A 103,188-nucleotide genomic window follows, 5' to 3' on the forward strand; every position below is an offset into this window, starting at 1 on the left:
ACCTGCTGGCCCGCAACCTGGACCTGCCGATCAACGACGTCGAGCAATGCCTGCGGATCGCCGTGGGGGGCCGGCAGCGACGCATCGACACCGTGGACGTCCGCTGCACGCACGAGGACGGGCGCGTCACCCGGCAGACCTTCACCGTGATCGGTGGCGCCGGCTACGACGCGGACATCATGGGCGACACCAAGGATGAGCTGAAGGATCTGGCCGGCTGGCTGGCCTACAGCGAGGCCGGCATACGGCACCTGCGCGGCAAGCGGCACGAGGTGACCGTGGCCCTCGACGGCGGTCAGCCCCGCCGGTTCAAGGTGCGCACCGTGATGGTGGCCAACTGCGGGATGCTCACGGGCGGCGTCGAGCTGCTGCCCCAGGCCAAGCTCGACGACGGCCTCCTCGACGTCATGGTCCTCTCGCCCCGGCACGCGCTCGACTGGGCGCGGATCGCCGTGAAGACCGTGACCCGGTCCCGCAGCTCCATCCCCGTGATGCACACGGAGCAGGCCCAGCGCGTGAAGGTCGAGTTCGCCGAGCCGATGCCCTCCCAGCTCGACGGCGACGCCACCGGGGTCATCACCGCCCTCGACGCCCGCGTGCAGCCGGACTCGCTCGTCGTGATGCTCGTGGCCGAGGACGACGCCTCCGTCCGCGACGACGGCGTCTCCGCCGCCGCCCCCGTCCCGGAACCGGCCCCGCACATCTGACCCCCCGCCCCCGCTTTCGTTCGGGAAACGGCGGCTTCCCCACCGTTTTCGTTCGGGAAACGGCGGCTTCCCCAGCACTTTCGTTCGGGAAACGGCGGCTTCCCCAGCACTTTCGTTCGGGAAACGGCGGCTTCCCCAGCGCTTTCGTTCGGGAAACGGGCGCCGGGGCGACGCGCGGACGGGAAGCACGACGACGGCCCGTCGTCGTGGTGATCGTCCCGTTTCGGCCACGAAAGGGGCCTAGGAACCTCCCGTTTCGTCAACGAAAGTCCCTCGGGGGCCGCCGTTTCCCGAACGAAAGTGGCCCGGGGGCCGCCGTTTCCCGAACGAAAGTGCGGCACCGCCTCAGCGGGAGCGGAGGGACTCCACCCAGGCGCGGCCGGAGCGATACGCGGCGTCGGTGAACTCGGCCGGCACCCTCGTGGGCACGGGCTCGGCCTGCGCGTACGAGCCCAGGAACCGCAGGTCGGGGTACTCCCGGTACAGGGCCGCGAGCGCATCACCCACGCGGGCCTCCGCCAGGTGCCCCTCGAGGTCGAGGGAGAAGAAGTACCGCCCGATGCCCTCGCCGGTCGGCCGGGACTCGATGCGGGAGAGGTTCACCCCGCGCGTGGTGAACTCGGCCAGGATCTGCCCGAGGGCGCCGGGCCGGTCCTCCGGCAGCGGCACCACCAGCGTGGTCTTGTCCGCTCCCGTGGGCGCGGGCAGGGCCGTCGGCCGGGAGAGCAGCACGAAGCGCGTCACGGCGCCCGGCACGTCCTCGATCCGCTCGGCGAGCACCGGCAACCCGGTCTGCTCGGCCACGAGCGGGGCGCACACGGCGGCGTCGAAGTCGCCCTGGGCCACGAGGCCGGCCCCGGCCGCCGTCGACGGGGCGGGCGTGAAATCCACACCCGGCAGCGCCGTCTCGGCCCAGCCGCGCACCTGCGCCCAGGCGTGGGGGTGCGTGGTCACGCGCCGCACGTCCTCCATCGCGACGCCGGGCCGGCCCACGAGCACGAAGCTGATGGGCACGTGCACCTCCGCGAGGATCTGCAGCGTCTCCCCGAGGGCGATCTCGTCCACGGTGGCGGAGACGCCGCCCTCCACCGAGTTCTCGATGGGGACGACGGCGCGGTCCACCTCCCCCCTGCGCAGCGCCGCCACGGCGCTCAGCACGGAGCCCGCAGACACGAACTCGGCCTCGGCCGGGTCCGCCACCTTGCGCAGGGCGGCCTCGGTGAAGGTGCCGGCCGGGCCGAGGAAGGCGTAGCGCAGGCGCGACGGCGTCGCGTCAGCGGAGCCCGTCCCCGTCACTTGACGGTGGGCTCGGCGTCGCCGTCGGCCTCCATCGGCTTGCCGGCCTCGAGCCACGCGCCGGAGCCGCCGGCCACGTTGATGGCCGAGTAGCCGCGGCCGGTCATGAACTCGGCGGCGCGGGCGGAGCGGCCGCCGGTGCGGCAGATCAGGTAGTAGTCCGTGTCCGGGTCCAGCTCCTCGAGCCGGTCCGGCAGCTGGCCCAGCGGGATGTGCTGGGCGCCGGCGGCGCGGCCCAGGGCCCACTCGTCGTCCTCGCGGACGTCCAGGATGGTTGCATCGGCGGGGATCTCGTTCACATCGACGGTCTCGAAGGCGCTCATGGCTTCAGCGTAGCCACCCGCCCGGACGTCCCAGGAAGGCCCCGCCGTCCATGACCCGGGCCACGCCCGTTAGGCTCGGCCGCATGCAGACCTCCGACGCCGCACCCGCCGCCGACGACGACGACCGCACCCCCTCTGCCCCCGGCCCAGCCCGGCTCCTGGACCGCTCGGCCGTGCGCCTGCGGGAGGACCTCGCCGCCGGGGAGCTGAGCGCCCGGGAGGTCACGGAGGCCGCCCTCGCCGCGGCCCAGGCCCACGCGGACCTCGGCGCGTTCGCCCTCCTCGACGCCGAGGGGGCCCGGACCCGTGCGGCCGAGCTGGACGCGGCCCACCCGCGCGTCGCGCCCCGGGCCGTGCCCGGTCCGCACACCTCCCCCGCCCCGGACGACGACGGCGCCCCCGCCTCCCTGCACGGCCTTCCGCTGGCGTACAAGGACCTGATCGACGTGCGCGGGATGCCCACGCGGTTCGGCTCCGCCCTGCTGGCCGACGCGCCGCCGGCCGCGCAGGACGACCCGCTCGCGCTCCGCCTGCGCGGGGCCGGCACCGTCACCCTCGGCAAGACGACCGTGCCCGAGTTCGGCCTGGACTCCTACTCGGAGAACCTCGTCACGGCGCCGGCCCGCAACCCCCTGGACCCCACCCGCACCGCGGGTGGCTCCTCGGGTGGGGCCGCGGCCGCCGTCGCCGCGGGGATCCTGCCGTTCGCCCCGGGCTCGGACGGGGGCGGGTCCATCCGCATCCCCGCCGCGGCGTGCGGGCTCGTGGGCCTCAAGCCCGGTCGCGGGGAGCTGCCGATGGACGAGCACGCGGACACGGTCCGCAACCTCACGGTGTCGGGCCCGCTGGCCCACACGGTCGAGGACGCCGCCCTGCTCTACGACGTGATGCTCACCCCCGAGGGCCTGCCCGGCCGGGTGCTGTCGGACCTGCGCCGCACCGTGGAGACCGCCCGGGCCGGGGACGCCGTCGACGTCCGCCGGATCGGCGTCACCACGGCCTCGCCGTTCGCCCCCGACCTGGAGATCTCCCTGGCCCGGCCCGCCGTCACCGCCCTGACGAAGGCCGCCGCCGCCCTGGACGCGGGCGGTCACGCGGTCGAGGACCTCTCCCCCTACTACGGCGAGGACTACCACCGGGACTTCCGCACGGTGTGGACCGCAGGACTGCTCCGGGCGCCGCTGCCGGAGGACGCCGAGGCCCACGTGGGCGCGGTGGCCGCGCACTTCCTGCGCACGGCCCGGGCCGCAGGGCGCGCCGAGCTCGACGACGCCGCCCACCGGCTCGAGGAGTGGGCGCGCGGGGTGCGGGCGCAGTTCGCCGCCGTCGACGTGGTGATGACCCCGGTGCTGGCCACCGCGCCCCCGCCGGTCGGCCACTTCCTGGCGATGGAGCCCGAGGCCAACTACGAGGCGCAGTGCGCGTTCACGCCCTACACCTCGATGGTCAACGTGCTCGGCCTGCCCGCGGTCGCGGTGCCCGTGCTCCGGGACGAGCGGGGCCTGAACTGGTCCGTCCAGCTCATCGGTCGGCCCGGCACGTCCGCGCCCCTGCTCGCCCTGGCCGCACATCTCGAGCTGCTGCTGGCCGGCTGAGCCGGCCGGTCAGGTCGAGGTGTAGTCGCCCAGGGAGATCCCGGCGATCACCAGGATCACGAGGAACACGACGGCGAGCAGCAGCAGGGCGAGGGACACGTAGTTCATCACGAGGCCGGCGATCGCCATGCCGCGGCCGTGGGGCTCGCGCTTGAGGCCGATGTGGCCGAGGACCACGCCCACGATCGGCGGGAGGAGGAACGTGAACCCGCCCACCACGGAGATGATGCCGAGGATCATGGACGCCACCGAGCGGCCGACGCCGTCGGTCTGGCCGGGCTGCAGCGGGGCTCCGAAGCCGTGGCCGGGCGTGCCCTGCCCGTAGCCGTAGGCGGGGACGGTGTTCGCGTCCTGGCCGTAGCCGTACGGCTGCCCGTAGGCGGGGCGGGTCTGCCCCTCCTGCTCGGCGTACGAGGGGGCCCGGTCCCAGGCGGCGCGGTCGGCGTCGCCGGCCGGGGCGTCGGGCCAGCCGGCGGCGGAGGAGCCGGTGCCGGAGGAGCCCGCACCGGCCTCGGACCCGTACCAGCTCGGCCGGGCGGCCTCACGGCGCGGGTCGTGGGAGGCGTGGGGGTCGGTCATGACGGTCCTTCCGGTTCGGGGCGTCGCGGTCCGGTGCCGAGTCTAGGCGGTGCCCCCGGACCCGGCCCGGCCCCGCACCCCTGCTCCACGGCCGGCCTCACCCGGGCCGGCCCACCGCCTTGAGGTACCCGGAGAACCCGCCGGGGGTCCGCCCCTCCAGGCGGGACGAGGTGAGCACGCGGGTGGTGTCGGTGGCGATCACGCGCACCCGGCGGCCCTCACCACCGTCGCGCTCCCCCGCCAGGGCCCGCACGGCCTCGGCCAGGCCGACGTCCTCGTGCTCGGCCACCGGCGGGAATCCGCCCACGGCCTCGTAGAGCGACCACGGCAGCCCCAAGTTCGCCCCGTGCACGTGCGCGTGCCCCTCCTCGTGCCGGTAGCCGCGGAGCCAGGCCTGCCGCAGCGGCCCCTGGCGCACGTCCACCGTGCCCAGCACGAGCGCCTCGTCGCGGCCGGCGGCCACGGTCTGCGCCAGCAGCCAGTCGGCGGGGACGCGGCTGTCCGCGTCGGTGGAGGCGAGCCAGAGGCGCTCGGCGGGCACGTCGGGGAACAGCGCGCGGGCCCGGCGGGCGCCCTCGAGGCGGGCCCGCCCGACGCCGGCCTGCCCGGCGGTCGGCTCCCCCAGTTCGAGGACGTGGATGCGCGGGTCGGCGGCGCGGGCCTCGAGGGCGGCGGCCACCGTGGCGTCGTCGCAGCGGTCCGCGGCGACCACGACCGCGGCCGTGCCCTGCGCGTGGTGCTCCTCCCAGCGGTCCAGGGCGGCGGCGAGGGCCGCGAGCGCGGCCGGCAGCCGCTCCTGCTCGTCCTTGGCGGGCACCACGACGACGGCGTGGGTCGCGGCGGCGGCCCGCACGTGGAGGCTGAGCCGGAAGTCGTCCTCCACGAGCTCGGTGCGCAGCCGCCAGCGCGGGTCGGCGGCGACGCGCGCGTGCACGGCGTCCCCGTCCAGCGGCCAGCCCTCGATGGGGTGGCGCCAGTGGCACAGCAGCAGCTCGCCGCCGGGGGCGAGCGCGGCGTCGGCATCGTCGATCAGCGCGTCGAGCTCCTCGGGCTGCAGGAAGTAGCCGATCTCAGAGGCGATCACGAGGTCCGCGCCGGCGACGTCGGCCGGCCAGTCCGCGGGCAGCACGGCGCGGCGCACCTCGGCGTGCGGCGCGCCGGACAGCCGGGCGGCGGCGCGCTCGACGGCGGTGGGGGACGCCTCGAGGCCGACCACGCGGTCCGCGCGCGCGGCCACGTCCGCGGTGAGCACGCCGATGGACGCGCCCGCCTCCACCACGGTCCCGTAGCGGGGCCGGGGCAGGGCGGCGAGGGTGAGCGCCCGCTTGCGGGCCTCGTACGACGAGCTGAGGTAGCGCCACGGGTCCTCCTGGGCCCGGTAGAGCCGGTCGAAGACGGCGGCGGCCCGGTGGGCGTCGGCGTCGTCGGGGCCGGAGACGCGGTGGGCCTCGAACGGGCGCTCGTGGTGGGCGAGCACGGCGGGGCCGAGGATCGCCTCGTCACCGGGCGCGTCGGAGAGGGGCCGGACCTGGGAGGCGTGCGCGTCGAGGGCGGCACGGCGGGCGGCCCGGTCGTCGTCGGTGAGCGGCAGCCGTCGGTAGCGGCGGGCGGGCAGGTCGGCCGGGTCGGCCCAGTGCCAGAACCAGATGGGGAAGGCGTAGAGCGGCAGGTCGCACTCGCCCGCGACCGCGCCGACGGCGCGGCCCACGGCCTCGTGGTCCGCGTGGCCGTCGCCGGGGTCGTGGGAGGCGAGCACGGCGGGGCCGGGGTGGGCGTCGAGGGCCGCGGCGACGGCGTCGCGCACGGCGTCCTCGTGCTCGGCCACGCCGGAGTCGGGCAGGGCCAGGGACGCCCACGTCAGCCGGTCCCGCGCCGGAGAGCCGGGGCCTGCGGAGGCGGGCAGGCCGGCGGCGAGGGCGTCGAGGGCGTGCTCCATCTCGTCCCGGCGCAGCCGGACCAGGTCCTCGGGCGTGTGCGTGGGCGAGTGCGGGTGGGAGGCCTCGCCGGCGGTGGCGACCAGCACGTGCACGCGTGCCCCGCCGCGCAGGGCGGAGCGGATCAGGCCGGTGGCGGCGAGGGTCTCGTCGTCCGGGTGCGCCACGGCCACGAGCAGCAGCGTCTGCGCGTCCCAGACGGGCAGGCGCAGCTCCGGCAGCTCGCCGACGCCGCCCTCGGCCCAGGCCGCCTCGGACGTGCCGTCGTCGGTGTGGGAGAAGCTCACCACGTCCAGCCGCCGTCGGTCTCGCCGGTCAGGAGCGCGGCGCCCAGCCGGGCGTCGTCGCGGTGTCCGTGGTGCTGGCGCAGGTAGACCTGCAGGTCGGCGACGGCGCGGGCGTGCGCGGCGCTGCCGGTGAGCGGGCCGGGGCCGGTGGCCTGCCCGACGACGTCCATCACCTCGGTGCACAGCTGCGCCACGGTGCCGCGGATCCGGTCGGCCTCGACCATGCCGCGGCCGTGGTCCAAGCGGCCGGCGTCCACGTCGTCGGCGGCACGGGCGAGCAGGGCGGCCATCGCATGGAGCAGCCGGTCGACGCGGCCGAGCGCCGCCTGGCCGATCTGGTCCGGGCCCGGTCCGCGGCCCTCGGCCTCGGCGGCCGCGCGGGCGGCGGTGGCGTTCCGCAGGGTGCGGGCGATGCCGACGGCGCCGCCGAACCACACCGCCGCCACGCCGATGCCGCCCCATGCGAAGCCGGGCCGGCGCAGGTACCACTCGGCGCCGCCGACGGCGCTGCCGGGGACGGCGTCGAAGGCCAGGCCCACCGTGCGGATCGGGGCGAGGCCGAGCGCGGGCCAGGCCGAGTCGGTCTCGGCGACGCCGGGGTGGGACAGGTCCACGAGCAGGGCGCGGCGGGTGCCGTCCGCCTCCCGGCCGGTCACGACGGCGGCCGCGCACCGGTCCGCGAGCGAACACCACGGCTTCTCGCCGTCGAGCAGCCAGGCGGTGTCGGGGCCGTCCGGGACGGGGCGCAGGGCGGGGGTGCGGCCGCCGGACTCGGAGGCGTAGACGCCGAGCAGCCCGGCCGGGGCGGGGACGCCGGCCTGGGACAGGATCGAGAGCGCGTCCAGATGGGGCTCGAGCACGCGGGCGGCCGAGAGGTCCTGCGCGGCGACGGAGGCGAGCAGCTCCCACTGCTCCCGGGTGCGCCCCGCGCCGGTCAGCGGCAGGTCGAGCGGGGCGGCGTCCTGGCCGGACCCGGCGCCGGACGCCGCGCGGAGCAGCTCGACCATCGCGTCGACGTCGCCGTCGCAGGCCGCGGCGGCCGCGAGGAGGGCCTGCTCGGCCGGGCGGTCCACGGCTCCGCCCGGGACGAAGCGGACGGGCTCGGGTTGGGCCATGGGTGGGGACCTCCTCGTCAGTGGCGCCCGGGCCGGTGCGCCCCGGGGTCGAGGATTCACCGTAGTCAGCACGGGCACGGCGGGGAATGGCCGGTGCGCCGGGGGCGAAGCGGCCCGCTCTTTCTTGACATGTTCCAGAGAACCGGATGGGATCGACTGGCATGGAGACCACGACGCGGGACGAGGACGAGCGCACGCTGCTGCGCGGCGTCGGCCTGCGCGTGACCCGGCCCCGCCTGGCGGTGCTGACCGCCCTCGCCGACCACCCCCACGCGGACGCGTCCACCGTGCTGGCCGCCGTGCGTCGGGCCCTGCCCGGCACCTCGCACCAGGCCGTCTACGACTGCCTCCACGCGCTCACCGAGGCCGGGCTCGTGCGCTCCCTGCAGCCCGCCGGCTCCCCGGCCCGCTACGAGATCTGCACGGGCGACAACCACCACCACCTCGTGTGCCGCGGCTGCGGCACGGTCGTGGACGTGCCGTGCCGCACCGGCTCCGCCCCGTGCCTCGACGCCCCCGAGGACCACGGCTTCGCGGTCGACGAGGCCGAGGTCTACTACTGGGGGCTGTGCTCCGGCTGCCGGGAGTGACCGCCGGCGTCGTCCCGCTGGGCCGCGCGTCTTCCCCCGTCCGCCCGCCCGTGCCAAGGTGAGGCACATGACCGAGAACACCGCCGCCCTGCCCGCCGCCGAGCGTCCCGGCACCCCCGCCCTGCCGCAGGACCTCATCGACGTCGACGCCCTCCTGGAGGCGTACCGCACCGGTCACCCGGACGTGACGGACCCGACGCAGAAGGTCGTGTTCGGCACTTCCGGCCACCGCGGCTCCGCGTTCACGACCTCGTTCAACGACGACCACATCGCCGCCATCACGCAGGCCGTGGTCGAGTACCGCACACACCACGGGATCACGGGGCCGGTCCTCGTCGGCAAGGACACCCACGCCCTGTCCGGGCCCGCGCAGGACACCGCCGTCGAGGTGCTGCTCGGCAACGACGTCGAGGTGCTCGTCGACTCCCGCGGCGGCTACACGCCCACCCCCGCCGTGTCCCACGCGATCCTGCACCTGAACGCCGGGCGCGAGCTGGCGCCGTCGGGCTTCGCGGTGGACGGGGACAACGCCGGCCTCGTGGACGGCCTCGTGATCACCCCCTCGCACAACCCGCCCGCGGACGGCGGCTTCAAGTACAACCCGCCCCACGGCGGCCCCGCGGACACCGAGGCGACCACGTGGATCGCCGACCGCGCCAACGAGCTGCTCGCCGGCGGGCTGGCGGGCGTGCGCCGGGTGGCGAGCGCCGACGTCGACGGCCACGCGAAGCTGGGCGGCTTCGACTTCCTGGACCGGTACGTGTCCGATCTGCCGCAGGTGATCGACGTGGAGGCGATCCGCGAGGCGGGCGTGCGCATCGGCGCCGACCCCATGGGCGGGGCCTCCGTGGCCTACTGGGGCGAGATCGCCGACCGCCACGGGCTGGACCTGACCGTGGTGAACCCGGAGGTGGACCCGCGGTTCGGGTTCATGACCCTGGACTGGGACGGCAAGATCCGCATGGACTGCTCGTCGCCGAACGCGATGGCCTCGCTGATCGAGCGGATGACCCCGGACGCGGACGGGCAGGCGCCCTTCGACGTCGCCACCGGCAACGACGCCGACGCGGACCGGCACGGGATCGTCACCCCGGACGGCGGGCTGATGAACCCGAACCACTACCTCGCCGTGGCCATCGACTATCTGTACCGCCACCGCCAGCAGTGGCCCCAGAGCGCGGGCGTGGGCAAGACCCTGGTGAGCTCCTCGATGATCGACCGCGTGGCCGGGGACCTGGGCCGCGAGCTCGTGGAGGTGCCGGTGGGCTTCAAGTGGTTCGTGCCGGGACTGCTGACGGGCACCGGCGTGTTCGGCGGCGAGGAGTCCGCGGGCGCGTCCTTCGTGCAGTTCGACGGCAGCCCGTGGTCCACGGACAAGGACGGGCTGCTGCTGTGCCTGCTGGCCGCGGAGATCATCGCCGTGACGGGCCAGTCCCCGTCCGAGCGGTACCGCGACCTCGTGGCCCTGCACGGCGACCCGGCGTACGCGCGCATCGACGCCCCCGCGACCGCCGAGCAGAAGGCGAAGCTGAAGACCCTCTCCCCCGACGACGTCCCCGTGACCGAGCTGGCCGGCGAGACCATCCTCGCGACGCTGACCAACGCCCCGGGCAACGGCGCCCCGATCGGCGGGCTCAAGGTGGTCACGCAGCACGCGTGGTTCGCGGCGCGGCCCTCCGGCACCGAGGACGTCTACAAGATCTACGCGGAGTCCTTCCGCGGCCCCGAGCACCTGACGCAGGTGCAGGCGGAGGCGCAGCGGCTGGTGGACGCGGTCATCGGCTGACGCCCCCGCCCCCCGCCCCGTCCGCTTTCGTTCGGGAAACGGCGGCGTGTCGCACCGCTTTCGTTCGGGAAACGGCGGGGCGCGTGCGCCGTTTCCCGAACGAAAAGGCCCTAGGGGCGCCGTCTTCCGAACGAAAGTGCGCGGGTCGCGCGGGGGACGACGACGGCGCCACGCCCTGCCGTCGCACAGGGCCGCTCGGTAGCGTGGCCGGCATGAGCACGCAGCCCCCCGGTCCGACCACGGACTCTCCCGACTCTCCCGACTCCCCCGCCGACGATCCCGTCCGCGAACCGTTGCCCACCGAGGCCCTGCCGATCGCCCCCACCGGGCCCCGACCCGAGGAGCCGCGGGCCGCCGTCGAGCGTCTGCGCGCCGCCGCCCGCTCCCGCGCCGCCCACCCGCGCGCGGTGCGGGTGCGCCAGCTCAAGGGCCTGAAGCGGATGCTGACCGAGCACGAGGACCGGTTCGTCGCGGCGCTCGGCACGGATCTGGGCAAGCCGGCCACCGAGGCGCTGATCACGGAGATCGTCTCGGTGCGCTCCGAGGTGGACCACGCGCTGCTGCACCTGACCGACTGGATGGAGCCGCGGCCCGTGAAGCTGCCGCTGGCCCTGCGGCCCGCGAGCGCGGAGGTCCGGCCGCGGCCCAAGGGTCTCGTGCTGGTCATCGGCGCGTGGAACTACCCGGTGCAGCTCGCGCTCGCCCCGGTCGTGGGCGCGCTGGCGGCCGGCAACACGGTGGTGCTCAGCCCGTCGGAGAAGGCCCCGGCCACGGCGGCAGCGCTGCGGGAGCTGGTGCCGCAGTACCTGGACTCCGCGCTGGTCTCCGTGGTGGCGGGCGGCAAGGAGTGCAACACCGAGCTGCTGGCGGAGCCGTGGGACCACATCCTCTACACCGGCGGGGAGCGCGTGGGCCGGATCGTCTACGAGGCGGCGGCGAAGACCCTCTCCCCCGTGACGCTCGAGCTGGGCGGCAAGTCGCCGGCGGTGGTGACGCCGTCGCGGAACACGGGCGCGATGGCCCGCCGCATCGCGTGGGCGAAGTTCACCAACGCGGGCCAGACGTGCGTGGCCCCGGACTACGTGCTGGCCGTCGGCGAGGCCGCGCTGCGCCAGGTGACCGCCGAGCTCCCCGCAGCCCTGCGCGAGTTCTACGGCGACGACCCCCGCGCGTCGAGGGATTACGGCCGGCTCATCTCCGCCGAGCACGCGGAGCGGCTGCAGGAGATGCTCCAGGCGGACCTCGACGCCGGCGCCGAGCTGCTCGTCGGCGGCGACGTGGACGTGGCGGGGCGGTACATGGCGCCCACCGTGGTGACGGGCGTCACGCCGGACGGCGCGCTCATGCAGGAGGAGCTGTTCGGCCCGATCCTGCCCGTGCTGACCGTGGACACCTTCCAGGACGCCCTGGACTTCATCGCGGAGCGCCCGCACCCGCTGGCCGCCTACCTGTTCACGGACCGGCCGAGCTATCACCGGGCGTTCGACGACCAGGTGCAGGCCGGTGGCCTCGGCTACGACGTCGGCCTGCTGCACGCCGGCATCGCGACGCTGCCGTTCGGCGGGATCGGCGCGTCCGGGATGGGCGCGTACCACGGCATCCACGGGTTCGAGACGTTCTCCCACCTGCGCCCGTCCATCACGAAGTCGGACCAGGTGGACACGCTCAAGACCGCGTACCCGCCGTACGGGCGGATGAAGCGGGCGCTGCTGCCGAAGATGCTCTGAGGGGGCGGGGATCAGCGCTGCGGCCAGAAGCCGCGTCGGGCGTAGACCTCAGCGAGGACGTCGACGCGGTCGGTCATGACGCCGTCGACGCCGAGGTCGAGCAGGCGCTCGATCTCCGCGGGCTCGTCCACGACCCACACGTGCACCGGCAGGCCCGCCGCGTGGCACCGCCGCACGAAGTCGGCGGTGGCCACGGGCACGCGGCCGTGCCGGACGGGCACCTGCACGCAGTCGACGTCGAGGGCGTACCGGCGCAGCCAGCGGGTCAGTCCCAGCGGGCCCAGCGTCACGAGCGCCGCGATGGCGGCCGCCCCGCCCGACGTCGCCACCCGCTCCGGCCCGTACGCCCGCTCGGGGTGGCCGAGGCGGGCGAGGGCGCGCCGGAAGAGGCGGCGCCGCGAGTCGTGGAACGAGGCGACGAGCACGCGGTCCCACGCGCCGTGCTCGGCGAGGATGCGGGCCAGGGCCGGGGCCGACGCGCGGTCCTTGAGGTCCACGTTGAGGCGCGCCTCGGGGAGCGCCGTGAGCAGTTCGGTGAAGCGCAGCAGCGGCTCCCCGCCGACCGTGACGTCCGCCAGCCGCTCCCACGTGTGGTCGTGCAGCCGGCCGCGGCCGGTGCTGACGCGGTCCAGGGTGTCGTCGTGGAAGACGACGAGCTCGCCGTCCGCCGTGGTGCGCACGTCCAGCTCGAGGTAGGTGAACCCGGCGGCGTGGGCGTCCACGAACGCGGCCAGGGAGTTCTCCCGGTCGACGGCGGCGCCCCGGTGCGCGAACCCCAGCGGGTGGCCGCGACGGGCGGGGACGGAGTCGGTGAGGTAGGCGGGGGCGGGACGGGGCGAGGTCGGACGCACGGGATCACCGTAGCGGGGACGGACGGCCGAGTGCCCGCTGCCGCAGCCGGGAACGCGAGAGGTCGGAATGAGCGTCAGACCCGCCCTCATTCCGACCACTCACGTGACAGGTGGGGCCGACGCGCCCGCCCTCAGTCCTCCGCCGGCAACTCCAGCATGGGGCGGTGCTCGTAGAAGGTCTGCAGCACCACGGTGGTCCGGGTGGACACCGACGCCGTCTGGCGGATCTCCGTCACGAGGGCCTCGAGCTCGCGTGGCGAGCCCACGCGCACGAAGAGCATGTACGCGGCGTCGCCGGCCACGGAGTGGCACGCCTCGATCGCCGCGATGGACTCGAGGAGCTCGGGGGCGTCGTCGGGCTGGCGCGGGTCCAGCGGGCTGATCTCGATGAACGCGGAGAGCGGCCTGCCCACGGCCTCGGGGTCGAGCAGCGCACGGTAGCCCGTGATGACGCCCGTGCTCTCGAGCCGGCGCAGGCGCGCCTGCACGGCGGAGGTCGAGAGGCCGACCCGCTCGGAGAGCTGGGCGAGCGTGGCGCGCGGGTCATGGGAGACGGCGGCCGCAAGCCGCGCGTCGACAGGGTCGTCCATGCGCCGCACGCTATCAGCCGGCCCCGGCCGCCGGGTTGACAGCCCCATGCCCTCATGGAAACCTTCCGGCAAGTGATCCGCATCACCGGATATTTTCCGGCGATTCGACCTCAGGAGGGTTCCATGTCCACCACTCTGCAGCCCGCCCGGACCGACGTCGTCGTTCCGGAGACCCCGGCCGACGCGCGCACCGTCGAGACCCACCCGGCCTGGCTCCGCCTCAAGGCCGCCGCCACCGCCCTGCAGCCCCTGCAGGTCAAGGACGGCTCCATCCCGGACCCCGCGGACCACGCCGCCGCGCGCGAGCACGTGGAGACCATCGTCGCCGCCGTCGAGGAGCTCGCCCCGCTCTTCCCACACGACGCCGCCTACCTCGCCGCCCTGCCCCGCGACTTCGCCCGCTGGGCCGACGGCGGCTTCGGCGTCCCGGACTTCCTGGACTCCCTCGTCGCCTTCCAGCCGCAGGAGCACCGCGTCGACGGCGTCCGGCACCTCGTGGTCTTCCCGATGTACACGCAGAACGGCTCCCCCGACCGGCACGTGGAGGCCCTCGTCGTCGAGACCATCTGGCCCGAGTTCATCGCCGAGCTCGAGGCCGGCGACTACGGCAACCGCCTCTTCGTCTCCCTGCGCCTGATCGACTTCACCCCCGGCTACGACACGAACTCGGCCGTCCTCTTCCCCGAGACCGTGGCCATGCGCGAGATCCCCACCTTCACGTGGGGCGCCATCTTCCAGGACCGCGAGGCCGCCCGCTTCCGCCGGGTCGTCACCGCCGCCGCCGAGATCACCCAGCTCGAGCTCCCGGCCGAGCTCGCCGAACTGCTCTCCTGCCAGGAGCTCGCCGAGGGCACCTTCGTGATGTGGGACCTCATCCACGACCGCACGCACATGCGCGGCGATCTGCCCTTCGACCCGTTCATGATCAAGCAGCGCATGCCCTTCTTCCTCTACACGCTCGAGGAGATGCGCTGCGACATGACCGCCTTCCGCGAGTGCGTGGCGATCGAGCGCCGCCTCACGGCGCGCGCCGCCGCCGGTGAGCAGCTCACCGCGCTCGAGGAGCAGACCCGCCGCCACGCCGGGCTCGTGCAGCACGCCGTCCTCTTCGACCGCGTCTTCCGCTTCGCCCTCACCGGCTCCCGCGTCCGCAACTACGACGGCCTCGGCGGCCAGCTGCTCTTCGCCTGGCTGCACCGCAAGGACGTGATCCAGTGGCGCGACGTCGAGCTCAGCGTGGACTGGGACCGGCTCGCCAACGCCGTCGTCGAGCTGGGCGACGCCATCGACACGCTCTACTGGGAGTCCATCGACCGCCCCAAGACCGTGCACTGGCTCCAGGCCTACGAGCTCGTCGCCTCCGTGGTCACCCCGCACCCGGCCTCCGTGTGGGCGCAGGGCCTGCCGCGCGAGGTGCTCGCCGGCCCGCCCAAGGGCTACACCGACCTCGTGCTCGACGACGAGTTCCCGCTGTCCATGTTCTTCGAGGCCCTCGAGAAGAAGATGTGCGGCGTCATCGAGTCCACCGCCGGGATCCGCGGCACGGACGCCTGACCCGTGGCCGCCCTGACCGACCGCGCCGTCCTGATCGCGGGCGCCACGAGCGCCTCGGGCCGGGCCGCCGCCCGCACCCTCCTCGACGCCGGCGCGCACGTCGTCGCGACCGGGCGCGACGCCGCGAAGCTCGCCCCCCTCGCCGAACTCGGCGCCGAGACCGCGGCCCTGGACCTCACGGACGAGACCGCCGTCCGCGGCCTCGTCGAGGACCTGCACGCCCGCGGCACCCGGATCGACGGCCTGCTCCACCTGGTGGGCGGCTGGCGCGGCGGCGGGGGCCTCGCCGGCCAGACCGAGGAGGACTACCGCGCCCTCGAGGCCTCGTTCACGGCGCTGCGGCACGTGAGCCGGGCCCTCGACGACGACCTGCGGGCCTCGTCCGCCGGTCGCCTCGCGATCGTCTCGTCCACGGCGGTGACCCGGCCGCTCGCCGGCGGCGCGAACTACGCCGCGGTGAAGGCGGCGAGCGAGGCATGGACCCGCGCGGTCGCGCAGGGCTGGGCCAAGGCCGCCCGGGACGCGGAGGCGCCGCTGCGCTCGGCGGCCGTCGTGTTCCGCGTGAAGTCCCTCGCCGGGCTCGAGGAACGGCTGGCCGAGGAGTACGCGCGACTGTGGAAGGCTGAGGCGGGCGCGCTGAACGACGCCGTCCTCACGCTCCAGGAGAAGGGAACGGACTGACATGCAGAGGATCCACGATCCGCAGGAGCGGGGCTTCGCCTCGGACAACTACTCCGGCGTCCACCCGGAGGTGCTCGCGGCGATCGCCGAGGCCAACGGGGGCCACCAGGTCGCCTACGGCGAGGACGTGTACACGGCCCGCCTCCAGGAGGTCGTGGCCCAGCACTTCGGCAAGGACGCCACCGCGTGGCCGATGTTCAACGGGACCGGGGCGAACGTCGTCGGGCTCCAGGCCATGCTGCCCCGCTGGGGCGCGGTGATCTGCGCGGACACCGCGCACATCCACGTGGACGAGGGCGGCGCGCCCGAGAAGTCCGCCGGCATCAAGCTGCTGCCCGTGGCCACCGACGACGGCAAGCTCACCCCCGAGCTGATCGCCGCCGAGGCCTGGGGCTGGGGTGACGAGCACCGCGCCCAGCCCCTGGTCGTCTACCTCACCCAGTCCACCGAGCTCGGCACGGTCTACACCCCGGACGAGGTCAAGGCCATCACGGACTACGCCCACGAGCACGGGATGCGCGTCTACATGGACGGCGCCCGCATCGCCAATGCCGCGGCCTCCCTGGGCCTGCCGCTGCGCGCCTTCACCACCGACGTCGGCGTGGACGTGCTCTCCCTCGGCGGCACCAAGAACGGGGCGCTGCTGGCCGAGGCCGTCGTCGTGCTCGACCCGGACGCCGCGGACGGCCTCGTGTACCTGCGCAAGAACCAGATGCAGCTGGCCTCGAAGATGCGCTTCGTCTCGGCGCAGCTGCTCGCCCTGTTCGACGGCGACCTGTACCTGCGCTCCGCCCGCCACGCCAACGCCATGGCCGCCCGGCTGCGCGCCGTCATCGAGGCGGGGGTCGCCGACGGCTCGCTGGCCGGCGTCGAGTTCACGCAGGCCACGGACGCCAACGCCGTGTTCGCCGTCCTGCCCGAGGGCGTGGCCGACCGGCTGCGCGCCCGCTTCCGGTTCTACGACTGGGACGCGGCGCGCCGCGAGGTGCGCTGGGTGTGCGGCTTCGACACGACCGAGGAGGACGTGGACGCGTTCACGGCGGCGCTGCGCGCCGAACTCGTCCCCGCCGTCTGACGGACGCGCCCGGCCGGGATACCCTTCTACCACCGTGCAGCAGGGTGGGACGCCGCGGCCTTCGACGCGCGTCCGACCGCTCCTCCACCGAAAGGCCACCGTGGACACCAGCGCACCCCGGACGTCCCCGTCGACGCCGGCCGCCTCCGCCGCCCACGCCACCCATGAGGGCGGCTCCCTGCAACGCACCCTCAAGTCCCGGCACCTGACGATGATCGCGATGGGCGGCGCCATCGGCACGGGCCTGTTCGTGGCCTCGGGCAACACCATCGCGACCGCCGGCCCCGGTGGCGCCCTCGTGGCCTATGTGGCCATCGGCTTCATGGTGTTCCTGCTGATGCAGTCGCTCGGCGAGATGTCCACGTACCTGCCGGTCTCCGGCGCGTTCGAGGAGTACTCGACCCGCTTCGTGAGCCCCTCGTTCGGCTTCGCCATCGGCTGGAACTACTGGTACAACTGGGCGATCACGGTGGCCGCCGAGCTCGTCGCGGCGGCCCTGATCATGCGGTACTGGCTCCCGGACGTGCCCTCGTGGATCTGGTCCGCGATCTTCCTCGCGCTGCTCTTCGGCCTCAACGCCCTCTCCACGCGCGCCTACGGCGAGAGCGAGTTCTGGTTCTCGCTCATCAAGGTCGCCACGGTGGTGATCTTCCTGGTGCTCGGCGTCCTGATGATCGTCGGCATCCTCGGCGGCTCCTCCCCCGGCTTCCACAACTGGACGGACGGCGAGGCCCCCTTCGTGGGCGGCGGCGCCGGCATCCTGGCGATCTTCATGGTGGCCGGCTTCTCCTTCCAGGGCACCGAGCTGGTCGGCGTGGCCGCGGGCGAGGCCGAGGACCCGGAGAAGAACGTGCCCAAGGCGATCCGCACCGTGTTCGTGCGCATCCTGCTCTTCTACGTCGGCGCAATCACCGTCGTCGGCTTCCTCATCCCCTACACCAGCCCCCACCTGCTGGGCAGCGACGTCGAGGACATCTCGATCTCCCCGTTCACGCTCGTCTTCGAGAACGCGGGCGTGCTCGCCGCCGCCTCCGTGATGAACGCCGTGATCCTCACGGCCATCCTCTCCGCGGGCAACTCGGGCCTGTACGCCTCCACCCGCATGCTCTGGGCCCTGGCCGACTCCGGCAAGGCCCCGCGCTTCCTGGCGAAGGTGAACCGGCGCGGCGTGCCCATGAACGCCCTCTACGCCACCACCGCGGTGGGCGCGGCGTGCTTCCTGACCACGTTCATCGGGGACGGCGCCGCCTACGTGTGGCTCGTCTCCGCCTCGGGCCTGGCCGGGTTCATCGTGTGGATGGGCATCGCCTGGAGCCACTACCGGTTCCGGCGGGCCTACGTCGCGCAGGGCCACGACCCGAAGGACCTGCCCTACCGCGCCTTCCTGTTCCCCCTGGGCCCGATCGTCGCGCTGGTCATGTGCGCCGTCGTGATCCTCGGCCAGAACTACCAGGCGTTCATGGGCGACGTGGACCTCGTGGCCGTGGCCAGCGCGTACATCGGCCTGCCCCTGTTCCTCGCGCTGTGGCTCGGCCACAAGCTCGTCACCGGCTCGAAGCCGGTCCGCTACGAGGACGCCGACCTCACCCGCGTCCTGGACTGAGTCCCCCACCTCGGAGGTCGCCGTGCCCGCCCCCTCCTCCCACGCTCCCGCCGCCACCCACACCGCCCGGGGCCGCCTGGTCTGGGTGGACGTCGCGCGCGGCCTGGCCCTGGTCGCGATGATGGTCGCCCACACGGCGCCCGCCGGCGGCCCGGGTGGGGTGCTCCACCTCTCCGAGCACCTCACCGCGCCCCTGTTCGCGGCGCTCGTGGGCGTGGGCGCGCGCCTCGAGGTGGAGTGGCTGGGCCGTGGCCGGGCCGTGCCCCGCGCGCTTGTGCGGGCGGCCGCCCTGTTCGGGGCGGCGTGGCTGACCGGGCTCTTCGGGGCGGCCGTCGTGAACGTGCTGGCGCACCTGGCTGTGCTCACGGTGCTCATGGCACTGCTGGCCGCCCTCCCCCTCGCCGCGCACCTCGTGCTCGCCGTCCTGGCCGGCGGAGGCGGCCTCCTGCTCGCCGCCACACCGACGGCCGACGTCGTCGACCGGCTCCTCCCCGCCGCGCAGGCGCTCGGGCTGAGCCGCGCGACGCTGACCCCGTGGGTCTCCGCGTTCCTCACGGACGGCCCGTACCGTCTCCCCCTGTTCCTCGCGTGGGCGCTGCTGGGGGCGGTGCTGGTCGCCACCGTCCACGGCACGACGACGGCGGCCCCGGCCCGGCGCGCACGGCTCACGGGGCTCGCCTGGGCGGCCGGGGGGATCGCGCTGGCCGGCGTCGTGCTCGCCCTGTCCCGGACGCAGACCGGCGCCGCCCCCGTGCCCTACACGGCGACCCCCGCGGAGGCCCTGCTGGACACGGGCCTCGTGCTGACCGTGCTCGGCGGGTGCGCGGCCCTGGCGCCGCGGTGGGCCGGGCTGCTGGCCGTGCCCGGCGCGATGACGCTGTCCGTGTACGTGGCGCACCTGTGGTACCTCGGCTGGGTGCGGGGGCTCGGACCCGGGCCGTGGCGCAGCGCCACGGGCACGGACGACACGTGGTTCAACCTGGCCGTGCTGGTGGCCGGCGCGCTGCTGCTGCCGCTGCTGTGGCGGGCCGTCGTGCGTATCGGCCCGTTCCGCGCGGGGCCGCTGGAGGGCGTCGTCCGCCTGCTGACGGCCCCGTTCGACCGCGCGCGCTGACCGACGTCCACCCCAGCGGGTAGCCTCGAGAGCGTGAGCGAGCGAACCACCTACCTGCTGATCGACGGCGAGAACATCGACGCCACCCTCGGCACGTCCATCCTGCAGCGGCGCCCCCAGCCCGACGAGCGGCCACGCTGGAAGCGCCTGCTCGGCTACCTCGAGGACCGCTGGGACCAGCCGGTCAAGGGCCTGTTCTTCCTCGCCATCGACGGTGAGATCCCCATCCCGTTCGTCCAGGCGCTCACCGCCCTCGGCTTCCAGCCGATCATGCTGCGGGGCGAGGGCAAGGTCGTGGACATCGGCATCCAGCGCACCGCGGAGGCGCTGCTGGGCCGGGAGGACGACGTCGTCCTCGTCAGCCACGACGCCGACTTCGCCCCCCAGCTCACCGACCTCGCGGCCACGCCGGGCCGACGCACCGGGATCATGGGCTTCGAGGAGTTCCTCTCCCACGAGCTGCGCCGCATCCCCGGGGTCGAGTTCTTCGACCTGGAGCACGCGGTGGGCGCGTTCGACTCGTCCCTGCCGCGCCTGCGCGTGATCGACGTCGAGGCGTTCGACCCGAACGAGTTCCTCTGACCCGCCGGGGGCGGCCCGCGGCTCAGTCCGTGGGCAGCTCCAGCAGGCGTTCGACGGTGGCGGCCACCCCGTCGTCGTCGCACGCCCCGACCACGCCGTCCGCCGCGGCCAGCAGCGACGGGTGGCCCGAGGCCACGGCCAGGCCGAGACCGGCCCACTGGAGCATCTCCAGGTCGTTGGGCATGTCCCCGAACGCGACGACGTCGGCCGGCGCGACCCCCCGGCTCGCGGCGAACTCGGCGAGGGTCGCCGCCTTGTGCACGCCGGGCGCGGACATCTCCACGAGCGCGATGCCGGGCGCGGAGTGCGTGGCGCTCACGAGCTCGTCCAGCTCGGCGCGGGCCGCGGCGAGGAAGGCGTCCGGGGACAGGGTGTCCGAGCGGGCCAGCAGCTTCACGACGCCCAGCCGACCCGGCAGCGCGGCCTCGAGCGTGGCCGCCGCGTGGACCTCGGCCCGGAACTCCGCGCGCTCGGAGAACGCGTGCTCCCAGAAGAAGCCCTCGAGGGTCTCGGCACCGAAGGACACGGTGCGGTCCAGCGCGCGCAGCCGGTCCGTGGCGGTCCACACGGCCTCGACGGGCATGGGGTGGGCGATCAGGACGTCGTCCGTGGCGGTGTCCACGACGACGGCGCCGTTGGAGCAGATCACCGGGCCGACGGGACCCAGCTGCGCGCTCAGCGGGCCGAGCCAGCGGAGGGGACGGCCGGTCACGAACACCACCTCGACGCCGGCGTCGTGGGCCTCGCGCAGCGCCGCGATGGTGCGCGGGCTCAGGCGCCCCGACCGCGTGTGCCGGTACCCGATGATGGTGCCGTCCAGGTCCGTCGCGATCATCCGCGGACGGCGCGAGGGCAGGGGCAGGGCGGGCATGCGCCCAGTCTAGGCCGGGGCCGTGCGGCGGGCCGGGGTGTCCTCCGCGGGCGAGCGGGGGCACGATGGGGGCGTGGACACCGCACAGCAGACCACCGCACAGGACACCGCCCCGGACCCCGCGTCGACGACGCCCCGCACGGTCACCGTCACCGGCGCCGCCGGCAACATCGGCTACGCGCTGCTCTTCCGCATCGCCGCCGGCGGGATGCTCGGCCCGGACACCCCGGTCCGGCTGCGCCTGCTCGAGATCCCGGCCGCCCTGGGCGCCGCGGAGGGCACCGCCATGGAGCTCGCCGACGCGGCCTTCCCGCTGCTGGCCGACGTGGAGGTCACGGAGGACCCGGCCCGCGCCTTCGACGGGGTGCAGCACGCGCTGCTCGTCGGCGCACGGCCGCGCACGAAGGGCATGGAGCGCGGCGACCTGCTCGAGGCGAACGGCGGGATCTTCGGGCCGCAGGGCCGGGCGATCAACGACCACGCGGCGCAGGACGTGCGGGTCGTCGTCGTCGGGAACCCGGCCAACACCAACGCGCTGATCGCCGCCGCGCACGCCCCGGACGTGCCGGCCGAGCGCTTCACGGCGCTGACCCGGCTGGACCACAACCGGGCCGTGGCGCAGCTGGCGGCGCGGGCCGGCGTCGCGGTGACGGACGTGTCCGGCGTGACGATCTGGGGCAACCACTCCGCCACCCAGTTCCCGGACCTCACCCACGCCCGCGTGCGGGTGGACGGGACGTGGCGGCCGGCGCTCGAGGTGGTGGACCCGGTGTGGGCGAGCGAGGAGTTCGTGCCGCGCGTGGCGAGGCGGGGCGCGGAGATCATCGAGGTGCGCGGGGCGAGCTCGGCGGCGTCGGCGGCGTCCGCGGCGATCGATCACATGCGCGACTGGACCCTCGGCACCGGTGTGGACGCGGACGGTGCGCCGCGCCGGACGTCGGCCGCGGTGGTCTCGGACGGCTCCTACGGGGTGCCGGAGGGGCTGATCAGCTCGTTCCCCGTGACCTCCGACGGCGGCACCGCGTGGCGGATCGTGCCGGGGCTGGAGCCGGACGAGTCCGTGCTGCCGGGTGAGGGCGGGCGGCTGGCCGCGACCGTCGCCGAGCTGGAGGCCGAGCGCGACGCCGTGCGAGGGCTGGGCCTGCTCTGAGGCGGCCGGGATCGTCTGCGTCTCTGACCCTTCTGGGGGCGTCCCCGCCCGCCGGAAGGGTCGGATGCGCAACAGATTCGTGCGGGGACGGGAGGGCGTGGGGTCAGTCCGCCAGCTCGGCCCGCGTGGGCGGGTCCGCCCCCGGGCGGGAGGCCGTGATCGCCGACGCGCGGGAGGCGTAGATCAGCACCGACTCGACGTCGGCCGGGTCCATCGCGTGCAGGCGGCCGCGGTTCGCGGCGCCGAGCAGGGAGCGGTCGTCGAGGGCGGCGAGCAGGGCGGCGGTGAACGAGTCGCCGGCGCCCACGGTGTCCGCGACGTCCACGGGCACGATCGGGCGCTCCACCACGCCGTGCGCGGTGACGGCCACGATGTCCTCGGCGCCGCGGGTCATCACCACGAACGCCGGGCCCATCTGCTGCCACGCCTGCAGCGACTCGCGCAGCGGGCGGTCCGGGTACAGCCACGCGATGTCCTCGTCCGAGGCGTGCACCACGTCCGCCAGCCGCACGGACTCCTCCGCGCGGGCGCGGGCGAACGCCCGGTCCGGCACGATCGTGGGCCGCACGTTGGGGTCGTAGCTGATGGTCGTGACCGCGGAGATCCGCTCGAGCAGGGCCATCACCTCGGCGTCGCCGGGGGCGAGCATGGTGGCGATGGAGCCGGCATGCATGTGGTGCAGCGGGCCGCCGGCGGCGTCGTCGAAGTCCCGGGCGAGCGCGGCGGCGGGCGGCAGCGTCCAGTCCAGCTCGAACTCATAGCTGGCGGCGCCCGTGGGGTCCAGGCGGGCGGTGGCCACGGAGGTGGCGGCGGCATCCGGCTCGAGCAGGCAGCGCACGCCGTTCTCCCGCAGATGCGAGGCGATCATGTCCCCGTGCGCATCGCGGCCGAGGCGGCCGGCGAACAGGACGGGCCGCTCCAGCCGACTCAGGCCCACGGCCACGTTCAGGGGGCTGCCCCCGACGTGCACGCGGGGGGTCGCGGTGTCCGAGACCACGACGTCGACGAGCGCCTCTCCGATCACACCACAGTACTGAGCCACGCGCCCCACGGTACCCTAATCACCGGCGCGGAACCGGGGCTGTGCTCAGGCTTCCAGGCCCCCGAGAAACGCCCGACACCCCCATCCCCGACCCCTCGGCAGGCGGCCATGTCCCCCACCCCCACCCGGCCCTCGCGCGGCCCCGGCTGGCGCCTCCACGGCGACGGCCGCACCATCACCCCGGGCACCGTCGTCGCCCCGGACGAGCGGCTGAGCTGGCCCCGGACCGTGGGCATCGGCGTGCAGCACGTGATGGCCATGTTCGGCGCCACCGTGCTCGTGCCCGCCCTGACCGGCATGCCCGCGACGACGGCGCTGCTCTTCTCCGGCCTGGGCACCCTGCTCTTCCTGGTCATCACGGGCAACCGCCTGCCCTCGTACCTGGGCAGCTCGTTCGCGTTCATCGCACCCCTGACGGCCGCCGCCGCGATCGGCGGCACGGGGGCCGCGCTCGGCGGCATCCTGGTGACGGGCCTGCTGCTCACGGTGATCGGCGCGATCGTGCACCGCGCCGGCACCGGGTGGATCCACGCGCTCATGCCGCCGGCGGTGATGGGCACGATCGTGGCCCTGATCGGCCTCAACCTCGCCGGCGCCACGACGACGGCCATGCAGGAGGTGCCGGTCACCACGTTCGGCACGGCCCTGGCGGTGGTGCTCACGGCCGTGACGTTCCGGGGGCTCCTGGGCCGCCTGTCCATCCTCGTGGGCATCGTGGTGGGCTACGTGCTGGCCCTCGCGCAGGGCCAGGTGGACTTCGCCGCCGTCGGGGAGGCCGCCTGGATCGGGCTGCCGCCCTTCCACGGCCCGGAGCTGCGCTGGGACCTGCTGCCCCTGTTCCTGCCCGTCGTGCTCGTGCTGGTCGCGGAGAACATCGGCCATGTCAGGACCGTCGGGCTGATGACCAAGCGCGACCTGGACCCGCTCACCGGCCGTGCCCTGATCGCGGACGGCCTGTCCACCATGCTCTCCGGCGCGGGCGGCGGCGTCGGCACCACCACGTATGCGGAGAACATCGGCGTGATGGCCAGCTCGCGCGTCTACTCGACGGCGGCGTACTGGGTGGCCGGCCTGACCGCGATCGCCCTCGCGTTCCTGCCGAAGTTCGGGGCCGCCGTCGCCACCATCCCGGCCGGGGTGGCCGGCGGCGCGGGCATCATCCTCTACGGGATGATCGGCATGATGGGCGTGCGCATCTGGGTGCAGAACCGCGTGGACTTCTCCAACACCGTGAACCTCATGACGGCGGGTGCGGGCCTGATCATCGCGATCGCCGACCCCCAGCTCGTGGTCGGCGGGCTCGTGTTCGGCGGCATCACGCTCGGCACGGTCGCCGCCCTGGTGGTGTACCACCTCATGACGGCGATCGCCCGCGCCCGCGGCACCGAGCCGGTGCCCGAGGACGAGGAGGAGTTCGAGGCCTCGGAGGCCGGCCGGCTCGGCTGACCCCGGCCCCGGGCGCCCCGCCTCGCGCATCCCCGCGCCACGCGCACTTTCGGTCGTGAGATAGGGCCAATCTCACGACCGAAAGCGCTGAGAACCCCCCTTTCACGTTCGAAAACGCGGGGTGGGCGGACTGGGGCGGGGCCGGCGGGGCTGGGGGGCGGGTCCCGTCAGCCGGCCGCGACCTCCTCGTCGGCGAGGGCGAGGACCTGGTCGAGCACGTCGAGGCCGAAGCGCAGGTCCTCGTCCGAGATGTTCAGCGGCGGGCACAGGTGGAACCGGTTCTCGGCCATGAACAGCAGCAGCCCGCGGTCCTTGGCCTCGGCCATCATCCGCCCCATCACGGGCGCGACCTGACCGAGCGGGGCCAGCCGCTCCCGGGTCTGCCGGTCCTTCACCAGCTCGACGGCCCAGAACGCGCCGGCGCCGCGCACGTCGCCCACGCTCGGGTGGGCCGCGGCGATCTCGGCCAGGCGCGGCCCGATGACCTCCTCGCCGATGCGCTTCGCGTGGGCGACCATGCCCTCCTCCTCCATCGCGGTGATCGCGGCGACGGCGGCCGCGCACGCGAGGGGGTGGCCCGAGTAGGTCAGGCCGCCGGGGTAGGGCGTGGTCGCGAAGCTCTCGTAGACGTCGTCGCTCATGGCGACGCCGCCCAACGGCACATACCCGGAGTTGACCCCCTTGGCGAACGTGACGATGTCCGGGGTGACGCCCGTCAGCTGGTGGCCGAACCACTCGCCCACGCGGCCGAAGCCGACCATGACCTCGTCGATGATCAGCAGGATCCCGTGCTCACGGCACAGCTCCTTGACGCCGGCCATGTAGCCGGGCGGCGGCAGGAAGATGCCCGCGGTGCCGGGGACGGCCTCGAGGATCACGGCGGCCACGGTGGAGGGGCCCTCGAGCTCGATCACGTCGCGCAGGTGGGCCAGCGCGCGCTCGGCCTCCTGCTCGTCGCTCTCCGAGCCGAACGCGGAGCGGTACGTGTACGCGGGCTGGAAGTGCACGACGCCGTCGGACGCCGAGTCCGAGCCCACGCGCCGCAGGGAGCCGGTCAGGTTCGCCGTCAGGCGCGTGGCGCCGTGGTACGAGAGGTACGCGGAGAGCACCTTGTGCCGGCCCGTGTGCAGGCGTGCCATCCGCACCGCGTGCTCGTTGGCCTCCGCGCCCGCGTTCGTGAAGAACACGTGGTTGATGGACTCCGGCAGCCGCTCCGTGATCAGCCGGGCCGCCTCGGACCGGGCGTCGTTGACGTGCTGCGGGGCCACGGTGGCGAGCGTCTCGGCCTGCTCCCGGATCGCGGCCACGATCTTCGGGTGGCGGTGGCCGACGTTCGTGAAGACGAGCTGCCCGCTGAAGTCGACCATGGGCCGACCCTCGCCGTCCCACACCCACGACCCCTCGGCGTCGAGGATGGTCATGGGTGTGAGGTCGCGCTGCGCGCTCCACGAGTGGAACACGTGCGCGCGGTCGAGCTCGTGGGCGCGGCGGCCGCGCTCGATGGCCTCGTCGCTGATCCGGGGGTCCCGGCGGCCGACGTGCTGCTGATGCTCGGACATGCGCCCTCCTTGAGTGTGATGCGGCTCATTCCGAGCATAGGCGCGCCCGCCCTCAGCGCGAGCTGGCGCCCCGCCGCCCGCGCGCCACCCCCACGAACGCCTGCACGAGCTCCGAGTCGGCCGCCTTGAGCCAGGCCAGGGCGACGTCCCAGCCGGGGTGGCGGGCGTCGTCGCCGCCGTGGCCCGCGGGATCCGCCCCGTCGACGACGGCGGCGCCCGCCTCCGCCTCGGACCGCGCCTGCTCGTCCGCGAGCGCGGACCGCGTGGCGGCGGCCTCGCGGTCGGCGCGGGACAGGCCCACCGTGTCGTCGAGGGTGGAGGCCAGCGGCAGCACGATCACGTCCTTGCGGCCGAACATGCGGACCACGGACATCGGCAGCACGACGTGGCCGGCGCCGGACGCGGCGATCTCCAGGGCCATCCGCTCGCCCGCGCCGGGCAGCTCGGCGGCGTCCATCGGCTCCGCGCTGGGGACCGGGGCGAAGCGGGCGGGATCCAGCTCCTCGTCCGGGTCGAGCTCGGCGGGCGGCACCGGGCCGTCCGCGTCCACGTCCCACGCGGCGAGCAGGTGGTCCCTGCCCACGCACACCACCGGCAGCTCGGAGTACACGCCCACGAGGTGCACGTGCCGCGGGTCGACGCCGCCGGCGCGCAGGAACTCCTCGGCGGACACGTCGCGTCGGCGCCGCACGTAGCCCAGCTGCGGCAGGAAGTGGCGGGGCTGACCGGCGTCGTCGTGGGCGAGGTGGGCCAGCTGGGCCGCGTCGTCGTGGTTGACGAGCTGCACCGTGCGCTGGCGCGTGGTGAACCGCTCCACCCACGTGGACGGCGTGGCCCCGGGGATGGTGGCCAGGAAGAGGGTCTCGGGCGGGACGGGCAGGTCGGCCGGCGGCGCGGGCGCGGGACGACGCCGGCCCTCACCCCCGGCACGGCCCGCGGGCTTCACGCCCTTGGCCACGCCACGCCCGCCGGAGCGGGTGGATCGGGCGGGGCCGCCCCTGCTCGCGCGGGACTTCCCGCCCCGGCCGCCACGGGAGCCGCTCAGCGGACCTTCTCCTTCAGGAAGGAGACCGCGCGATCCCAGGCGAGGGCCGCGGCCTCGGGCCGGTGGTTGCCCTGGGGGTTCTCGTCGTTGTGGAAGGCGTGCGGGGCGTCGTAGTAGAAGTACTCGACGTCGGCCCCGGACTCCTCACGGATCTGCTGCTCCTGCCGCCGCGCGTCCTCGACGGGGAAGGAGTCGTCCTGTTCGGCGTAGTGGCCCTGGACGGCGGCGGTGACGCCGGAGAAGTCGCCGGGCACGCCCTGGCCCACGCCGTAGAAGGGCACGGCGGCGGAGACCTTGTCGCCCTGCTGTGCCGCGAGGGCGAGTACGAAGCCGCCGCCCATGCAGAAGCCGATCGCCCCCACGGTCTGCGAGGTCACCTCGTCCCGGGCGAGGAGCCAGTCGACGGCGCCGGCCAGCTGGCGGGCGCCCTCCTCGGCGGGCAGGTTCTGCATCATCTCGCCGGCCTCGTCACCGTCGTGGGCGATCCAGCCGCCGTAGAGGTCCGGGGCGAGCGCGACGAAGCCGAGGTCGGCGAGGCGGTCGCACACGTCCTTGATGTGGTCCACCAGGCCCCACCACTCCTGGATCACGATCACGCCGGGGCCCTTCCCGGAGGCGGGCAGCGCGAGGTAGCCGTGGCCCGTCCGGTCGCCGTCCTGGCCGGCGTCCTTCGTGGGCAGGTCGAACGTGACGTTCTGGTGCGGGGTCTTCGAAGCCATCATGGGCCCCACCCTATGAGGAGACCGGGCCCCTCATCGAGGGACCCGGTCTCGACGCGCGAGGTCGACTCAGGCTCAGGCCTGGGCGTCGGCCTCGGACAGCACGAAGGCGGCGCCGATCTCGAGCTTCACCTTGTCCGAGACCAGGACGCCGCCGGCCTCGGTGGCGGCGTTCCAGGTCAGACCGAAGTCCTTGCGGGAGATCTCGCCGGTGGCCTCGAAGCCCACGCGGGTCGCGCCGAAGGGATCCTTGTCCTGGCCGCCGAACTCGGCCTCGAGCTCCACGGTCCGGGTGACGCCGTGCAGCGTCAGCTCGCCGACCAGGGTGAACTCCTCGGGCTCGCCGCGGACCTCGGTGGAGCGGAAGGTCATGGTGGGGAACTGCTCCACGTCGAAGAAGTCGGCGGAGCGCAGGTGGGCGTCGCGACCCTCGTTCTTGGTGCTGATGGAGGCGACGTCGACGGTCACCTCGACGGAGGACTGGGTGAACTCCTCGGCGATGACGAGCTGGCCCTCCACGGCGTGGAAGGTGCCGCGGACCTTGGAGATGCCGGCGTGGCGGACGACGAAGTCGACGTCCGAGTGCGCGGCGTCCAGGTTCCAGGTGCCGGGGGTGATGGCGCGCATGGGGTGCTCCTTTTCAGCGGGTCTGTCTGGTGTGTCCGGGGTGGGCCGCCACGGCGGGCGGCGCCTCGGCCTCCGAACTTGTTTCAAATTCAAACATCATCCGGGCGGGTTGTCCACGCCTGATCGTCAAAATTCGAAATAGAGACGGACGTCACGGGCCGTGGGGGCACATCAGGCCGAGCCCACCCACGCCGACGGCCCGGAACCTCCGGGGGTTCCGGGCCGTCGGCGCGGGGTCAGGCGGCGGGGCCGCGCTCGGGCGGCCGGACGGGGTCAGGCGGCGGGGCCGCCCCCCGTCACGGGTAGAGGCCGCGGGTGCGGTGGGCCTCGGCCACGCGCTGCACGGCGGTCAGGGTGGCGGCCTCGCGCAGGCTCACGCGGCGGCTCTCGGAGGTGGCCAGCACGGCCTGCCACGCGGCGACCATGCGCTGCTTCAGGCGCTCGTCCACCTCCTCGCGGCTCCACCAGTAGGCCTGGTTCGCCTGGACCCACTCGAAGTAGGAGACGATCACGCCGCCGGCGTTGGCCAGGATGTCCGGGACGACCAGGACGCCCTTCTCGGAGAGGATGCGGTCGGCCTCGCCCGTGGTGGGGCCGTTGGCGCCCTCCACGACCAGCCGGGCGCGCACGCGCGGGGCGTTCTCCTCGGTCAGCACGGACTGCACGGCGGCCGGGACCACGAGGTCCACGTCCATCTCGAGCAGTTCGTCCGCGTCCATGGGCTCGGTGCCGGGGGTGTCCTTCACGGAGCCGGTGTCCCAGAGCTGCTTCTGCAGGGCGTCGTAGTGCAGGCCCTCGTCGTCGCGCACGGCGCCGTACTGGTCGGACACGGCCACGACCTTCACGCCGGCCGCCTCGAGCAGCTCGACCGTGCCGGCGCCGACCTTGCCGAAGCCCTGGACCGCCGCCGTCGCCTGCGACGGCTCGATGCCGAGGTGCTCGAGCGCGGCGAGCGCCACGTGGACCACGCCCGCCGAGGTGGCGGAGGCGCGGCCCAGCGAGCCGCCGAGCGCGACGGGCTTGCCGGTGACCACGCCGAGCGTGGTGTGGCCGACGTTCACCGAGTAGGTGTCCATCATCCAGGCCATGGTCTGCTCGTCCGTGCCCACGTCCGGGGCGGGGATGTCCACCTCGGGGCCGATGATCGGCTGGATCTCGGAGGTGTAGCGGCGGGTGACGCGCTCGAGCTCGGCCTTCGAGTACTGGCGCGGGTCGATGGTCACCCCGCCCTTGGCGCCGCCGTAGGGCACGTCCAGCAGGGCGCACTTCCAGGTCATCCACATGGCCAGTGCGCGGACCTCGTCCAGGTCCACGTCCAGGCTGAAGCGCACGCCGCCCTTGGCCGGGCCGCGGGAGAAGTTGTGCTGCACGCGGTAGCCGCGGAGCACCTCGGTGGAGCCGTCGTCGCGGCGCAGGGGGATGGAGACGGCCATCTCGCGGCGGGGGGCGGCGAGCATCTGGTGCAGGCCCTCGTCGTAGCCGAGCGTCTTCACGGCGGCGGAGAGCTGGGCCAGGGCGTTGTCGAGCGGGGAGGACGGGGCCGTCACGGCCTCGTCCTCGGCGGGGATCCTCGTCATTGAGCGTCCTCGTGGTCCGGTGGGAAGGGATGTGTCGCGGCCCGACCGACGCGCGGAGTGCCGCGCCCCATTGCGCGGCCGACGTCGTCCGGACCCCGATGAACGCTACGCGCTCCCCGGTCACCCGTCACCCCCGCTGAGCCGAGATCCGCGACCGCCCGGGTGACGCCGGACACAGCGGCGTGTACTGTGCTGTGGACGCGCCGCACACCCGCGGCGCCCTTCGGCGTCGAACCGACGCCGCTCGCTCAGGGCCCACCTGGTCCGGCCCCCGGCCGTCCGCCGCGCGAGGCACCCCGCCCGCGACGTCGGCCCGACGCCCCAGCCCCGTGAAGGAGCCCCTCATGACCGTGACCCTGCCCGCCGCGATCACCCCCTCCCCCGCGTTCCAGCCCGTGCCCGGCCAGCGCATCGACCCGGAGCTCGCCCGCTCCTGGCTGCTGGTCAACGCCGCCCAGCCCGAACGGTTCCAGCCCGCCGAGGACTCGGCCGCGGACATCGTCATCCTCGACATCGAGGACGCCGTGGCCCCCAAGGACAAGGACCAGGCCCGCGGGGACGCCGTCGCCTGGCTGACCTCCGGGCACACCGGCTGGGTGCGGCTCAACGGCTACGGCTCGCGGTGGTGGGAGCAGGACGTCGAGGCGCTCGCCGCGGCCCTGCCCGCGCACCTGGGCGGGCCGGTCGCCGAGGGCGGCCTGGCCGGCGTCGTGCTGGCGATGGTGGAGTCCACGGACCACGTGAACGAGACCGCCCGGCGGCTGCCCGGGGTGCCCGTCGTGGCGCTCGTGGAGACGGCGCGCGGGCTGCAGCGGATCGACTCGATCGCCGCCGCGAAGGGCACGTTCCGGCTGGCCTTCGGGATCGGCGACTTCCGCCGTGACACCGGCCTGGGCGAGTCGCCGATGGCGCTGGCGTACACGCGGTCCCAGTTCACGATCGCGGCGAAGGCCACGGGGCTGCCGGGCGCGATCGACGGGCCCACCGTGGGCTCCACCGGCGTGAAGCTCGCCGAGGCGACGGCGGTGACCGCGGAGTTCGGCATGACCGGCAAGCTGTGCCTCGCGCCGGAGCAGTGCGCGGCCGTGAACGAGGGGCTCAGCCCGTCCCAGGAGGAGCTGGCGTGGGCCCACGAGTTCCTCGCGGACTTCGAGGCCGACGGCGGCGAGATCCGCAACGGCTCCGACCTGCCCCGCAAGGCGCGCGCGGAGAAGATCCTCGGGCTGGCCACCGCGTTCGGGGTGCGCTCCACGCGGTACCCGGACCAGGACAACGCGATCACGGCGCCGTCGGACACGTACCACTACTGAGCGGGGCCGCCGCCCACCAGAAACGCGGGTTGAGTTGTCACGGGTGCGGAGGCCGCACACCGGTGACAACTCAACCCGCGTTGCCTCGGGGGGTGCGGATCCCGCCTCCGCTCACACGTCCTGGCGCGTCCGGCGCACGACGGCGGCCCGCACGGAGAACGCCAGCACGATCGCCAGGATCCCGTAGATCACCCACGTGATGGGGGTGGAGACGAGCACGGCCGGGTCGCCCACCGAGCTGAGCAGGGCGTCGCGCAGGCTGGTCTCCGCGAGCGGGCCGAGCACCATGCCGATCATCAGCGGCGCCAGCGGGTAGCCGTACCGCCGCATCAGGAAGCCCAGCACGCCGATCCCCAGGAGCATCAGCAGGTCGAACACCGCGCCCGTGGTGGCGTAGATGCCCAGCCCGCAGAACAGCGTGATCCCCGCGTAGAGGTAGTGCTTCGGGATCAGCAGGAGCTTGGCCCACAGCTGCGCGAACGGCAGGTTGATCGCCAGCAGCACGATCATCGCGATGAAGAAGCTCGCCAGCAGCGCCCACACGAGGTCCGGGCTGCGGTCGAACAGCAGGGGGCCGGGCTGCAGCCCGTACTGGCGGAACGCCGCCAGCATGATGGCCGCCGTCGCGGAGACGGGCAGGCCGAGCGTAAGCAGGGCGCCCATCGCCATGCCGGTGGTCGAGTTGCCCGCCGCCTCGGGGGCCGCCAGCCCGCGGATCGCGCCGCGGCCGAACTGCGGATGCGCTCGGCGTCGGTCCAGGCGCCGCTCGACCGAGTACGCCAGGAACGTCGGCACCTCGGAGCCACCCACCGGCACGATGCCGAACGGCAGGCCGATCGCCGTGCCGCGCAGCCACGCAGGGGCGGCCTCGCGGAACTCGGCGCCCGAGAGCCACGGCCGGCCGGTGCGGCGGATGCGCAGGTCCTCGTGCTCGCGGCGCACCCGGGAGGCCACGTGGAACACCTCGCCGAGCGCGAGGATCGCCACCGTGACGGTCACCAGCGGGATGCCGTCGAACAGCTGCGGCGAGCCCATCGTGAAGCGCTCGGTGCCGGTCACCGCATCGATCCCGACGACGGCGATGCCCAGTCCCAGCACCAGGGAGGCCAGGCCGCGCAGCACCGAGTCGGCGACCACCGAGGAGGTGGCCACGAACGCGAAGAGCGCGAGCGCGAAGTACTCCGCGGGCCCGAAGCTCGTGGAGAACTCCGCCAGGACGGGGGCGAGGAACACGACGCACACCGAGGCCACCATGCCGCCGATGAAGGCGCCGAGCGCCGCCGTCGCCAGGGCCTGGGCCGCCCGGCCGTCCTGGGCCATGCGGTGGCCCTCGAACGTGGAGGCGATGGCCGAGGCCTGGCCGGGGGTGTTCATGAGGATGGCCATGGTGGAGTCGCCGAAGAGGCCGCCGAAGTACACGCCGGAGAACATGATGAACGCGGCGGTGGGCTCGAGGGCGAAGGTCATGGGCAGCAGCAGGGCCACGGCCATCGAGGAGCCCAGTCCAGGCATCACGCCGACCGCGGTGCCGAGCAGACAGCCCAGCACCACCCAGAGCAGGTTCATGGGGGTGAGGGCTCCGGCGAAGCCCTCCATGAGGAGTCCGAGGGTCTCCATGTCAGAAGCCACCTCCCAGGATGCCCGAGGGCAGGGTCAGGCCCAGGGCCACCGCGAAGCCGAGGTAGGCCAGCGAGGAGACGAACAGGGCGACGAGGATGTCGAACACGGGGTGCGGGGCGCCGAACGCCCGCGTGATGCACCAGAACAGCAGCGCCCCGGCGAGGATCCACCCGAGCCAGGGCAGCAGGACGGCGAACGCGAGGAAGCCGAGGAAGCACCAGGCCAGCGCGCCGAAGTCCGAGTGGAACAGGGTCAGCGGGCCGGCCACCTGGCCGACCTCGCCGTCCGCGTCGGCCTGCCCCTCGGGGGCCTGGCGCACGCGCACGACCTCCACCGCGAGCGCGGCGGCGATCACGAGACCTGTGACCGCGAGGATCAGCGGGAAGAAGTCCGGGCCGGGGAAGTCGGCGCCGTCGGTGTCCATGGTCAGGGACCCCAGCAGCAGGTAGAGGCTGAACGCGGCCAGCACGGCCGGCATGACGAGTCCGGAGAGCCCGGCGGCGCGTCCCCAGCGGGAGGGGGCGTCGGCGGCGGGGGAGACGGTGGATGCCTGGCTCACTTGACCTCCTCCGTCAGCGTGCCGATGCGCTCCTTCTCGGCGGCGATGAACTCCTCGAGTTCGGTGCCGGAGAGGGGCACGGGGTTCCAGTAGTTGCGCTGCACCGCCTCCTTCCACTCGGGGGTGTCGACCGCCTCGGCGATGAGGGCCTCGAGCTCGGTGCGCTCCTCCGCGGAGATGCCCGGCGGCGCGAACAGGGCGCGCCAGTTGGTGAGCGTGACGTCGTAGCCCTGGGAGCGCAGGGTCGGGATCTCCTCGACGCCGGCCAGCGGCTCGGCCGCCACCACGCCGAGGGCGCGCAGTCGGCCGGCCTGGACCTGCGGGTAGATGTCCGCGAAGCCGCCGGCGGAGGCCTGGGCGGTGCCGTTGAGCAGGGCCTGGATGGCCTCGCCGCCGCCGTCGGACGGGATGTAGGTGGTGTCCGCGACCGGCACGTCGGCCGTTCGGGCGATGTCCGCCATGACGAGCTGGTCGAAGGAGCCGCCGCCGGTCCACGCCACGTGGGCGGGATCGGCGCGCCAGGCGGTCACCAGGTCGTCCATGCTCTGGTACGGCGAGTCCGCCGGGACCACCACGAGGCTGTACTCCTCGACGACGCGGCTGACCGCGGTGACCTGGGAGAGCTCGGGGCCGGTGCCACGGGCCGCGTGGGCGGCGATCTGGCCGGTGCCGCCCACCATGAGGTTGTTCGCGTCCTCGAGCGTGGTCAGCTGACCGAGGGCGATGTTGCCGCCGGCGCCGGGGATGTTGACCACCTGGACGTTGTTCACGAGCCCGTTGACGCGCATGGTCTGCTGCAGCTCGCGCTGGAACGAGTCCCAGCCGCCGCCGGCGGCCGCGGGGGCGATGAGGGTCAGGTTGGTGCGGATGTCGTTGCCTCCCGAAGCCGAGCGGATGGAGAAGGCGGAGGCCGCGAGCACGGTGAGCACCGCGATCACGCTGAAGACGATCCGGCCGACCCCCGTGCGTCGGCGCGGGGGGCCGTCGGGGGAGGTGGAGGGCATGGCGGTTCCTAACAGAGACACCCCGCCGCCAGGGAGTGGCGCCGGGGACAGGTGCGAGTGGTGGAGGTCACGGTAACAGCGCGGCGGGGCGGCGTGCACTCTGCGTCCGCAGAGTGACCGACGACAACCGGTCCGGGTGGTGACGGGGGCCGCGTCCATGACGCACAGTGGTCCCCATGACGATCATCAGCACCGGAACCAGCACCCCCGAGAGCGCCGCGGCCTGGCGGGCCGCCCTGGCCGAGGCGGCCCTGCGCGGGGAGGACGTGGTCTGGTTCTCCCTCGACGGGACCGAGCCGGACGAGGCGGAGGCACGCGAAGCCGGCGTCGACGTGTCCGTGGCACACGCCCAGGAGCGCGGCCGGGACGCCGTCGGCGACCTGCTCGAGCACGCCGAGCGTGTGGGCGCGAGCCGGATCGTGGTGGGCGTGAAGCACCGCTCCCCCGTGGGCAAGCTGCTGCTGGGATCGGCCGCGCAGCAGATCATCCTCGAGGCGCGCGTCCCGGTGGTGTGCGTCAAGCCGTGAGGGCCGGCGTCGGGCGGGCGGCCCCGCGCCCGGACCACCCTGCGGCGTTTGGGGGCGGTTTCGGGCGGTATTCGGCGTGGATACCGCCTGAAACCGCCCCCAACCGGTGAGTGGGGACCAGCCCGGGAACGCCGAAGGCCCCGGAACCACACGGTTCCGGGGCCTTCGTCCTCGGTGCGCGAGGGGGGACTTGAACCCCCACGTCCTTGCGAACACTGGCACCTGAAGCCAGCGCGTCTACCAATTCCGCCACTCGCGCGAGCGGCTTCCTGCTCTCGGCTCCGGGCATCCGGCGACCGTCACAGGCAGCGAGGAATACTCTAACCCCCGCCCGCCCGGGCGTGCAAATCGGCCCCGACGCCCACCCCCGCGTCCCCGCCACGCCGGCAGCTCGCCCCTCCGGCACCTCTCCCACCCGCGCTCCACCCCGCAGAATCCCGCTGTTCTCGGCGGTCTCCCAGCCCGGCCCGTAGTATCGGGACGGACAACTGTGGAAAGGGGCCCCGTCGTGGGACTTCTGGACAACCTCGAACGCGGCCTGGAGCGGGCCGTGCGCTCGGCCTTCTCGGCCGGCGGTCCGCGGGCGGTCAAGCCGGTGGAGATCGCCTCGGCCCTGCGACAGGCGATGGACGACGAGTCGTTCGCGCTGTCCGAGGGCCACACGGTCGCGCCCAACAGCTACGTGGTCCACTTCTCCCCCGCCGACTTCGAGCGCGCCCGCTCGTGGGGGTCCACCCTCGCCAGCGAGCTGTGCGACGAGGTCATCCGCCACGCCGACTCCCAGGGCTATGCGCTGCCCGGCACGGTCCGGGTCGCCTTCCACCCGGACGCGGACGTGCGCGCCGGGGACCTGCGCGTCGTCACCCGCCTGGACGACGGCTCGCTCACCGCCCCGGCCCCCCACGACGACGGCGCCTCGCCCGCCACCGCCCACGGCCCGGGAGCCTCGGCCGCGGCGCCGGACCGACTGGTCGAGGACCTGCCGGCGGCCGCGCCCCGCAAGCCCTCCCCCGCCCCGCGCGTCGGGCCCCGTCCGGCGCCCCGCCGGGCCGCCGCCTCGACCGCGCCCGCCGCCCCCGCCCACGCCGACCAGCCGACCGTCGTGATGGGCCGCCCCGTGACCGGGCCCGCCGGCCCGGCCCTCGAGCTGGACGGCCGCATGCTCCCCCTGGACGGGGACGACCTCATCCTCGGCCGCTCGGCCGAGCGTGCCGACCTCGTGATCCCGGACTCCTCGGTGTCCCGCGAACACCTGCGCCTGCTCACCGTCGGCTCCACGGTCACGCTCCTGGACCTGGGCAGTCGCAACGGCGTGCTCGTCAACGGCCGCCGCGTGGACGGCTCCGTCACCCTGCGCGACGGGGACGTGGTGACCGTCGGCCAGACCGAGCTGCTGTTCTTCGGCGGGACGGGGGGCCGCGCATGAGCGAGCTCGCCGTCGCCGTGCTCCGCATGGGCCTGCTGCTGGCCCTGTGGGTGCTGATCATCTCCATCGTCATGGCGCAGGGCCGCGACCTCGTGGTCGGCCGACGCAACAAGACACGCCTCCAGCAGGCCCAGCGCGACGCCGGCCTGGTCACCGCGGTGCCCGCGGCCGGGGCCGCCGGGGCGGGCTCGTCCGCGGTCGACCGCCCCGCGCCCGCGTCGACGCCGTCCCCCGCCGCGTCCGCGCCGACGACGCCGGCCCCGCGGCTGTCCCGGACTCTGCGGGTGGTCGAGGGCCCGAAGGCCGGGCAGACCATCGCCCTGGAGGGCCGTCCCCTGCTGATGGGCCGCGCCCAGGACGCCGACCTGGTGCTCGTGGACGACTACGCCTCCGGCCGCCACGCCCGGCTGTTCCCCCAGGGCACCCGCTGGTTCCTCGAGGACCTCGGCTCCACGAACGGCACCTACGTCAACGGCGCCCCCGTCACCCGCGCGGTGCCCGTGGGCCCCGGCACGGCCATCCGCATCGGCAAGACCGTCATGGAGCTCGAGGCCTGACCCATGACCCTCGTCCTCCGCTACGCCGCCCGCTCCGACGTCGGCCGCGTCCGTGCCAAGAACGACGACTCCGCCTACGTGGGCCGTCATCTGGTCGTGCTCGCGGACGGCATGGGCGGGCACGTGGGCGGCGACGTGGCAAGCGCGTCCACGGTGCTGGACCTGGCCCCGCTGGATGCGGTGGGCTACGAGGACCCGGCCACGGTGCTGCCGGACGAGATCCAGAACGCCAACCTGATCCTCAACGAGCTGGTGCACGCCAACCCCAAGCTCGCCGGCATGGGCACCACGTGCACCGCCGCCCTGCTCGCGGGGACCACGCTGCACATCGCGCACATCGGCGACTCCCGTGCCTACCGGCTCGCGAACGGCGAGTTCTCCCAGGTCACCACGGACCACACGTTCGTGCAGAAGCTCGTGGACGAGGGGCGTCTCGAGGCCGGGGAGGCCCCGTTCCATCCGAACAAGAACGTGCTCATGCGCGTGCTCGGCGACGTGGACGCCTCCCCCGAGCTGGACGTGTTCGAGGTGCCCGTCGCCCCCGGAGAGCGCTGGCTGTTCTGCTCGGACGGCCTCACGGACGTGGTCTCCCCCGAGAAGATCCACGAGGTGCTGCGGGACTCGGAGGCTCTCAACCAGGCCGTCGACACCCTCGTGGACCTGACCCTCAAGGGCGGCGCCCCGGACAACGTCACCGTGGTGGCGTTCGAGATCGCGGAGGGCACGGCGGAGGAGCTGGCCCCCGTCCCGGACGTCCACCTGTCCGAGCAGGCCCTCGCCGCGGCCCACCCGCCCGAGGTCGGCCCGGTCTCCGGCCTGCTGCTGCGCGAGGACCTGGACGCACGACCCCACCTGCTCGTCGGCGCGGCCTCCAACGCTGTGAGGACCGATCGCATCCCCGTGGTCACCCGCAGCTCCACGCGCCGCCGCGCCGCTGCCCTGCTCGGCGAGACGCCCGTGCCGGAGAACCGTCCCCGGCGCACCGCGGCCGTCCTCACGGACGGGCCGGATCCCGACGTCGCCGCGCGCCCGGACCCGTCCGCCCCGCCCGCCGCGCCGCGCGGCACCGCGGCCGCCGTCGGCTCCTCCTCCGCCGCCACACCGGCCGCCACCGCTGCCGACCAGCCGTCCGACGAGGCCGCCGAGGCGTCGGCCACGGCCCCCACCCCGGCCCCGGCGACCTCCGGGCCCGCCGGCGGCTCCGAGGCCAGGGCCGCGCGTCGGCGGCGTGGGAAGGACGACCGCCCGGTGCAGTACCGTCGCGGCTGGTTCATCCCCGTATTCACCACGCTGCTCGCCCTCACCCTCGCGGCCGTGGCCGTGTGGGGCTACCTGTGGACCCAGACGCAGTACTACGTGGGGGCCAACGACGGCCGGATCGCCGTGTTCAAGGGCGTCTCCCAGCGGCTGGGCCCGCTCGAGCTGTCCCACGTGGACCGCCAGACCGACCTCCCGGTGGACGCGCTGCCCGCGTACGCACGCGACCGCGTGAACGCCGGCATGGCCGCCCGGGACGTGGACCACGCGGAGCAGATCGTCGCCGAGCTGCGCGACTCGCTGCACCCGAACGCCCCCGCCCCCGCCGGTGAGCCCTCCGAGCGGGCCCGGCCGAGCGCGACGCCGTCGTCGTCCTCCGCCCGCCCCTCGGACGCGTCCGGCTCCGCCGCGCCGACGAGCCCGGCATCGTCCCCGAGCGCGACGGGAGGTGAGGCCCCGTGACCGAGGTGATCTCCCCCGCACGCCCGCGCCGGAACATCGAACTGGTCCTACTGCTGGCCGCCCTGGCCATCGCCCTGGGGGCGGACCTGCTGGGCATGATCGGCACGGACGCCCCGCTGGACTCCACCGCCTGGGTGCCGCTGGGCATCTTCGGCGCGGCCACCCTCGTGCTGCACGTGGTCCTGCGGCTGCGGGCCCCCTACGCGGACCCGTTCATGCTGCCGATCACCGCCCTGCTCAACGGGCTGGGCCTGGCCATGATCCACCGGCTGAGCCAGGACGCCGCGATGGCCAACCCCACCTCGCAGCTCGTGTGGTCCGTCCTGGCCGTCCTGGTGGCCTCCGCCCTGGTGTTCCTGGTGCGCGACCACCGGGTGCTGCGGCGCTGGCCGTACCTGTTCCTCGCCGCGTCCGGCGTGCTGCTGCTCCTGCCGCTCGTGCCCGGGCTGGGCCTGAGCATGTACGGGGCGCGGATCTGGATCGACGTCGGCTTCGGCACCTTCCAGCCCGGCGAGATCGCCAAGATCACGCTGGCCATCTTCTTCGCCGGCTACCTCTCCGCGAACCGCGACCTGATCCTGCTGGCCGGCCGCCGCGTGGGCCCGGTGACCTTCCCCCGAGCCCGGGACCTCGGCCCGTTGCTGGCCGGCTGGCTCCTGGCGCTCGGCGTGCTCGTGTTCCAGCGCGACCTGGGCTCGGCCCTGCTGTTCTTCGGCATGTTCATGGCGATGCTCTACATCGCCACGTCCCGCGCCTCCTGGATCCTCCTCGGCCTGGGCCTGATCGCCTTCGGCGCGGCGCTGGCGTTCCTGTTCATGCCGCACGTGACCGCCCGGTTCGAGATCTGGCTGAGGGCCTTCGACCCCGAGATCTACCATCGCGACTTCGGCGGCTCCTACCAGGTCGTCCAGGGCCTGTTCGCGATGGCCTCGGGCGGGCTGATGGGCACCGGCCTGGGCGCGGGCAACCCCACCCAGGTGCCGCTGTCCTTCTCGGACATGATCCTCACGGCCATCGGCGAGGAGCTCGGCTTCGTGGGCCTGGCCGCCGTGCTCGTCCTGTACTTCCTGCTCGTCACCCGCATGATGCGCGCCGCCCTCGGCGTGCGCGACGCGTTCGGCAAGGTGCTCGCCTCCGGCCTGGCCTTCACCATGGCGTGGCAGGTGTTCGTGGTGATGGGCGGTGTGACCCTCGTGCTGCCGCTCACCGGCCTCACGACGCCGTTCCTCGCCGCCGGCGGCTCGTCGCTGCTGGCCAACTGGATCATCGTGGGGCTCGTGCTGCGCATCTCGAACGCCGCCCGCCGTCCCGCGGTCGTGGACGGGATGGTCAACGCGTCCGGGCCCGGCGCCGGCCACCTCGACCCCGGCACGGCGCTCCCGGCGGCCGCTGTGCCCCCGGGAGGAGGTGAGGAGCGGTGAACGAGGCGATCCGACGCACGTGGACCGTCATGGCGGCCATGATCCTGGTGCTCGCGCTGGCTGCGTCCGTCATCCAGGTGCTGGCCGCGGACCAGCTCAAGACGCACGCCCTGAACTCGCGGCAGATGTTCCTGGAGTTCGGCGCCCCGCGCGGGCCGATCCTCGTGGACGGCGAGCCGATCGCCGAGTCCGTCCCCTCCGACGACGCGTACCACTACCAGCGCGTCTACCACGAGCCCGAGCTGTACGCCCCGCTCACGGGCTTCTATTCGCTCACCTACGGCACCGCCGGGCTGGAGGCGGCCATGAACGAGCAGCTCTCCGGCACCCCCACGTCCCAGTTCGTGGACCGCGCCATGGAGATCATCACGGGTGCCACGCCCGAGGGCGACCAGGTGGAGCTGACGATCGACCCCGAGCTGCAGCGTCTGGCGTACGACGCGCTCCCGGACGGCGTGCGCGCCTCCGCCGTGGTCACGGACCCGACGACGGGCGAGATCCTGGCCATGGTGTCGAAGCCGAGCTTCGACCCCAACGCGCTCTCCTCGCACAACCCGGCCGAGGCGCAGGCGGCGATGGCCGCGATCGATCAGATCCCCGGTGCCAGCGCGTACCGCAACCGCGCCTCGGAGCAGCTCGTGTCCCCCGGCTCCACGTTCAAGCTCATCGACGCGGTGGCCATGCTCGAGTCCGGTGACTACACCCCGGACGGGACGGTGGACATCCCCGCCGCGTGGACGCTGCCCGGCACGACCACGGAGCTGCCCAACTACGACAGCTCACCGTGCAACACCGTGGGGCGTCAGACCCTCACATGGGCGCTGGCACAGTCCTGCAACACCCCGTTCGCCATGGCCGCCGTCGAGCTGGGCCAGGACCGGATCCGGGAGGCCGCCGAGCGGTTCGGCTTCAACGACTCCTTCGAATACCCGCTGCCCGTGACCGCCTCCGTGTTCCCCTCCGACCTGGACGACGCCGCGCTGGCGCAGTCCTCGATCGGCCAGCGGGACGTGCAGGCCACCGCGCTGCAGATGGCCATGGTGGCCGCCGGCATCGCGAACGACGGCGTGGTCATGGAGCCGCAGCTGATCAAGGCGGTCCGCCGTTCGGACCTCACCACGGTGCAGGAGTTCAGCCCCCGTGAGCGCGGCCGGGCCACGACCCCCGAGGTGGCCGGGCAGGTCTCGGACATGATGGTCTCGGCGGTGGAGGACGGCATCCTGGGATCCGTGCAGTCGGACACGGTGCGGATCGCGGCGAAGTCGGGCACGGCCGAGGTCGGGGACACGGGCAACGTGCACTCCTGGATCACCGGCTTCGACGCGAGCGAGAACCCCCGGGCGGCCGTGACGATCGTGGTGGAGGACGAGCCGCCGGGGGTTGGACATCAGACAGTCGTCAGTGGCATGAAGGCAATCATGGAAGCGGTGGTCACGGAATGAGGCCGACATCGGGCATCACCCTCGGCGGCAGGTACCAGTTGACCGATCGCATCGCGATCGGCGGCATGGGCGAGGTGTGGAAGGCGCGGGACAAGGTCCTGGGCCGGATCACCGCCGTGAAGATCCTCAAGGAGGAGTACACGGGTGACCCCAACTTCCTGCGCCGCTTCCGGGCGGAGGCCCAGCACACCGCGCTGCTGAACCACCCCGGCGTCGCCAACGTCTACGACTACGGCGAGGAGAAGGGCTCCGCCTACCTCGTCATGGAGCTCGTGCCCGGCCAGCCGCTGTCCTCCATCCTCGAGAAGGAGAAGGTGCTCTCCCCCGAGCGGACCCTGGGGATCATCGCGCAGACGGCGGCCGCGCTCTCGGCGGCCCACGCCCAGGGGCTCGTGCATCGCGACGTCAAGCCCGGCAACCTCATGATCACGCCCACCGGCCGGGTGAAGGTGACGGACTTCGGCATCGCGCGCCTGGCGGACCAGGTCCCGCTCACGGCCACCGGCCAGGTGATGGGCACCGCCCAGTACCTCGCGCCCGAGCAGGCCACGGGGCAGCAGGCCACCGGCTCCTCCGACCTCTACTCGCTGGGCATCATCGGCTACGAGGCCCTCGCCGGGCATCGCCCGTTCACGGGCGAGTCCCAGATCGCGATCGCCCTCGCCCAGGTCAACGACACCCCGCCGCCCCTGCCGGACACCGTCCCGGCCCCGGTGCGCGCCCTGATCATGTGCATGCTCTCGAAGGACCCCAAGGAGCGGCCCTCGGACGCGACCGCGCTCTCGGAGGCCGCCGACGCGCTGCGTCGCAAGGACACCCGCGGCGCTGTGGAGGCCGTGCCCGGCCTGGCCGCCTTCCTCGAGGAGCAGGGCGTGGCCGACCCCTCGGGCGCCGAGACCGCCCCCCTGGACTACGACGGCATGCGCACCACCCATCCCCGCGCCGAGGGCACCCGGACGGACGGCTTCCCCGCCACCGCGGCGCTGCCGGTGACCGCGGCCCAGCCCCGCACCGACGACGACGCCCGCGGCCCCGGCGCCGCCGGTGCGGCGGCCGGTGCGGCCGGCGCCGCCGCGAGCACAAGCACGCGCGACCACGAGATCGCCGCCGTGCGCGACCAGCAGACCCGCCCGGGCGACGTCGTGGACCCGGGCCCGCCCGCCGGGGGCGGCTCCGCACCCGCCCGCCGGCGACGCGCCAACCGCTGGCCGCTGTGGGCGCTGCTCGGGCTCGTGGTGTTCGCCCTGCTGGGGGCCCTGCTGTGGCCGCTGCTCACGGGTGGCCGCGGCGTCGGCGGCTCGGCGCCGGCGACCTCGCAGGAGGAGTCGTCCGTGCACGTGGACCCGGAGGCGTACAAGGGTCGCCCCGTGAGCGAGGTGCGCACCGAGCTCGAGGGCCTCGGCCTGGCGGTGCGCGAGGAGGACCGCGACGCGCAGAGCCCGCAGGGCACCGTCGAGGAGATCAACCCCGTGGGGGCGCTGCGGCGCGGTGAGACCGTCACGCTGGCCGTCTCCACCGGGGAGGGCGTCATCCCGGAGGGCCTCGTGGGCCAGCCCGTGGAGAGCGCGATCCAGACGCTGCGCGACCGCGGCTTCACCGTGGACCGGGTGGACGACCCGTCCGCCGACGGCGCCGACGGCGAGGTGGTGCGCGTGGTGCCCGGCGAGGGCGAGCGACACCGCTACGACACGCACGTGCAGCTGATCGTGGCCACCGGCGGGTCCGACGCCGCGCCGACCCGCGAGGCGTCCCAGCCCGCCTCGGAGCCGGAGCCCAGCGCGTCGGAGGAGCCGAGCACCGGGCCGAGCCCGTCGGCCTCGGACGAGCCCAGCCCGTCCCCCACCGCCGAATCCCCGACAGCCACCGCCGACCCGGAGCCCACGCCGGAGCCGTCCGAGGAGCCGACGACGCCCACGGCGGATCCGACGACGGAGTCCTCCGGCGAGTCCACGGCGCCGACGGGCGAGCCCACCACCGACCCGTCCGCCGACGCGCGTGGCGCGGGGGCCTCCTCCGCCGACGCCACGCCCTCCGCCTGAGCGGCGGGCGGGACGACCACGCGGACGTGTCTGTGGACGAGCAGAGGACCCTGAACGAGCGGTACCGGATCGGTGAGCTGATCGGGCGCGGCGGCATGGCGGACGTCTTCCGCGGGGAGGACCTGCGGCTGCACCGCCCGGTGGCGGTCAAGCTGATGCGCCGGGACCTGGCGCGCGATCCGCACTTCCAGGCGCGCTTCCGCAAGGAGGCGCGCTCGGCGGCCTCCCTGAACCACCCCTCGATCGTCTCCGTGTACGACACGGGCGAGGTCTCCCTCGAGGACGGCCTCCATCCGGTGGACTGCCCGTTCCTGGTGATGGAGCTCGTCTCCGGCCGGACGCTGCGGGAGATCCTGCACGCAGAGGGCGCCGTGGGCACGGACCGTGCCGTGGCCTGGACCCGGGGCGTGGTGGAAGCGCTCGAGCACGCGCACGAGGAGGGCATCGTCCACCGCGACGTGAAGCCCGCGAACGTCATGGTCACGGACACGGGCACCGTGAAGGTGATGGACTTCGGGATCGCCCACGCGCTGGCCGACACCTCCGCCACCACGTCGCAGACCCAGGCCGTGGTGGGCACCGCCCTGTACCTGGCCCCAGAGCAGGCGACGGGCCGCACCGTGGACGGCCGCGCCGACCTCTACGCGGCCGGCTGCCTGCTGTTCGAGCTGCTCACGGGCCGACCCCCCTTCACGGGTGACACGCCGCTGGCCGTGGCCTACCAGCACGTGCGCGAGGAGCCGCCGGCGCCCTCCGACGTCGACCCCGACCTGCCGCCCGCGTTCGACCCCGTGGTGCTGCGCGCCCTGCGCAAGAATCCACAGGACCGGTTCCCCACCGGCGCCGCGTTCCTCGCGGCCCTCGAGGAGGCCGCCGCGGATCCGCACGCCGGCCCCGGCCGTCACCCCCCGCCGCTCGATGCCGTCCATCCCGCCCTCGTCGGCGCGGTGCTGGGCGCCACGCCCGCGGGGCACGGGGCCGATGTGCCGACGGCCGCGGTCCCGCTGACCCGGCCGACGCCCTCCGTCCCGGCCGAGCCGGACACCACACAGCCCCAGGCGGCGAACCACGCCGTCGCGGGTGCGGGACTGCCCGGCGCCGCCTCGGCCGCGCAGCTGGCCGCCGCCGCCGCCATGGACGGCCCCCGCCCGGTGACGGCCGGCCAGCCGGTGACGGCCGGCCAGCCGGTGACGCCCCGGCCCGAGCCGCCGCCCGGGGACACGCCGGCGCCGGCGACGGCCACACCCCGTCGCGTCCGACGCCGCGTCCGCCGGCGCACGCTCCTGGCGGCCGGCATGGTCCTGGTCGCGCTGGCCCTGGTCCTGGCGCCGTGGCTCGCGGCGGCCCTGCGCAACACCGTGGAGGTGCCCGCGGTGGTGGGGCTGCAGCAGGACGAGGCGGTCGCGGCGCTCGAGGACGCGGGCCTGGTGGCCGTCGTCTCGTCGGCGTACATGGCCGACGCCCCGGACGGGGCCGTCACCCAGAGCGACCCGCAGACGGGCACGGAGGTGCCCCGCGGGGCCGAGGTGCGGATCCGGGTGTCCCGCGGCGAGGAGGGCATCGCGCTGTCCGACTCCCTGCACGGGCTGTCCGAGGACGCGGCCCGCCGCGAGCTGGAACGGCTGGGCCTGCGCGTCTCCTCCGTGCAGTACCAGGACGACGGCCGACTCGAGCGCGGGCTGCTCGCCCGCACCGACCCCGCGATGGGCACCCACGTGCCGCCCGGCTCCTCCGTGGTGCTGCACCTGTCCAGCGGCATGGTCGCCGTGCCGGACGTGGTGGGGATGAGCGCTCCGGACGCGCGGCGTCAGCTGGCGCTGAGCGCCCCCGAGCTGCGCGTGCGGATCCAGGACGAGGACGGCGCGACCACCGACACCGGCACGGTCGTGGCCCAGGATCCGCCCGCCGGCGTCCGCGTGGACAACCGTTCCTCCCTGACCCTGACGGCGTCCTCGTGGATCGCGCCCACGGCCGAGCCCTCCGAGCCGGCGCCGCCGTCCAGTGAGGCGCCCGAGCCCACGCCGTCGGCGTCCGCGCCACCGAGCCCCCCGCCGTCGGAGAGCCCCGAGCCCTCCGAGAGCGCGGAGCCGTCACCCTCGCCGTCCGCCTCCGCCACGCCCAGCCCCGATCCGACGAGCGCGACGCCGTCGCCGACGCAGAGCCCGTCGCCGCCGTCGGCGGCCCCGTCGACCTCGCCGGAGCCGACCGCGCAGTCGCCGAGCACCTCGCCCACCGGGACGCCGGTGGACCCGCTGCCGACGCTGACGCCGGACCCCGAGCCCTCGATCGACCCGCCGCCGTCCACCTGAGCGGCCGGGGCGCCGTCGGACCCGCGAACCGGGCCCCGGGACCGGTCAGTCCTGGCGGACGAGGGGCGAGAGCCGGCCGCCGCGCTCGGCGGCCCCGGAGAGCCCCACGGACCCGAGCCAGTTGCCGAGCATCCGGTAGCCGCCCTCGGTGAGCACGGACTCGGGGTGGAACTGCACGCCCCACAGGGGCGCGGTGCGGTGGGCCAGTCCCATCACGACGCCGTCCTCGGTCTCGGCGGTGATCTCCAGGACCGCCTCGTCCACGGTGGGCCGCACGGCGGCCAGCGAGTGGTAGCGGGTGGCGGTGAACGGCGAGGGGACGCCCTCGAACATGGGGTGCTCGCCGTGGCGGACCAGGGACGTCTTGCCGTGCATGAGGGACTCCGCGTGCGTCACGGTGGCGCCGAACGCCTCCGCGATGGCCTGGTGCCCCAGGCACACCCCGAAGAGCGGACGGCCGCCGTCGGCGGCGGAGCGGATGAGGTCGAGGGAGACACCGGCGTCGGCGGGCGCGCCCGGCCCGGGCGAGATGAGCACCGCCGTGTGCTCGGCCGCGAGCTCGAGGGCGCGGGCGGGGGTGACCTCGTCGTTGCGGATCACGGTGGTGCGGGCCCCGAGCTGCTCGAGGTAGCCCACCAGGGTGTAGACGAAGCTGTCGTAGTTGTCGACGACGAGGACGGAGACCTCGGGGCTCTGCACGGGGGCGCTCTTTCCTCCCCGCCGCGTGGGAGCGGGGTGCATAGACTGGCCGGGCACGTCGCTGACCCCGGTCCTGGGCAGGTCAGCAGGATACCGTCCCCGCCCCGGTCCCCGCCGGTGGGGGCGCCCACCACCCCCCCACCCGAGGAGAAGACCCGTGGCAGCACCCGCCGGCAAGCGCAAGGACTCGGCCCGTCGGAAGCGCGAGGAGCTCGAGGCCGCGCGCCGCAGCCGCTCCGCCGTGCGGACGGACCTCGGGGACGTGGACCCGGGTCCGAAGCCCCTCTCCCCCGTGTACAAGGCCGTGATGTTCGGCCTGCTGATCCTCGGCCTGCTCTGGATCATCGTCTACTACCTGACCCAGGGCCTCTTCCCGATCGTGCAGATCGGCGGCTGGAACATCCTCGTGGGCTTCGGCATCGCGCTCGTCGGGTTCCTCATGATGTCCCGCTGGAGCGAATGACACGCGTGTAGTTCTCCACAGCGGTGGACAACCCTGTGGATGAGGGATCCGCACGATCCCGCCCGGAGACGAGTTGTCCCCGGAGTTGTCCACAGGTGTGGACACCCCTGTGGGAAGAAGTGCACACCCGGCTGTGGAGAACTCCGGGGACGGTCGGGGACGACGGCCTAGCCCAGCAGGCCGGCCACCGTGACCCGTGCGGCGCCGAGCACCGTGAGCGCCGCCAGCGCCGCCGCCACGACCACGAGGCCGGCCGCCTGGGCGCCCACGGACGGCACGCGCGCGCGGCCGGGGCGCAGCCCGCCGGCCAGGGAGAACACGACGGCGACGACGGCGCCCGTCAGCAGCCCGCCCACGTGCACCTGCCAGGCCACCCCGGGCAACAGGAACGAGAACACGAGGTTCAGGCCGATCAGCACGGCGATCGAGCGCACCTGCCCGCCCCGCACCCGGGTGAGCAGGAACAGGGCAGCGAACATGCCGTACACGGCGCCGGACGCCCCGACGACGGGCTGCAGCGGGTCCGAGACCCACAGTGCGAACACCGCACCGCCCACGGCGGAGAGCACGTAGAGGGCGACGAACCGCCACCAGCCCAGCGCGGGCTCGAGCACGCGCCCGATCACCCACAGCGCGAGCATGTTCAGCAGCAGGTGCGTGGGGCCGGAGACGTCGTGCACGAGCGCGTAGGAGGCCATCCGCCACGGCTCCATGCCGTACGGGGACGTGTAGAGCCCGGCCTCCAGAGCGCCTCGGTCACGCCGGACGCCTGATCCCGGGTCATCCACTGCGCCGCGTAGACCACCGTCGTGACCGCCAGCAGGATCCAGGTGACGGGCGAGGCGGCGAAGCCCGTCCGCCGTCGGGCCGGGACCGTCGCGGCGGCGCCGGCGGCGGGAGCCGCCGTCGGACCGGGACCGGCCACGACGCCGGACGCACAGTCCACGCAGACCGGCCCGGCCGCGGAGCCGGGACGCTGGCAGTCGAGGCACGCGGGGCGCCGGCAGACGGCGCAGCGCACATACGCCGCACGGCCCGGATGCCGCGGGCACACCGGGGGTGTGCCGTCCGCGGAGTCCGGGCCGTGCGGGTCAGAGGGGGTGGTGCTCACCGAGGGGCTGCTCAGGCCTCGTCGATGTCGATGGACTCGATGACGACGTCCTCGAGCGGGCGGTCACGGGGATCGGTGGCGACGGCGTTGAGCTCGTCCACGACCTTCTGGGAGGCCTCGTCCTTCACCTCGCCGAAGATGGTGTGCTTGCCGTTGAGCCAGCCGGTGGGCACGGAGGTGATGAAGAACTGCGAGCCGTTGGTGCCGGGGCCGGCGTTGGCCATGGCCAGCAGGTAGGGGCGGTCGAACTGCAGCTCGGGGTGGATCTCGTCGCCGAACTGGTAGCCGGGGCCGCCGATGCCCATGCCGAGCGGGTCGCCGCCCTGGATCATGAAGTCCTTGATGATGCGGTGGAACACGGTGCCGGAGTACAGCGGGGCGCCGTTGTTCTTCTCACCGGTCTGCGGGTGGGTCCACTCCTGCTCGCCGGTGGCGAGGCCCACGAAGTTCTTCACGGTCTTCGGGGCGTGGTTGCCGAACAGCTCGACGACGATGTCGCCGTGGTTCGTGTGGATGGTCGCGGTGTGCGTCTTGTTCGCCATGCGCCCCATTGTTCCATCCGCGGCGGCGGGCCGTCCGGATCCCGCCGTCCGGGGTCGGGATCTTCCGCGATCGGCGTACGCACTCCCGGCGTGCCGGGACCCGTGCCACGGCGGGGGTCGGCCACTAGGCTGGGCCTCGAGGACCACCGCGTTCAACGACCATCCAGAACCCACGGGAGGCATCACATGGCCCGCAAGACCCTGCACGACGAGATCCAGCACGACGGCGGCGCGAACGCGTTCGTCGCACGCCAGGCGGAGAATCTGCGCCACTGGGCCGCCCCGAGGGTGGAGTCCACCCGCGCCTGGAGCGAGGTGGCGGCGGCCTACGGGCTGATCGGCGGCTCCGCCGCGGCCGAGGAGGGCCGCCGCAAGGCCCAGGACGCCAAGAAGGAGTACGGCCCCGTGGTCGAGCGCGGGGCGCGGAAGGCCGGCGAGGCCGTCGCGCACCAGTACGGGCTGCTGGCCCCCGCCGTCGCCAAGGGCGTGGACACCGTCCAGGACTTCCTCGAGCACCTGCAGGCCCAGGCGCAGGACGCCGGCCACGAGGTGCAGCAGCAGTTCGCCGCGGCGCGCAAGGACGCTGAGAAGGCCGCGAAGAAGGGCCGCCGTCGTGGGGGCCGCAAGGCCAAGCAGCTGCGCCGGGACGGCCGCCAGGCCGCCAAGGGCCTGCGCAAGGACGCGAAGAAGGCCGCCAAGGGCGCCCGCAAGGACGCGCAGCGGTCCGCCGCCCTGTTCAGCGACCGCGCCGGCCAGGCCAAGGACGCCGCCGCCGCGGGCGGCCTGACCCTCGCCGGCCTCCTCGCCACGGGTCTGTCCGCGCTGCAGGAGCAGGGCGGGAAGGTGGCCCCGCAGGTGCAGGCCCGCCTGGCCGACGCCGGCGACTACGCCCAGCGCCGCAAGGAGGAGGTCCTCCCCGTGGCCGCCGCCCGCCTGGCCGACGGCGCCGCGCACGCCCGCAAGACCGCCCACGACGTCGAGGTCCCGGACGCCCTGGAGCAGGCCCTGATCAAGCTCACCGGGGACAAGGCGATCGTGAAGCGCCTGCGCCAGGGCGCCGAGCAGTACGCCGGCGCCGCCGAGAAGGACCTGAACCGTGCCGCCGGTCGCCGGGCCTCCCGCTCGGGCGGCCGCGCCTGGATCGTCGCGGGCATGGCGGCCGCCGCCGCCGGCGCCGGCTTCGCCCTGTGGCGCCTGACCAAGCCGGTGCAGGATCCGTGGACCGCCCCGGTGCCGGGCCCGATCACCGCGAACATCCCGGTGGTGGAGGCCAACAACCCCTACGCCCAGCAGCAGAAGGTCGTGGCCGAGGCCGGCTCGGCCGCGGCGGGTCAGGGCGTGCGGGTGGACACCGCCACGCCGGACCCGGTGGCCGCCGCCAACGCGAAGGTGCTGGGCGTCCAGCCCGGGCAGCAGCGCTGACCCGCTCCCCCGCGCTCTGAGCGCGCAGCGGACGGCGACCGGCCCGCGCATCCTCGGCAGGACCGAGGGGGCGCGGGCCGGCGCGCGTCCGGGCGCAGGTCGGGGCGGGAGCCGGTGGGCCGCCGTCGAACGGGGCGCGGGCCTTGTCCACCGCCGGGAGCGCGCGGGAGGCTGGGAGCGCCCGGGATCCCGACGCCGGGCGGAGGAGTGATCTGCATGAGCACGACCCTGACCCTCTTCGGCCACTCGGCCGTCCGCCTCGAGAAGGCCGGCCGGCGCCTCGCGTTCGACCCCGGCGCGTTCAGCGACGCGGCGGTCCTGGACGGCGCGGACGCCGTCCTCGTGACGCACGGCCACCCGGACCACGTGGTCCCCGAGCAGCTGGCCCGGGCGCTGGCCGGCACGGAGGCGCACGTCTGGGCGCCACGGGACCTCACGGGGCCGCTGGCGGAGGCGGGGCTCGCCGCCGGGCGCGTGCACACGGCCGTCCCCGGAGAGACGTTCGAGGCCGCCGGCTTCCGGGTGGAGGTGCTCGGCGGGGAGCACGCGGTGATCCACGCCGAGGTGCCGCGCCCGGTCAACGTGTCCTACCTCGTGGACGGGGCCGTGCTGCACCCCGGCGACTCGTTCACGGTGCCGGACGCCGACGTCGAGGTGCTCCTGCTGCCCGCCGCGGCGCCGTGGCTGCGCATCGCGGACGTGGTGGACCAGATGCGGGCCATCGCGGCGACGCACACCCGCCCCATCCACGACGGCATCCTCAGCGAGGACGGCAAGGGCGTGGTGGATCGGGTGCTCTCGGGTCTCGCCGAGGGCGTGACCGACTACCGGCGCCTGGCCCCCGGGGAGCTCTGGACGTTCTGAGGCACGGGGAGGCAGCGGCCGCCCCGGGGCCGGTCACCAGCTGAGGGTGATCTCCAGCTCGGCGTCGCCGCCGTCCTCGACCTCGAGCTCCACCTCGAGGCCCACGCGGTCCGGGACGGTGACGACGACGTCGCGGCCGCCGTGCTCGACCCGCACCTCGTTCTGCCGGGAGAGCTGGTCGGCGAGGTCGCGTAGGCGTGCGGCGGCCTGCTCACGGCTGAGGGTCTGCTGCTGCTCGTGCTCGAAGAGGTCCTTGCCCATGGCACCGACGGTAGTCGCTGGGCGGGGTGCGCGCGACGGACGGGCCCCGGCGCGGCCGACGCCGGGGCCCGTGCGGGTCAGCGGGACGCGGCCGGGGCGAGGGCGGGATCGTCGTCGCGGTGGATCTCGAAGCCGGGTGCCCGGTAGGTGGGCTCCCGGCGCTTGAGGGCGCGGATGACGAGCAGGGTCACCGGCACGATGAGGATCTCCACGAGCGTCTTGTACGCGAAGCCGGTCACCGTGTAGTTCGCCAGTTCCAGCAGCGAGATGGTGCCGGCGTAGGCGATGGTGCAGAAGATCAGGGTGTCGAAGAACTGGCCGACCACGGTGGAGAGGATGAGCCGGAACGCCACGTGCCGTTCCTTCATGCGCTCCTTGAGGCGGACCACGATGGACGCGTTGAGCAGGGAGCCCACGAGGAACGCGACGAAGCCGGCCACGGTGATCCGCAGCATGGGCGCGAGGGCCTGGTCCCACACCTCGAAGCCCTCGACGGGCGTGGTCCAGGAGACCACCGTGTAGGTGAGGGCGGCGAGCACGAGCATCGCGAAGCCGAGGACGATGGCGCGGCGGGCCCGGCGCCAGCCGTACACCTCGGCGAGGATGTCGCCGACGATGTACGCGAACGGGAACAGGAAGGCGCCGCCGTCGAAGATGAGGGGGCCGCCGTCGTAGAAGAGGTCCGAGACGACCGGGACGGTGGGGCCGTAGAAGAGCTTGGCCGCGGTGACGCCGGAGAGGATGAGGAGGGCGATGAAGACGCCCACGAAGATGTCGTAGTAGCTCGCGGGCACCCGGGCGTAGGCCGGAGTGCCCTGCCCAGAGGCGGGTCGGTTGGGGGACGGGGTGTCGATGGTGGTGTTCACCGGACCATCCAACACCACGCACGACGGCGGTGGGCGCGGTGGGCGGGTCCGGCGGCGGGGGTTCGGGGCAGGCCATCCCCGTCCCTCCGTGGGCAGAAACGCCCTCTCTTCTGCCCACGGGGCCCGAAGTCCTGCGGTTTGTGCCCCAGGAGCCCCCGGGTCGCCGGTTTCTGCCCACGGTGCCGGCGCCGGCGGCCACCCTGGGCAGACGAAAGGGCCCGGGAGTCTCACGACTCCCGGGCCCTTCTTCGGTGGAGGCAAGGGGACTCGAACCCCTAACCCCCTGCTTGCAAAGCAGGTGCGCTACCAATTGCGCCATGCCCCCGTGAGGACCGGTCAGTCCTCCGGTGCCGGCTCGACGCCGTCGGCGTCCTCCGGCAGGTCGTCCGTGGCCGTGGCCCAGACGTCCTTCCCCGCACTGTTCTCCCGCCAGAGACGCGCCCCATAGGCGGCTGCCGCGGCGCTGACCACGAGGGCCACGCGTGCCAGTCGACCCATGGGAAGACCTCCGGAGACGAACGGAGCCCCAGCGGACCGGGGCTCTGTGTGGTGGGAGTGGGCGTACCAAGACTTGAACTTGGGACCTCTTCGTTATCAGCGAAGCGCTCTAACCGCCTGAGCTATACGCCCTCACCGTCGCTCACGGCTGACGCCGTTCACAACAGGAGATGACTGTACAGGAACGCCGACGCCCCGCGCAAATCCGCGCGGGGCGTCGTCGAGGGTCTGCTCAGTCGTCCGTCAGCGTGACGCCGAGGCCGCCCACGAGGCTCGCGCAGAGGTTGTAGAGCAGCGCGGCCACGGTGGCCAGGGCGGTCAGCAGGATGACGTTGACCACGGCCAGCACGGTGGCCAGCGAGGTCACGGTGCTCAGCGGGGCCAGGGACGCCACGGTGTAGCGCCCGGCCTCGGAGCCGAGCACGGTGCCGATCACGTCGTTGACCCTGTCGAAGATCCCGAGGACGTCGGACAGCGAGTACAGCGCCACCGCCGCCACCACCGTGAGGATGCCCAGCGCCACCGAGAGCAGGAACGCCAGCTTCAGCACGGACCACGGGTCCACCCGGGTCAGCACCAGGCGGGCGCGGCGCACCTTGGCCTTCGGGACGGCGCGGACCAGGTCCTCCTGCGAGGACCCGCTGGCCTTGCGCACCGGGCGGCCGGACCGCGGCTCGGCGGCCTTCCCGGTGCTCCGTCCCTGGCCGGGACGCGACGACGCGGACGTGCTCACTGCTCTCCTCCGTCTGCACCCTCACCGGCGTCCTGCGTCAGGGCGTCCTCCGGTGCGGCTACGGGGTCGGTCGGGTCGATGTCTGCGTCCAAGGGTACATCCGGCCCCGCCTCGGCCTCGGCGTCCGCCTTCGCCTCCATCTCCTGCTCGTTGTTCAGGGTGACGGCGACGATCCGGTCCCGCTTGTCCGGCTTGGCGAAGATCACGCCCATCGTGTCGCGGCCCTTGGCCGGCACACCGGCGACGGCGGAGCGCACCACCTTGCCCGAGGCCATCACCACGAGGACCTCCTGGTCCTCGCGCACCACGAGACCGCCGGCGAGCTCGCCGCGGTCGTCCACGAGCTTGGCGACCTTGATGCCGAGGCCGCCGCGGTTCTGCGGGCGGTACTCGTCCACGTGGGTGCGCTTGGCGAAGCCGCCGTCCGTGACGGTGAAGACGTAGCCGTCCTCCTCCACCACGTCCATCGTCAGCAGGGAGTCGTCGTCGCGGAACTTCATGCCGGTCACGCCCGAGGTCGCACGGCCCATGGGACGCAGCGCCTCGTCCGTGGCGGTGAACCGCAGGGACTGGCCCTTGTGCGAGATCAGGATGAGGTCGTCGTCGGGCGAGACCACGCGGGCCGAGACCAGCTCGTCCCCCTCGCGCAGCTTGATGGCGATCAGGCCGGCGGTGCGGTTCGTGTCGTAGTCCAGCAGCGGCGTCTTCTTCACGAGGCCGCCGCGCGTGGCGAGCACGAGGTACGGGGCTCGGCCGTAGTCCACGAGCGGCTGGATCTGGGCGATCCGCTCGTCCGGCTGGAACGCGAGCAGGTTGGCCACGTGCTGGCCCTTCGCGTCGCGGCCGGCCTCGAGCAGCTCGTACGTCTTGATGCGGTAGACGCGGCCGAAGTTCGTGAAGAACAGCAGCCAGTGGTGCGTGGACACGGTCAGGAAGTGCTCGACGACGTCGTCGCCGCGCAGCGTCGCCCCGCGCACGCCCTTGCCGCCGCGCGCCTGGGACCGGTACTGGTCGATCCGGGTGCGCTTGACGTAGCCGCCGCGGGTGATGGAGACGACCATCTCCTCCTCGGGGATCAGGTCCTCGATGGACATGTCCCCGTCGAAGCCGGCCATGATCTCGGTGCGGCGGTCGTCGCCGTGCTTGGCCACGATCTCGGCGAGCTCCTCGGAGATGACCTCGCGCTGACGCTGCGGGGACTCCAGGATCCGGTTGTACTCGGCGATCTTCGCCATGAGGTCGTCGTACTCGTCCTGGATCTTCCGGGACTCCAGGGCGGCGAGCTGGCGCAGCTGCATCTGCAGGATGGCCTGGGCCTGGACGTCGTCGATGTCCAGGAGCTCCTTGAGGGCCTCGCGGGCCACGTCCGCCGAGGCCGAGCGGCGGATGGTCGCGATGACCTCGTCCAGCATGTCCAGGGCCTTGAGCAGACCGCGCAGGATGTGCGCGCGTTCCTCGGCCTTGCGCTTGCGGAACGCGGTGCGGCGCACGATCACGTCGATCTGGTGCTTCACCCAGTGGTGCACGAAGCCGTCCAGGGACAGGGTGCGCGGCACGCCGTCCACGAGCGCGAGCATGTTGGCCGAGAAGTTCGACTGCAGCTCGGTGTGCTTGTAGAGGTTGTTCAGCACCACCTTGGCGACGGCGTCGCGCTTGAGCACGATCACCAGGCGCTGGCCGGTGCGGCCGGAGGTCTCGTCGCGCATGTCCGCGATGCCGCTGATCTTGCCGTCCCGCACCATCTCCGCGATCTTCGCGGCGAGGTTGTCCGGGTTGGTCATGTAGGGCAGCTCGGTGACCACCAGGCACGTGCGGCCCTGGATCTCCTCCACGTTGACCACGGCGCGCATGGTGATGGGGCCGCGGCCGGTCCGGTAGACCTCCTCGATGCCCTTGCGGCCCAGGATCTGGGCGCCCGTGGGGAAGTCGGGGCCGTGGACGCGGGCCAGGAGCGCCTCGAGCAGCTCCTCGCGGGTGGCCTCGGGGTGCTCGAGGTACCACTGCACACCCGCGGCCACCTCGCGCATGTTGTGCGGCGGAATGTTCGTGGCCATGCCGACGGCGATGCCCGAGGAGCCGTTGACCAGCAGGTTCGGGTACCGGGCGGGCAGGACGACGGGCTCCTGCTGCTTGCCGTCGTAGTTGTCCTGCATGTCGACGGTGTCCTCGTCGATGTCCCGGACCATCTCCATGGCCAGCGGGGCCATCTTGGTCTCGGTGTAGCGCTGGGCGGCCGCCCCATCGTTGCCCGGGGAGCCGAAGTTGCCCTGGCCGAGCGCCAGCGGGTAGCGCTGGACCCAGTCCTGGATGAGGCGCACGAGGGCGTCGTAGATCGCGGTGTCGCCGTGCGGGTGGTAGTTGCCCATCACGTCGCCCACCACGCGGGCGGACTTGTTGAACGCGCGGTCCGGGCGGTAGCCGCCGTCGTACATCGCGTAGAGCACGCGACGGTGCACGGGCTTGAGGCCGTCGCGCACGTCCGGCAGCGCGCGGCCGACGATCACGGCCATCGCGTAGTCCAGGTACGAGCGCTTCATCTCCGACTCGAGGTCGACGGGCTCGACCTTGTCGGCGGCGCCCTCGGGGAGCACGTAGTGCTCGACCTCGATGTCCAGGCCGGTCTGGGGGGCCTGCGGGGTCGGGGCGCCCTCGACGGGCTCGTCCGGGGTCTGGGGGGTGGTCTCGTCGCTCACGCGGGTCCTCTCGTGCTCCCCGCGACGGCGGGGAGGGTGGTCGGCTCAGGCAGGTCTGCGGGTCCGGCTCAGACGTCCAGGAAGCGGATGTCCTTGGCGTTCTGCTGGATGAAGGTGCGGCGGGACTCCACGTCCTCGCCCATGAGCATGGAGAAGACGGCGTCCGCGGCGGCGGCGTCCTCCATGGTCACCTGCAGCAGGGTGCGGTTCTCCGGATCCATGGTGGTGTCCCAGAGCTCCTGGTAGTTCATCTCGCCCAGGCCCTTGTAGCGCTGCACGCCGTTGTCCTTGGGGTAGCGCCAGCCCTTGGCCAGGCCGGCCTCGACGGCGGCGTCGCGCTCCTCGTCCGAGAACACGTAGTCGTGCGGGGCGTTGGACCACTTGATGCGGTACAGCGGCGGCTGCGCGAGGAACACGTGGCCGGCCTCGATGAGCGGGCGCATGTACCGGAACAGGACGGTCAGCAGCAGCGTGGTGATGTGCTGGCCGTCCACGTCCGCATCCGCCATGAGCACGATCTTGTGGTACCGCAGCTTGGAGATGTCGAACTCCTCGCCGATGTTGGTGCCGAACGCCGTGATCATCGACTGGATCTCGGCGTTGCCGAGGGCCTTGTCCAGGCGGGCGCGCTCCACGTTCAGGATCTTGCCGCGCAGCGGCAGGATGGCCTGCGTCTCCGGGTTGCGGCCCTGCTTGGCCGAGCCGCCGGCGGAGTCGCCCTCCACGATGTACACCTCGCAGCGCTCGGGGTCCTTCGAGGAGCAGTCGGCCAGCTTGCCGGGCATGCCGAAGGACTCCAGCGGGGACTTGCGGCGCGCGTTGTCCCGGGCCTTGCGGGCGGCCAGGCGGGCGTGCGAGGCCATGATGGCCTTGCGGATGATCTCCTTGGCCGGGCCCGGATTGCGCTCGAACCAGTCGCCGAGGTGGTCCGTGACCGCCTTGGACACGAACCCGCGGGCCTCGGAGTTGCCGAGCTTGGTCTTGGTCTGGCCCTCGAACTGCGGCTCGGAGAGCTTCACGGAGATCACGGCGGTCAGGCCCTCGCGGATGTCCTCGCCCGTGAGGTTGTCCTCCTTGGGCTTGAGGATCTCCTTCTCCCGCGCGTAGCGGTTGACCAGGGAGGTCAGCGCGGCGCGGAAGCCCTCCTCGTGGGTGCCGCCCTCGTGGGTGTTGATCGTGTTCGCGTAGGTGTGCACGGACTCCGAGTAGGCGGAGGTCCACTGCATGGCCACCTCGACGGCCATGGAGCGGCCGTCCGAGACGTCCTCGGCCTCGAAGGCGATGACGTCGTCGTGGACGTACTCGACCTTCTTGGCGGAGTTGAGGTGCTGGACGTAGTCGAGCAGGCCGTTCTCGTACAGGTAGGTGACGGAGCGGCGCTGGGGCTCCTGCTCCGCCTCCTCCGCCAGGCCGTTCTCCGCGACGTCCTCACCGGCGGCGCCCTCGCCCGCGATCTCGTCGTCGACGACCTCGTTGGACTCCTGGACGCGCTCGTCCGTGAGGGTGATGCGCAGGCCCCTGTTGAGGAAGGCCATCTGCTGGAAGCGGGCACGCAGGGTCTCGTAGTCGAACTCGATCGAGTCGAAGATCTCCGGGTCCGGGTAGAACGTCTGCACGGTGCCCGTGGCGTCCGTGGCCTCCCCCTTCACCAGCTCGCCCTGGGGCACGCCGCCGTCCGCGAAGGACATGCGCCACACGTGCCCCTGACGGCGGACCTCGGTGTCCACGCGGCGGGAGAGCGCGTTGACCACGGAGATGCCCACGCCGTGCAGGCCGCCCGAGACGGCGTAGCCGCCGCCGCCGAACTTGCCGCCGGCGTGCAGGATCGTCATGACGACCTCGACGGTCGGCCTCCCCTCGGTGGGGTGCAGGTCCACGGGGATGCCGCGGCCGTCGTCCGCCACGCGCACGCCGCCGTCGGCCTGCAGCGTGACGTCGATGCCGGTGGCGTAGCCGGCCAGCGCCTCGTCCACGGAGTTGTCCACGACCTCGTACACGAGGTGATGCAGGCCCCGCGGGCCGGTGGAGCCGATGTACATGCCGGGGCGCTTGCGGACGGCCTCGAGACCCTCGAGCACGGTGATGGCGCTGGCGCCGTACTCACCGGGCACCTTCCGGTCCTTCACGGGGGTCTCGGGCTGCCCGACGGCGTCCGGCACGGCCTCCGGGTTCGGCGCGGCCGACGCGGCGGTCGGCTCCTCCGCGGGGTTCTCGGGCATGGCGTCAACCACGGGTGGCTCACTTCCTCGGACGTCGGCGGCTGGGTCGACCCGCGCGCAGGCGCGCGACGCCGCCCGGACATAACCGGCACGCGACACGCTCCCGCAGATCCACGGGGGTGGGGGACGGACGACAACCGGCCCCCTTTCACTGGTCCCAGTGTACCGCCTGACACCCCGAGGGCCCGCATCGACGGGGGTCCGCCACGGGAGAACACCCGCTCAGCGGCCAGGGACACGGCTCAGGACGTGCGCAGGAGACCGCCCATGCCTCCCGGGCCGTCCCCGACCCTGTGAGCGCGCCAGAGCGGCGCCCATGGCCTCGCCGCGTCCGGGACGCCGTCGTGCGCCGCGGGGGGCCGCCCCGGACTCAGCCGTAGGTGTCGCGCGGCCCGCGGCCGCCGCGCACGGTGCGCGGCCCCTTGCGCCAGCTCGGGGCCTGCGGCCCCGCCACCTCGATGCGGGTCACGACGCCGGGCCCGAGCGCCTCGTCGAAGCGCTGCAGGAGCACGGGGCTCATCAGGCGCAGCTGCGTGGCCCACGCGGTGGAGCTCGTCCGGACCCGCACCACGGAGTCCTCGAAGCTCTCCGGGCGGCAGTGCAGCGCGATCTCCGGCCCCACCAGCTCGGCCCAGCGGGTGAGCACGGAGCCGACCGCCACGGGGGTGGACCAGCCGCGGTCGCGGATGAGCCGGCCGAACACGGTGGACACCGTGGCCGGGTCCCGGTCCGCACCCCCGAACGGGCGTCGACGGTCCTGCCGCTCCCGGCCGGCCGACGTCGTGCCCGCCATGGCCCCGGCCAGGCCCGCGCCCGTCCCCCGCGCCCGCAGCGGCGCCTCGCCCCGCTCCCGGGCGGCCTCGCGGACCCGGCGCAGCTGCACGAGCGCCAGGTCCGGCCGGTCCGGCTCGAACGGGGCGGGGGTCTCAGCCATCGGCGCCGCCCTCGCGCCGGGGCTCACGGATGTCCCCCTCCACGGGGGCCGCGGCGGCCACGGCCTCGGAGCCCTCTGCGTCCTGGCGGATGAGCACGCGGTGGGCCGTGAGCTCCTCGGGGACGTCCTCGAGCGCGGCGGCCGTGACGATCACCTGCTCGGCCCGGTGGACGAGCGCGGCGAGGCGGCGGCGACGGGCGGCGTCGAGCTCCGCGAACACGTCGTCCAGGATCAGGACGGGGCGGGCGTCGGGGTCCGGGTCGTCGGCCACGAGCACGTCGTAGGCCGCCATGCGCAGGGCGAGCGCCAGCGACCACGTCTCCCCGTGGGAGGCGTAGCCGCGCGCGGGCGCCGGGCCCAGGAAGAGGGCGAGCTCGTCCCGGTGCGGGCCCACCAGGGTGAGCGCCCGCGCCCGCTCCTCCTCCCGTTGGGCCTCGAGCGTCCGGTGCATGTCCGCGGCCAGGTCCGCCACGGCCGGGACCTCCGCGTGGGTGCCACGGGCCAACGGGACGGTGGACTCGTAGGCGTAGGCCGCGGCCTTGGAGCCGTTGGTCAGCGCCGCGTACATCTCCTGGAGGGGGCGGGCCAGCAGGCGCAGCACGTGCAGGCGGCCGTGGAGCAGGCGGGCGCCGGCGGCGCAGAGGTGCTCGTCCCAGACGGCGAGGGTCGCGTCCTCCTCGGGGCCCCAGCGGCGAGAGCCGCGGCTCGACTTGAGCAGGGCGTTGCGCTGGCGCAGCACGCGTTCGTAGTCGGCGGCGGCCTCGCCGAGGGCCGGACGCAGCTGCACCATGAGCTGGTCGAGGAGACGACGACGGCCACCGGGCTCCCCCGTCACGAGGCTCAGGTCCTCCGGGGCGAAGACCACGGTGCGCAGGATCCCGAGGCCCTCCTTCGCCCGCACGGGGGCGCCGCGGTTGATGGCCACCCGGTTGGACCGGCCCGGCAGGATCTCCAGCTCGAGGGCGACGGTGCGGGACCCGCGGTGCACGCGCCCGGCGATCCGGGCCCGGTCCCGGCCGAAGCGCACGAGCTGCGCGTCCGAGCTGACCCGGTGGGACTGCTGGGCGCCGAGGTAGCCGATCGCCTCCACGAGGTTGGTCTTGCCCACCCCGTTGGCCCCGAGCAGCACCGTGGACCCCGGCATCAGCTCCAGGTCGGCCCAGCGGTAGGACCGGAAGTCCGCGACGGTGAGGTGGGACAGGTACACGGGAGCGTCCAGCCCCCTGCGTCAGGCGATGCGCACCGGCATCACGAGGTAGCGGTAGTCGGAGACGACGCCGTCCTCCTGGTTCACGCCGGTGAGCAGGGCGGGCTTGGGCGCGGACGTGAACGCGAAGCGCACCTGCGGCTGGTCCACCACGGCCAGGCCCTCGGAGAGGTAGGACGGGTTGAACGCCACGGTGATGTCCTCGCCCTCGAGCGTGCACGGCACGGACTCGTTGGCGCTCGCGTCGTCGCCGGTGCCGGCGTCCAGGGTGACCTGGCCGTCCGTGAACACCATGCGCAGGGCGGTGTTGCGCTCGGCGACGAGGGCCACGCGGCGGGACGCCTCGACCAGGGCGGCGGTGTCCACCACGGCCTGGATGGGGCTGGACTCGGGGAAGAGCGAGCGGATCTTGGGGTACTCGCCGTCCACGAGCACGGAGGTGGTGCGACGGCCGCCGGAGGCGAAGCCCACGAGGTCGGCGGTCTGACCGAGCAGGATCTCCAGGTCGCCGCCGGAGCCGAGGGACTTGGCGACCTCGGTGAGCGTGCGCGCCTTGATGAGCAGCGACGTCGAGAGGGACGGGTCCGCCGGGGTCCAGCGGATCTCCTTCATGGCCAGCCGGTAGCGGTCCGTGGCCAGGAAGGTCATGGTGTCGCCCTCGATCTCCACCTTCACGGCGGTGAGGATCGGCAGGGTGTCGTCCTTGGAGGCGGCGACGGTGACCTGGGCGACGGCGTGGGCGAACGCGGCGCCGTCCACGGTGCCCGCGGGGGCCGGCAGCTCGGGCAGGGCCGGGTAGTCGCCCACGGGCATCGTGGCCAGGGCGAAGCGGGAGGAGCGGCAGGTGACGAGCACCTTGCCGCCGTCGAGCTCCACCGTGACCTGGGCCTGCGGCAGGGAGCGGACGATGTCGTTCAGCAGGCGGCCGGAGACGAGCACCTGGCCCGCGGTCTCGACGTCGGCCTCGATCTCCAGGCGCGCGGAGGTCTCGTAGTCGAAGCTCGCGATGGACACGACGCCGGCCTCGGCCGTGATCAGCAGGCCCGAGAGCACCGGCACCGGCGGGCGCGGGGACAGGGAGCGTGCGGCCCAGGAGACGGCGTCGGTGAGGATGTCGCGTTCGACGGTGAACTTCACGAGCTGCACTGCCTCTCTGGGGGTGATGACGGGGGTTGCGGGCCCGGGGGGAACGGCGACACGCGGGCCTCAGCATAGGCGGTCCGCGCGGTGGGTGTCAGGTCGGAAGCGAATGACAAGCGTGTGATTCCAAGGATTCCGACCGCACGGGCGCAGCCCGGGCTCTCGAGGCGCTCAGCTCGGTGTGGGGTGGCGGAGATGATGTTGCTTGGCGGAATCTCTGAAGGGGGATCAGAAGTAGTGGTAGCGGGTGTGGATCCTGTGGAGAACGCCGTTCTGCCGCGTCAGCATGCGGATCCGGTTGGGGGAACCGTGTGGACACCCGCTCGTTCGGGGTGTGCATCCGGTGTGGACGAGCCCCGGGGGTCCTTCCCCCGCTCTGCACAGGTTCGACCGGAGTTGTCCAGACTCATCCCCGGATCCACCCCCCAGTTGTCCACATTCCTGTCCACAGGACGCGTCCACACCCGTCGAAAACCGCGAGATCATGCGGTTTTCGGCTGTGGAGATCTGTGGATACATGTGGACCATCGAATGACATCCGTGTGATTCACCAGCCTGTGCACCGTCGCCGTCCCCAGGGGTGTGGACGCGGCGTGAGCGGCCTGATTCCGCCATCCACAGGGGCGGAGGTTGTCCACAGCACCGGGGGTTCTCCACAGAGTTGTCCACACCGGTGGACAATGTGGACGAAGGCTCGAGTCCCGGTCGAATGTTCGAACCGGGACTCGAGGGTGGGACGGCGGGTGGCTCAGGCGCCGCGCTGTTTCCGCTTGATCTCGTTGGTGAGCTCGGTGACCTGGTTGTAGATCGTCCGCCGCTCGGCCATCAGCTCGCGGATCTTGCGGTCCGCGTGGATGACGGTGGTGTGGTCGCGGCCGCCCAGGACCTGACCGATCTTGGGCAGGGACATCTCGGTCAGCTCGCGCAGCAGGTACATGGCGATCTGCCGCGCCGTCACCAGCGTGCGGGTGCGGGACTTGCTGGTCAGCTCCTCGAGGGTGAGATTGAAGTACTCCCCCGTGGCGTGCAGGATCAGCTCCGGGGTGATCTCGTGCGCCGTCTCGTCCGTGATCAGGTCCTTGAGCACATGCTCGGCCAGCTCGATGTCCACGGTCTGCCGGTTGAGTGAGGCGAACGCGGTCACGCGGATCAGCGCGCCCTCGAGCTCGCGGATGTTCGTGGAGATGCGCGAGGCGATGTACTCCAGCGCCTCCGGCGGGGCCACGAGCCCCTCGGCCTCCGCCTTCTTCCGGAGGATCGCGATGCGCGTCTCGAGGTCCGGCGGCTGGATGTCCGTGATCAGCCCCCACTCGAAGCGGGAGCGCAGCCGGTCCTCGAACCCGGAGAGCTGCTTGGGCGGCAGGTCCGAGGTGATGACCACCTGCTTGTTGTTGTTGTAGAGCGTGTTGAAGGTGTGGAAGAACTCCTCGACCGTCGCCTCCTTGTCCGCCAGGAACTGGATGTCGTCGATCAGCAGGATGTCCACGTTGCGGTAGACCTGCTTGAACGAGGCGCCCTCGTCGTGGCGGATGGAGTTGATGAAGTCGTTGGTGAACTCCTCCGAGTTCACGTACCGCACCCGCAGGCCCGGGTAGAGGCGGCGGGCGTAGTGCCCGATCGCGTGCAGCAGGTGCGTCTTGCCCAGGCCGGACTCGCCGTAGATGAACAGCGGGTTGTACGCCTTCGCCGGCGCCTCGGCCACAGCGTTCGCGGCGGCGTGCGCGAACCGGTTGGACGAGCCGATCACGAACGTCTCGAAGTGGTAGCGGTCGTTGAGGCGGCTGGTCTCCGCGGACGTCGACGGCGGTGCGGGGGTCGGCTTGCCGTTCCCGCTCGGGGCCGCGGTCGCGGCGGGCACGACGTCGGCCGGCGGCTCGATGCGGAAGCCCGGCAGCTCCTCGGCGACGGCGCGGCGGGAGGTGGCGGCGGTCGCGGCCGGGGGCAGCTCGACGTCCGGCGCCGCGGCGTCGGACGGCCCGCCGGCGAGGGAGGAGCGGCGGGCCTCGGAGGAGGGGGTCCGCGGCGGCTGCAGGTTCGCATCGATCGAGATGGCCAGCAGGATCTCCTCGCGGAACTCCTGGGTCAGGGCGTCCGTGAGGGCGTCGGCCACCTGGGTGCCCTGGAGGGTCTCGCGGGTGGTCTCGTTCGGCACGGCCAGCAGGAGCGTGTTGCCGATGAGGCCCTGCGGCTGGGCCAGGTAGACGAAGCCCATGAGGCGGGCGCTGACCCGCGCGTCGTCCTCGAGGGAGCCCAGGACGGAGCGCCACGAGCTGAGCACGGCCTGGTCTGCCACCACGGAGGCTTCCTTTCCTGGGACAGACGTCCCCGAGGACGGGGGCGGCTGCGCGAGACGGACGACGGTGCTCGGAGTCTAACGGTTGTCCACAGGGTTGTGCACAGACGGTGGACAACCCCTATCATCCTGTGGACGACCGTCCCGGGCGCCCACGGGCGTCCGGGATCCGCGCGCACCCGTTTGACCCCTGCGTACCCCGGCCACTAGAGTCGTCTGGTCCCCCGGGTGTCGGTTGATCGTGCCCGCCGGGGATTTCATGTCAGAGCCTCACCGGTCCTTCCCCCTGGTCCACCTGCTCAGGTCGACGGTCGAAGGCACACAACACGTCGTGGAGAGATCACAGTGACCAAGCGCACGTTCCAGCCCAACAACCGCCGTCGTGCCCGCAAGCACGGCTTCCGTGCCCGCATGCGCACCCGCGCCGGCCGCGCCATCCTGTCCGCTCGCCGCGGCAAGAACCGCGCCGAGCTGTCCGCCTGAGGACCTCGGTCCAGGGACGGCGCGCCCCGTGCTGCCCCGTGACCGTCGCGTCCGCACGCCCGCGGAGTTCCGTCACCTCGGTCGCACCGGCACCCGCGCGGGTCGGCGCACCGTCGTGGTGAGCGTCGCCACGGACCCCGACCAGACCCGGTCCACGTCGCCGAGCGCCCCTCGGCCGCGGGCCGGGTTCGTCGTGTCCAAGGCCGTGGGGAACGCGGTGACCCGCAACCGGGTGAAGCGGCGGCTGCGCGCCGTCGTCGCGGATCAGATGCGCCTGCCTCCGCTGCGCGACCTGCCGGTTCTGGTGCAGGTTCGCGCGCTGCCGGCCGCCGCCGAGGCGGACTACGCGCTGCTGCGCCGCGAGACCGTCGGCGCGCTCGGCAAGGCCCTGAAGCCGCATCTGCCCGCCGCCTCGGAGCACGCGTAGATGACCGTCACCCCCTCGCCCTTCGTCGTGCTCGAGCCCTCCCGTGAGTGGGGACCGTTGCGCGCGCTGCCGTCCGCCCTGCTGGCCGGCCTGCTCACGGTCTATCGGGCCGTGGTCTCCCCGCTGTACGGACCCGTGTGCCGGTTCTTCCCCAGCTGCTCCGCCTACGGGCTGGAGGCCGTGCACGTGCACGGCGCGGTGAAGGGGTCGTGGCTCGCCGCGCGGCGCATCGGCCGGTGCCATCCCTGGAACGACGGCGGCGTGGACCCGGTCCCGCCCGGGCACCGGCGCTGGCCGCCGGGCCGGCAGCCGCGCATCCTCACCCTGAACCACCCTCCCATCCCACCTGATCTCCCGCAGGAGGATTGACCCCCATGTTCGAAGCCATCCTCTCCCCGTTCCGCTGGCTGATGTCCTGGCTGCTCGGGGCGTTCCACAGCATCCTGGAGTTTGCGGGCCTGCCCGCGGACTCCGGCTGGACGTGGGCCCTGTCCATCCTCCTGCTGGTGGTGCTCATCCGCACCCTGCTGATCCCGCTGTTCGTCAAGCAGATCAAGGCCCAGCGCGCCATGCAGGCCATCCAGCCCGAGCTGCAGAAGCTGCAGGCCAAGTACAAGGGCAAGAAGGACCAGCTCTCCCGCCAGGCCATGGCCATGGAGCAGCAGGCGCTCATGAAGGAGCACAAGGCGAACCCGTTCGCCGCCTGCCTGCCGCTGCTGATCCAGATGCCGTTCTTCTTCGCGCTGTACCAGGTGTTGATCGGCGCCCGCGGCGCGGCCGAGCGCGGCGAGGCCATGGACGCCCTGTCCGCGGACCAGATCCGCTCCTTCGAGGGCTCCACGATCTTCGGCGCCCGCATGTCGGACACCTTCATGAACTCGCTCGGCGCGCCGGGCAGCGGGCCCGTGATCGTCACGGCGATCGTGCTGATCCTGCTCATGTCGGGCTCGATGTTCTTCATGCAGAAGATGCTCATGACGAAGAACATGACGCAGCAGGCCCTCTCCGGGCCCATGATGCAGACGCAGCAGATCATGCTCTACGCCATGCCCCTGATCTTCGGCATCGGCGGCATCAACTTCCCGATCGGCGTGCTCCTGTACTGGACCTACTCCAACTTCTGGGCCGTCGGCCAGCAGTGGTGGATCATCCGCAACAACCCGACCCCGGGCTCCCTCGCCGAGAAGGAGCTCAACGAGCGCCGCGCCGCCAAGGGCCTGCCCCCCGTGGGCCAGAAGGTCTCGAACGCCGAGGCCACGCCCTCATCCGCGCACACCCAGGCGGGCCGCGGCGGCGCCGTGCTGAACGGTGAGGTCGTCCGCGAGTCGGGTCAGCGCCTCCAGCCCCAGCGCAAGAACCGCAGGAGGAAGTGAGCATGTCCGCCGAGAACGTGACCCCGGCCCCCGAGGCCGAGGACGCCGTCGTCGAGACCCCCGCGGGCCAGGGCTCCCGCGTCGAGGAGCAGGACGGTGCCGCCGTCTCGGAGGCGGTGCGCCGCCTCGAGGAGGAGGGCGACGTCGCCGCGGACTACGTCGAGGAGCTGCTCGACATCGCGGACCTGGACGGGGACATCGACATCGAGGTCCGCGACGGGCGCACGTACGTGTCCGTCGTCTCCGAGGACCACGACGAGCGCCTGGACGGCCTCGTCGGCCCCGACGGCCGCACCCTGGAGGCCCTGCAGGAGCTCGTCCGGCTGGCCGTGCTCGCCGCCACGGGGCACCGCTCCCGGCTGATCCTGGACGTCTGCGGGCACCGGGAGCGCCGCAACGTCGCCCTGCGCACCGCCGCCCAGGCGGCCGTCGAGCGCGTCCGCGCCGGCGAGGGCCCCGTGCACCTCGAGTCCATGGGCGCGTACGAGCGCAAGATCGTCCACGACGTCGTCGCGGACGCCGGCCTGACCTCCGAGTCGGAGGGCGAGGGCGCCCGCCGGCACGTGGTCATCTCCGCCGATGACTGAGCGGGGCTCGGCCTACGAGCGGCGCCCCGGGTTGGATCCTCAGGACCGGGGCGAGCGCCCCGCGCCCGTGGGGCAGCCGGCACCGCCGCTGACCGATGCGCTGCGTCCGGCCGCCGTCGAGCTGTTCGGCGAGGGCCTCCCCCGTGCCGAGGCGTACGTGGCCCACCTGGCGGACACCGGCATCGAGTGGGGCCTGATCGGCCCGCGCGAGGCGCCCCGTCTCTGGGAGCGCCACGTCCTGAACTGCGCCGTGGTCGAGGAGCTCCTCCCGCAGGGCGCGCTCGTGGCCGACGTCGGCTCCGGCGCGGGCCTGCCCGGCCTGTGCCTCGCGCTCGCGCGCCCCGACTGCCAGTTCCTGCTCATCGAGCCGCTCGAGCGGCGCGTGGAGTGGCTGGACATGGTGGTCGCCGACCTCGGCCTGGAGAACGTGGACGTGATCCGCGGCCGCGCCGAGCAGGTCTCCGGGAACCTCGACGTCGACGTCGTGACCGCCCGCGCCGTGTCCGCGCTGAAGACCCTCGTGCCGCTGACCATGCCGATGCTGCAGGGCGCCGGGGAGCTGCTGGCCATCAAGGGCCGCTCCGCGGCCGACGAGATCGCCGCCGCCCGCAAGGTCCTGCGCAAGTATGGTGGTGCCGAGCCCGAGATCCTCACGGTGGGCGAGGGCCTGCTGCCCGAGACCACCACCGTCGTGCGCGTCAGCGCGCGTCCCCGCTGACCCCTCCCCCACCGGGACGGGACGGGCCGGGCGGCAGCAGATCCGCACACCCGCGACCCAGGAGGTAGAGCCGCATGGCGCAGGAGCAGGAGAGCCGGGGTGGGGCCTGGAGGGCCCTGCGCCAGAAGTGGACCGGCCGGACCGCCGAGAAGGGCGGCGCCGACGCCGAGGAGCCCGCGCGGCTCCAGCGTCGCCGTCTGACGCGCCCCGACCGCACCCGCGTGTTCACGACGTCCAACCAGAAGGGCGGCGTCGGCAAGACGACGACGACGGTCAACCTGGCCGCGGCCCTCGCCCGCGCGGGCATGCGGGTGATGGTGGTGGACATCGACCCGCAGGGCAATGCGTCCACCGCGCTGAACATCCCCCACACCGGAGACGTCGCCTCCGTGTACGACGTGCTCCTGGGCGAGATGGAGATCCAGGACGTCGTGCAGGACGCCCCGGACGTGGACGGCCTGCAGGTGGTGCCCGCGACGATCGACCTGGCCGGTGCCGAGATCGAGCTGGTCTCGCTGGTGGCCCGCGAACAGCGACTGTCTCGGGCGCTCGAGGCGTACACCGCCTGGCGCGAGCAGGACGGCCAGGAGCGGCTGGACTACGTGTTCATCGACTGCCCGCCGTCCCTGGGACTGTTGACGGTCAACGCGTTCGTGGCGGCCGAGGAGGTGCTCATCCCGATCCAGGCCGAGTACTACGCCCTCGAGGGCCTCTCCCAGCTGCTCAAGAACGTGCAGATGATCCAGAAGCACCTGAACCCGCGTCTCCAGGTGAGCACCATCCTGCTGACGATGTTCGACGCGCGGACCAACCTCGCCGTGCAGGTGGCGGAGGAGGTCCGGACGCACTTCCCGGAGCAGCTGCTGAACACCGCGATCCCCCGCAACGTCCGCATCTCCGAGGCCCCCAGCTATCAGCAGACGGTGCTGACCTACGACCCGGCCTCGGCCGGCGCCGTGGCGTACCGGGAGGCGGCCGCGGAGATCGCCGGCCGCGGTGCGCCGACGGCCCTGAAGAGCTGACGCCCAGGCGACCCGCTGTTGCGGTCGCCAAATGGCGCTGCTGACGACGACGAAGCCCGCCGGAGGGAGCGATCCCCCGGCGGGCTTCGTCGTGAGTGAGCGTGGCCCGGAAGATGGGGGGTGAAAAGACAAGCGGAAACGCTGGGCATATCGGAAGTTCGTGTTTCACGTGAAACGACCTTCTCTGAGGGTGCGAGCGTGGTGCCGCCGCGGCGGGACGATGGGGAGGGGTGCCCGTGGTGGACCGCTCCCATCTGTCCCGCTCCCCTCTCTTCCGCTGGGCCGGCGCCTCCGCCGCCGGCCAGGCGCACCTGTCGCGAGGCCTGGGTGCAGCCGCGGGCGGCGACGCACGAACTCACGGGGTGAACGGCATGGCGGCGGGGCGGAGACGGCGGCTGTGTGGGGGCCGGCGGTGCACGCTGCGTTGAAGTGCTCCGCGAGGGCTGCGCGACGCGTGGGGAACGTCCTGGCCGCCGGGCGCGGCCGTGCAGGGTATAATCCGTCCCTCCTCCTTCACCCGGGTGCGCTGCAGCCTCGAGGATGCAGCCAGCGAGCAGGCCGGGTGCTGTGACTGGGTGCCCCCTCTCCCCCACGGTCAGACCTCCTCGCCGTCGGTGACGTGCAGGGAATCGGGGCCAGAGCGGAGCACGGGCCGTGGTGTCGCCGCGAGGCACGCGGCCGGTCTGCCGTCAGCGTGTGCGAGAGCAGACGTCAGCGGCGATGGTGGGCTGCTGTGATTCGTCTGAGTTGGAGGGGCCGAACGGCGGCGCCAGAAGGACAGTTCTACTGTGCATTCCTGTGTACGGAGTAGGAGAGAGTCCGGCGAAGAGGGGCGGCCGCACGCCCCCAATGTATACAAAGACAAGCATGTGAGCTGGCACTTTGCGGAGTCAGCAGTGGTTAGCGGCTATCGTCGATGTTGATATGTGGACAAGATCTGTGGACAAGGGGACGCCGTGGGTAGGTGGCCGTGGGTGCCACCATGGCGCTGGTTGGTCTGGCGAATCCCCAGCGCGGCCCGACGGCTAGGTACGGGGTCGGCAGGGGAATGCTGAGTCAGCCTGGGTCCCCTCCCCCGGGAAACCCGCATCAGCTCAGTGCGGGACGCTCAGGCCACACGGTTCTGACCCCTGCAAACGACGTGGAAGCAGGACGTCGATCACTCAGGTGGTGGCCGGGGGTTTCACGTAAAACACGATGCTCGCGCGTAGATCTAGCGTCGATCCCCGGAGGGAGCCGCGTGCGGACGGACGGGTGAAGACCCGGTTCCACACGAGTCGGACGTGAAACTTAATGGGCAAAATGGGCAGACGGGAGGAATGGGCCCGGTCTGTCGGGCGGAACGGCCTGCCATATGTCTGTACGGCCGCTGCTGACGGCAGCGACTACATCGAACAGTACGGTCAACGGCACAAGTCGGTGCAAGCTGCGCGACATGGGACCCGCGACCCGGCGTTCGTGCCCAGTACGCCGCCACGTTTCACGTGAAACCGAACGACCGACGTCCGGCGCTCGACGCGCCCGGGTCACGACGTCAGCAGCGCGAGGAGTCTGAACCTCGAACGCATCTCACGCCTCCTATGGACGCCAGTATCTGAATGCAACCCGCTCGTGGGCGGACTTCCGTGGCACGAGTGCATGGTCGAATCTTCGAACGATACGTTTCACGTGAAATGAGCTTCGGGTGAAAGCGCCGTGCCGCGAGGTCACAATCCCAGGCGATCCAGGGAGCACACGATCCGTGCCGGGAGCGAGCTGACCGAGAATGGCGCAGTAATGTGGCACTGACTCGCGGGTGAGCGAGCACGTGGGTTACCCGAACTCATGTCGTACTTGGATGACAGACTCGTCCGTGTTTCACGTGAAACGCGGATGGTGAGGCAGCGTTCAATTCGTGAGCTGCGCGGGTGTAAGGAAGCACTGACGGCGAAGCGACGAGTAGGCCGAGCTCATCCGTTCGGCGATTCGAGTGTTCACATCACACCGCGGGGAAGTGGCACGAGTGCTTCGCTGCTGGTCCGCCATTGCGCGTCCGATGAAGCACATACATCATGCGGGTAGCCAGCGATCTGAGTACCGTCCGCACGGAGGGCTGATCGGCCGGGGAGAACACGAACAACAAACTGACAGCCGTGATTCTGATACCGTCCGCTCGTCGACGCGGGCTCGCGTTTCATGTGAAACGAGTGAACTTCGAGAGGGAACACGAGGAGGTCTTGAGGATTGCAGCGGCACCCTTCCGAAGCGCCCCCACTATGAGTGTTCCACGTGAAACACTCACGCTCGCGGCAGGTGCTGTCCGCGCGCCCACATCCTGCCGTCCGGGCCCAATACGGACGTCTCACCCCAGAACCGAGGCCCGAACCTCGCCGCGCCCCTTGCACGTGTCAGGCCCTCGCGCGCCCCCCGGCGGTCAGGGCCAGAGCACCTTGAGAAGTGTCTTCCCGCCGCCCGGGACCATCGAGACCAGGCCGCTCACCTACACTGATCCCAGACCCACTCACTGCAGGAGGACCCGTTGAAGACGAGCCGTCGAGGAGGCCTGGGGCGAGGCCTCGGCGCCCTGATCCAGAGCACTGTAGAAGCCCCGGAAGAGAACGCCGAGGCCACCTCCCCGAAGGACTCTGCGGTGCCGGTGAAGAGCGGCCCGAAGGCTGCCGCGGCAGCGGAGGCCACCACGACATCGACGCGGAGCACCGCGACGACCGAGACGCCAGGGGGGTCCAACGAGCCCGCCCCGTCGGCCTCGCAGCGGAAGACCGCGGGCCGAACGACACAGGCCGGGAAATCAACGGCTGCGACTGGCAGGAACGCCACGTCCGCCACGAAGGCAGGGCCCACCTCGTCGAAGCGTGCCTCGCGACCCGCGCAGCGTCCCGTCGACGTGTTCTTCTCCGCAGAGTCCGAGGATGCACCCGCGGCGCGGCCGACCAAGGGGCGTCCGGCCATGCCGACGGTGAAGGCGCCCAGCAAGCGTGCCACCTCCGCGACGTCGTCGAGGAAGGAACCGGGGGACTCGAGCGTTGAGTCCGCCGCGACCGAGGGGACCGTGTCCGCGGACATCGCGGTCCTGCGGGAGATCCCGGTGGGGGACATCCACCCCAACCCGCGGCAGCCGCGTGAGGTGTTCGACGAGGACCACATGGCGGAACTGGTCACCTCGATCCGCGAGGTCGGCATCCTGCAGCCGATCGTCGTGCGCGAGGTGGACGGCCCCACCCCCCATGAGCTGATCATGGGAGAGCGCCGGTGGCGCGCCACCCAGAAGGCCGGCCTGGACACCATCCCGGCGATCGTCCGCCAGACCCCGGACCAGGACCTCCTGCGGGATGCTCTGCTGGAGAACCTGCACCGCTCCCAGCTGAACCCGCTCGAAGAGGCCGCCGCCTACCAGCAGCTCATGGAGGACTTCGCCTGCACGCAGGAGGAACTGTCCCAGCGCATCGGCCGCTCTCGTCCGCAGATCTCCAACACGCTGCGGCTGCTCAAGCTGCCGCCCCTCGTGCAGCGCCGCGTGGCCGCCGGCACGCTCTCGGCCGGCCATGCGCGTGCGCTGCTCGGTCTCACGGACCCGTCGGACATGGAGCGTCTGGCGCAGCGGATCCAGTCGGAGGGCTTGTCCGTCCGGTCCACGGAGGAGGCGGTCGCGCAGCTGCAGGGCGGGCTCCGGCCGGGCCGCACGCCGCGGCGCAGCACGGACGACGCCCGCCACGAGCGCCTGGACCACTACGCCACCGCGCTCACCAGCCGCCTGGACACCGCCGTGAAGATCACCCTCGGCGCGCGCAAGGGCCGCATCGCCATCGACTTCACCACCGTGGAGGACCTGAACCGCATCATGGACCTCATCCAGGGCGGTCAGGACGGCAAGGGGAAGGGCAAGAAGTCCTGATCCGGAGTTCCCGCGGACGGCGTCCACGGGCACCCGCCGCTGGTCCTGAAGATCGACGCACGACGGCCCCGTCACCCTCTCGGGTGACGGGGCCGTCGTGGTGAGTGGGGGAGGGGCTCAGCCGAGCAGGGCCGAGAACTCCTTCTCCAGCGCGGCCTTGGGCTTGGCGCCCACGGACTCGGCGACCTTCTCGCCGTTCTGGAAGCCCACGACGAGCGGGATGGAGGTGACGCCGTAGCGCGCGGCGATGGCCGGGTTCTCGTCCACGTTGAGCTTGGCGATCACGGCCTTGCCCTCGTGCTCCACGGCCATGTCCTCCAGGACGGGCCCGAGCATGCGGCACGGGCCGCACCACTCGGCCCAGAAGTCCACGAGGACGGGCAGCTCGGACTGGAGGACCTTCTGGTCGAAGTCGGCGTCGGTGACGGTGATGGTGCTCATGGCAGCCTCCTGGGGGTTGTTCTGTGTCTGACGGGGGTGGACAGGGGTGTTATCGACATGACTCATGACGCCCTGTCAGGGGTGATGAGTCAGTGGCTCATGCCGGAACCGCGTCCGACTCCGGGCCGGCCGGCGCGGCCTCCTCCACATCGGCCACGGTCGCGAGGTAGTGCTCCACGTCCTGGGCGGCCACGCAGCCCGAGCCGGCGGCGGTGATGGCCTGGCGGTAGGTGTGGTCCGTGACGTCGCCGGCGGCGAAGACGCCCGGCTGGGAGGTCCGCGAGGACGGATGGTCGATGCGGATCGTGCCGTGCTCCGTGAGCTCCACCTGGCCCTGCACCAGGTCCGTGCGCGGGTCCTGGCCGATGGCCACGAACAGGCCGGTCACGTCCAGCGTGGACGCCTCGCCGGTGCGGGTGTCCCGCAGGCGGAGGGTGTTGACCTTGTCGTCACCGGTCACCTCCGTGACCTCGGTGTTCCAGCGGAACTCGATCTTCTCGTTCTCCATGGCGCGGTGGGCCATCACCTTGGAGGCGCGCAGCTCGTCCTTGCGGACCAGCACGGTCACCTTGGACGCGAACTTCGTGAGGAACAGGGCCTCCTCCATGGCGGAGTCGCCGCCGCCCACGACCGCGATCTCCTGCTCGCGGAAGAAGAAGCCGTCGCACGTGGCGCACCAGCTGACGCCGTGGCCGGAGAGGCGCTCCTCGCCGGGAACGCCGAGCTTCCGGTAGGCGGAGCCGGTCGTGAGGATGACCGCGTGGGTGCGCAGCTGGGTGCCGTCGCCGAGCGTGAGCACCTTGGGGTTCGACGTCAGGTCGGCCTGCACGACGTCGTCGTAGACCACCTCCGTGTTGAACCGGCGGGCCTGGGCCTCGAGGTTCGCCATCAGCTCGGGCCCCTGCACACCCTCCGGGAAGCCCGGAAAGTTCTCCACCTCGGTGGTGTTCATCAGCTCGCCGCCCGCGGTCACCGCCCCGGCCACGAGGACGGGGGAGAGGTCGGCGCGGGCGGTGTAGATCGCCGCGGTGTATCCGGCGGGGCCGGATCCGACGATCACGACGTTGTGGACGCTCTGGTCCTGGGCGGTGGGGGCCACGGGTTCCTCCAGTGGATCGGGGTGGTGGACGCTCCTCCAGGACAACGGCGGAGCCACGGGCGGGTATTCCGCGGTGTCGGGCCGCGGTGCAGCGACGTCCGGCGACGGCGGCCGGAAGGTCCGGCGCGCCGTCGCCTGGGCGCGGGGTCAGCGGACGGCGATCTCGCCGAGGCGCAGGCCGAACGGGAGGTCCGACGTCGTGCCCTCCAGCTGGGGCAGCGAGGTGAGGCTGACGATCACGTACTCGGCCTCGGCCTCGGCGCCCTCGAAGGGCACGGGGATGGAGACGGTGTCCTGGTCGAAGGTGCCGTTGCCGATCTCCTTGGCGTTCGCGCCCTCGGGGGAGTCGGCGATGTAGGCGAACCAGGCGCCACCGGTGGCCCCCGTGCTCTGCAGGGTCACCTCGTTCACCTCGGTGCGCTCCTCGAGCTGGACCACGAGGTTCATGCTCTCCACATAGCCGCCGAAGTTCGGCCGTGCGTAGGCGAAGGTGCGCCACACGGTGGTGGGGTCGCCGTCGATGAGGTTGCTCAGGTCCGCGTCGTGCTCGGCCTCGTGCTCCGGCAGGTCCGGCACCGAGCGCAGGGCCTGGACGGGCTGCGGGGCGGCCGCGGCGCTCTCGCTGGTCGGGGTGGGGGAGGGGCTGGTGCTCTCCGACGGCGACGGGGTGTCCGATGCGGACTCGGACGACGCAGACTCGGACGACGCGGCCGCGGCCTGCGGGGCCGGCCCGCCGCGCAGGTTCTGGGCCAGCAGCACCCCGCCCACGACGAGTGCGGCCAGCAGGCCGAGCACGAGGAGCAGGGCCAGCGGACCGCCGCCGCGCGTGCGGCCGTTGCCGTCGCCCGGGTCGGCCACCGTGGCGCCGTCGTCGCCCCCGGTGGTGGCCGGGGCGGCCAGGGCATCCGGAGCCGCGGCGGCGGACGTCGAACCGGCAGCCGCCGCGGTGGCCCCCGTTGCGGTCCCGGCAGCCACCGGCGCGGCCGTGCTGCGGGACTCCTCGTGGACGGGCGGCGCGGACTCGGCCACGATCGCTCGGCGGGGGACGGGGCGCTGGCGCCGCACCGGGATCGCCTCGGTGTCCGGGGCGACCGGCTCCGGCGGGTCGGTCTTCTCGGCCGCCACGGACTCGACGGGCTCGACGGGCTCGGTGGGCGGCGTGGCCCCGTCGGCATCGGCGTCGGTGGCCTGCGCGGCGGCGGCCCCCGCCGCGACAGCCGGGAGTGCGGCGGTGCCCGCCTGGGCCTCGCGCTCCGCGGCCTCGCGTTCCTGGGCCTCGCGCTCCGCGGCCTCGCGTTCCTGGGCCTCGCGCTTCTCAGCTTCGCGCCGCTCGGCCTCCCGGGCGCGCTCCTCCTCGGCACGACGGCGGGCCTCGGCCCGGCGCTCGAGCTCGCGGCGCTCGGCCTCCTCCCGCTCCGCGGCCAGCCGGGCCTGCTCGGCCTCCCGCTCGCGCGCGGCCCGCTCCTCAGCCTCCTGCTCCGCCTGGCGACGGGCGCGCTCGGCCTCGGCGCGGCGCTCCTCCTCGGCACGCTCCTCCGCCTCCCGACGTTCGCGTTCTGCGCGTTCGGCGGCTTCCTTGCGCTCCCGCTCGGCCCGCTCCGCGGCCTCCCGTTCGGCGCGTGCCTTCTCCTCGGCCTCCTTGCGCTCGCGTTCTGCACGCTCGGCGGCCTCCCGCTCCGCGCGCTCGCGCTCCTCCTGCTGCTTCCGGGTGGCGGCGTCCGCCGCGGCCAGGGCCGACGCCCCGGCGGCCGCCTTCGCCGCGGTGCCGTCGGAGGGACGGACCCGCTCGGCGAGGCGCTCGGAGAGGCGGTTCAGGAACCCGGGACGACGCTGGGCCTCGTCCTCGTCCGCGCGGAGCCGGCGGTCGAGGTCGGTGTAGTACGCCTCGTCGTCGTCGTAGGCGTGGGGGTCTCCGGTCCGCGACTCGCCGAACAGCTCGGAGCCGAGGCTGTCCGTCTGGAACGGCTCCACGTACAGCTCCTGCGGGTACGCCAGACCCAGCAGGACGTCCGGGTCGGGGTCCCCGCCGGCGATCAGGTACGTGCGGCCCTCGGACAGCCCCAGGTCGAGCACCTGCACGTCGTCGTTGCGCTCGCCCGTGGCCAGCTCCCGCGCGGACGAGGCCACCTGCGTGGCGTTCTCACGGGAGGCCACGAGCACGGTGACGCGGCGGTTGAGCACCTGGTCCGTGCCCAGGAACACCATGTCCTGGTCCGCGGACGTCACCACGTGCTGGGTGATGCGATAGCGGCCGCCCAGGACGGCGCCGACGGCGATGGGCTGGGGCACGGGCTCTTCTCCTGACGACGGGGTCGGAATCCGATGATACGTGGCGTGGCCGTCGCGGCCAGAGATCAGCCGACGCGCAGCAGACGACCCAGCGCCGGCACGCGGGCGACGAGCGGCCGGAGGGCGTCGTCCAGCTCGGGGAACCGCATGGCCCGCAGCACCATCAGGTACACCGGACCCATCGCCACGGCCGCCACCGCGCACGTGAGCAGCGCCGTCCCGATGGAGTTCCACGCGAAACCGCCGGTGTACCCGCCCAGCAGCCACACGACGACGACGCCCGCGGCCGCCGCGGCCAGCGCGGCCAGGCCGGTCTGGACGTGGGCACGCAGCACGGATGCGAGGCCGTAGTCCCCGAACCGGCGCACGGTGAGCACATGGGTCAGGACGAACTGGTACACGTACGAGACGGACGAGGCGACCGCGACCCACAGGGCCATGGACCACAGCGGCAGCAGCATCGCGCCCGCCCACGAGAGCAGCAGCATCAGGAGCGAGCCGCTGACCTGGACCACCATCGGCACCTTGGCGTCCTCGGCGGCGTAGAACACGCGCAGCAGGTAGAAGGAGCCCGAGCGGAACGGGATGGACAGCGCCAGCGCGAGCAGGACCGAGCCCACCGCGACGCCGGCCACCATCGCCGTCTCGGCCGTCGAGCCGAAGACGCGGCCCAGGGGGCCCGCCAGGACCACCACGCCGGCGAGGCAGAACATCAGCGGCACGGTGAACGCGCGCAGACCCTGCGCCGTCGTGCGCCGCACCGCGGACATGTCCTGGCGGCCCATGGCGCGGGCCAGCCGGTTGAAGAGCACGGTGGCCAGGGAGAGCACGAACACCGAATGGGGCAGCACGGCCATCAGCATCGCCATGTTGTACGCGGCCACACCGGGGATGGCCGCCTGCGCCATCTCGGCGCTCCAGGTCTCGGTGCCCGGGATGCGCAGCTCGCCGCGGTCGCGGGCCTCCGTGGCAGAGGTGACGTACCGCTGGCACAGCAGGAGCACCACGTTCGTGGCGACCATCGTGATCAGGGTGTACCCGGCGATCCGGCCGGTGTCCCGCAGGCCGATGCCCTTCCAGCCGAACCGCGGGCGCAGACCCAGGCCGAGCCCGCGCAGCGGCAGGAAGAGGATCACGGCCTGCAGCACGACGCCCAGGGTGTGGCCGCCGGCCAGCACGACCGTCTGTGCGCTCGTCCACCCGGCGAGGTCGTCCCCGGCCCGGTACGCCCCGAACATGCCCAGGTACAGCACGATCGCGCCGATCGCGACGACGTTGTTCAGCACCGGCGCCCACATGTAGGCGCCGAAGCGCCCGTTGGCGTTGAGCACCTGCCCCACCAGCGCGTACATGCCGTAGAAGAACACCTGGGGCAGACACCACAGGGCGAACACGGTGGCCATCTCGAGCTTCTCCGGCGACCAGCCGCGGGTCAGGGCCGTCATGAGCGGGGCTGCCGCCAGCATGACCACCACCGTGCCGGCGAGCATCACGAGCGTGCCGAGCGTCATCAGGCGGGAGGTGTAGTCCGCGCCCCGGTCGGCGTCGCGGGCGTGCTTGATCAGCTGCGGCACGAGCACGACGTTGAACACGCCGCCCACCAGGAGCAGGTAGATCACGTTCGGCAGGGAGTTGGCGATCTCGAAGATGTCGGCCATGTCCGCGGACAGGCCGATCGCCACCGTCACCAGCGTCGCACGGACGAGGCCCAGCACGCGGGAGAGGAGCGTGCCGGAGGCCATGATCGCGGTGGACCGGCCGGCGCGGCGCTCGCCCTCGGGGGTCTCGTCCGCGGGGTCCACGGCGGCCGGATCCGTGGCGGGGGCGGGGTCCGTCGTCGTCGGCTCCTCGTCGGCGACGCCGGCGTGGGCGGGGTCCTGCGCTCGGCGCGGGGCGGGTCTGCTGCTCAAGGGTCACCCAATCGTGGTCGGAAGGCCCCGTGCCGGGGGCGGTGGATCAGGGGCGGGGGCCCCGGGCACCGCCCGGGGGGAAGTGCTGGTCGACCACCTGGCGGGCCAGGTCGACGATCCGGCGCTCGTTGGCGAAGGAGAGGCGGCGGGCGACGTCCTCGAGGCGCACCCATGCGACGTCCACGGCCTCGTGGTCCGGGTCGTTCTCCGTGGTCAGCTCGCCGCCCGTGGCGCGCAGCAGGAAGTGGTGCACGGTCTTGTGGACGCGGTGCCGGGCGACTGTGAACCAGTAGTCGATCGCGCCGAGCGGCTCGAGGATGTGGCCGGCGATCCCGGTCTCCTCCTCCACCTCGCGCACGGCCGCCTGCCGGTGGTCCTCCTCGCCCTCGGGATGGCCCTTGGGCAGGCACCACTCGAGCCGGCCACCGCGGTTGTAGCGGGCGATCACGGCCACCTCGAGGCCGCCGTCGTGCTCGCGGACGATGACGCCGCCGGCGGAGACCTCCTCCACCGTGGGCAGGGAGGCGGCACCGGCGGAACGGGGTCCCGCGGGGGCCGAGGTGACGGGGCGCAGAGGCGGCTGCGGCCGGCGACGCCACGCCCCCAGCGCGGAGGGCAGGGGGGCGCCCCGGTGCGCGGAGGGATCGGGGCGGGTCATGCCGTCAACTCTAGCCCGGCCCGCGCGGGCCCGTGCCGGGACCGTCTGGCACCCTTGTAGGCATCATGGATCTGACCACCGCCACCCACGCGCTGCCCCCCGGCTTCCCCGCGGACGCCACCCTGCCCGCCGTCGTCGTGGAGCTGGGGCGGAGGTTCGAGGCCGCCGGCCACGAGCTCTCCCTGGTGGGCGGCCCGGTCCGCGACCTCTTCCTGGGGCGGCCGTCGCCGGACCTGGACTTCACCACGGACGCCGACCCGGACGCGTCCGAGGCCGTGGGCGCCGGCTGGGCGGACGCCACGTGGGACGTGGGGCGGCGGTTCGGGACCATCGGCTTCCGCAAGGCCGGCTGGCAGCTCGAGGTCACCACCTACCGGGCCGAGCAGTACGACCCGGCCAGCCGCAAGCCGCAGGTGGCCTTCGGCGACAGCCTCGAGGACGACCTGCTGCGCCGCGACTTCACCGTCAACGCCATGGCCCTGCGCCTGCCCGCCCTCGAGCTCGTGGACCCCTTCGGCGGCATGCAGGACCTGCACGCCGGCGTGCTGCGCACCCCCGGCACCCCTGAGGACTCCTTCTCCGACGACCCGCTGCGCATGATGCGCGCTGCCCGCTTCGCCTCCCAGCTCGGCTTCGCCGTGGCCCCCGAGGTGGAGCAGGCCATGACCGCGATGGCCGAGCGGATCACGATCATCTCCGCCGAACGCGTCCGCGAGGAGCTCGTCAAGCTCGTGTGCGGTGCGCACCCGCGCGCCGGCCTCGACCTGCTCGTGCGCACCGGCCTGGCCGACCACGTCCTGCCCGAGCTGCCCGCCCTGCAGCTCGAGTCGGACGAGCACCACCGCCACAAGGACGTCTACGCCCACTCCCTGACCGTGCTGGAGCAGGCCATGGAGCTGGAGGGTGAGTACGCGCCGTCGACCCCCGACCCCGTGCTGCGCCTGGCGGCGCTGCTGCACGACGTCGGCAAGCCGGCCACGCGCCGCTTCGAGAAGGGCGGGGCCGTCACCTTCCGGCACCACGAGACCGTGGGGGCCAAGCTCGTCCGCAAGCGGCTGCGTGCCCTGAAGTTCGACAACGACACCATCAAGGCGGTGGCCCGTCTGGTGGAGCTGCACATGCGGTTCTACGGCTACGGCGACGCCGGCTGGACCGACTCCGCCGTCCGCCGGTACGCCCACGACGCCGGCGACCTGCTGCCCCGCCTGCACGCGCTGACCCGCTCGGACGTGACCACCCGCAACCGGCGCAAGGCCGAGCGGCTGGCCCACGCGTACGACGACCTCGAGCAGCGCATCGCCGAGATCGCCGAGGCCGAGGAGCTCGCCGCTGTGCGGCCGGACCTGGACGGGCAGCAGATCATGGCGTTGCTGGGGATCCGCCCGGGCCCGGTGGTGGGCCGGGCGTACACCCACCTGCTCGAGTGGCGCCTGGACGAGGGGCCGCACGAGCCGGCCGAGGCCGAGGCGGAGCTGCGGCGCTGGTGGGCCGAGCAGCCGGAGGCCCGGCAGGACTGAGGCGGCGCGGCGGACCTTCCACCCGTCGTCGGGCCGGGACCACACTGGCCGCATGGCTGAGAAGAAGACCGAGAAGAACGGCGCCCCCATGGGCCCCGGCACCTCCAACATCAAGGACCCCGAGGTCTACGAGGCGCTGCGCCGCGAGGGCGCGAGCGAGGAGAAGGCCGCACGGATCGCCAACGCCTCCGCCCGGGACGGCCGGGACGAGGTCGCCGAGCGTGGCGGCGAGGCCGGCTCCTACGCGGACTGGACCAAGGACGAGCTCGCGAAGCGGGCCCGCGAACTCGACATCCAGGGCCGCTCCACCATGACCAAGGACGAGCTCATCGAGGCGCTGCGCAACCACTGACCGGCGCCCGCACCCCCGCTTCCGGGGGCGGAATCCGGTGCTTTGGGAGCGGAATACCGCCGGAGACCGCCCCCAACGCGGTGGGTGGGTGGGGGATAGCCGGAGGCTTTGGCCCATCCAGGTCGGGATGGAATGATCGACCGCTGTGAGTTCCGACCAGCGCACCGCGCCCGTGCCCCGCCATGCCCTGTCGCCCCAGGACGGCGTGCCCGCCGTCAAGGTCGGCACGCGGGTCAGCCGCGGCCCCGGCCGGGTGACCGCCCTCGACGGGCTGCGGGGGATCGCGGTGCTCGCCGTGCTCGTCTTCCACGCCTGGCCCACCTTCCTGCGCGGCGGGTTCGTGGGCGTGGACATGTTCTTCGTGCTCTCCGGCTTCCTCATCACCACCGGCCTGGTCCGCGGTGTGGACGCGGGCCGGGGCGTGGCGCTGGGCACCTTCTGGATGAAGCGCGTCCGACGACTCATCCCGGCCATGCTGATGGCGCTCGTGGGCACCACCGCGCTCGCGTGGCTGGCGGTGGACGAGTTCCCCGCGGGCCTGGGTCGCCAATGGTTCGGCGCCCTGACCTACACCAGCAACTGGGTGATGATCCTCGAGGGCGGGGACTACTTCAACCGCGCCTCGCCGCCTCTGTTCGAGCACCTGTGGTCCCTGGCGATCGAGGAGCAGTTCTACATCCTCTGGCCCCTGCTCCTCTGGGGGCTGCTCCTGCTCACCTGGCCGCCGCGCAGCACGGTGAACTCGGGGCGGGTGGCGGACCGACGTCGTATCCTCGCGGTCGCGGTCGCGGCCGTGGCCTCCGCGGCGTGGATGGCCTGGGGCTCGTGGCACGGGTTCGAGCAGGCCCGCCTCTACTTCGGCACGGACACCCACGCCTTCGGCCTGCTGTTCGGCGCGTGCGTGGCGATCGGCCTGGCCCACGTGCCCCGGCCCGAGCACGGCGGCCCCGAGCCGCGGACCTCGACCAGGCGGGTGGCCGTCGCGTGGGGCGCCGTCGCGGTGCTCGCGGCGGGCTTCGCCCTGGTCGACGGCGGCCACGCGAGCACGTACCGCGGGGTGCTGGCGGGCCTGTCCGCCGTCGTCGCGTTCATCGTCTGGCACGTGGTGCAGGGTGACCGGCGCGACTCGCTCTCGCGCGTGCTGGGCAACGGGTTCCTGCGCTGGTGGGGGCGCCGCTCCTACGCCGCGTACCTGTGGCACTGGCCGCTGCTCGTGATCATGCGCGTGATGGTGCCCGTGGACGCCCCCGGGTGGGTCGAGCCCGTGGCCGCCGGCGCGATCCTGCTGCTGACCGCCCTGATCGCCGACCTGAGCACCCGGCTGATCGAGGAGCCCATCCTCCACGAGGGGTTCAGGGGCGCCTTCGGCCGCTGGGGCGCGGCCGCGCGGCGGGCGTTCACGGGCGGGGCCGGGCCGATCGGCCGGTTCGCGGCCGCCGCCACGGCCCTGGGGCTCGTGGCCGTGCCCGCGGCGGCCGTGGCCGCCGTGGTGCACTCGCCCGCGCAGACCCAGCTGGAGCAGGACATCGCCCAGGCGGAGGAGTCCCTCAAGGCCGCCGAGGCGGCGCAGCAGGCGGCCCGCGAGTCCCGCGCGGCGGAGCAGTCGAAGCGGGCCGAGGCGTCGGCCTCGGCCTCGCCCGGCTCGGCCGCCCCCGGGGACGCGGAGGACTCCGCCGGCGCGACGTCCTCGCCCGGATCGTCCGCTGAGCCGTCCGGGCTCGGGCTCGGCGACCCGGCCGTCACACGCCCCACGTACTCCAAGGAGCAGCTCACCGCGGCCCTGCCGCCGTCCGAGCTCGGCCCGGACGTCACCCTGATCGGCGACTCCGTCTCGCTCTCGGCCGCGCCCACGCTCATGGAGCAGCTGCCGGGGATGCTGCTGGAGGCGGAGGTGGGCTACCAGATCTGGGACGCCGCGGACGAGCTCGAGAAGCTCAAGGCGGACGGCCAGCTGAGCGACGTCGTCGTGGTGGCCCTGGGCGCCAACGGCACCACCCATCGGGGCGACTGGGAGAAGATCCTGGCGGCCGTCGGCGAGGACCGGCTGCTCGTGCTCGTGGTGCCGCACGGCCCGATGGACTGGATCGCGGACGTGCAGGTGCAGATGGAGGCGCAGGCCAAGGCCCACCCGGACCGGATCGTCCTGGCGGACTGGGACGCCGCGGCGAAGCAGCACGTCACGGACTTCTCCGCCGACGGCGTGCACCCCCGCGCCGACGGCCAGGCCATGTACGCCCAGCTCGTCCGGCTCACCATCGAGGACCGGCTCGGCACGCGGCGCTGAGCGCGGTGGCCGGGGCGGCACGCGCCCCCACGACGACGCCGGCCCGTCACCTCCACGGGGAAGGTGACGGGCCGGCGTCGTGCGCGGTCCGCGGGACCGGGCGGGTCAGCGCTCGATGTCGCCGCGGATGAAGGCCTCCACGAGCTCGTGCGCCGCGTCGTCGTTGTGCTGCACGGGCGGGGACTTCATGAAGTAGGACGAGGCCGAGAGGATCGGGCCGCCGATGCCGCGGTCCAGGGCGATCTTCGCGGCGCGCACGGCGTCGATGATCACGCCGGCCGAGTTGGGGGAGTCCCACACCTCGAGCTTGTACTCGAGCGAGACCGGGGCGTCGCCGAAGTTGCGGCCCTCGAGGCGCACGAACGCCCACTTGCGGTCGTCGAGCCAGGCCACGTAGTCGGACGGGCCGATGTGCACGTCCTTCTCGCCCAGCTGCGCGGAGGTGTTGGAGGTGACGGCCTGCGTCTTGGAGATCTTCTTGGACTCCAGGCGCTCGCGCTCGAGCATGTTCTTGAAGTCCATGTTGCCGCCCACGTTGAGCTGGTAGGTGCGGTCCAGGGTGACGCCGCGGTCCTCGAACAGCTTGGCCATCACGCGGTGGGTGATGGTGGCGCCGATCTGGGACTTGATGTCGTCGCCCACGATCGGCACGCCCGCGGCGGTGAACTTCTCGGCCCACTCCGGGGTGCCGGCGATGAACACGGGCAGGGCGTTCACGAACGCGACGCCGGCGTCGATCGCGGCCTGGGCGTAGTGCTCTGTGGCCCGCTGCGAGCCGACGGGCAGGTAGCAGACCAGCACGTCCACCTCCGCGTCGCGGAGGGCCTGGGCCACGTCCACGGGCTCGGCCTCCGACTCCTCGATGGTCTCGGCGTAGTACTTGCCGAGGCCGTCCAGGGTGGGGCCGCGCTGGACGGTGACGTCCGCGTGGGGCACGTCCGCGATCTTGATGGTGTTGTTCTCGGAGGCGGTGATGGCCTCGGACAGGTCCAGGCCGACCTTCTTCGCGTCCACGTCGAACGCGGCCACGAACTCGAGGTCCGACACGTGGTAGTCGCCGAACTGCACGTGCATCAGGCCTGGGACCGTGTCCGTGGCCTTCGCCTCGCGGTAGTACTCCACACCCTGGATGAGGGATGTTGCGCAGTTGCCCACGCCGGCGATGGCGACGCGGATGGGATTGGTGGCCACGGTCTGGTTCTCTCCTCGACTGTCCGGAACGGGTGCGGGCACGCGGCGCGCGCAGGGGGGCCCACACCGTTCGGCGGGGCGCTCACCCGGGGATCAACCCCGCCAGTCTACGACCGACGACGGCGGCCCCGCCCGTCCGGTGTCCGGGCGGCTTCCTAGGATGGGGGCATGAGACCGGCCCCCGCGAATGCCGCGACCCCCAGCGAGCCGCCTACTCACGCCGCGGACGGCGCCCCGTGCGACGCCGTGGCCGACCCGGGTGCCCCCGCCGGGCGTTCCGCTGACAGCGCACCGTCCGGGACCCTGCCCGCCCCCGGCGAGCGCGGCGGACGCTTCCAGCTCGCCGGCGGCCTCGCGGCGAACGGCCCGGGGCGGGGGACCGGCTCCTGGGCCGGGCCCGCGGCGCTGACGGGGCTGCTGGTGGCTCTGGCCGCCGTCGTGACCGTGCTGCAGAAGTCGCCGTGCCTGCTGCACGGCTGGGGCGCCCCGGACGTCTACTACGCGGGCTGCTACTCGGACTGGGCCGCGCTCTACGGCGGGCGGGGGTTCGCGGCGGACCCGTGGGCGCCGTTCCGGGCGGGCTCCACGTTCGAGTACCCCGTGCTGATGTCCGTCGTGGGCTCGGTGGCGGCCTGGATCACGCAGGCGCTGCCGTTCTCGCCGGAGCAGGGCACGGTGGTGTTCTGGCTCGTGAACCTCGGGTTCGTGGTGGTGCTGTGGGCCGTCGTCGCGGTGCTGACCGTCCGGATGGCGGGGCGTCGGTGGACGGACGGGCTCATGGTGGCCGTGGCCCCGGGGATCGTGCTGGCCGGCACCATCAACTGGGACCTGTGGGCCGTGGCCCTGCTGGCGTGCGGCATGTACGCGTGGTCGCGCGGCCGGTCCCTGACGGCGGGGGTGCTGTTCGGCCTCGGCGCGGCCATGAAGCTGTATCCGCTGCTGATCCTGGGGCCGCTGCTGATCCTGGCGGTGCGCTCGCGGCGGTGGCGGCCGTTCCTGCTCGCGGCCGGGGGCACGGTGGCGGCGTGGGCGGCGGTCAACGTGCCGCTCATGGCGGTGAACTTCCAGGCGTGGTCCGTGTTCTTCACCTTCTCCGGCGAGCGCGGGCCGGGCCTGTCCAGCGTGTGGCACGCGTGGGACGTGACCGCCGCGCAGGCCGGGTGGGCGTTCGTGCCGGAGGACTCCCTCACCCTGCTGGCCTACGGCACCTTCGCGGTGTGCTGCCTCGGGATCTTCGTGCTCGGCGTGCGGGTGCGGCACACCCCACGGCTGGCCCAGCTGACGTTCCTGGTGGTGGCGGCGTTCGTGCTCACCAACAAGGTGTACTCACCGCAGTTCGTCGTCTGGCTGATCCCGCTCCTGGCGCTCGCCCTGCCGCGCTGGCGGGACTTCTGGGTGTGGCAGACGGTGGAGGCGCTGCACTTCTTCGCCGTGTGGATGTACCTGGCCAAGGGGGTGGCCGAGACCCCGCCGCAGCACTCCATGGACGACTCCGTCTACGTGGCCGCGATCCTCGCCCACATGCTCGCGGTGCTGTGGCTGTGCGGGCGCGTCGTGTGGGAGATGCTGCACCCGGCGGAGGACCTCGTGAAGCGCGACCACGGCGGCCACCCGGACACCGACCCGCTCGCCGGCGCGTACGCCGGCCCGGCCCGGGGGCGCTCAGGCCGGCCGGCCGCGGTTCAGGCGTAGTCCCAGCGGTGGATCGGGCAGTCCGGGGACGACGGCGGCGTGCTCGTCCCCGCCTCGGCGGCGCCGCCCTCGCGGGGTGGCGGGCAGACGCACTGCGCCCCGGAGGCGGCCGTGGCCGCCTTCATCTGTTCGCGCCAGATCACGTGGGGGTCGGTGGCCGGGTCCGCGGCCGCGCCGGGGTGCGCCGGACGCGCGGCGCCGTCGTCGTGGGCGTCGTGGGCGGGGGTGCGGGCCGCGTCCCCGTCCCGGGTGAAGCCCATCCGCACGATGGCCCAGCCGCCCACGGTCCACGCCACCAGGAGGAAGACCCCCACGGCGACGGCGATCATGATGTCCACGGCGGGCTCCTCCTGCGCTGACGGGCGGGCGATGCGGCCGGGGCCGCTTTCGGGCCAGGGTAGTCGGACGGATGGTGGGGCGCGGTACGGTCGGGGCATGACCCCCGTGACCCGTGACACCGCCGCCGAGCTGCCCGCCCACCTGCGGGACCTGGCCGAGTTCGTGACCGCCTCGCCCTCCAGCTACCACGCCGCGGAGGAGGTCGCACGCCGCCTGGAGGCCGTCGGCTTCACCCGTCTGGATGAGACGGCCGACTTCCCGGCGGCCCCGGGCGGCTACGTGGTGGTGCGCGACGGCGCGGCGGTGGCCTGGATCGTGCCGATGGGTGCCGGGGCGCGGGGCCGCCACGAGGGTGCTGAGGCGCGCGCGGCCGGGCCGGACGAGGCGGGGCAGAGCGCCGGCGTCGTGCCGGTGTTCCGCGTGCTCGGCGCACACACGGACTCGCCGGGGTTCAAGCTCAAGCCGAACCCGGCCACCGTGACGGCCGACGGCTGGGTGCAGGCCGGCGTCGAGGTGTACGGCGGCCCGCTGCTGAACTCGTGGCTGGACCGTGAGCTGCGGTTCGCCGGGCGTCTCGCCCTCGACGACGGCACGCAGGTGCTCGCCGCGACCGGGCCCGTGGGGCGCATCCCGCAGCTGGCCATCCACCTGGACCGCGAGGTCAACGAGGGGCTGACGCTGAAGCGGCAGCGGCACACGAACCCCGTCGTGGGGGCGCTCGCCCCGCGCGGCGAGGGCGCCGGCGAGGCGGAGGCCGACGGTCTGGCCGCCCGCGTGCCCGGTGACGTACTGACCGCGCTCGCGGCCGCCGCCGGCGTGGACCCGGCCGCGGTGCGCGGGCACGACGTCGTGGTGGCCGACGCCCAGGCGCCCGGACTCTTCGGGCTGGCGGGCGAGTTCTTCGCGTCGGGCCGGCTGGACAACCTGAGCTCGGTGCACGCGGGCCTCGTGGCGCTCGAGGAGCTGGCGCGCGAGCACGGTGGCGCCGAGGGGGCGATCGCGTACGAGGGGACCGTCGCGGGCGGGGTGGCCGGTGAGGCGGCCGGCGCCCCGGTGATCCCGCTGCTCGCCGCGTTCGACCACGAGGAGCTGGGGTCGGCGTCGCGGTCCGGGGCGGCCGGGCCGCTGCTCGAGGAGGTCATGGGGCGCGTGCTCGAGGCGCTCGGCGTGGCCGGGCAGGGCCGAGCGCGGGCGATCGCGGGGTCCTGGCTGCTGTCCGCGGACGCCGGCCACCTGGTGCACCCGAACTACGCCGAGCGGCACGATCCCGTGAACCACCCGCGCGTGAACCACGGCCCGCTGCTGAAGATCAACGCCAACCAGCGCTACGCCACCGACGCGGGGGGAGAAGCCGCGTTCGCCCGCTGGTGCGGCGTGGCGGGGGTGCCGTTCCAGGAGTTCGTCTCGAACAACGACGTCCCCTGCGGCTCCACCATCGGCCCGATCTCGGCGACCCGCCTGGGCATCCGGACCGTGGACGTGGGCCTGGGCCTGCTGTCCATGCACTCGGCGCGCGAGATGTGCGGCGTGCGGGACGTGGAGCACCTGGCGGCGGCCGTGCGGGAGTTCTTCCGCGGGGTGTGAGGCGCGGCATGGGGGGCGCCGCGAGCGGCGTGCGCGGGGCTGCGTCAGCCGGCGGAGCCTGGGGTCACAGCTGTCGGTAGGTGCCGACATTGACCAAGGGCGTGCCGTTCACGACGGCACTGCCGCGGCCGTTGACCGACACGCCGGCGAGGGTCGTGCTGCAGTTGCTGTACCACCCGATGATCGGCAGGGTGATGGTGCCTGAGACGGGGGCGGGTACCGGGGTGGAGAGCTTGCTGACGTAGCGGTAGTACTGGATTCCATTGTTGGTGTACAGGACCGGACTGCCGGTCCCGGAGACCTCACGGACGGGGGTGCTCCAGGACGGTGTAGCGCTGCTCGTCCAGGTGAAGGTGGTGGGGTTCTTCCCAGTCTCCATCGCATCCACCATGTCCTTCTGCACCAGGACGGAGGCGGTCACATCCGTCACCGTGGAGCCGGCTTGCACATTGACGATCCGGTAGTAGGTATTGACGTTGTCCGTAGTGACGCTCAAGCGGGAACCCGAGCGGCATTCCGACACCGACGCGCCGGGCACGGCTGCCTGGGTGCCGCGGGTGACCAGGAACGAGCGGTCGATCCGCGGGGGAGGGCTGGCCGCCTCGGCGGGGGCAGCGGCGGCGGCGACGACGGTCGGCACCGCCCACGCGAGGCTGCTGGCGACTCGGCGGCGGGAGGGGACGGACTGGGACGGCTGGGGCGCTGCCGACGTGGACTCTGACATGGGATGCTCCGAAACGTGAGAGGGGTTTGACGCAGGATGTGTGTCCTCCTTCCAAGGTACGTCGTCGTCGACCGAGGGCAAGCCCCGGCCACCCCACTGCCCCCTAGGGGTGGCACCTCATCTGCGGAGGCGCAGTGCTGGTATTCTTGACGGGATCCCCTGCGTGCCGCCGAAGAGTGCGGATGCATGCGTAAGGGGAGAACGCAGAACCTCCTGCCGCGGAGAGACCGCGGCCGCAAGCCCAGAGGAGGTGGGTTCGCATGCGTGCTTATGAGCTGATGGTGCTGATCGACCCTGAGGTCGACGAGCGCACCGTGGAGCCGACCCTGAAGAAGTACCTCGAGGTCGTCACGAACGCCGGCGGCACCGTCGACAACATCAACGTGTGGGGTCGCCGCAAGACCGCCTACGAGATCCAGAAGAAGTCCGAGGCCATCTACGTGGTCGTCAACTTCCAGTCGGAGCCGGCCGCCACCCAGGAGCTGGACCGTCTGCTGAACCTCAACGAGACGATCCTGCGCACCAAGATCATTCGTCCGGAGGAGCAGAAGATCACCGCTGAGTGATCCTCGTACCGTGTCCGGAGGGTCTGAGAGCATCGGATCAGTCCCCGACGCCCCCACCGGAACCCCGCTGAGCAGTCCCGGATCCCCGGATCCGGTCACTGACCGGCAGAACCCCCGAAGACAGGAGTGACCATGGCAGGCGAGACCGTCATCACCGTGGTCGGCAACCTCACCGCCGACCCGGAGCTGCGCTTCACCCCGAACGGCGCGGCCGTCGCGAACTTCACCGTCGCGTCCACGCCCCGCACGTTCGACCGCCAGACCAACGAGTGGAAGGACGGCGAAGCGCTGTTCCTGCGCTGCTCGGTCTGGCGCGAGGCCGCGGAGAACGTGGCGGAGTCGCTGACCAAGGGCATGCGCGTGATCGTGCAGGGCCGCCTCAGGGCGCGCTCCTACGACGACCGGGACGGCAATCGTCGCACCAGCTGGGAGCTGGACGTGGACGAGGTCGGCCCGGCGCTGCGGTTCGCCACGGCCAAGGTCACCCGCGCCCAGCGCGGCGGCGGCGGCGGTGGCTTCGGCGGCGGCCAGCAGGGGGGCGGCTTCGGCGGCGCCCCGGCCGGCGGCGGCTTCGGGGGGAACAACGACGGCGGCTTCGGCGGCGCCCAGCAGGGCGGCGGCTGGGGCGGCCAGCAGCAGGGCGGCGGCCAGGCCGCACCGCAGGACCCCTGGTCCGGCGGCGGCGGTGGCGGCGGATGGGACACCCCGTCCTCCAACGAGCCCCCGTTCTGATCCTGCACTGACCGGGTGCGGCCCCCACAGCCGCGACGGACACGGAACACCACGGACCTCTCCGTCCGGGCGCACCTCGCCCGGAGGGCCGCCCCGGCGGCCCATCCCCCTCGCGACCCGGCACCGCCGGGCCGCACTGCACACGGCCCCGTGCCCCGCACGGGCCGCCGCGTGATCCCATCCCGCAGAACCGTTCTGCGGGCTCCAGAGAACTCTGAAGGAGCACCACGATGGCGAAGGCTGAACTCCGCAAGCCCAAACCGAAGTCCAACCCGCTCAAGGCCGCCAAGATCACCGAGATCGACTACAAGGACGTGGCCCTGCTGCGCAAGTTCATCTCCGACCGCGGGAAGATCCGTGCCCGTCGCGTGACCGGCGTGACCGTCCAGGAGCAGCGCAAGATCGCCCAGGCCGTCAAGAACGCCCGCGAGGTGGCCCTGCTGCCCTACGCCGGCGCCGGCCGCGGCTGATCGAGCGAGCGAAGGAAGGAACACCCAGATGGCAAAGCTCATCCTGACCCAGGAAGTGGCCGGTCTCGGCACCTCCGGTGACGTGGTCGAGGTCAAGAACGGGTACGCCCGCAACTACCTGCTCCCGCGCGGTTTCGCCACCGTGTGGACCAAGGGCGGGGAGAAGCAGGTCGAGTCCCTGCAGAAGGCCCGCGCGGCCCGCGCCGTGGCGAACCTGGAGGACGCGCAGGCCCAGGCCGCGCAGCTCCAGTCCGCCACCGTGAAGCTCGAGCGCACCGCCGGTGCGGAGGGTCGCCTGTTCGGCGCCGTCCAGACCGCCGACGTCGCCGAGGCGATCGAGGCCGCCGGCCTCGGCTCCGTGGACAAGCGCTCGATCACCCTGCCGGCGCACATCAAGTCCGTGGGCAACCACGAGGCCCAGGTCCGCCTGCACGAGGACGTCATCGCGACCGTCCAGCTGCAGGTCGTGGCCTCCAAGGCCAAGAAGTGATCAACCGCTTCTGAGCCCGTCGCGCCCGCGACGCGCACCCGAGGCCCCGGTCCGCTCTTCACGAGCGGGCCGGGGCCTCGTGCCGTGGGGGAACATGGAGATCATGCCCTCCGCCCCACCGCCCTCCGACCCCGCCGGCTCGACGGCGGCCCCGCGCCCGCCCCTGTGGACGCGCCCGTTCATCCTCGTCAGCGCCACCTACCTGTTCGTGGCGATGATCTTCTACACGCTCATGACCGCGATGGCGCTCTACGCCGTCACGTCCTTCGGCGCGTCGGACGCGGAGGCCGGCGTCGTGGTGGGGGCGTTCGTGCTGGGCGCGGTCCTCACCCGCATGACGACGACACCCGCCACCTTCGCGTGGGGGCGGCGGCGGGTCCTGCTCGTCGCCTTGGCCTGCTACGTCCTCACGACGGTGGCGTACCTCTGGGCGGACTCCCTGGCCGCGCTGACCGCGGTGCGGCTGCTCAACGGCATGTGCTTCGGCGCGGCCGGCACCGCGCTGGCCACGGCCGTGCAGCGGATCGTCCCGCCCGTGCGCCGCTCCGAGGGCACCGGCTGGTTCTCCACGTCGATGACGCTCGCGGGCGCCGTCGGGCCGATGGTGGCCCTGCAGCTGAGCACCACCCTCGGCTACGACGCCCTGTTCTGGGCGTGCATCGGCTTCACGGGCATGGCCCTGCTGATCGCCCTGTTCCTGCGCGTGCCCGAGCCGCCGCTGACGGGCCGGTTCCGGCTGCACCGGGCGGACGTGTTCTCCGCGGAGGTGGCGCCGGCGGCGGGCGTGGCCCTGGCCTCCGGGTTCATGTACGGCGGCATCCTCGCGTTCATGGCCACGTTCGCGCAGCAGCAGGGCTACCCGGCGATGGTGCCGAGCCTGTTCTTCCTGCTCTTCGCCGCGGGCACCATCGTGGGCCGCGCCGTCCTGGGCGTGCTGCACGACCGGCACGGGGACAACGCCGTCGTCTACCCGATCCTCGCGGGGATGGCGGTCTCCTACGCGGTGCTGGCGCTGTGGCGGGAGCCGGCGGGCATGCTCGCGGCCGGCGCCCTGCTGGGGCTGACCTACGGGCCCGTGGTGAGCGTGTTCCAGACCATCGCGATCAAGGTGGTCCGGCCCACCGAGATCGGCGTCGCCACGGGTACGTTCTTCCTGCTCCTGGACCTCGGCACCGGCCTCGGCCCCATGGTGCTCGGCGCGGTGGTGGCCGCCGTCGGGATCCCGGTGATGTACCTGCTCTCCGGCGGCGTCGGGATGGCGCTGCTGCTCTACTACCGGCTCGTGCACGGCGGCCGGGCCATCGCCCGCCGCCCGTCCCCGGCCTGAGCCGGGCGGCTCCGACGCGCGGACGGCGCCCCGCCGCTGCTCATGCGTCCCATCCTCCGATGTGCACGAGGGCGTCGCCGCGGTGCACCAGGGGTGCCTCGGTGCGGCCGATGACCACGCCGGTCAGCTCGGCCTTCACGTGCGCGAGGCGGCGGCCGAACGAGTTGTAGAGCGCGCCGATCCGGTCCCCGGCGTTCACGCGTTCGCCGAGGGAGACGTCCAGGTGCACGAGGCCGTCCGCGCGGGCGCGCACCCACGTGGACTGCCACACCAGGTAGGGGGCGTCCTGCTCACCGTCGACGACGTCGGGGTGCACGGCGGCGGTGTCCTCGCCGGTGGCGTCGGTCGCCTCGGGCACGTCCGTGGTCCGCTCCTCGGGGACCTCGCCGGGCAGCGGACCGGGGGCGTCGACGACGGCGTCCGGCCCGGGCTCGGTGAGCCCGACGTCCGCGGGATCCACCATGTCCAGGGCCGCGAGCACGCGCAGGACCCCGTCCACGCCGGGGGCGATCGCGTACTCGTCGAACCGCCAGGCCTCACCGGCCTCGTAGAGCAGCACGCGCGCGCCGGTCTCGCGGGCCGCGGCGCGCAGGGAGCCGTCCCGCAGGCGGGCGTGGAAGAGCACGGGCGCGCCGAACGCCTCGGCGAGCGCGCGGGTCTGGGGGTCCTCCAGGTCGCAGCGGATCTGCGGCAGGTTGGAGCGGCGGTCCGCACCGGTGTGCAGGTCGATGCCCACGGTGCAGCGGCCGATCACCTCGGTCATCATCAGGTGCGCGATGCGCGAGGCCAGCGAGCCCCGGGCAGAGCCGGGGAAGGAGCGGTTCAGGTCGCGGCGGTCGGGCAGGTAGCGGTCCCCGGCCATGACGCCGAGCACGTTGACGATGGGCACGGCCAGCAGGGTGCCGCGCAGGTGCGTGGGCTGCAGGCGCTCCAGGACGCGGCGGACGATCTCGACGCCGGCCACCTCGTCCCCGTGGATCGCGGCGGAGACCCACACGGTGGGCCCGTCCTCGCGGCCGTGCAGCACGTGCACGGGCAGGGTGACGTCCGCGCCGGTGACGAGCTGGGAGATCGGCAGGGACAGCTCGTGGCGGCGGCCTGCCGGGATCTCGACCCCGCCGAACGCGAAGGGGGCGCGGGCGGGGCGACGGCTCACGCGCGTCCCCGGTTCCGGCGGCGCACGCCGCGCGGCGGCTGCCCGCCCACGTACGAGGCGGCGGGGTCCACGAGGAGGCCGCCGGCGGCCAGCGCGGTGCGCCCCACGAGCATGCGGAAGCCCATCTCGTCCCGGTCGGTGAGCGTGACCTCGGCGTCCACGGTGCGCCCGGCCAGACGCAGCGGCATGAGCACCACGAACCGGTCCTGCACCTCGCCGTTGGAGGAGCGCACGGTGCGCACGTCCTCGACCGGCAGGTCCACGGTGCGGGCGTCCGCGGTGGACCCCTGCCACGGGTGGACCTCGAAGCGCACGCGGTCCTCGCCGTGGGGGCCGGTGTGCCGCTCGATCCGGAAGGCGTGGAGCGCCGAGGTGCGGGCACCGGTGTCGATCTTGGCCTTGATCCAGGGGGTGTGGGCGGCGGGCAGGCCGACCCATTCGCGCCAGCCCACCAGCCCCGGGCGAGCGGCGCCGTCGTCGGTGGGGGGCACGCCGTGGGGGGCAGGGGCCGTGTGCTTAGATTCAGACACGCCCCTCATCCTCCCAGGAAAGCGGTCATGAAGCTCGCCATCCTCTCCCGTTCCCTGCGCGCCTACTCGACGCAGCGACTCAAGACCGCGGCGCTCGAGCGCGGCCACCAGGTGAAGGTCCTGGACACCCTGCGCTTCGGGATCGACCTCAGCTCGGACGAGCCCGATCTGATGTTCCGTGGCCGCCCCCTCTCCGGCTATGACGCCGTGCTGCCGCGCATCGGCAACTCGGTGACCTACTTCGGCACCGCCGTGGTGCGCCAGTTCGAGCAGATGGACGTCTACACGCCCAACACGGCCGCCGGGATCATGAACTCGCGGGACAAGCTGCGGGCCACCCAGATCCTCTCCCGCCATGAGATCGACATGCCCGCCACCGTGTTCGTGCGCAACCGCGGCGAGGTGTCCACGGCGATCGACATGGTGGGCGGGGCGCCCGTGGTGATCAAGCTGCTCGAGGGCACCCAGGGCATCGGCGTGATCCTGGCGCCGACCAAGAAGGTGGCCGAGGCGATCATCGAGACGCTGCACGGCACCAACCAGCAGGTGCTCATCCAGCGGTTCGTGGAGGAGTCCAAGGGCACGGACATCCGCGCGCTCGTGGTGGGGGACCGCGTGGTGGCCGCGATGCGCCGCCGGGCCCAGGGGGACGAGTTCCGCTCCAACGTGCACCGCGGCGGCACCGTGGAGCGCGTCGAGCTCTCGCCCGAGTACGCGGAGACCGCCGTGCGGGCGGCCCACATCATGGGCCTGCGGGTGGCCGGCGTGGACATGCTCGAGGGCGAGCACGGCCCGCTGGTCATGGAGGTGAACTCCTCGCCGGGGCTGCAGGGCATCGAGGCCGCCACGGACCTGGACGTGGCCGGCGCGATCATCGACTACGTCGCGGACCAGGCCGGCTTCCCGGACATCGACGTGCGCCAGCGCCTGGCCGTGTCCACCGGGTACGGCGTCGGTGAGATCACCGTGCACGCCGGCTCCGGCTGGGTGGGCCAGTCCATCGAGGACTCCGGGCTGCTCGCGAAGGACCTGCAGGTGCTCACCCTGCACCGCGGCACCTGCGTGTTCCCCAACCCCGCGGACACCAAGGTCCTCGAGGAGGGCGACCGGCTGCTCTGCTTCGGCAAGACCGAGAACATGCGCGCCCTCATCCCCGCCCGCGCCCGCCGCCCCAAGCGCGTGCGGAAGCTGCCGGCCACTCCGATCCTCGCCTCCGTCGCCGAGGAGGCCCCGGCGCCCGAGGCGCCCGCCGACGACGCCTGAGCCCGGGCGCGGGGCTCAGCGGGCCGGGGCGAACGCGCCGATGCCCGTGAGGTGCCGGCCGAGCGTCAGCTGGTGGACCTCGTCCGTGCCCTCGTAGGTGCGCACGGACTCGAGGTTGTTCGCGTGCCGCAGCGGCGAGTGCTCCAGGGTGATGCCGTTGCCGCCGAGCATCTCGCGGGCCTCCCGGGCGATGCCGATGGCCACGCGGCAGTTGTCCAGCTTGCCGGCGGAGATCATGGCGGGGGTGAGCGGGCCGGCGTCCTTGGCGCGGCCGATCTGGTGCGCCAGCAGGTAGCCCTTGCCGATGGCCACGGCCATGTCCGCGAGCTTGGCCTGCGTCAGCTGGTGGGAGGCCAGCGGCACCCCGAACTGCTGCCGTTCCATCGCGTAGTCGAGGACGGCGTCGAAGGAGTCGCGGGCGGCGCCCATCGCGCCCCAGATGATCCCGTAGCGGGCCTCGTTGAGGCACTGGAAGGGGCCCTTGAGTCCGACGGCGGAGTCGGCCGACAGCATCGCGGAGGCGGGCAGGCGCACGCTGTCGAGGTGGATCTCGCACTGCACCGAGGCCCGCATGGACAGCTTCTGGGTGATCGCCTCGGCGCGGAAGCCGGGGGTGTCCGTGGGGACCACGAAGCCGCGCACCCCGCGCCCGTCCCCGGGCTCGCCGGTCTGCGCCCAGATGATCGCGACGTCGGCCAGGGTGGCCAGCCCGATCCACCGCTTGACCCCGTCGAGCACCCAGTCGCCGCCGGGCTCCTGGCGGGCCGTCGTCGTCATGGAGGCCGGGTCCGAGCCGGCGCCCGGCTCGGTGAGGCCGAAGCAGCCGACCGCCTCGCCGGTGGTCATGCGCGGCAGCCACTGCGCCTTCTGCTCCTCGGAGCCGTGCTTGTGGATCGCGCCCATCGCGAGCGAGCCCTGCACCGAGACGAAGGTGCGCAGGCCGGAGTCGCCGGCCTCGAGCTCCTGGGCGGCGAGGCCGTACTCCACCGCCGAGCGGCCGGGCATGCCGTGGCCCTCGTAGGGCATGCCGAGCACGCCGAGGCGGCCCAGCTCGGGGACGATCTCGCGCGGGAACACGGCGTCGTCGTACCAGCGGGCGATGTGCGGGCGGATGTGCTCGTCCACGAAGCCGCGCACCTGCAGTGCGACGGCCTTCTCCTCGGCGGAGAACAGGGAGTCCAGGCCGACGACGTCGGCGCGGCCGAGGAACGAGTCGGCCTCGGCGTGGAACGGGATGGTCATGGCGGGGGTCCTCTCTGCGGGGTGGTCAGCGGGCGTCGAGCCAGGTGTTGACGGCCGCCGTGTCCGCACCGAGCGCGGGGGGCGCGTGGCGCGGGTGCGCGACGGGTGGGTCCCACTGCACCGGGTGGCGGAACTGCCGGCCGGCGGGGGCGCCGGAGCGGTCCTGGACCTCGACGGTCGGCTCGAGGCCGAGGGACTCGGCCAGCTCGACGCCCTCGGCGACGGTGGACACGAGGCCGACCGGGAGCCGCTCGGCCTGCAGCACGTCCCGCCAGTGGGCCGCCGTCTCGGCCGAGAGCGCGTCCTCCAGGGCGGCGCGCAGCTCCTCGCGGTACTCGACCCGGCCCGTGTTCGTGGTGAAGCGCGGGTCCTCGGCGAGCTCGGGGACGCCGAGGGCCGCGGCGAAGGTGCGGAACTGCGCGTCATTGCCGATGGCGACGGCGAGCGGCGCGTCCCGGCACGCCAGCAGCTGATAGGGGGCGATCGAGGGGTGGTCGTTGCCCATCCGCCGCGGGACGACGCCGGCGCCGAGCCAGGCCTGGCCCTGGTTGGCGAGCGCCCCCTGCAGCGAGGAGAGCAGGTTCAACCGCAGGTGGGCGCCCTCCCCGGTGTGCTCGCGGCGCAGCAGGGCCGCGAGCACGCCGGCGGTGAGGTCCTTGGCCGTGAGCACGTCCACCAGGGCGACGCCCGCCTTCATCGGGGCGTCCGGTTCGCCGGTGATGCTCATGAGCCCGCCCGCGGCCTGGACGATGAAGTCGTAGCCGGGCAGATCCCGGCCCTCGCGGTCGCCGAAGCCGGAGACGGCGGCGTAGACCACGGACGGGTTCTCCCGCGCGACGTCGTCGTAGCCCAGGCCGAGGCGCTCCATGGTGCCGGGCTTGAGGTTGTGGACCACGACGTCGGCCCGGGCGGCCAGGGCGGCGGCCCGCCGCTGGTCCTCGGGGTCCTTCAGGTCCCAGCCGACCGACTCCTTGTTGCGGTTCACGGACTCGAAGTAGGTGGCGCTCGTCGCCGAGCGGGGCGGGGCCCAGTCGCGGGTGTCGTCGCCGCGCTCGGGGTGCTCCACCTTGATGACGCGCGCCCCGAGGTCCGCCAGCGTCATGGTGGCGAGCGGGCCGGCGAGGACGCGGGAGAAGTCGGCGACGAGGACGCCGTCGAGGGGGAGCGAGGCCGGGGAGGGGGCGGTGGTGGCCGGGGGCACGGCGGACTCCTCACTGTGGCGGACGACACGACGACGGGTTCCACCCAAGCACCGTGCTCGCGTTCCGTCCAATGACTCTGGGGCGGGTCACTGACGTGCGTGAGTCATCGGCGCCGGGCGGTCCGGGGCGGCCGGGAGAGGTGGGCACGGGGAGGACCCGGGGCCGCGGGCAGAGGCTGTCAACTTCGCCGTCCCCAGATCCGGGCACCTTGTCCACAGGAGTTGTCCACAGATGTGGAGGGTGTGGACGACGGTGTGGATAGGCGTGTACCAGGCGGTGTGATGAGGGCGCAAACGGGGGTGCTGTCAAGTTGGATCGATGGGGCCGAAGGGGGGTGGAGAATCTTCCTCCACAGCCCTGGGGATCGCATCGTCCCAGGTCAGAGCCGGATTCTGGGGGTGGCCGAGCGGTTGTCCCCAGCGCGGTCCCCAGGCGATCCACACGACACGCCGCCGAATCCACACGTTGTCCACAAGGCCTGTGGGAAACGCGGTTGCCCAGCCTCCACGGCGCGCGTAGTGTCGCGTGGTATCCCCAACGCGAGGGCGGGTATTGGCCGCAGGTGACCACTGACAGGCGCGCATCCGCTCGGACCGTCGCCCCGGGGACCGTCGCACCGTCCGCCTGCAGGAGGGTGTGGCGGCACGGGCGGTGAGAACAGAGGAATCAGGGCCGGGAAGACCGGCGAGGGCCGCCGTCGTGCGGGCTGTGGGAAGGGAGTCTCCGGACGTTGACTGAGAACTACGGAGACTCGGGCTCCTACGACGGCGGCCGTTCCTCTGAACGCTTCCTGCCGCCCCAGGACCTGGAGGCGGAGCGCTCGGTGCTGGGCGGCATGATGCTCTCCAAGGACGCGATCGCGGACGTGGTGGAGCTGCTGCGCGGCCACGACTTCTACCGGCCCAGCCACGAGATGATCTACGAGGCGATCATCGACCTCTACGGCCGCGGCGAACCCGCGGACGCCGTCACGGTGGCGGACCTGCTGAACAAGCGCCAGGAGCTGAGCCGCGTGGGCGGCCCCGCCGTGCTGCACGAGCTGATCCAGTCCGTGCCCACCGCCGCCAACGCGAGCTTCTACGCGGAGATCGTGGCGGAGAAGGCCGTCCTGCGCCGCCTCGTGACCGCCGGCACCAAGATCACCCAGCTAGGGTATCAGGGCGACGGCGAGGTCGAGGAGATCGTCAACGAGGCGCAGTCCGAGATCTACAAGGTGGCGGAGAACCGCCAGTCCGAGGACTACGTGCGCCTCGCGGAGATCATGGAGCACGCCGTCGACGAGATCGAGGCGGCCGGCAACCAGGGGGAGGGCCTGACGGGTGTCCCCACCGACTTCTACGACTTCGACGAGCTGACGCAGGGCCTGCACGGCGGGCAGATGATCGTGATCGCGGCGCGCCCCGCCGTCGGTAAGTCCACGCTCGCGCTGGACTTCGCGCGGGCCGCGGCCATCCACCACAACATGGCCACCGTGTTCTTCAGCCTCGAGATGGGCAAGAACGAGATCGCCATGAGGCTCCTGAGCGCCGAGGCGACGATCGCGCTGCAGGACCTGCGCAAGGGCACCATCCGGGACGACCAGTGGTCCAAGATCGCGGCGACCGTGGGGCGGCTGAACGAGGCGCCGTTCTTCATCGACGACTCCCCGAACATGACGATGATGGAGATCCGCGCCAAGTGCCGGCGGCTCAAGCAGAAGAACAACCTCAAGATGGTGGTGCTGGACTACCTGCAGCTCATGAGCTCGGGCAAGAAGGTCGAGTCCCGTCAGCAGGAGGTGGCCGAGTTCTCCCGTGCCCTGAAACTGCTGGCCAAGGAGCTCGACGTACCGGTGATCGCGTTGAGCCAGTTGAACCGTGGGTCCGAGCAGCGCACGGACAAGCGGCCGCAGGTGTCCGACCTGCGTGAGTCCGGCTCGATCGAGCAGGACGCGGACATGGTGATCCTGCTGCACCGCGAGGACGTATACGACAAGGAGTCCCCGCGCGCCGGCGAGGCGGACCTGATCGTGGCCAAGCACCGCAACGGGCCGACGAAGACCATTGTGGTGGGGTTCCAGGGGCACTACAGTCGCTTCAGCAACCTCGCACAGGATGGCGGGGGTTCTGGCGGGTTTTAACCCCATTCAATGCGGAGGTTGAGATGTTGAAAGTCAGCGACGTATTTGTGCCAGGTAAATTGCCTAAGTACACCTACAACCCCCGAGAAAATTCCAAGATTGAAGATCAACTAAAAGATTACCTTGATGAGCTTGGGGCTATTCTCGCCATCTCTGGCCCCACAAAGACGGGTAAGACTGTTCTGGTGAGCCGTCTGGTCCAAAATCGTATTTGGATTGATGGTGGGCTGGTCGGGTCGATTGAGGATTTTTACAGACTTGTAGTTGATCGCGCGGGCGAATTTACGACCATCGAAGTGGCTGGCGCTGACGAATACACTGCCACCGATGAGACTTCTGGCGAGGCGAATCTGTTTGGGGCTGGAAAGTTTGCCGCTAAAGACGTTACTGGTCTCAACACGACAAACTCGAAGAGTGCTTCGGTCAATCGCCCCGCAAGTCAGGTTGCAACCGATGCGCTTCGTGTCTCTGGTCACGTTCTCGTGATAGATGACTTTCACTACATCGAGCCAGCCGTCCAGACGGCAATTATTCGATTTCTGAAGCCTCTAGTCATGAATGATGTTCCAGTTGTTCTGATGTCGACCTTCCATCGCGTTGGAGACGCGGTGCGAGCGGAGTCGGATATGAATGGAAGGCTGGCCACGATCAAAATTGACTTCTGGTCCACTGAAGAGTTGATGAAGATCGCCTCACTTGGATTCGAGAAACTTAACATCATTGATGATCCGGAAGTTTCAAGTATTCTAGCTGAGAATTCATTTGGAAGTCCCCAGCTAATGCAGACTTTCTGTCGCGAACTGTGCAAGTTCAATGGAATCAGGACGGAGCAGGAGCACCCCGTGGCACTCACTCCACCGGAGCAGTGGCGCACATTTTTCGAGGCGGCGATCGATGTTGAAGAGTCGGCCGCATGGTTCGAAACGTTCTTGGCAGGACCAAAGCTGCGCGGCAAGAAGAGAAACGTATATGACCTTGTGAATGGTCAGCGACACGACAAGTATGGTGTGATTCTCTCCGGATTTAATTCCGTACTTCCGCCCCTAACTTTTACAAGTGCGCGCTTAATGGAAGAGATTCAGGTGCTTGTGGCCGGTCAGGCCCCCCGGTCCAGTGACGTCTCTGCTGGTCTCTCCAATATCTCTAAAATGGCGTTTGGCGACTCAGAGGTCGTGGATGAGACCGATTTGAGCGAAGGTGTCGAGGAGGGTCTGACTACCTCAATTTCGCTGTCGTCCCTGGACCACGCTCCGGCGAGTTCCCCTCTAAATGCGGATTCAAGGTCTAACCTGCGGTTTGCGAACGCCAAGAAGCGTCCCGTTCTGGAATATCTGGAAAAGGGAAACACGAGCTCGGTCTATATTCTCGACCCGTTCTTCGCATTTTATGTTAAATGGCACGCGCCCCAGGCCCTCTCGGAACATGCTAAACTCCGCAACGTTGCGGCAGTTGATTCACTGGAACCTTGAACTATGTGGGATGAATATTGTTCGTTAGTTGCGTTGGGCGCAGGCTCCACGTAGGGCTCATCGCAGCGGAAGGGTGATCAGGGGTCCTCGGCAGAATGGGGTCCCATGGAGTCCACCCAGCCCTTCGTCTTCTCCCTCGGTGCGGTCCTCGCCGCCGCCGGCCTCGACCCGCACGACGTCCTGGCCATCCGCCACACCTACAAGGCGTCGGGGCTGCCATCGCGGGCGGCGGCCACGCCGGAGCGCGTGCTCGCCTACACGCGGGAGCAGCACCACGTGGGGAAGTTCCCGAAGGAGCCTGCCCGCCACTGGCTCATCTTCATGGGGGAGGGCGGGCGTCGTTCTCGCCTCACCGCCGTGTACGAGAACTGCGGGGAGGCCGTGGCTGAGCGCACGGAGCGGTACCGGTACTACGACGTTGTGCCGGTGCCGCTGCTGGCGTCCCTCGAGGAGCGCCTGGTGGTGGAGTGGTCCGCAGACCCCGTGAACTGGGCCAAGCGCGGCGTGGCTGCGGCCACTTTTCCCGTCCTCGAGATCGCCGATCCCACCACCGAGGCGTTCCCCGGCTTCGACCACGTGCTGTTCAGCTACGGGGACCTGCAGTCACTGGTGACCGAGACCCGCTACGCAGGCTGGCGCACCGCCCTGGAGGCCGTACGCGGGATCTACCTGATCGCCGACGAGACCGCGGGCCGGTGCTACGTCGGCAAGGCCGACGGTGAGCGTGGTGTGCTCGGACGGTGGGAGGCCTACGCCCGTGACGGGCATGGCGGAAACGTCGCCCTCCGGGATGCCCTGGAGCTCGACCCCGACCAGCCGGAGCGGTACATGTTCAGCTTGTTGCGCGTGTTCGGCTCCAATACCCCGCAGGCCCAGATCGACGCCGCGGAGAAGCACTACAAGGAGGCTCTGATGACGCGCCGGTTCGGACTGAACCGGAACTGAACGGACGTCGTTGTCCGGGGGGAGAGAGCGAAGGGCAGACGGGAGGGGGGATGGATTGCCCGCGCCGAGCCTTGCGGAGGAGGGCAAGTGCGCCATCCAGGCACAGCAGCCATCGCTGAGTTCCTCGAATGTGACTGCCCACGAGCACACGGGGCATCCGCAAGCCGCCCGCATTGATGTCGCCGCGCGGGCCGACGTCGTCGAGGCGGGCGGGCCAGGTCTGATGGGTGTGTGTCAAGGGCCATTGAGTTCTGCCCATAGGCGGCCAGTGTTTCTTCCCGCTGGTGGCCATCAGAACTGCCCACTGGTGGCCAGCTGGTTTGCCCGTTTGGGTGGTGGTGCTGGCCACCGTGATGGGATCAGTTCAGTGGCATGACTCCCTTCCCGGCCATTGCCTGGGTCATCCGTACGGAGTCTCCGGTGGTCTGGCACACGTGGGCGTGGTGCAGGAGCCGGTCCACGGTGGCGGTGGCCAGGGTCTTGGGCATCAGCTCGTCGAAGCCGGCCGGGTGCAGGTTCGAGCTGATCGCTACGGAGCGTTTCTCGTAGGCGGCGTCCACGATGCGGTAGAGGCCCTCGGCGGCATCGTCGGCGACCGGCAGCAGGCCGATGTCGTCGATGACGATCAGGTCGGCGCGCAGGATTCGGGCGACGGCTTTGGTGATGGTGTCATCGGGCCGGTGGGCCCGGATCATCGCCCCGAGGTCCTCCAGGGTGAACCAGGCCACCCGCTTGCCCTCCTCCACGGCCTGCTGGCCCAGGGCCTCGAGGAAGAAGGTCTTGCCGGTGCCGGAGGGCCCGCAGACCACGAGGTTCTCTCTGCGCGAGAGCCATTCCAGGGTGCGCAGGGACTGCTGGGTCGGGGCCGGGATCGAGGAGGCGCCCGGATCCCAGGTCGTGAAGGTCTTGCCGGTGGGGAACCCGGCGGCCTTGCGCCGGGCGGCGAGCATGGATCGGGCCCGACCGGTGGTCTCCTCGACCAGCAGGGCCTTGAGGACCTCGGCCGGCTCCCAGCGTTGGGCCCGGGCGGTGGCCAGTACCTCGGCGGCGATACCGCGGGCGTGGAGTTGAGTCCCGCATAGTGGTGTAGCGCCCGGTGGTCGGGCACGTCGTTCCAGACGTGGACGCGGCCACCGTGTGATCCTTCGAGTCAACCTCTCACAGAATCCTCGAATGGAGTCATCACGATGAC

The 103,188-nt window shown here is 72.8% G+C and carries 90 protein-coding genes and 3 tRNA genes (1 of these 93 running past the window's edge); 47 read left to right on the forward strand and 46 right to left on the reverse strand.

Going from position 1 to position 103,188, the window contains the following annotated elements:
* On the forward strand, nucleotides 1-707 hold the 3' portion of the coding sequence (locus O3T09_RS04610; protein ID WP_036316232.1) for a diacylglycerol/lipid kinase family protein. The gene continues 472 nt to the left of window position 1, outside the view; only the last 707 of its 1,179 coding nucleotides appear in the window; the start codon falls outside the window, past its left edge; the stop codon is at nucleotides 705-707.
* Nucleotides 708-1,052: 345 nt separating this feature from the next.
* Here the strand turns inward: O3T09_RS04610 and pheA are convergent, their stop codons facing one another.
* Together pheA and O3T09_RS04620 are read right to left on the reverse strand one after the other, a co-directional pair.
* Entirely contained in the window at nucleotides 1,053-2,003 is a 951-nt protein-coding gene (gene pheA / locus O3T09_RS04615) for a prephenate dehydratase (RefSeq protein ID WP_036316234.1), read from the reverse strand.
* The gene (locus O3T09_RS04620) at nucleotides 2,000-2,326 is read right to left on the reverse strand and encodes a rhodanese-like domain-containing protein (RefSeq protein WP_002858251.1); all 327 of its coding nucleotides are present in this window, start codon (nucleotides 2,324-2,326) and stop codon (nucleotides 2,000-2,002) included. Before O3T09_RS04620 ends, pheA begins: the two co-directional genes overlap by 4 nt.
* Before the next feature lie 83 nt (nucleotides 2,327-2,409).
* Here O3T09_RS04620 and O3T09_RS04625 point away from each other — a divergent pair, with 83 nt between their 5' ends.
* Nucleotides 2,410-3,921: an amidase gene (locus O3T09_RS04625; protein WP_136939881.1), complete on the forward strand. Its 1,512-nt coding sequence runs from the start codon at nucleotides 2,410-2,412 to the stop codon at nucleotides 3,919-3,921.
* A gap of 9 nt (nucleotides 3,922-3,930) precedes the next feature.
* Here O3T09_RS04625 and O3T09_RS04630 read toward each other — a convergent pair whose 3' ends face one another.
* The 3 genes from O3T09_RS04630 to O3T09_RS04640 all read right to left on the reverse strand — a co-directional run bounded on the left by O3T09_RS04630 (nucleotide 3,931) and on the right by O3T09_RS04640 (nucleotide 7,836).
* Nucleotides 3,931-4,500, reverse strand: coding sequence for a DUF4190 domain-containing protein (locus O3T09_RS04630; RefSeq protein WP_010079686.1), 570 nt, complete (start codon nucleotides 4,498-4,500; stop codon nucleotides 3,931-3,933).
* 97 nt (nucleotides 4,501-4,597) lie between these two features.
* Nucleotides 4,598-6,721: a PIG-L family deacetylase gene (locus O3T09_RS04635; RefSeq protein ID WP_049144909.1), complete on the reverse strand. Its 2,124-nt coding sequence runs from the start codon at nucleotides 6,719-6,721 to the stop codon at nucleotides 4,598-4,600.
* Nucleotides 6,718-7,836 (reverse strand): acyl-CoA hydrolase, encoded by a 1,119-nt coding sequence (locus O3T09_RS04640; RefSeq protein WP_136939880.1) that lies wholly within the window; start codon nucleotides 7,834-7,836, stop codon nucleotides 6,718-6,720. The genes O3T09_RS04635 and O3T09_RS04640 overlap by 4 nt, the downstream gene beginning before the upstream one ends.
* A gap of 161 nt (nucleotides 7,837-7,997) precedes the next feature.
* Between O3T09_RS04640 and O3T09_RS04645 the strand changes: the two genes are divergently transcribed.
* From O3T09_RS04645 to O3T09_RS04655, 3 genes are all read left to right on the forward strand, one after another.
* Nucleotides 7,998-8,426, forward strand: coding sequence for a Fur family transcriptional regulator (locus O3T09_RS04645; protein WP_070708944.1), 429 nt, complete (start codon nucleotides 7,998-8,000; stop codon nucleotides 8,424-8,426).
* A gap of 67 nt (nucleotides 8,427-8,493) precedes the next feature.
* On the forward strand, nucleotides 8,494-10,212 hold the full coding sequence (gene pgm, locus O3T09_RS04650) for a phosphoglucomutase (alpha-D-glucose-1,6-bisphosphate-dependent) (RefSeq protein ID WP_145015550.1): 1,719 nt from the start codon (nucleotides 8,494-8,496) through the stop codon (nucleotides 10,210-10,212).
* Between the two features lie 212 nt (nucleotides 10,213-10,424).
* Nucleotides 10,425-11,939, forward strand: coding sequence for an aldehyde dehydrogenase family protein (locus O3T09_RS04655; protein WP_145015548.1), 1,515 nt, complete (start codon nucleotides 10,425-10,427; stop codon nucleotides 11,937-11,939).
* Between the two features lie 11 nt (nucleotides 11,940-11,950).
* Here the strand turns inward: O3T09_RS04655 and O3T09_RS04660 are convergent, their stop codons facing one another.
* Both O3T09_RS04660 and O3T09_RS04665 read right to left on the reverse strand, forming a co-directional pair.
* Nucleotides 11,951-12,790 carry a glycerophosphodiester phosphodiesterase gene (locus O3T09_RS04660; RefSeq protein ID WP_100058411.1) on the reverse strand — a complete coding sequence of 280 codons (840 nt, stop codon included), beginning with the start codon at nucleotides 12,788-12,790 and terminating at the stop codon, nucleotides 11,951-11,953.
* Nucleotides 12,791-12,921: 131 nt separating this feature from the next.
* Nucleotides 12,922-13,380: an Lrp/AsnC family transcriptional regulator gene (locus tag O3T09_RS04665; protein WP_036316550.1), complete on the reverse strand. Its 459-nt coding sequence runs from the start codon at nucleotides 13,378-13,380 to the stop codon at nucleotides 12,922-12,924.
* Nucleotides 13,381-13,503: 123 nt separating this feature from the next.
* On the opposite strand from O3T09_RS04665, the gene O3T09_RS04670 reads away from it, so the two are divergent.
* From O3T09_RS04670 to O3T09_RS04695, 6 genes are all read left to right on the forward strand, one after another.
* Nucleotides 13,504-14,934, forward strand: a complete 1,431-nt coding sequence (locus O3T09_RS04670) for a DUF6421 family protein (RefSeq protein WP_041103501.1) — start codon at nucleotides 13,504-13,506, stop codon at nucleotides 14,932-14,934.
* A gap of 3 nt (nucleotides 14,935-14,937) precedes the next feature.
* Nucleotides 14,938-15,615 (forward strand): SDR family NAD(P)-dependent oxidoreductase, encoded by a 678-nt coding sequence (locus O3T09_RS04675; protein ID WP_036316546.1) that lies wholly within the window; start codon nucleotides 14,938-14,940, stop codon nucleotides 15,613-15,615.
* Nucleotide 15,616: 1 nt separating this feature from the next.
* A complete protein-coding gene (locus O3T09_RS04680; protein WP_041103500.1) occupies nucleotides 15,617-16,690 on the forward strand; it encodes a threonine aldolase family protein in 1,074 nt (357 codons plus the stop codon).
* 100 nt (nucleotides 16,691-16,790) lie between these two features.
* Complete coding sequence (locus tag O3T09_RS04685; protein ID WP_036316542.1) at nucleotides 16,791-18,293, forward strand: amino acid permease; 1,503 nt, start codon at nucleotides 16,791-16,793, stop codon at nucleotides 18,291-18,293.
* Between the two features lie 22 nt (nucleotides 18,294-18,315).
* Complete coding sequence (locus O3T09_RS04690; protein WP_041103499.1) at nucleotides 18,316-19,407, forward strand: hypothetical protein; 1,092 nt, start codon at nucleotides 18,316-18,318, stop codon at nucleotides 19,405-19,407.
* A gap of 33 nt (nucleotides 19,408-19,440) precedes the next feature.
* Complete coding sequence (locus O3T09_RS04695) at nucleotides 19,441-19,989, forward strand: NYN domain-containing protein (RefSeq protein ID WP_036316538.1); 549 nt, start codon at nucleotides 19,441-19,443, stop codon at nucleotides 19,987-19,989.
* Nucleotides 19,990-20,011: 22 nt separating this feature from the next.
* On the opposite strand, the gene O3T09_RS04700 is transcribed toward O3T09_RS04695, so the two are convergent.
* Complete coding sequence (locus O3T09_RS04700; RefSeq protein ID WP_041103498.1) at nucleotides 20,012-20,860, reverse strand: HAD family hydrolase; 849 nt, start codon at nucleotides 20,858-20,860, stop codon at nucleotides 20,012-20,014.
* 73 nt (nucleotides 20,861-20,933) lie between these two features.
* On the opposite strand from O3T09_RS04700, the gene O3T09_RS04705 reads away from it, so the two are divergent.
* Nucleotides 20,934-22,010, forward strand: coding sequence for a malate dehydrogenase (locus tag O3T09_RS04705; protein WP_041103497.1), 1,077 nt, complete (start codon nucleotides 20,934-20,936; stop codon nucleotides 22,008-22,010).
* Between the two features lie 103 nt (nucleotides 22,011-22,113).
* Here O3T09_RS04705 and O3T09_RS04710 read toward each other — a convergent pair whose 3' ends face one another.
* Complete coding sequence (locus O3T09_RS04710) at nucleotides 22,114-23,034, reverse strand: carbohydrate kinase family protein (RefSeq protein ID WP_010079702.1); 921 nt, start codon at nucleotides 23,032-23,034, stop codon at nucleotides 22,114-22,116.
* Nucleotides 23,035-23,160: 126 nt separating this feature from the next.
* Here O3T09_RS04710 and O3T09_RS04715 point away from each other — a divergent pair, with 126 nt between their 5' ends.
* Nucleotides 23,161-24,498, forward strand: coding sequence for a uracil-xanthine permease family protein (locus tag O3T09_RS04715; protein WP_041103496.1), 1,338 nt, complete (start codon nucleotides 23,161-23,163; stop codon nucleotides 24,496-24,498).
* 167 nt (nucleotides 24,499-24,665) lie between these two features.
* On the opposite strand, the gene O3T09_RS04720 is transcribed toward O3T09_RS04715, so the two are convergent.
* The 5 genes from O3T09_RS04720 to O3T09_RS04740 all read right to left on the reverse strand — a co-directional run bounded on the left by O3T09_RS04720 (nucleotide 24,666) and on the right by O3T09_RS04740 (nucleotide 30,025).
* The gene (locus tag O3T09_RS04720; RefSeq protein WP_036316513.1) at nucleotides 24,666-26,057 is read right to left on the reverse strand and encodes an aspartate aminotransferase family protein; all 1,392 of its coding nucleotides are present in this window, start codon (nucleotides 26,055-26,057) and stop codon (nucleotides 24,666-24,668) included.
* A 52-nt stretch (nucleotides 26,058-26,109) separates the two neighbouring features.
* Nucleotides 26,110-27,015, reverse strand: coding sequence for a hypothetical protein (locus tag O3T09_RS04725; protein ID WP_041103495.1), 906 nt, complete (start codon nucleotides 27,013-27,015; stop codon nucleotides 26,110-26,112).
* An 83-nt stretch (nucleotides 27,016-27,098) separates the two neighbouring features.
* A complete protein-coding gene (locus O3T09_RS04730; protein WP_002858216.1) occupies nucleotides 27,099-27,824 on the reverse strand; it encodes a dienelactone hydrolase family protein in 726 nt (241 codons plus the stop codon).
* Between the two features lie 72 nt (nucleotides 27,825-27,896).
* The gene (locus tag O3T09_RS04735) at nucleotides 27,897-28,448 is read right to left on the reverse strand and encodes a YceI family protein (RefSeq protein WP_041103494.1); all 552 of its coding nucleotides are present in this window, start codon (nucleotides 28,446-28,448) and stop codon (nucleotides 27,897-27,899) included.
* A 296-nt stretch (nucleotides 28,449-28,744) separates the two neighbouring features.
* Nucleotides 28,745-30,025 carry a Glu/Leu/Phe/Val family dehydrogenase gene (locus tag O3T09_RS04740; protein ID WP_041103493.1) on the reverse strand — a complete coding sequence of 427 codons (1,281 nt, stop codon included), beginning with the start codon at nucleotides 30,023-30,025 and terminating at the stop codon, nucleotides 28,745-28,747.
* 344 nt (nucleotides 30,026-30,369) lie between these two features.
* On the opposite strand from O3T09_RS04740, the gene O3T09_RS04745 reads away from it, so the two are divergent.
* The gene (locus O3T09_RS04745; RefSeq protein ID WP_052520044.1) at nucleotides 30,370-31,335 is read left to right on the forward strand and encodes an HpcH/HpaI aldolase/citrate lyase family protein; all 966 of its coding nucleotides are present in this window, start codon (nucleotides 30,370-30,372) and stop codon (nucleotides 31,333-31,335) included.
* Between the two features lie 111 nt (nucleotides 31,336-31,446).
* On the opposite strand, the gene tctA is transcribed toward O3T09_RS04745, so the two are convergent.
* From tctA to O3T09_RS04760, 3 genes are read right to left on the reverse strand one after another with little or no spacing between them, the layout of a single operon-like run.
* Nucleotides 31,447-32,952 carry a tripartite tricarboxylate transporter permease TctA gene (gene tctA / locus O3T09_RS04750; protein WP_041103492.1) on the reverse strand — a complete coding sequence of 502 codons (1,506 nt, stop codon included), beginning with the start codon at nucleotides 32,950-32,952 and terminating at the stop codon, nucleotides 31,447-31,449.
* A 1-nt stretch (nucleotide 32,953) separates the two neighbouring features.
* Complete coding sequence (locus O3T09_RS04755; RefSeq protein ID WP_041103491.1) at nucleotides 32,954-33,514, reverse strand: tripartite tricarboxylate transporter TctB family protein; 561 nt, start codon at nucleotides 33,512-33,514, stop codon at nucleotides 32,954-32,956.
* Nucleotides 33,511-34,518: a tripartite tricarboxylate transporter substrate binding protein gene (locus tag O3T09_RS04760; RefSeq protein WP_269295404.1), complete on the reverse strand. Its 1,008-nt coding sequence runs from the start codon at nucleotides 34,516-34,518 to the stop codon at nucleotides 33,511-33,513. The genes O3T09_RS04755 and O3T09_RS04760 overlap by 4 nt, the downstream gene beginning before the upstream one ends.
* Before the next feature lie 176 nt (nucleotides 34,519-34,694).
* On the opposite strand from O3T09_RS04760, the gene O3T09_RS04765 reads away from it, so the two are divergent.
* Nucleotides 34,695-35,045, forward strand: a complete 351-nt coding sequence (locus tag O3T09_RS04765; RefSeq protein ID WP_098093919.1) for a universal stress protein — start codon at nucleotides 34,695-34,697, stop codon at nucleotides 35,043-35,045.
* Between the two features lie 175 nt (nucleotides 35,046-35,220).
* Here the strand turns inward: O3T09_RS04765 and O3T09_RS04770 are convergent.
* Nucleotides 35,221-35,304, reverse strand: a tRNA-Leu gene (locus tag O3T09_RS04770).
* Nucleotides 35,305-35,553: 249 nt separating this feature from the next.
* Between O3T09_RS04770 and O3T09_RS04775 the strand changes: the two genes are divergently transcribed.
* The 7 genes from O3T09_RS04775 to O3T09_RS04805 are packed head-to-tail and all read left to right on the forward strand — an operon-like array spanning nucleotide 35,554 to nucleotide 45,958.
* A complete protein-coding gene (locus O3T09_RS04775; RefSeq protein WP_061873127.1) occupies nucleotides 35,554-36,471 on the forward strand; it encodes an FhaA domain-containing protein in 918 nt (305 codons plus the stop codon).
* Nucleotides 36,468-37,028 (forward strand): FHA domain-containing protein FhaB/FipA, encoded by a 561-nt coding sequence (locus O3T09_RS04780; RefSeq protein WP_010079714.1) that lies wholly within the window; start codon nucleotides 36,468-36,470, stop codon nucleotides 37,026-37,028. Before O3T09_RS04775 ends, O3T09_RS04780 begins: the two co-directional genes overlap by 4 nt.
* Nucleotides 37,029-37,031: 3 nt before the next feature.
* Nucleotides 37,032-38,747: a PP2C family protein-serine/threonine phosphatase gene (locus O3T09_RS04785; protein ID WP_012750687.1), complete on the forward strand. Its 1,716-nt coding sequence runs from the start codon at nucleotides 37,032-37,034 to the stop codon at nucleotides 38,745-38,747.
* Nucleotides 38,744-40,168 (forward strand): FtsW/RodA/SpoVE family cell cycle protein, encoded by a 1,425-nt coding sequence (locus tag O3T09_RS04790; protein WP_012750686.1) that lies wholly within the window; start codon nucleotides 38,744-38,746, stop codon nucleotides 40,166-40,168. Before O3T09_RS04785 ends, O3T09_RS04790 begins: the two co-directional genes overlap by 4 nt.
* The gene (locus O3T09_RS04795) at nucleotides 40,165-41,610 is read left to right on the forward strand and encodes a peptidoglycan D,D-transpeptidase FtsI family protein (protein ID WP_041103481.1); all 1,446 of its coding nucleotides are present in this window, start codon (nucleotides 40,165-40,167) and stop codon (nucleotides 41,608-41,610) included. Before O3T09_RS04790 ends, O3T09_RS04795 begins: the two co-directional genes overlap by 4 nt.
* Nucleotides 41,607-43,649 (forward strand): protein kinase domain-containing protein, encoded by a 2,043-nt coding sequence (locus O3T09_RS04800; protein WP_041103479.1) that lies wholly within the window; start codon nucleotides 41,607-41,609, stop codon nucleotides 43,647-43,649. Before O3T09_RS04795 ends, O3T09_RS04800 begins: the two co-directional genes overlap by 4 nt.
* 32 nt (nucleotides 43,650-43,681) lie before the next feature.
* Nucleotides 43,682-45,958: a protein kinase domain-containing protein gene (locus O3T09_RS04805; RefSeq protein ID WP_095353485.1), complete on the forward strand. Its 2,277-nt coding sequence runs from the start codon at nucleotides 43,682-43,684 to the stop codon at nucleotides 45,956-45,958.
* A gap of 45 nt (nucleotides 45,959-46,003) precedes the next feature.
* On the opposite strand, the gene O3T09_RS04810 is transcribed toward O3T09_RS04805, so the two are convergent.
* A complete protein-coding gene (locus O3T09_RS04810) occupies nucleotides 46,004-46,657 on the reverse strand; it encodes an anthranilate synthase component II (RefSeq protein WP_041103470.1) in 654 nt (217 codons plus the stop codon).
* A 157-nt stretch (nucleotides 46,658-46,814) separates the two neighbouring features.
* Here O3T09_RS04810 and O3T09_RS04815 point away from each other — a divergent pair, with 157 nt between their 5' ends.
* On the forward strand, nucleotides 46,815-47,120 hold the full coding sequence (locus O3T09_RS04815; RefSeq protein ID WP_036337280.1) for a cell division protein CrgA: 306 nt from the start codon (nucleotides 46,815-46,817) through the stop codon (nucleotides 47,118-47,120).
* 167 nt (nucleotides 47,121-47,287) lie between these two features.
* Here the strand turns inward: O3T09_RS04815 and O3T09_RS04820 are convergent, their stop codons facing one another.
* Both O3T09_RS04820 and O3T09_RS04825 read right to left on the reverse strand, forming a co-directional pair.
* Nucleotides 47,288-47,818 carry a rhomboid family intramembrane serine protease gene (locus tag O3T09_RS04820; protein ID WP_265588746.1) on the reverse strand — a complete coding sequence of 177 codons (531 nt, stop codon included), beginning with the start codon at nucleotides 47,816-47,818 and terminating at the stop codon, nucleotides 47,288-47,290.
* Nucleotides 47,819-48,242: 424 nt separating this feature from the next.
* Nucleotides 48,243-48,773 carry a peptidylprolyl isomerase gene (locus O3T09_RS04825; protein WP_010079725.1) on the reverse strand — a complete coding sequence of 177 codons (531 nt, stop codon included), beginning with the start codon at nucleotides 48,771-48,773 and terminating at the stop codon, nucleotides 48,243-48,245.
* Between the two features lie 186 nt (nucleotides 48,774-48,959).
* Here O3T09_RS04825 and O3T09_RS04830 point away from each other — a divergent pair, with 186 nt between their 5' ends.
* On the forward strand, nucleotides 48,960-50,195 hold the full coding sequence (locus O3T09_RS04830; RefSeq protein WP_257747201.1) for a hypothetical protein: 1,236 nt from the start codon (nucleotides 48,960-48,962) through the stop codon (nucleotides 50,193-50,195).
* 216 nt (nucleotides 50,196-50,411) lie between these two features.
* Nucleotides 50,412-51,059 (forward strand): MBL fold metallo-hydrolase, encoded by a 648-nt coding sequence (locus tag O3T09_RS04835; RefSeq protein WP_036314438.1) that lies wholly within the window; start codon nucleotides 50,412-50,414, stop codon nucleotides 51,057-51,059.
* A gap of 33 nt (nucleotides 51,060-51,092) precedes the next feature.
* On the opposite strand, the gene O3T09_RS04840 is transcribed toward O3T09_RS04835, so the two are convergent.
* The 12 genes from O3T09_RS04840 to dnaA form a co-directional block, all read right to left on the reverse strand.
* Entirely contained in the window at nucleotides 51,093-51,320 is a 228-nt protein-coding gene (locus O3T09_RS04840) for an amphi-Trp domain-containing protein (protein WP_020624434.1), read from the reverse strand.
* A 77-nt stretch (nucleotides 51,321-51,397) separates the two neighbouring features.
* The gene (locus O3T09_RS04845) at nucleotides 51,398-52,186 is read right to left on the reverse strand and encodes a queuosine precursor transporter (RefSeq protein ID WP_206496502.1); all 789 of its coding nucleotides are present in this window, start codon (nucleotides 52,184-52,186) and stop codon (nucleotides 51,398-51,400) included.
* Between the two features lie 252 nt (nucleotides 52,187-52,438).
* Nucleotides 52,439-52,511, reverse strand: a tRNA-Ala gene (locus O3T09_RS04850).
* 11 nt (nucleotides 52,512-52,522) lie between these two features.
* Nucleotides 52,523-52,684, reverse strand: a complete 162-nt coding sequence (locus tag O3T09_RS04855) for a hypothetical protein (RefSeq protein ID WP_020624432.1) — start codon at nucleotides 52,682-52,684, stop codon at nucleotides 52,523-52,525.
* Between the two features lie 58 nt (nucleotides 52,685-52,742).
* Nucleotides 52,743-52,816, reverse strand: a tRNA-Ile gene (locus O3T09_RS04860).
* 100 nt (nucleotides 52,817-52,916) lie between these two features.
* Entirely contained in the window at nucleotides 52,917-53,417 is a 501-nt protein-coding gene (locus tag O3T09_RS04865) for a DUF3566 domain-containing protein (protein WP_010079768.1), read from the reverse strand.
* Nucleotides 53,414-56,110 carry a DNA gyrase subunit A gene (gyrA, locus tag O3T09_RS04870; protein ID WP_129866885.1) on the reverse strand — a complete coding sequence of 899 codons (2,697 nt, stop codon included), beginning with the start codon at nucleotides 56,108-56,110 and terminating at the stop codon, nucleotides 53,414-53,416. The genes O3T09_RS04865 and gyrA overlap by 4 nt, the downstream gene beginning before the upstream one ends.
* A gap of 68 nt (nucleotides 56,111-56,178) precedes the next feature.
* Nucleotides 56,179-58,329 carry a DNA topoisomerase (ATP-hydrolyzing) subunit B gene (gyrB, locus tag O3T09_RS04875; RefSeq protein WP_165381378.1) on the reverse strand — a complete coding sequence of 717 codons (2,151 nt, stop codon included), beginning with the start codon at nucleotides 58,327-58,329 and terminating at the stop codon, nucleotides 56,179-56,181.
* Nucleotides 58,330-58,699: 370 nt separating this feature from the next.
* Nucleotides 58,700-59,263 (reverse strand): DUF721 domain-containing protein, encoded by a 564-nt coding sequence (locus tag O3T09_RS04880; RefSeq protein ID WP_010079771.1) that lies wholly within the window; start codon nucleotides 59,261-59,263, stop codon nucleotides 58,700-58,702.
* Entirely contained in the window at nucleotides 59,256-60,470 is a 1,215-nt protein-coding gene (gene recF, locus O3T09_RS04885; protein WP_269295405.1) for a DNA replication/repair protein RecF, read from the reverse strand. Before recF ends, O3T09_RS04880 begins: the two co-directional genes overlap by 8 nt.
* 21 nt (nucleotides 60,471-60,491) lie before the next feature.
* Nucleotides 60,492-61,607 carry a DNA polymerase III subunit beta gene (gene dnaN / locus O3T09_RS04890; RefSeq protein WP_002856446.1) on the reverse strand — a complete coding sequence of 372 codons (1,116 nt, stop codon included), beginning with the start codon at nucleotides 61,605-61,607 and terminating at the stop codon, nucleotides 60,492-60,494.
* 751 nt (nucleotides 61,608-62,358) lie between these two features.
* Nucleotides 62,359-63,906: a chromosomal replication initiator protein DnaA gene (gene dnaA, locus O3T09_RS04895; protein WP_101965672.1), complete on the reverse strand. Its 1,548-nt coding sequence runs from the start codon at nucleotides 63,904-63,906 to the stop codon at nucleotides 62,359-62,361.
* Between the two features lie 342 nt (nucleotides 63,907-64,248).
* Between dnaA and rpmH the strand changes: the two genes are divergently transcribed.
* The 8 genes from rpmH to O3T09_RS04935 all read left to right on the forward strand — a co-directional run bounded on the left by rpmH (nucleotide 64,249) and on the right by O3T09_RS04935 (nucleotide 72,405).
* Complete coding sequence (gene rpmH, locus O3T09_RS04900) at nucleotides 64,249-64,386, forward strand: 50S ribosomal protein L34 (RefSeq protein WP_002856443.1); 138 nt, start codon at nucleotides 64,249-64,251, stop codon at nucleotides 64,384-64,386.
* Nucleotides 64,387-64,414: 28 nt separating this feature from the next.
* Complete coding sequence (gene rnpA, locus O3T09_RS04905) at nucleotides 64,415-64,813, forward strand: ribonuclease P protein component (RefSeq protein ID WP_002856442.1); 399 nt, start codon at nucleotides 64,415-64,417, stop codon at nucleotides 64,811-64,813.
* The gene (gene yidD / locus O3T09_RS04910; RefSeq protein WP_020628390.1) at nucleotides 64,814-65,182 is read left to right on the forward strand and encodes a membrane protein insertion efficiency factor YidD; all 369 of its coding nucleotides are present in this window, start codon (nucleotides 64,814-64,816) and stop codon (nucleotides 65,180-65,182) included. It abuts the gene before it with no gap.
* A gap of 5 nt (nucleotides 65,183-65,187) precedes the next feature.
* Entirely contained in the window at nucleotides 65,188-66,186 is a 999-nt protein-coding gene (yidC, locus tag O3T09_RS04915; RefSeq protein WP_036337315.1) for a membrane protein insertase YidC, read from the forward strand.
* Nucleotides 66,187-66,188: 2 nt separating this feature from the next.
* On the forward strand, nucleotides 66,189-66,773 hold the full coding sequence (locus O3T09_RS04920) for a Jag family protein (RefSeq protein ID WP_101965673.1): 585 nt from the start codon (nucleotides 66,189-66,191) through the stop codon (nucleotides 66,771-66,773).
* On the forward strand, nucleotides 66,766-67,491 hold the full coding sequence (gene rsmG / locus O3T09_RS04925; RefSeq protein WP_080694941.1) for a 16S rRNA (guanine(527)-N(7))-methyltransferase RsmG: 726 nt from the start codon (nucleotides 66,766-66,768) through the stop codon (nucleotides 67,489-67,491). Before O3T09_RS04920 ends, rsmG begins: the two co-directional genes overlap by 8 nt.
* 74 nt (nucleotides 67,492-67,565) lie before the next feature.
* Nucleotides 67,566-68,513 (forward strand): ParA family protein, encoded by a 948-nt coding sequence (locus O3T09_RS04930; protein ID WP_101965674.1) that lies wholly within the window; start codon nucleotides 67,566-67,568, stop codon nucleotides 68,511-68,513.
* A gap of 2,518 nt (nucleotides 68,514-71,031) precedes the next feature.
* Nucleotides 71,032-72,405, forward strand: coding sequence for a ParB/RepB/Spo0J family partition protein (locus O3T09_RS04935; protein WP_078025341.1), 1,374 nt, complete (start codon nucleotides 71,032-71,034; stop codon nucleotides 72,403-72,405).
* A gap of 117 nt (nucleotides 72,406-72,522) precedes the next feature.
* Here the strand turns inward: O3T09_RS04935 and trxA are convergent, their stop codons facing one another.
* The 5 genes from trxA to O3T09_RS04960 all read right to left on the reverse strand — a co-directional run bounded on the left by trxA (nucleotide 72,523) and on the right by O3T09_RS04960 (nucleotide 78,802).
* The gene (trxA, locus tag O3T09_RS04940; RefSeq protein ID WP_327036762.1) at nucleotides 72,523-72,912 is read right to left on the reverse strand and encodes a thioredoxin; all 390 of its coding nucleotides are present in this window, start codon (nucleotides 72,910-72,912) and stop codon (nucleotides 72,523-72,525) included.
* 31 nt (nucleotides 72,913-72,943) lie between these two features.
* Nucleotides 72,944-73,945, reverse strand: coding sequence for a thioredoxin-disulfide reductase (gene trxB / locus O3T09_RS04945; RefSeq protein WP_036337321.1), 1,002 nt, complete (start codon nucleotides 73,943-73,945; stop codon nucleotides 72,944-72,946).
* Between the two features lie 147 nt (nucleotides 73,946-74,092).
* Nucleotides 74,093-76,234 (reverse strand): hypothetical protein, encoded by a 2,142-nt coding sequence (locus O3T09_RS04950; RefSeq protein ID WP_145950743.1) that lies wholly within the window; start codon nucleotides 76,232-76,234, stop codon nucleotides 74,093-74,095.
* Between the two features lie 65 nt (nucleotides 76,235-76,299).
* On the reverse strand, nucleotides 76,300-78,144 hold the full coding sequence (murJ, locus tag O3T09_RS04955) for a murein biosynthesis integral membrane protein MurJ (RefSeq protein WP_002857806.1): 1,845 nt from the start codon (nucleotides 78,142-78,144) through the stop codon (nucleotides 76,300-76,302).
* 46 nt (nucleotides 78,145-78,190) lie between these two features.
* Complete coding sequence (locus O3T09_RS04960; protein WP_061867467.1) at nucleotides 78,191-78,802, reverse strand: NUDIX hydrolase; 612 nt, start codon at nucleotides 78,800-78,802, stop codon at nucleotides 78,191-78,193.
* A 65-nt stretch (nucleotides 78,803-78,867) separates the two neighbouring features.
* Here O3T09_RS04960 and O3T09_RS04965 point away from each other — a divergent pair, with 65 nt between their 5' ends.
* The 3 genes from O3T09_RS04965 (at nucleotide 78,868) to O3T09_RS04975 (ending at nucleotide 82,955) form a co-directional block, all read left to right on the forward strand.
* Nucleotides 78,868-80,319 (forward strand): CCA tRNA nucleotidyltransferase, encoded by a 1,452-nt coding sequence (locus O3T09_RS04965; protein ID WP_145950744.1) that lies wholly within the window; start codon nucleotides 78,868-78,870, stop codon nucleotides 80,317-80,319.
* Between the two features lie 52 nt (nucleotides 80,320-80,371).
* The gene (locus O3T09_RS04970; protein WP_145950745.1) at nucleotides 80,372-80,671 is read left to right on the forward strand and encodes a DUF7218 family protein; all 300 of its coding nucleotides are present in this window, start codon (nucleotides 80,372-80,374) and stop codon (nucleotides 80,669-80,671) included.
* A gap of 145 nt (nucleotides 80,672-80,816) precedes the next feature.
* Nucleotides 80,817-82,955 (forward strand): acyltransferase family protein, encoded by a 2,139-nt coding sequence (locus O3T09_RS04975; protein WP_269295406.1) that lies wholly within the window; start codon nucleotides 80,817-80,819, stop codon nucleotides 82,953-82,955.
* Between the two features lie 105 nt (nucleotides 82,956-83,060).
* Here the strand turns inward: O3T09_RS04975 and O3T09_RS04980 are convergent, their stop codons facing one another.
* The gene (locus tag O3T09_RS04980) at nucleotides 83,061-84,146 is read right to left on the reverse strand and encodes an inositol-3-phosphate synthase (protein WP_010079791.1); all 1,086 of its coding nucleotides are present in this window, start codon (nucleotides 84,144-84,146) and stop codon (nucleotides 83,061-83,063) included.
* A 168-nt stretch (nucleotides 84,147-84,314) separates the two neighbouring features.
* On the opposite strand from O3T09_RS04980, the gene O3T09_RS04985 reads away from it, so the two are divergent.
* The gene (locus tag O3T09_RS04985) at nucleotides 84,315-85,838 is read left to right on the forward strand and encodes a glycosyltransferase family 87 protein (RefSeq protein WP_269295407.1); all 1,524 of its coding nucleotides are present in this window, start codon (nucleotides 84,315-84,317) and stop codon (nucleotides 85,836-85,838) included.
* On the opposite strand, the gene O3T09_RS04990 is transcribed toward O3T09_RS04985, so the two are convergent.
* Nucleotides 85,829-86,167, reverse strand: a complete 339-nt coding sequence (locus O3T09_RS04990) for a hypothetical protein (RefSeq protein WP_241247757.1) — start codon at nucleotides 86,165-86,167, stop codon at nucleotides 85,829-85,831. The genes O3T09_RS04985 and O3T09_RS04990 overlap by 10 nt on opposite strands.
* A gap of 106 nt (nucleotides 86,168-86,273) precedes the next feature.
* On the opposite strand from O3T09_RS04990, the gene O3T09_RS04995 reads away from it, so the two are divergent.
* Nucleotides 86,274-87,761 carry a M18 family aminopeptidase gene (locus tag O3T09_RS04995; RefSeq protein WP_269295408.1) on the forward strand — a complete coding sequence of 496 codons (1,488 nt, stop codon included), beginning with the start codon at nucleotides 86,274-86,276 and terminating at the stop codon, nucleotides 87,759-87,761.
* A 64-nt stretch (nucleotides 87,762-87,825) separates the two neighbouring features.
* On the opposite strand, the gene O3T09_RS05000 is transcribed toward O3T09_RS04995, so the two are convergent.
* Nucleotides 87,826-88,401, reverse strand: coding sequence for a hypothetical protein (locus O3T09_RS05000; protein WP_269295409.1), 576 nt, complete (start codon nucleotides 88,399-88,401; stop codon nucleotides 87,826-87,828).
* 344 nt (nucleotides 88,402-88,745) lie between these two features.
* On the opposite strand from O3T09_RS05000, the gene rpsF reads away from it, so the two are divergent.
* The 5 genes from rpsF (at nucleotide 88,746) to O3T09_RS05025 (ending at nucleotide 92,070) form a co-directional block, all read left to right on the forward strand.
* On the forward strand, nucleotides 88,746-89,051 hold the full coding sequence (gene rpsF / locus O3T09_RS05005) for a 30S ribosomal protein S6 (protein ID WP_185194599.1): 306 nt from the start codon (nucleotides 88,746-88,748) through the stop codon (nucleotides 89,049-89,051).
* Between the two features lie 132 nt (nucleotides 89,052-89,183).
* A complete protein-coding gene (locus O3T09_RS05010; RefSeq protein ID WP_185194598.1) occupies nucleotides 89,184-89,783 on the forward strand; it encodes a single-stranded DNA-binding protein in 600 nt (199 codons plus the stop codon).
* 230 nt (nucleotides 89,784-90,013) lie between these two features.
* Nucleotides 90,014-90,253, forward strand: a complete 240-nt coding sequence (gene rpsR, locus O3T09_RS05015; RefSeq protein ID WP_002857788.1) for a 30S ribosomal protein S18 — start codon at nucleotides 90,014-90,016, stop codon at nucleotides 90,251-90,253.
* A gap of 28 nt (nucleotides 90,254-90,281) precedes the next feature.
* Nucleotides 90,282-90,743, forward strand: a complete 462-nt coding sequence (rplI, locus tag O3T09_RS05020) for a 50S ribosomal protein L9 (RefSeq protein ID WP_095353501.1) — start codon at nucleotides 90,282-90,284, stop codon at nucleotides 90,741-90,743.
* Nucleotides 90,744-90,837: 94 nt separating this feature from the next.
* Nucleotides 90,838-92,070 carry an MFS transporter gene (locus O3T09_RS05025; RefSeq protein WP_269295410.1) on the forward strand — a complete coding sequence of 411 codons (1,233 nt, stop codon included), beginning with the start codon at nucleotides 90,838-90,840 and terminating at the stop codon, nucleotides 92,068-92,070.
* Nucleotides 92,071-92,110: 40 nt separating this feature from the next.
* On the opposite strand, the gene O3T09_RS05030 is transcribed toward O3T09_RS05025, so the two are convergent.
* The gene (locus tag O3T09_RS05030; RefSeq protein ID WP_185194596.1) at nucleotides 92,111-93,226 is read right to left on the reverse strand and encodes a succinylglutamate desuccinylase/aspartoacylase family protein; all 1,116 of its coding nucleotides are present in this window, start codon (nucleotides 93,224-93,226) and stop codon (nucleotides 92,111-92,113) included.
* Nucleotides 93,223-93,756: an ATP-dependent zinc protease family protein gene (locus O3T09_RS05035; protein ID WP_251393485.1), complete on the reverse strand. Its 534-nt coding sequence runs from the start codon at nucleotides 93,754-93,756 to the stop codon at nucleotides 93,223-93,225. Before O3T09_RS05035 ends, O3T09_RS05030 begins: the two co-directional genes overlap by 4 nt.
* Nucleotides 93,757-93,783: 27 nt before the next feature.
* On the opposite strand from O3T09_RS05035, the gene rimK reads away from it, so the two are divergent.
* On the forward strand, nucleotides 93,784-95,019 hold the full coding sequence (gene rimK, locus O3T09_RS05040; protein ID WP_123243984.1) for a 30S ribosomal protein S6--L-glutamate ligase: 1,236 nt from the start codon (nucleotides 93,784-93,786) through the stop codon (nucleotides 95,017-95,019).
* 15 nt (nucleotides 95,020-95,034) lie between these two features.
* On the opposite strand, the gene O3T09_RS05045 is transcribed toward rimK, so the two are convergent.
* Both O3T09_RS05045 and O3T09_RS05050 read right to left on the reverse strand, forming a co-directional pair.
* Nucleotides 95,035-96,261 (reverse strand): acyl-CoA dehydrogenase family protein, encoded by a 1,227-nt coding sequence (locus tag O3T09_RS05045; RefSeq protein WP_269295411.1) that lies wholly within the window; start codon nucleotides 96,259-96,261, stop codon nucleotides 95,035-95,037.
* Between the two features lie 25 nt (nucleotides 96,262-96,286).
* Complete coding sequence (locus O3T09_RS05050) at nucleotides 96,287-97,462, reverse strand: CaiB/BaiF CoA transferase family protein (RefSeq protein ID WP_123243982.1); 1,176 nt, start codon at nucleotides 97,460-97,462, stop codon at nucleotides 96,287-96,289.
* A gap of 731 nt (nucleotides 97,463-98,193) precedes the next feature.
* On the opposite strand from O3T09_RS05050, the gene dnaB reads away from it, so the two are divergent.
* The 3 genes from dnaB to O3T09_RS05065 all read left to right on the forward strand — a co-directional run bounded on the left by dnaB (nucleotide 98,194) and on the right by O3T09_RS05065 (nucleotide 101,996).
* Nucleotides 98,194-99,582: a replicative DNA helicase gene (gene dnaB / locus O3T09_RS05055; protein WP_010079804.1), complete on the forward strand. Its 1,389-nt coding sequence runs from the start codon at nucleotides 98,194-98,196 to the stop codon at nucleotides 99,580-99,582.
* Nucleotides 99,583-99,605: 23 nt separating this feature from the next.
* Complete coding sequence (locus O3T09_RS05060) at nucleotides 99,606-101,051, forward strand: hypothetical protein (protein ID WP_148042376.1); 1,446 nt, start codon at nucleotides 99,606-99,608, stop codon at nucleotides 101,049-101,051.
* Between the two features lie 105 nt (nucleotides 101,052-101,156).
* Nucleotides 101,157-101,996: a GIY-YIG nuclease family protein gene (locus O3T09_RS05065; protein ID WP_123243981.1), complete on the forward strand. Its 840-nt coding sequence runs from the start codon at nucleotides 101,157-101,159 to the stop codon at nucleotides 101,994-101,996.
* 359 nt (nucleotides 101,997-102,355) lie between these two features.
* Here O3T09_RS05065 and istB read toward each other — a convergent pair whose 3' ends face one another.
* Nucleotides 102,356-103,150 (reverse strand): IS21-like element helper ATPase IstB, encoded by a 795-nt coding sequence (istB, locus tag O3T09_RS05070; RefSeq protein WP_269295413.1) that lies wholly within the window; start codon nucleotides 103,148-103,150, stop codon nucleotides 102,356-102,358.
* Nucleotides 103,151-103,188 lie beyond the last annotated feature (38 nt).

Origin of the sequence: Micrococcus sp. H39-S4, from assembly GCF_027158145.1 — a bacterium.
Lineage (GTDB): Bacteria > Actinomycetota > Actinomycetes > Actinomycetales > Micrococcaceae > Micrococcus > Micrococcus luteus.

Bases quoted from the DNA above. Each gene is read 5' to 3' on its own strand.
- O3T09_RS04620 (WP_002858251.1), bottom strand. From the start codon at position 2,326: ATGAGCGCCTTCGAGACCGTCGATGTGAACGAGATCCCCGCCGATGCA.
- O3T09_RS04625 (WP_136939881.1), top strand. From the start codon at position 2,410: ATGCAGACCTCCGACGCCGCACCCGCCGCCGACGACGACGACCGCACC.
- O3T09_RS04630 (WP_010079686.1), bottom strand. From the start codon at position 4,500: ATGACCGACCCCCACGCCTCCCACGACCCGCGCCGTGAGGCCGCCCGG.
- O3T09_RS04640 (WP_136939880.1), bottom strand. From the start codon at position 7,836: ATGGCCCAACCCGAGCCCGTCCGCTTCGTCCCGGGCGGAGCCGTGGAC.
- O3T09_RS04645 (WP_070708944.1), top strand. From the start codon at position 7,998: ATGGAGACCACGACGCGGGACGAGGACGAGCGCACGCTGCTGCGCGGC.
- pgm (WP_145015550.1), top strand. From the start codon at position 8,494: ATGACCGAGAACACCGCCGCCCTGCCCGCCGCCGAGCGTCCCGGCACC.
- O3T09_RS04655 (WP_145015548.1), top strand. From the start codon at position 10,425: ATGAGCACGCAGCCCCCCGGTCCGACCACGGACTCTCCCGACTCTCCC.
- O3T09_RS04665 (WP_036316550.1), bottom strand. From the start codon at position 13,380: ATGGACGACCCTGTCGACGCGCGGCTTGCGGCCGCCGTCTCCCATGAC.
- O3T09_RS04670 (WP_041103501.1), top strand. From the start codon at position 13,504: ATGTCCACCACTCTGCAGCCCGCCCGGACCGACGTCGTCGTTCCGGAG.
- O3T09_RS04680 (WP_041103500.1), top strand. From the start codon at position 15,617: ATGCAGAGGATCCACGATCCGCAGGAGCGGGGCTTCGCCTCGGACAAC.
- O3T09_RS04700 (WP_041103498.1), bottom strand. From the start codon at position 20,860: ATGCCCGCCCTGCCCCTGCCCTCGCGCCGTCCGCGGATGATCGCGACG.
- O3T09_RS04715 (WP_041103496.1), top strand. From the start codon at position 23,161: ATGTCCCCCACCCCCACCCGGCCCTCGCGCGGCCCCGGCTGGCGCCTC.
- O3T09_RS04720 (WP_036316513.1), bottom strand. From the start codon at position 26,057: ATGTCCGAGCATCAGCAGCACGTCGGCCGCCGGGACCCCCGGATCAGC.
- O3T09_RS04730 (WP_002858216.1), bottom strand. From the start codon at position 27,824: ATGATGGCTTCGAAGACCCCGCACCAGAACGTCACGTTCGACCTGCCC.
- O3T09_RS04735 (WP_041103494.1), bottom strand. From the start codon at position 28,448: ATGCGCGCCATCACCCCCGGCACCTGGAACCTGGACGCCGCGCACTCG.
- O3T09_RS04740 (WP_041103493.1), bottom strand. From the start codon at position 30,025: ATGACGAGGATCCCCGCCGAGGACGAGGCCGTGACGGCCCCGTCCTCC.
- O3T09_RS04745 (WP_052520044.1), top strand. From the start codon at position 30,370: ATGACCGTGACCCTGCCCGCCGCGATCACCCCCTCCCCCGCGTTCCAG.
- tctA (WP_041103492.1), bottom strand. From the start codon at position 32,952: ATGGAGACCCTCGGACTCCTCATGGAGGGCTTCGCCGGAGCCCTCACC.
- O3T09_RS04760 (WP_269295404.1), bottom strand. From the start codon at position 34,518: ATGCCCTCCACCTCCCCCGACGGCCCCCCGCGCCGACGCACGGGGGTC.
- O3T09_RS04765 (WP_098093919.1), top strand. From the start codon at position 34,695: ATGACGATCATCAGCACCGGAACCAGCACCCCCGAGAGCGCCGCGGCC.
- O3T09_RS04780 (WP_010079714.1), top strand. From the start codon at position 36,468: ATGAGCGAGCTCGCCGTCGCCGTGCTCCGCATGGGCCTGCTGCTGGCC.
- O3T09_RS04785 (WP_012750687.1), top strand. From the start codon at position 37,032: ATGACCCTCGTCCTCCGCTACGCCGCCCGCTCCGACGTCGGCCGCGTC.
- O3T09_RS04800 (WP_041103479.1), top strand. From the start codon at position 41,607: ATGAGGCCGACATCGGGCATCACCCTCGGCGGCAGGTACCAGTTGACC.
- O3T09_RS04820 (WP_265588746.1), bottom strand. From the start codon at position 47,818: ATGGCCTCCTACGCGCTCGTGCACGACGTCTCCGGCCCCACGCACCTG.
- O3T09_RS04825 (WP_010079725.1), bottom strand. From the start codon at position 48,773: ATGGCGAACAAGACGCACACCGCGACCATCCACACGAACCACGGCGAC.
- O3T09_RS04830 (WP_257747201.1), top strand. From the start codon at position 48,960: ATGGCCCGCAAGACCCTGCACGACGAGATCCAGCACGACGGCGGCGCG.
- O3T09_RS04835 (WP_036314438.1), top strand. From the start codon at position 50,412: ATGAGCACGACCCTGACCCTCTTCGGCCACTCGGCCGTCCGCCTCGAG.
- O3T09_RS04840 (WP_020624434.1), bottom strand. From the start codon at position 51,320: ATGGGCAAGGACCTCTTCGAGCACGAGCAGCAGCAGACCCTCAGCCGT.
- O3T09_RS04855 (WP_020624432.1), bottom strand. From the start codon at position 52,684: ATGGGTCGACTGGCACGCGTGGCCCTCGTGGTCAGCGCCGCGGCAGCC.
- gyrB (WP_165381378.1), bottom strand. From the start codon at position 58,329: ATGCCCGAGAACCCCGCGGAGGAGCCGACCGCCGCGTCGGCCGCGCCG.
- O3T09_RS04880 (WP_010079771.1), bottom strand. From the start codon at position 59,263: ATGGCTGAGACCCCCGCCCCGTTCGAGCCGGACCGGCCGGACCTGGCG.
- yidD (WP_020628390.1), top strand. From the start codon at position 64,814: ATGACCGTCACCCCCTCGCCCTTCGTCGTGCTCGAGCCCTCCCGTGAG.
- yidC (WP_036337315.1), top strand. From the start codon at position 65,188: ATGTTCGAAGCCATCCTCTCCCCGTTCCGCTGGCTGATGTCCTGGCTG.
- O3T09_RS04920 (WP_101965673.1), top strand. From the start codon at position 66,189: ATGTCCGCCGAGAACGTGACCCCGGCCCCCGAGGCCGAGGACGCCGTC.
- rsmG (WP_080694941.1), top strand. From the start codon at position 66,766: ATGACTGAGCGGGGCTCGGCCTACGAGCGGCGCCCCGGGTTGGATCCT.
- O3T09_RS04930 (WP_101965674.1), top strand. From the start codon at position 67,566: ATGGCGCAGGAGCAGGAGAGCCGGGGTGGGGCCTGGAGGGCCCTGCGC.
- trxA (WP_327036762.1), bottom strand. From the start codon at position 72,912: ATGAGTCATGTCGATAACACCCCTGTCCACCCCCGTCAGACACAGAAC.
- O3T09_RS04960 (WP_061867467.1), bottom strand. From the start codon at position 78,802: ATGACCCGCCCCGATCCCTCCGCGCACCGGGGCGCCCCCCTGCCCTCC.
- O3T09_RS04965 (WP_145950744.1), top strand. From the start codon at position 78,868: ATGGATCTGACCACCGCCACCCACGCGCTGCCCCCCGGCTTCCCCGCG.
- O3T09_RS04970 (WP_145950745.1), top strand. From the start codon at position 80,372: ATGGCTGAGAAGAAGACCGAGAAGAACGGCGCCCCCATGGGCCCCGGC.
- O3T09_RS04985 (WP_269295407.1), top strand. From the start codon at position 84,315: ATGAGACCGGCCCCCGCGAATGCCGCGACCCCCAGCGAGCCGCCTACT.
- O3T09_RS04990 (WP_241247757.1), bottom strand. From the start codon at position 86,167: ATGATCGCCGTCGCCGTGGGGGTCTTCCTCCTGGTGGCGTGGACCGTG.
- O3T09_RS04995 (WP_269295408.1), top strand. From the start codon at position 86,274: ATGACCCCCGTGACCCGTGACACCGCCGCCGAGCTGCCCGCCCACCTG.
- rpsF (WP_185194599.1), top strand. From the start codon at position 88,746: ATGCGTGCTTATGAGCTGATGGTGCTGATCGACCCTGAGGTCGACGAG.
- O3T09_RS05010 (WP_185194598.1), top strand. From the start codon at position 89,184: ATGGCAGGCGAGACCGTCATCACCGTGGTCGGCAACCTCACCGCCGAC.
- rpsR (WP_002857788.1), top strand. From the start codon at position 90,014: ATGGCGAAGGCTGAACTCCGCAAGCCCAAACCGAAGTCCAACCCGCTC.
- rplI (WP_095353501.1), top strand. From the start codon at position 90,282: ATGGCAAAGCTCATCCTGACCCAGGAAGTGGCCGGTCTCGGCACCTCC.
- O3T09_RS05025 (WP_269295410.1), top strand. From the start codon at position 90,838: ATGGAGATCATGCCCTCCGCCCCACCGCCCTCCGACCCCGCCGGCTCG.
- rimK (WP_123243984.1), top strand. From the start codon at position 93,784: ATGAAGCTCGCCATCCTCTCCCGTTCCCTGCGCGCCTACTCGACGCAG.
- O3T09_RS05045 (WP_269295411.1), bottom strand. From the start codon at position 96,261: ATGACCATCCCGTTCCACGCCGAGGCCGACTCGTTCCTCGGCCGCGCC.
- O3T09_RS05060 (WP_148042376.1), top strand. From the start codon at position 99,606: ATGTTGAAAGTCAGCGACGTATTTGTGCCAGGTAAATTGCCTAAGTAC.
- O3T09_RS05065 (WP_123243981.1), top strand. From the start codon at position 101,157: ATGGAGTCCACCCAGCCCTTCGTCTTCTCCCTCGGTGCGGTCCTCGCC.